This is a genomic window from Rhodococcus opacus B4, assembly GCF_000010805.1.
GTDB lineage: Bacteria > Actinomycetota > Actinomycetes > Mycobacteriales > Mycobacteriaceae > Rhodococcus_F > Rhodococcus_F opacus_C.
Genome location: NC_012522.1, coordinates 3,605,370 through 3,720,182, shown reverse-complemented (window position 1 = coordinate 3,720,182; position 114,813 = coordinate 3,605,370). Strand labels below are relative to the sequence as shown.

Annotated in this window: 101 protein-coding genes and 3 pseudogenes (2 of these 104 running past the window's edge); 63 read left to right on the top strand and 41 right to left on the bottom strand. The window is 67.8% G+C overall.

The genetic code is table 11. The annotated features are described in order from the left end of the window. The 9 genes and pseudogenes from ROP_RS16960 to ROP_RS40465 all read left to right on the top strand — a co-directional run. A protein-coding gene (locus ROP_RS16960) for a hydantoinase B/oxoprolinase family protein (RefSeq protein ID WP_012690630.1) crosses the window boundary here: on the top strand, window positions 1-93 show its final stretch. The gene continues 2,232 nt to the left of window position 1, outside the view; only the last 93 of its 2,325 coding nucleotides appear in the window; its start codon lies off the left edge, out of view; its stop codon occupies window positions 91-93. Between the two features lie 40 nt (window positions 94-133). Continuing rightward, window positions 134-1,831, top strand: coding sequence for a (2,3-dihydroxybenzoyl)adenylate synthase (locus tag ROP_RS16955; RefSeq protein WP_012690629.1), 1,698 nt, complete (start codon window positions 134-136; stop codon window positions 1,829-1,831). A gap of 149 nt (window positions 1,832-1,980) precedes the next feature. Continuing rightward, complete coding sequence (locus ROP_RS16950) at window positions 1,981-3,564, top strand: FAD-dependent monooxygenase (protein WP_012690628.1); 1,584 nt, start codon at window positions 1,981-1,983, stop codon at window positions 3,562-3,564. 38 nt (window positions 3,565-3,602) lie between these two features. Beyond that, entirely contained in the window at window positions 3,603-4,403 is an 801-nt protein-coding gene (locus tag ROP_RS16945; RefSeq protein WP_012690627.1) for a TetR/AcrR family transcriptional regulator, read from the top strand. Between the two features lie 210 nt (window positions 4,404-4,613). Continuing rightward, window positions 4,614-5,657, top strand: a complete 1,044-nt coding sequence (locus ROP_RS16940; RefSeq protein WP_012690626.1) for a LacI family DNA-binding transcriptional regulator — start codon at window positions 4,614-4,616, stop codon at window positions 5,655-5,657. Between the two features lie 90 nt (window positions 5,658-5,747). Beyond that, window positions 5,748-7,367, top strand: a complete 1,620-nt coding sequence (locus tag ROP_RS16935) for an acyl CoA:acetate/3-ketoacid CoA transferase (protein WP_012690625.1) — start codon at window positions 5,748-5,750, stop codon at window positions 7,365-7,367. 23 nt (window positions 7,368-7,390) lie between these two features. Next, window positions 7,391-8,194, top strand: a complete 804-nt coding sequence (locus tag ROP_RS16930) for an enoyl-CoA hydratase/isomerase family protein (RefSeq protein ID WP_012690624.1) — start codon at window positions 7,391-7,393, stop codon at window positions 8,192-8,194. Window positions 8,195-8,238: 44 nt separating this feature from the next. Further along, window positions 8,239-9,672, top strand: coding sequence for an MFS transporter (locus ROP_RS16925; protein ID WP_012690623.1), 1,434 nt, complete (start codon window positions 8,239-8,241; stop codon window positions 9,670-9,672). Window positions 9,673-9,710: 38 nt separating this feature from the next. Then, window positions 9,711-10,293: pseudogene (locus tag ROP_RS40465) on the top strand (LacI family DNA-binding transcriptional regulator); the annotation flags it as partial. 68 nt (window positions 10,294-10,361) lie between these two features. Here the strand turns inward: ROP_RS40465 and ROP_RS16915 are convergent. Both ROP_RS16915 and ROP_RS16910 read right to left on the bottom strand, forming a co-directional pair. Beyond that, on the bottom strand, window positions 10,362-11,165 hold the full coding sequence (locus ROP_RS16915) for a sugar phosphate isomerase/epimerase family protein (protein WP_043824878.1): 804 nt from the start codon (window positions 11,163-11,165) through the stop codon (window positions 10,362-10,364). Window position 11,166: 1 nt separating this feature from the next. After that, window positions 11,167-12,324, bottom strand: coding sequence for a dihydrodipicolinate synthase family protein (locus ROP_RS16910; protein WP_012690621.1), 1,158 nt, complete (start codon window positions 12,322-12,324; stop codon window positions 11,167-11,169). A 168-nt stretch (window positions 12,325-12,492) separates the two neighbouring features. Between ROP_RS16910 and ROP_RS16905 the strand changes: the two genes are divergently transcribed. From ROP_RS16905 to ROP_RS44175, 4 genes are all read left to right on the top strand, one after another. After that, a complete protein-coding gene (locus ROP_RS16905; RefSeq protein WP_050785087.1) occupies window positions 12,493-13,251 on the top strand; it encodes an SDR family NAD(P)-dependent oxidoreductase in 759 nt (252 codons plus the stop codon). Continuing rightward, a complete protein-coding gene (locus ROP_RS16900; RefSeq protein ID WP_012690619.1) occupies window positions 13,248-14,081 on the top strand; it encodes an aldo/keto reductase in 834 nt (277 codons plus the stop codon). Before ROP_RS16905 ends, ROP_RS16900 begins: the two co-directional genes overlap by 4 nt. A gap of 66 nt (window positions 14,082-14,147) precedes the next feature. Beyond that, window positions 14,148-14,816 carry a dihydrofolate reductase family protein gene (locus ROP_RS16895; protein ID WP_043826642.1) on the top strand — a complete coding sequence of 223 codons (669 nt, stop codon included), beginning with the start codon at window positions 14,148-14,150 and terminating at the stop codon, window positions 14,814-14,816. Window positions 14,817-14,845: 29 nt separating this feature from the next. Continuing rightward, the gene (locus tag ROP_RS44175; RefSeq protein ID WP_012690617.1) at window positions 14,846-15,475 is read left to right on the top strand and encodes an alpha/beta hydrolase; all 630 of its coding nucleotides are present in this window, start codon (window positions 14,846-14,848) and stop codon (window positions 15,473-15,475) included. A gap of 14 nt (window positions 15,476-15,489) precedes the next feature. Here ROP_RS44175 and ROP_RS16885 read toward each other — a convergent pair whose 3' ends face one another. Next, window positions 15,490-16,284, bottom strand: coding sequence for an IclR family transcriptional regulator (locus tag ROP_RS16885; protein WP_012690616.1), 795 nt, complete (start codon window positions 16,282-16,284; stop codon window positions 15,490-15,492). Window positions 16,285-16,378: 94 nt separating this feature from the next. Between ROP_RS16885 and ROP_RS16880 the strand changes: the two genes are divergently transcribed. The 3 genes from ROP_RS16880 to dmpG are packed head-to-tail and all read left to right on the top strand — an operon-like array spanning window position 16,379 to window position 19,175. Continuing rightward, window positions 16,379-17,194 carry a 2-keto-4-pentenoate hydratase gene (locus ROP_RS16880; protein ID WP_012690615.1) on the top strand — a complete coding sequence of 272 codons (816 nt, stop codon included), beginning with the start codon at window positions 16,379-16,381 and terminating at the stop codon, window positions 17,192-17,194. Continuing rightward, a complete protein-coding gene (locus ROP_RS16875) occupies window positions 17,191-18,156 on the top strand; it encodes an acetaldehyde dehydrogenase (acetylating) (RefSeq protein WP_012690614.1) in 966 nt (321 codons plus the stop codon). Before ROP_RS16880 ends, ROP_RS16875 begins: the two co-directional genes overlap by 4 nt. Then, window positions 18,153-19,175 carry a 4-hydroxy-2-oxovalerate aldolase gene (gene dmpG / locus ROP_RS16870; protein WP_012690613.1) on the top strand — a complete coding sequence of 341 codons (1,023 nt, stop codon included), beginning with the start codon at window positions 18,153-18,155 and terminating at the stop codon, window positions 19,173-19,175. The genes ROP_RS16875 and dmpG overlap by 4 nt, the downstream gene beginning before the upstream one ends. 10 nt (window positions 19,176-19,185) lie before the next feature. Here the strand turns inward: dmpG and ROP_RS16865 are convergent, their stop codons facing one another. Together ROP_RS16865 and ROP_RS16860 are read right to left on the bottom strand one after the other, a co-directional pair. After that, on the bottom strand, window positions 19,186-20,097 hold the full coding sequence (locus ROP_RS16865; RefSeq protein WP_012690612.1) for a DMT family transporter: 912 nt from the start codon (window positions 20,095-20,097) through the stop codon (window positions 19,186-19,188). Window positions 20,098-20,133: 36 nt separating this feature from the next. Continuing rightward, complete coding sequence (locus ROP_RS16860) at window positions 20,134-20,763, bottom strand: TetR/AcrR family transcriptional regulator (RefSeq protein ID WP_043824873.1); 630 nt, start codon at window positions 20,761-20,763, stop codon at window positions 20,134-20,136. A 254-nt stretch (window positions 20,764-21,017) separates the two neighbouring features. Here ROP_RS16860 and ROP_RS16855 point away from each other — a divergent pair, with 254 nt between their 5' ends. The 9 genes from ROP_RS16855 to ROP_RS16815 all read left to right on the top strand — a co-directional run bounded on the left by ROP_RS16855 (window position 21,018) and on the right by ROP_RS16815 (window position 31,014). Then, entirely contained in the window at window positions 21,018-21,851 is an 834-nt protein-coding gene (locus ROP_RS16855) for an SDR family oxidoreductase (protein WP_050785086.1), read from the top strand. Further along, complete coding sequence (locus ROP_RS16850; RefSeq protein ID WP_012690609.1) at window positions 21,848-23,920, top strand: acetate--CoA ligase family protein; 2,073 nt, start codon at window positions 21,848-21,850, stop codon at window positions 23,918-23,920. The genes ROP_RS16855 and ROP_RS16850 overlap by 4 nt, the downstream gene beginning before the upstream one ends. 19 nt (window positions 23,921-23,939) lie before the next feature. Beyond that, entirely contained in the window at window positions 23,940-25,139 is a 1,200-nt protein-coding gene (locus tag ROP_RS16845; protein WP_012690608.1) for an acyl-CoA dehydrogenase family protein, read from the top strand. Between the two features lie 4 nt (window positions 25,140-25,143). Next, a complete protein-coding gene (locus ROP_RS16840; RefSeq protein WP_012690607.1) occupies window positions 25,144-25,872 on the top strand; it encodes an enoyl-CoA hydratase/isomerase family protein in 729 nt (242 codons plus the stop codon). 74 nt (window positions 25,873-25,946) lie between these two features. Then, window positions 25,947-27,356, top strand: a complete 1,410-nt coding sequence (locus tag ROP_RS16835) for an MFS transporter (RefSeq protein WP_012690606.1) — start codon at window positions 25,947-25,949, stop codon at window positions 27,354-27,356. 148 nt (window positions 27,357-27,504) lie between these two features. Continuing rightward, complete coding sequence (locus ROP_RS16830) at window positions 27,505-27,879, top strand: nuclear transport factor 2 family protein (protein ID WP_012690605.1); 375 nt, start codon at window positions 27,505-27,507, stop codon at window positions 27,877-27,879. A 70-nt stretch (window positions 27,880-27,949) separates the two neighbouring features. Beyond that, the gene (locus tag ROP_RS16825; protein ID WP_012690604.1) at window positions 27,950-29,047 is read left to right on the top strand and encodes a DUF6777 domain-containing protein; all 1,098 of its coding nucleotides are present in this window, start codon (window positions 27,950-27,952) and stop codon (window positions 29,045-29,047) included. Between the two features lie 92 nt (window positions 29,048-29,139). Continuing rightward, the gene (locus ROP_RS16820) at window positions 29,140-30,264 is read left to right on the top strand and encodes a TIGR03364 family FAD-dependent oxidoreductase (RefSeq protein ID WP_012690603.1); all 1,125 of its coding nucleotides are present in this window, start codon (window positions 29,140-29,142) and stop codon (window positions 30,262-30,264) included. A gap of 48 nt (window positions 30,265-30,312) precedes the next feature. Continuing rightward, complete coding sequence (locus tag ROP_RS16815) at window positions 30,313-31,014, top strand: phosphonatase-like hydrolase (protein WP_012690602.1); 702 nt, start codon at window positions 30,313-30,315, stop codon at window positions 31,012-31,014. A 25-nt stretch (window positions 31,015-31,039) separates the two neighbouring features. On the opposite strand, the gene ROP_RS16810 is transcribed toward ROP_RS16815, so the two are convergent. Then, window positions 31,040-31,795 (bottom strand): GntR family transcriptional regulator, encoded by a 756-nt coding sequence (locus ROP_RS16810; protein WP_012690601.1) that lies wholly within the window; start codon window positions 31,793-31,795, stop codon window positions 31,040-31,042. 116 nt (window positions 31,796-31,911) lie between these two features. On the opposite strand from ROP_RS16810, the gene ROP_RS16805 reads away from it, so the two are divergent. Beyond that, complete coding sequence (locus ROP_RS16805) at window positions 31,912-32,874, top strand: alpha/beta fold hydrolase (RefSeq protein ID WP_012690600.1); 963 nt, start codon at window positions 31,912-31,914, stop codon at window positions 32,872-32,874. On the opposite strand, the gene ROP_RS44170 is transcribed toward ROP_RS16805, so the two are convergent. Then, on the bottom strand, window positions 32,855-33,046 hold the full coding sequence (locus ROP_RS44170) for a hypothetical protein (RefSeq protein ID WP_231868934.1): 192 nt from the start codon (window positions 33,044-33,046) through the stop codon (window positions 32,855-32,857). The genes ROP_RS16805 and ROP_RS44170 overlap by 20 nt on opposite strands. 195 nt (window positions 33,047-33,241) lie before the next feature. Then, window positions 33,242-33,469 carry a type II toxin-antitoxin system RelE family toxin gene (locus ROP_RS41245; RefSeq protein ID WP_080512573.1) on the bottom strand — a complete coding sequence of 76 codons (228 nt, stop codon included), beginning with the start codon at window positions 33,467-33,469 and terminating at the stop codon, window positions 33,242-33,244. Window positions 33,470-33,680: 211 nt separating this feature from the next. Between ROP_RS41245 and ROP_RS16795 the strand changes: the two genes are divergently transcribed. Beyond that, window positions 33,681-34,331 (top strand): maleylpyruvate isomerase family mycothiol-dependent enzyme, encoded by a 651-nt coding sequence (locus tag ROP_RS16795; RefSeq protein ID WP_012690598.1) that lies wholly within the window; start codon window positions 33,681-33,683, stop codon window positions 34,329-34,331. Window positions 34,332-34,334: 3 nt separating this feature from the next. Here ROP_RS16795 and ROP_RS16790 read toward each other — a convergent pair whose 3' ends face one another. The 4 genes from ROP_RS16790 to ROP_RS16775 form a co-directional block, all read right to left on the bottom strand. Continuing rightward, entirely contained in the window at window positions 34,335-34,673 is a 339-nt protein-coding gene (locus tag ROP_RS16790; RefSeq protein ID WP_012690597.1) for a hypothetical protein, read from the bottom strand. A gap of 153 nt (window positions 34,674-34,826) precedes the next feature. Next, window positions 34,827-35,495, bottom strand: coding sequence for an SDR family oxidoreductase (locus ROP_RS16785; protein ID WP_012690596.1), 669 nt, complete (start codon window positions 35,493-35,495; stop codon window positions 34,827-34,829). A gap of 56 nt (window positions 35,496-35,551) precedes the next feature. After that, window positions 35,552-35,962 (bottom strand): TIGR03668 family PPOX class F420-dependent oxidoreductase, encoded by a 411-nt coding sequence (locus ROP_RS16780; protein ID WP_043824870.1) that lies wholly within the window; start codon window positions 35,960-35,962, stop codon window positions 35,552-35,554. A gap of 142 nt (window positions 35,963-36,104) precedes the next feature. Next, window positions 36,105-36,722 carry a LysE/ArgO family amino acid transporter gene (locus ROP_RS16775; RefSeq protein ID WP_012690594.1) on the bottom strand — a complete coding sequence of 206 codons (618 nt, stop codon included), beginning with the start codon at window positions 36,720-36,722 and terminating at the stop codon, window positions 36,105-36,107. 72 nt (window positions 36,723-36,794) lie between these two features. On the opposite strand from ROP_RS16775, the gene ROP_RS16770 reads away from it, so the two are divergent. The 5 genes from ROP_RS16770 to ROP_RS16750 all read left to right on the top strand — a co-directional run bounded on the left by ROP_RS16770 (window position 36,795) and on the right by ROP_RS16750 (window position 42,578). Further along, window positions 36,795-37,670, top strand: coding sequence for a LysR family transcriptional regulator ArgP (locus tag ROP_RS16770; RefSeq protein WP_012690593.1), 876 nt, complete (start codon window positions 36,795-36,797; stop codon window positions 37,668-37,670). A gap of 45 nt (window positions 37,671-37,715) precedes the next feature. Then, entirely contained in the window at window positions 37,716-38,714 is a 999-nt protein-coding gene (locus ROP_RS16765; RefSeq protein WP_012690592.1) for a PHP domain-containing protein, read from the top strand. A gap of 91 nt (window positions 38,715-38,805) precedes the next feature. Beyond that, complete coding sequence (locus tag ROP_RS16760) at window positions 38,806-39,468, top strand: hypothetical protein (protein WP_043824867.1); 663 nt, start codon at window positions 38,806-38,808, stop codon at window positions 39,466-39,468. Window positions 39,469-39,540: 72 nt separating this feature from the next. Next, window positions 39,541-40,023, top strand: a complete 483-nt coding sequence (locus ROP_RS16755) for a hypothetical protein (RefSeq protein WP_009476677.1) — start codon at window positions 39,541-39,543, stop codon at window positions 40,021-40,023. Window positions 40,024-40,223: 200 nt separating this feature from the next. Continuing rightward, window positions 40,224-42,578 (top strand): arylsulfatase, encoded by a 2,355-nt coding sequence (locus tag ROP_RS16750; protein ID WP_012690590.1) that lies wholly within the window; start codon window positions 40,224-40,226, stop codon window positions 42,576-42,578. A 21-nt stretch (window positions 42,579-42,599) separates the two neighbouring features. Here the strand turns inward: ROP_RS16750 and ROP_RS16745 are convergent, their stop codons facing one another. Further along, the gene (locus tag ROP_RS16745; protein WP_012690589.1) at window positions 42,600-43,409 is read right to left on the bottom strand and encodes an MBL fold metallo-hydrolase; all 810 of its coding nucleotides are present in this window, start codon (window positions 43,407-43,409) and stop codon (window positions 42,600-42,602) included. Window positions 43,410-43,450: 41 nt separating this feature from the next. Continuing rightward, window positions 43,451-44,218 carry a thiazole synthase gene (locus ROP_RS16740; protein WP_012690588.1) on the bottom strand — a complete coding sequence of 256 codons (768 nt, stop codon included), beginning with the start codon at window positions 44,216-44,218 and terminating at the stop codon, window positions 43,451-43,453. 207 nt (window positions 44,219-44,425) lie between these two features. Here ROP_RS16740 and ROP_RS16735 point away from each other — a divergent pair, with 207 nt between their 5' ends. Further along, window positions 44,426-44,641 (top strand): hypothetical protein, encoded by a 216-nt coding sequence (locus tag ROP_RS16735; protein WP_012690587.1) that lies wholly within the window; start codon window positions 44,426-44,428, stop codon window positions 44,639-44,641. 3 nt (window positions 44,642-44,644) lie between these two features. On the opposite strand, the gene ROP_RS16730 is transcribed toward ROP_RS16735, so the two are convergent. The 5 genes from ROP_RS16730 to ROP_RS16710 form a co-directional block, all read right to left on the bottom strand. Then, entirely contained in the window at window positions 44,645-46,813 is a 2,169-nt protein-coding gene (locus ROP_RS16730) for a serine/threonine-protein kinase (protein ID WP_050785085.1), read from the bottom strand. Window positions 46,814-46,853: 40 nt separating this feature from the next. Further along, window positions 46,854-47,864 (bottom strand): glutamate ABC transporter substrate-binding protein, encoded by a 1,011-nt coding sequence (locus tag ROP_RS16725; protein ID WP_012690585.1) that lies wholly within the window; start codon window positions 47,862-47,864, stop codon window positions 46,854-46,856. Continuing rightward, the gene (locus ROP_RS16720; protein ID WP_043826636.1) at window positions 47,864-49,210 is read right to left on the bottom strand and encodes a hypothetical protein; all 1,347 of its coding nucleotides are present in this window, start codon (window positions 49,208-49,210) and stop codon (window positions 47,864-47,866) included. The genes ROP_RS16725 and ROP_RS16720 overlap by 1 nt, the downstream gene beginning before the upstream one ends. A gap of 143 nt (window positions 49,211-49,353) precedes the next feature. Then, on the bottom strand, window positions 49,354-50,775 hold the full coding sequence (locus ROP_RS16715; protein ID WP_043826635.1) for an amino acid permease: 1,422 nt from the start codon (window positions 50,773-50,775) through the stop codon (window positions 49,354-49,356). 348 nt (window positions 50,776-51,123) lie between these two features. Then, window positions 51,124-51,318: a hypothetical protein gene (locus tag ROP_RS16710; RefSeq protein ID WP_043824865.1), complete on the bottom strand. Its 195-nt coding sequence runs from the start codon at window positions 51,316-51,318 to the stop codon at window positions 51,124-51,126. Between the two features lie 10 nt (window positions 51,319-51,328). On the opposite strand from ROP_RS16710, the gene ROP_RS16705 reads away from it, so the two are divergent. After that, window positions 51,329-51,895 (top strand): SDR family NAD(P)-dependent oxidoreductase, encoded by a 567-nt coding sequence (locus tag ROP_RS16705; RefSeq protein WP_197535757.1) that lies wholly within the window; start codon window positions 51,329-51,331, stop codon window positions 51,893-51,895. Here ROP_RS16705 and ROP_RS16700 read toward each other — a convergent pair. Continuing rightward, window positions 51,879-53,525 (bottom strand): alpha/beta fold hydrolase, encoded by a 1,647-nt coding sequence (locus ROP_RS16700; protein ID WP_043824863.1) that lies wholly within the window; start codon window positions 53,523-53,525, stop codon window positions 51,879-51,881. The genes ROP_RS16705 and ROP_RS16700 overlap by 17 nt on opposite strands. A 268-nt stretch (window positions 53,526-53,793) precedes the next feature. Between ROP_RS16700 and ROP_RS16695 the strand changes: the two are divergent. Beyond that, window positions 53,794-54,217 (top strand): annotated as a pseudogene (locus ROP_RS16695) (RidA family protein). A gap of 45 nt (window positions 54,218-54,262) precedes the next feature. Then, window positions 54,263-56,233 (top strand): FAD-dependent oxidoreductase, encoded by a 1,971-nt coding sequence (locus ROP_RS16690; RefSeq protein ID WP_012690579.1) that lies wholly within the window; start codon window positions 54,263-54,265, stop codon window positions 56,231-56,233. Between the two features lie 8 nt (window positions 56,234-56,241). Here the strand turns inward: ROP_RS16690 and ROP_RS16685 are convergent, their stop codons facing one another. After that, entirely contained in the window at window positions 56,242-57,732 is a 1,491-nt protein-coding gene (locus ROP_RS16685) for a PucR family transcriptional regulator (protein ID WP_012690578.1), read from the bottom strand. Between the two features lie 17 nt (window positions 57,733-57,749). Beyond that, window positions 57,750-59,240, bottom strand: a complete 1,491-nt coding sequence (locus ROP_RS16680; RefSeq protein ID WP_012690577.1) for a PucR family transcriptional regulator — start codon at window positions 59,238-59,240, stop codon at window positions 57,750-57,752. Window positions 59,241-59,587: 347 nt separating this feature from the next. On the opposite strand from ROP_RS16680, the gene ROP_RS16675 reads away from it, so the two are divergent. From ROP_RS16675 to ROP_RS16665, 3 genes are all read left to right on the top strand, one after another. After that, complete coding sequence (locus ROP_RS16675; RefSeq protein ID WP_012690576.1) at window positions 59,588-60,973, top strand: LLM class flavin-dependent oxidoreductase; 1,386 nt, start codon at window positions 59,588-59,590, stop codon at window positions 60,971-60,973. A 28-nt stretch (window positions 60,974-61,001) separates the two neighbouring features. Beyond that, entirely contained in the window at window positions 61,002-61,796 is a 795-nt protein-coding gene (locus ROP_RS16670) for a 2-keto-4-pentenoate hydratase (RefSeq protein ID WP_012690575.1), read from the top strand. A gap of 250 nt (window positions 61,797-62,046) precedes the next feature. Continuing rightward, on the top strand, window positions 62,047-62,340 hold the full coding sequence (locus ROP_RS16665) for a WhiB family transcriptional regulator (RefSeq protein ID WP_012690574.1): 294 nt from the start codon (window positions 62,047-62,049) through the stop codon (window positions 62,338-62,340). A gap of 69 nt (window positions 62,341-62,409) precedes the next feature. Here the strand turns inward: ROP_RS16665 and ROP_RS41240 are convergent, their stop codons facing one another. The 5 genes from ROP_RS41240 to ROP_RS16640 form a co-directional block, all read right to left on the bottom strand. Then, window positions 62,410-62,616 carry a DUF1214 domain-containing protein gene (locus ROP_RS41240; RefSeq protein ID WP_043824860.1) on the bottom strand — a complete coding sequence of 69 codons (207 nt, stop codon included), beginning with the start codon at window positions 62,614-62,616 and terminating at the stop codon, window positions 62,410-62,412. A 429-nt stretch (window positions 62,617-63,045) separates the two neighbouring features. Then, entirely contained in the window at window positions 63,046-64,239 is a 1,194-nt protein-coding gene (locus ROP_RS16655; RefSeq protein ID WP_012690573.1) for an NAD(P)-dependent malic enzyme, read from the bottom strand. Between the two features lie 48 nt (window positions 64,240-64,287). Continuing rightward, window positions 64,288-64,476 (bottom strand): hypothetical protein, encoded by a 189-nt coding sequence (locus tag ROP_RS44165; RefSeq protein ID WP_012690572.1) that lies wholly within the window; start codon window positions 64,474-64,476, stop codon window positions 64,288-64,290. A gap of 310 nt (window positions 64,477-64,786) precedes the next feature. Next, window positions 64,787-66,037: a bifunctional 3,4-dihydroxy-2-butanone-4-phosphate synthase/GTP cyclohydrolase II gene (locus ROP_RS16645; RefSeq protein WP_012690571.1), complete on the bottom strand. Its 1,251-nt coding sequence runs from the start codon at window positions 66,035-66,037 to the stop codon at window positions 64,787-64,789. Between the two features lie 117 nt (window positions 66,038-66,154). Beyond that, window positions 66,155-67,492: an MFS transporter gene (locus tag ROP_RS16640; protein ID WP_012690570.1), complete on the bottom strand. Its 1,338-nt coding sequence runs from the start codon at window positions 67,490-67,492 to the stop codon at window positions 66,155-66,157. Between the two features lie 518 nt (window positions 67,493-68,010). On the opposite strand from ROP_RS16640, the gene ROP_RS16635 reads away from it, so the two are divergent. The 4 genes from ROP_RS16635 (at window position 68,011) to ROP_RS16620 (ending at window position 72,403) form a co-directional block, all read left to right on the top strand. Continuing rightward, entirely contained in the window at window positions 68,011-69,366 is a 1,356-nt protein-coding gene (locus ROP_RS16635; protein WP_012690569.1) for a flavin monoamine oxidase family protein, read from the top strand. Window positions 69,367-69,379: 13 nt separating this feature from the next. Continuing rightward, a complete protein-coding gene (locus ROP_RS16630; RefSeq protein ID WP_012690568.1) occupies window positions 69,380-69,880 on the top strand; it encodes a flavin reductase family protein in 501 nt (166 codons plus the stop codon). Window positions 69,881-69,946: 66 nt separating this feature from the next. After that, window positions 69,947-71,476, top strand: coding sequence for an aldehyde dehydrogenase (NADP(+)) (locus tag ROP_RS16625; RefSeq protein ID WP_012690567.1), 1,530 nt, complete (start codon window positions 69,947-69,949; stop codon window positions 71,474-71,476). Between the two features lie 123 nt (window positions 71,477-71,599). Continuing rightward, window positions 71,600-72,403 (top strand): IclR family transcriptional regulator, encoded by an 804-nt coding sequence (locus ROP_RS16620; RefSeq protein ID WP_012690566.1) that lies wholly within the window; start codon window positions 71,600-71,602, stop codon window positions 72,401-72,403. A 108-nt stretch (window positions 72,404-72,511) separates the two neighbouring features. Here the strand turns inward: ROP_RS16620 and ROP_RS16615 are convergent, their stop codons facing one another. Next, the gene (locus ROP_RS16615; RefSeq protein ID WP_012690565.1) at window positions 72,512-73,894 is read right to left on the bottom strand and encodes an MFS transporter; all 1,383 of its coding nucleotides are present in this window, start codon (window positions 73,892-73,894) and stop codon (window positions 72,512-72,514) included. Between the two features lie 392 nt (window positions 73,895-74,286). Here ROP_RS16615 and ROP_RS16610 point away from each other — a divergent pair. Beyond that, a pseudogene (locus ROP_RS16610) lies at window positions 74,287-74,939 on the top strand (fumarylacetoacetate hydrolase family protein). 68 nt (window positions 74,940-75,007) lie between these two features. Next, window positions 75,008-76,819, top strand: a complete 1,812-nt coding sequence (locus ROP_RS44160) for an aldolase/citrate lyase family protein (protein WP_012690562.1) — start codon at window positions 75,008-75,010, stop codon at window positions 76,817-76,819. A 91-nt stretch (window positions 76,820-76,910) separates the two neighbouring features. Here ROP_RS44160 and ROP_RS16600 read toward each other — a convergent pair whose 3' ends face one another. Further along, on the bottom strand, window positions 76,911-78,035 hold the full coding sequence (locus ROP_RS16600) for a mandelate racemase/muconate lactonizing enzyme family protein (protein WP_012690561.1): 1,125 nt from the start codon (window positions 78,033-78,035) through the stop codon (window positions 76,911-76,913). 528 nt (window positions 78,036-78,563) lie between these two features. On the opposite strand from ROP_RS16600, the gene ROP_RS16595 reads away from it, so the two are divergent. The 7 genes from ROP_RS16595 to ROP_RS16565 all read left to right on the top strand — a co-directional run bounded on the left by ROP_RS16595 (window position 78,564) and on the right by ROP_RS16565 (window position 85,900). Further along, complete coding sequence (locus ROP_RS16595; RefSeq protein ID WP_012690560.1) at window positions 78,564-79,064, top strand: flavin reductase family protein; 501 nt, start codon at window positions 78,564-78,566, stop codon at window positions 79,062-79,064. 47 nt (window positions 79,065-79,111) lie between these two features. Then, a complete protein-coding gene (locus ROP_RS16590; RefSeq protein WP_012690559.1) occupies window positions 79,112-79,720 on the top strand; it encodes an IclR family transcriptional regulator in 609 nt (202 codons plus the stop codon). A gap of 66 nt (window positions 79,721-79,786) precedes the next feature. Further along, window positions 79,787-80,800, top strand: coding sequence for an alcohol dehydrogenase catalytic domain-containing protein (locus ROP_RS16585; RefSeq protein WP_012690558.1), 1,014 nt, complete (start codon window positions 79,787-79,789; stop codon window positions 80,798-80,800). A gap of 47 nt (window positions 80,801-80,847) precedes the next feature. After that, window positions 80,848-82,416 carry an MFS transporter gene (locus tag ROP_RS16580; protein ID WP_043824858.1) on the top strand — a complete coding sequence of 523 codons (1,569 nt, stop codon included), beginning with the start codon at window positions 80,848-80,850 and terminating at the stop codon, window positions 82,414-82,416. Between the two features lie 65 nt (window positions 82,417-82,481). After that, entirely contained in the window at window positions 82,482-83,141 is a 660-nt protein-coding gene (locus ROP_RS16575) for a class I SAM-dependent methyltransferase (RefSeq protein WP_012690556.1), read from the top strand. A 144-nt stretch (window positions 83,142-83,285) separates the two neighbouring features. Further along, a complete protein-coding gene (locus ROP_RS16570; protein WP_012690555.1) occupies window positions 83,286-84,830 on the top strand; it encodes an amino acid permease in 1,545 nt (514 codons plus the stop codon). 38 nt (window positions 84,831-84,868) lie between these two features. Then, on the top strand, window positions 84,869-85,900 hold the full coding sequence (locus tag ROP_RS16565; RefSeq protein WP_043824857.1) for a glutamate ABC transporter substrate-binding protein: 1,032 nt from the start codon (window positions 84,869-84,871) through the stop codon (window positions 85,898-85,900). A 48-nt stretch (window positions 85,901-85,948) separates the two neighbouring features. On the opposite strand, the gene ROP_RS16560 is transcribed toward ROP_RS16565, so the two are convergent. Genes ROP_RS16560 through ROP_RS16545 form a run of 4 tightly spaced genes read right to left on the bottom strand, consistent with a single transcriptional unit; the run spans window position 85,949 to window position 90,208 of the window. Further along, window positions 85,949-86,632: a phosphonatase-like hydrolase gene (locus ROP_RS16560; RefSeq protein WP_012690553.1), complete on the bottom strand. Its 684-nt coding sequence runs from the start codon at window positions 86,630-86,632 to the stop codon at window positions 85,949-85,951. Between the two features lie 43 nt (window positions 86,633-86,675). Beyond that, on the bottom strand, window positions 86,676-88,385 hold the full coding sequence (locus ROP_RS16555; RefSeq protein WP_012690552.1) for a cobaltochelatase CobT-related protein: 1,710 nt from the start codon (window positions 88,383-88,385) through the stop codon (window positions 86,676-86,678). 10 nt (window positions 88,386-88,395) lie between these two features. Further along, window positions 88,396-89,364: an AAA family ATPase gene (locus ROP_RS16550; protein WP_012690551.1), complete on the bottom strand. Its 969-nt coding sequence runs from the start codon at window positions 89,362-89,364 to the stop codon at window positions 88,396-88,398. Window positions 89,365-89,374: 10 nt separating this feature from the next. After that, window positions 89,375-90,208, bottom strand: coding sequence for an IclR family transcriptional regulator (locus ROP_RS16545; RefSeq protein ID WP_012690550.1), 834 nt, complete (start codon window positions 90,206-90,208; stop codon window positions 89,375-89,377). Between the two features lie 200 nt (window positions 90,209-90,408). On the opposite strand from ROP_RS16545, the gene xsc reads away from it, so the two are divergent. After that, window positions 90,409-92,217 carry a sulfoacetaldehyde acetyltransferase gene (gene xsc / locus ROP_RS16540; RefSeq protein WP_012690549.1) on the top strand — a complete coding sequence of 603 codons (1,809 nt, stop codon included), beginning with the start codon at window positions 90,409-90,411 and terminating at the stop codon, window positions 92,215-92,217. A gap of 181 nt (window positions 92,218-92,398) precedes the next feature. Continuing rightward, window positions 92,399-93,154 (top strand): sulfite exporter TauE/SafE family protein, encoded by a 756-nt coding sequence (locus ROP_RS16535; RefSeq protein ID WP_012690548.1) that lies wholly within the window; start codon window positions 92,399-92,401, stop codon window positions 93,152-93,154. Window positions 93,155-93,225: 71 nt separating this feature from the next. Here ROP_RS16535 and ROP_RS16530 read toward each other — a convergent pair whose 3' ends face one another. From ROP_RS16530 to ROP_RS16515, 4 genes are all read right to left on the bottom strand, one after another. Then, window positions 93,226-94,593: an MFS transporter gene (locus ROP_RS16530; RefSeq protein ID WP_012690547.1), complete on the bottom strand. Its 1,368-nt coding sequence runs from the start codon at window positions 94,591-94,593 to the stop codon at window positions 93,226-93,228. After that, window positions 94,590-95,861, bottom strand: a complete 1,272-nt coding sequence (locus ROP_RS16525; protein WP_012690546.1) for a hydroxyacid-oxoacid transhydrogenase — start codon at window positions 95,859-95,861, stop codon at window positions 94,590-94,592. Before ROP_RS16525 ends, ROP_RS16530 begins: the two co-directional genes overlap by 4 nt. A 192-nt stretch (window positions 95,862-96,053) precedes the next feature. Continuing rightward, entirely contained in the window at window positions 96,054-96,839 is a 786-nt protein-coding gene (locus ROP_RS16520) for an IclR family transcriptional regulator (RefSeq protein ID WP_050785082.1), read from the bottom strand. A gap of 97 nt (window positions 96,840-96,936) precedes the next feature. Beyond that, complete coding sequence (locus ROP_RS16515) at window positions 96,937-98,118, bottom strand: PucR family transcriptional regulator (protein ID WP_012690544.1); 1,182 nt, start codon at window positions 98,116-98,118, stop codon at window positions 96,937-96,939. A gap of 175 nt (window positions 98,119-98,293) precedes the next feature. Here ROP_RS16515 and ROP_RS16510 point away from each other — a divergent pair, with 175 nt between their 5' ends. From ROP_RS16510 to ROP_RS16500, 3 genes are read left to right on the top strand one after another with little or no spacing between them, the layout of a single operon-like run. Next, complete coding sequence (locus ROP_RS16510; protein WP_012690543.1) at window positions 98,294-98,551, top strand: DUF3311 domain-containing protein; 258 nt, start codon at window positions 98,294-98,296, stop codon at window positions 98,549-98,551. Further along, entirely contained in the window at window positions 98,548-100,041 is a 1,494-nt protein-coding gene (locus ROP_RS16505; RefSeq protein WP_012690542.1) for a sodium:solute symporter family protein, read from the top strand. The genes ROP_RS16510 and ROP_RS16505 overlap by 4 nt, the downstream gene beginning before the upstream one ends. Continuing rightward, a complete protein-coding gene (locus tag ROP_RS16500; RefSeq protein WP_012690541.1) occupies window positions 100,041-101,657 on the top strand; it encodes an amidohydrolase in 1,617 nt (538 codons plus the stop codon). Before ROP_RS16505 ends, ROP_RS16500 begins: the two co-directional genes overlap by 1 nt. 84 nt (window positions 101,658-101,741) lie before the next feature. Here ROP_RS16500 and ROP_RS16495 read toward each other — a convergent pair whose 3' ends face one another. Both ROP_RS16495 and ald read right to left on the bottom strand, forming a co-directional pair. Continuing rightward, window positions 101,742-103,205: a PLP-dependent aminotransferase family protein gene (locus ROP_RS16495; protein WP_012690540.1), complete on the bottom strand. Its 1,464-nt coding sequence runs from the start codon at window positions 103,203-103,205 to the stop codon at window positions 101,742-101,744. Window positions 103,206-103,308: 103 nt separating this feature from the next. After that, the gene (ald, locus tag ROP_RS16490; RefSeq protein ID WP_012690539.1) at window positions 103,309-104,430 is read right to left on the bottom strand and encodes an alanine dehydrogenase; all 1,122 of its coding nucleotides are present in this window, start codon (window positions 104,428-104,430) and stop codon (window positions 103,309-103,311) included. 218 nt (window positions 104,431-104,648) lie between these two features. On the opposite strand from ald, the gene ROP_RS16485 reads away from it, so the two are divergent. The 3 genes from ROP_RS16485 (at window position 104,649) to ROP_RS16475 (ending at window position 107,903) form a co-directional block, all read left to right on the top strand. Continuing rightward, a complete protein-coding gene (locus tag ROP_RS16485; protein ID WP_012690538.1) occupies window positions 104,649-106,019 on the top strand; it encodes an aspartate aminotransferase family protein in 1,371 nt (456 codons plus the stop codon). Window positions 106,020-106,108: 89 nt separating this feature from the next. Further along, on the top strand, window positions 106,109-107,134 hold the full coding sequence (locus ROP_RS16480) for a phosphotransacetylase (protein ID WP_012690537.1): 1,026 nt from the start codon (window positions 106,109-106,111) through the stop codon (window positions 107,132-107,134). A 37-nt stretch (window positions 107,135-107,171) separates the two neighbouring features. Then, on the top strand, window positions 107,172-107,903 hold the full coding sequence (locus ROP_RS16475; RefSeq protein WP_012690536.1) for a sulfite exporter TauE/SafE family protein: 732 nt from the start codon (window positions 107,172-107,174) through the stop codon (window positions 107,901-107,903). 7 nt (window positions 107,904-107,910) lie between these two features. Here ROP_RS16475 and ROP_RS16470 read toward each other — a convergent pair whose 3' ends face one another. Continuing rightward, window positions 107,911-108,816: a LysR family transcriptional regulator gene (locus ROP_RS16470; RefSeq protein ID WP_012690535.1), complete on the bottom strand. Its 906-nt coding sequence runs from the start codon at window positions 108,814-108,816 to the stop codon at window positions 107,911-107,913. Between the two features lie 101 nt (window positions 108,817-108,917). Here ROP_RS16470 and ROP_RS16465 point away from each other — a divergent pair, with 101 nt between their 5' ends. The 3 genes from ROP_RS16465 to ROP_RS16455 all read left to right on the top strand — a co-directional run bounded on the left by ROP_RS16465 (window position 108,918) and on the right by ROP_RS16455 (window position 112,862). Continuing rightward, a complete protein-coding gene (locus ROP_RS16465) occupies window positions 108,918-109,973 on the top strand; it encodes a YeiH family protein (RefSeq protein WP_012690534.1) in 1,056 nt (351 codons plus the stop codon). Window positions 109,974-110,201: 228 nt separating this feature from the next. Next, window positions 110,202-111,164 (top strand): MBL fold metallo-hydrolase, encoded by a 963-nt coding sequence (locus tag ROP_RS16460; RefSeq protein WP_012690533.1) that lies wholly within the window; start codon window positions 110,202-110,204, stop codon window positions 111,162-111,164. Window positions 111,165-111,200: 36 nt separating this feature from the next. After that, window positions 111,201-112,862, top strand: coding sequence for an FAD-dependent monooxygenase (locus tag ROP_RS16455; protein WP_012690532.1), 1,662 nt, complete (start codon window positions 111,201-111,203; stop codon window positions 112,860-112,862). Here ROP_RS16455 and ROP_RS16450 read toward each other — a convergent pair. Continuing rightward, window positions 112,804-114,813, bottom strand: partial view of a heavy metal translocating P-type ATPase gene (locus tag ROP_RS16450; RefSeq protein WP_012690531.1) — the 3' portion only. It continues 45 nt past the right edge of the window; 2,010 of the gene's 2,055 nt are visible here — the last part of the coding sequence; the start codon falls outside the window, past its right edge; it ends in the stop codon at window positions 112,804-112,806. The genes ROP_RS16455 and ROP_RS16450 overlap by 59 nt on opposite strands.

The window sequence follows — 114,813 nt, the reverse complement described above, 5'->3', positions numbered from 1 at the left end:
TGGACCGCCGTTTACTCCGGCATCGTGCCGGCCGATCACCCCGATCACGCCCTCGATGTGGCCCGGCTTCTGCCCGCGGTGGCGGAGCGGTGACTTTCCGGGTAATCGCAATACGGAGGGACGGAGGACAGCGGTGACATTCTCGGACTGGGGCGGACGGCTCGTCACGTTCCCCGACGACCGGGCCGCCCGCTATCGCGACAGCGGGGCGTGGAGCGACGATCCCACCGGGCGGCGACTGCACCAGGTCGCCAACCGGTTCCCGGATCGGCCGGCGGTGATCAGCGCGGAAGGCTCGATGAGCTTCGCCGAGCTGGACAGGCGCACCGACGAGATCGCGGCCGGACTGGTCGGGCTCGGACTCCGCCGACTCGATCCGGTGATCTTTCAGCTGACCAATCGGCTCGAGACGGTCCTCGCGTGGTACGGATGCGTCAAGGCCGGGCTCGTCCCGGTGGCGACCCTGGCCGCGCACCGCATGCACGAGATCGGGCACGTCAGCCGCACGGTCGGTGCCGTCGCCCACCTCGTCGAGGCCGGACTGCCCACGTTCGACCTCGTCGAGTTCGCCCGTGAACACGCCGAGGGCCACCCCAGCATCCGGCACGTCATCACCGTCGGAGACGGGGCGGGCACCGAGGCCCCGGACGTGATTCGACTCGAGGATCTCGGGGCCGGCACCGATCCTCGTGCGGCGCGGGCCGCCGTCGAGAAGGTCGAGGCACAGATCGATCCCCTCGACGTCGCCGCGTTCCAGCTGTCCGGCGGCACCACCGGTGTTCCCAAGGTCATTCCACGTATCCATGCCGAGTACTGGAACAACGCCCGGATGTACGCGCAGCGCCTCGGATGGGACCAGGACAGCCGGGTGGCGCACCTGATCCCGATCATCCACAACGCCGGAATCTCGTGTGGGCTGCACGCGGCGCATTCGGTCGGTGCCTGCCTGGTGCTGGCCACCGCCGATGCGCCGACGGCCTTCGAGTTGATGGCGAAGGCGCGGGCGACCGAAGTTCTCATCGGACACGGCCACTACCAGGCGGTGCTGGGGCCGGACTTCGACAAGGCCCGGGAAACGCTGCGCCGCGTCGTGCTGTCCGGTGCCAAGGTCCCCGCCGAATTGTTCGACCGCGTCGACGACGGTGCCTGCCACTGGGCGGGCCAGTTGTTCGGGATGTCCGAGGGACTGTTCACGGTGACCCCGCTCTGCTCTCCCGCACGGGCCCGTCTGACCACGGTGGGCACTCCGGTCTCGCCCGAAGACGAAATCCGCATCCTCGAACCCTGCGGCGAGAATGAAGTCGCCGAGGGTGAGGTGGGTGAATTGTGTTGCCGTGGACCGTACACCATTCCCGGCTATTTCGACGCTGCCGAGCACAACACGGCCGCCTTCACCCCCGACGGCTTCTACCGCACCGGCGATCTGGCGGCGATCACCGTCATCGACGGCGAGCGGTACCTGTCGATCGAGGGCCGCATCAAGGACCTCATCAACCGGGGCGGTGAGAAGGTCAACGCCGAGGAACTCGAACTGCTCCTGCTCGAGCACCACGGCATCGCGGATGTCGCAGTCGTCGCGATGCCTGATCCCCGCCTCGGCGAGAAGACGTGTGCATATCTGATCGCGAGGGACGGGGAAGATCTGCCGCTCGAGGAGATTCAGGAGCACCTCGCGAAACTCGGCGTAGCCAAGTTCAAGTGGCCGGAACGGCTCGAGTGGGTGCCGTCCCTGCCCCACACCAACGTGAACAAGATCGACAAGAAGCGGTTGCGTGCCGAGATCGCAGCGAAACTCCTCGCCGAAGCAGACGCTCCCCGCGCGGTCGTGTAAGGCCCGCAGCAAGAATCAACTGCGGATCACCACTTTCGGGGCACGCCTGCATGGGTGTGCCCCGAAAGTCTTTTCACCGCCTGGTGATTGACCAATAGACAGATGCGTAGAATAATCAACACTAACGTCACAAAGACTGGAGTCAGCACATGAACCTCGAGCGAGTCGCAGTGATCGGCGGCGGCCCCGGCGGTCTCTACGCCGCGAGGCTGCTCAAGCGAAGCCACCCGGACGCCGAAGTGACCGTCTACGAACAGAGTTCCCCGGACACGACATTCGGGTTCGGTGTCGGTCTGGCCTCCCGAACGCAACGCAACCTCCGCGACGCCGATGCCGCGTCACTCGACGCGATCGTGGCCGCCGCTCACCCGCACGAGATGTCGATGCAGGTCGGCAGCGAGGTCGCCCGGCTCGCGCACGGCGAGCTCCTCGCGATCGCGCGCACGACGTTGCTCGCGGTACTGCAACAGCACGCCCAGGATGCCGGCGTCCACCTGCGTTTCGGCGAACGGCGCGAAGCCGCAGACCTCGATGCGGATCTCGTCATCGCTGCGGACGGGATCAACAGTGCCACCCGCACGCAGCTCGCCGACGAGTTCGAACCCCGAATCGACACCGGCGCAGGACTGTATCTGTGGTGCGGAACCGACTTCGCTCTCCCCAGTGCCATCTTCGTCCCGGTCACCACCGAACACGGCACCTTCGTCGCCCACGCCTACCCCTACGCGCCGGACCGCAGCACCTTCCTCATCGAAACCGATGAAACTGCCTGGCGACGAGCCGGATTCGACGTCTCCACTGATCGCACCGCGGCCCAGGACAGCGACGAGGTCTCGTTGCGGTACCTGCAGGACGCGTTCGCCGAGACCCTGCAGCATCACCGGCTCATCGGAAACCGAACGAAGTGGATGCGGTTCCGCACCGTCAGCTGCACGCGCTGGCACAGCGGCAACGTCGTGCTCCTCGGCGACGCCGCTCATACCGCGCACTACTCGATCGGGTCCGGCACCAAACTCGCGATGGAGGACGCCATCGCGCTCGACCACGCCCTGACGAGCGCGGCGAACCTCGACGATGCCCTGACTGAATACGAGCGGGTCCGCCGTCCCGCGGTCGATCACCTCCAGCAGATCGCACACCGCAGCGAACTCTGGTGGGAATCGTTCCCGCAGCGCATGGACCTCCCGGTCGACCAGTTGATGATCGCGTACATGACCCGGGCGGGAAAGGTCGGTCTCGACCGGTTCGCCGAATCGGCGCCGGCGATCGTGTCCCAGGGCCTCGCCAGTTACGCGAGTCGGCCCGCCGACACCGTCTCCCCCGCCGACATCACGGACTGGATCCTCGCGCAACCACTCGCCCACCACGGCGCGGAATTCGCCACTCGGATCGCGCCGGCTGACCTGCGCGAAGCGTCCACGACGGCGACGATCGACGTCGCCTCGACGTCCGCCTGGGACGCAGAGGCCGACGCCGTCATCGAGAACGCACCGCACGCGGAGGCCCTCTGGCTCACCGGACCGGACTCCCGCGCTGCCGTCCTCAACCGTCTCGACCTCGCCGAACGCCTGCTCCGGGCCGGCTCGGCGACTGTCGTCGTCGAGGCCCCCGTGACACACCGTGCCGATGTGGCGGCCGGCCTGGTGAGCGCACGAGCGCACCTCGCGTTCTTCACCGAGCCGGCGGCCGTGGAACCCGAGCCGGTCATGTCCGGCACCGGAGCACCGGCATGACTGCGCGGACCGCCTCCGGCTCCCACTATTCTTCGGACATGACACGTGAGCAGGCCACGCCCAGCCGGCGAGGCCGCGGCAAGGCAACGACCGGCCCGGCAGCGCAGCCGACCGAAGACAGCGCCGCCGGTCGCAATCCCCGCCGCGAGCTGGTCGAGAAGCAGATCATGGAGCAGGCCACCCGGTTGTTTGCCGAGCGGGGATTCGCCAGCACCACTCTGCAGGACATCGCGGAAGCCACCGGTCTGACCCGGCCCGCCCTCTATCACTACGTGGCCAACAAGGACGAACTGCTCTCGCGGCTCGTCAGCGAGAGCACCGAGACTCCCGCAGCGTTGCTGCACCAGATCAACGAGCGCACCGAACTCGGACCGACCGAGAAACTGCGCGAAATGGCTGTCGCCATCGCCCTGCACCAGGGTGAGAACCCCGACCGCTTCAGGCTGATCATCCGGTCCGAAGCGGAACTTCCCGAAGACATTGCGCGCAGGTACCAGCAGAGCCGGCGCCACGTGCTGAAGGAATTCATCACCGTCATCGAAGACGGCATCAGAGCCGGCGAGATGAGGCCGGTCGATCCGCGGACTTCGGCACTCGGCATCATCGGCATGCTCAATTGGATCGCCTGGTGGCACCAACCCGGGAAAGAGGACGACGACCGCGCAGTCGCCGCTCAACTCGCGGAGATGGCACTGCGCGCAGTCGTCCACGAGGAGGCCGCCCCGACCGGGCTCGAAGGACCCGCACGGGCGATCGCACTCCTGCGGCAGGACCTCGACTACCTCGAACGACTACTCGAGAGCAAGCCGAGCACCCCGAGCAGCGGCGCGGACGGCTGAGCGGCAACCCGCCTGGCAGCGCTTGCGGACCTGATTCTCGACCCGTCGTTTTGGATCGATCCAGCGATATTGGCCATGATCGTCACGACTTGCGGGTGTGAAGCGACACATTCCTGCCTGACGGCGTCTATTTGGCTCTTGGATCGATCCAGCAATGTGCGGTATGGTCTGTATCGCAGCTCACATCGACCAGGAGAAAGGGGCCGGAACATGGGCCGAGTCACCCTCACCGACGTCAGTCGGCACGCCGGCGTGTCTCGCTCGACCGCGTCCCTGGTGCTCAACGACAGCCCGAGTGTCGCCCCGGAAACCACCCGCAAGGTTCGGGAGGCGATGAAGGCACTCGGCTATGTCTACAACCGGCATGCGGCGATGCTGCGCAATCAGCGGTCGATGACCCTGGGGCTCGTGGTCACCGAGGTGCAGAACCCCTACTTCGCCGAACTCGCGATGACGCTCGAGGACGTGGCCGATCGCAGCAACTACGCGGTGTTCATCGGATACAGCCGTGACGATCCGGCGCGGCAGCGCAGACTGCTCGACCGCTTCGTCGAACGCAGCATCGACGGCCTGATCCTGCTCCCGGCCGGGGACACGCAGGCCGCGGAGATCGACGAACTGCTCGCCTCCAGCGGCATCCCGCTGGTGCTGCTCGCCCGGCACTTCCATCTCAGTCACGACTACGTCGGTGCCGACAACGTCGAGGCGGGCCGCCTGCTCGGCCGTCACCTGCGGGCAATGGGCGTGCGGAGCGTGGCCATGGTCGGCGGCCCGCAGCACACCTCGGCCCGCCGCGAGCGCGAGGACGGCTTCCTCGAAGCGGTCGCGGGGTCGGACGTGATCATGTCCCCGACCGAGGGCCTGTACGGGGAGGCCACCCCGGACGGCGGCGCCGACGCCACCCGCCGGCTACTGGACCGCGGTGAGATACCCGACGCGATCGTGGCGTACAGCGACATCGTCGCCGTCGGCGTCTACGCCGAACTCACCCGCCGCGGACTCGAACCCGGCCGCGACATCGCCGTCGGCGGTTTCGACGACATCGCCGGATCTGCCCACCGCACACCGCCGCTCACCACCGTCGCCACCTTCCCCACCAAGATCGGTGAGAAGTGCGGCGAACTGATCCTCGACCGGATCGGCCACTCGCTGACACCGAACGGTGCCGGCGCGCCCGCGCACAGCCATCACCTCGTCGCCCCCGCATTGCGGGTGCGTGCTTCCACCGCCGCCTGGCGGCCTCGGCGCGCGTAGCGCGGCCTCTTCCGCACCGGCTCGGCACGGAGCCGCTGCACCCATACGACACCCATGCCGACAAAGTAAGCGCTTTCAAGGAGTTCCCCGATGCAGATCCCCCGCGTACTCACCGCCCGTCAGGCCGCCGACCTCGTCCACGACGGCGACATCGTCACCGTCAGCTCGTCGTCCGGGCTCGGCTGCCCGGACGACGTGCTCGCCGGCCTCGGACAGCGGTACGAGGAGACCCAGTCACCGAAGAACCTGACCAGCATTCATCCGATCGCCGCCGGCGACATGTGGGGCATCAAGGGGATCGACCACATCGCCCGGCCCGGTCTGCTCTCGCGGGTGGTGGCCGGTTCGTATCCGTCCGGTCCGTCGTCGGCCGAGCCGCCGCGGATCTGGCAGATGGTCGAGAACAACGAGATCGAGGCCTACAACTTCCCCTCCGGGGTGCTGTATCAGCTGCACCGGGCGGCCGCGGCCAAGCAGCCCGGGGTGCTCTCGAAGGTCGGCCTGGACACCTTCGTCGACCCGCGGATCGGAGCCGGCCGGATGAACACGATCACCCCGGACGCGTTCGTCCGCGTCCACGAACTCGACGACCAGGAATGGCTGTTCTACGACGCCCTCGTCCCGAACGTGGCGATCATCCGCGCCACCACCGCCGACACCCACGGCAACCTGACGTTCGAGGAGGAGGCGTCGCCGCTCGGCGCGCTCGACCTCGCGTACGCCGCCCACAACAACGGCGGCGTCGTCATCGCCCAGGTCAAATACCTCGCCGAGGGTGGCAGCCTGAGCCCCCAGGCGGTGCAGGTGCCCGGCATCCTCGTCGACGCCCTCGTGCTCGCCCCGGATCAGTTGCAGACCACCCAAACCGAGTACGACCCGGCGATCTCCGGGGAGCTGCGACGCCCGCTGAGCACCCTCGAACCGGTGCCGTTCACCCTCGAGAAGATCATGGCCCGCCGCGCCGCGGCCGAACTGCAGTCCGGGGAGATCGCCAACCTCGGCTTCGGTGTCTCCGCGCTGGTGCCGCACGTTCTGGTCGAGGAGGGACTGGCCGACGCGGTGTCCTGGGTGATCGAGCAGGGCCCCGTCGGCGGAGTCCCGTTGCTGGACTTCGTCTTCGGCGCCGCGCAGAACCCCGATGCGATCATGCAGAGCGCGGATCAGTTCACCCTGCTCCAGGGCGGCGGATTCGAGCACTCCCTGCTGTCGTTCCTCGAGATCGACCGGCACGGCAACGTCAACGTGCACAGCCTGCCCAAGCGCAGGCACGTCACCGCGGGGATCGGCGGCTTCGCCGACATCACCTCCGCCGCCCCGTCGATCGTGTTCGTCGGCTCCTTCACCGCCGGACGCCGCGACATCGGCATCGAGAACGGCGCCCTGCAGATCCGGGCCGACGGCCCGCACACCAAATTCGTGAACGAGGTCGACTCCCCCACCTTCTCCGGAAGGCGGGCGCTGGCCACCGGGCAGAAGGTTCTCTACGTCACCGAGCGGGCCGTGCTCGAACTGCGGCCGGAAGGACTGACCGTCGTCGAGATCGCCCCCGGCGTGGACCTGCAGCGGGATGTTCTCGACAAGTCCGAGTTCGAGCTGCGCGTCGACCCGAACCTGAAAACCATGGCCGCCGAATTGTTCTCCCCGCAGCCGCAGAACCTGATCCTGGCCCCGCTGCCCGCACACCCGCGCCTACAGGCCGTGCAGCAATGACCACCCCGACCGAGGACCACCACATGACCCCCACCGAAGTCCGCACCGACACCGGCCGGATCGCCGTCAGCTACTCCCACGAGGGCCGGGTGGCGACCGTGCTGATCGATCGCCCCCGCAAACTCAACGCCCTGACCCTCGAACTCCTCGACGACCTCTACACCGAACTCCGGGCCATCGAGCACTCCGACGCCCAGGTGGTGCTGGTGCGCACCGCCGGCGAGAAGGCGTTCTGCGTCGGCGCGGACATCACCCAGTTCGCGCACTTCACCCCGGCCCAGATGTGGAAGCGGTGGATCGCCGAAGGACACCGGGTCTTCAACTACCTTGCAGGGCTGCGCCAGCCGACGATTGCGGTCGTCGACGGAATCGCCGTCGGAGGCGGACTCGAACTCGCGCTGGCGTGCGATCTGCGGGTCGGCGCCACCACAGCGCGCCTGGGGCTGCCGGAAACCAGCCTCGGCACCATCCCCGGATGGGGCGGCACCGAACGACTCACCGCCGTGGTCGGCGCGGCCCGCGCCAAGGAACTGATCTTCACCCGCCGCCAACTCGACGCCGACAGCGCCCTCGGGTGGGGCTTGCTGAACGCGGTCGCCGAACGCGGCGATATCGACACGGCCACCGACCAGTTCGTCGACCGCATCCTCGAAGGCGCCCCCACCGCCGTCCAGGTGAGCAAGCAACTCGTCGACGCGGCCGCCGCCGGCGCACCGTCCTCGATCCTCGAGGGCCTCGCGAGTGGGTTCACCGCGGCGACCGACGATTTCGCGATCGGCGTCACGGCATTTCAGAACAAAGCCACCCCTACCTTTACGAACTCCTGACCCGTACCTCCCGCAGCGATCCCCTCGAACGGATTGGCAGATCCATGACCCTTGATCCTCACCCCGCGGCAGACTCCGACACTCACAACCAGGTCCCGGAGGTCACCAAGGACGACCTCCACAAGGCCGCCTGGGGCGCGTCCGCCGGCAGCGCACTCGAGTATTACGACTTCGCCCTCTACAGCCTGGCGTCCGCGCTCGTGTTCGGGCCGCTGTTCTTCCCGACCGACAATCCCGCGACCGGCCTGGTGCTCAGCTTCGCCACCTATTTCATCGGTTTCGCCGTCCGCCCCCTCGGTGGGGTGTTCTTCGGCCGACTCGGAGACCGGTTGGGCCGGAAGTTCGTGCTGATGGCCACCATCATTCTGATGGGCGTGGCCAGTACCTGCATCGGTCTCCTGCCGACCTACTACGGCAGCGAAGGCGACTGGTATTCCGGCGGTGTCGGAATGCTCGCCCCGATCCTGCTGATCATGTTGCGCATCGCCCAGGGACTCGGCGCCGGCGCCGAGATGGCCGGTGCGTCGATCCTGATGACCGAATACTCGCCGCCGAGAAAGCGCGGCTTCTACGCCTCGCTGCCTTTCCTCGGTGTGCAGGTCGGCACCGTCGTCGCGGCCCTGGTGTATTTCCTCGTGTACCGCGGGCACAGCGAGATCACCGACACCTGGCTCTGGCGGGTGCCGTTCCTGGCCAGCGTCGTCATCCTCGCCGTCGCGATGTACCTGCGGGTCAACCTCGAGGAATCGCCGACGTTCAAGAAACTCGAAGCGAAGGACCAGATCGACGAGCGTCCGCTGCACAACCTGCTGAAGCATTCGCGCCCCTCGCTGCTGCGCGGCATCGGGTTGCGGCTGGCCGAGAACGGGTCTTCCTCGATGTACCAGGCCCTCGCCGTCGCATATGTGACCAGTGCCGCCGTCGGCATCAAGGGCCCCATCGGCGCCCTCTCGCTGGTCTTCGCCGCCTCCCTCGGATCGATCGTCATTCCGATCGCCGGCAAACTCTCCGACCGCTTCGGCCGGGTCAAGACCTACCGTGCCTTCGCCTACTTCCAGTTGGTGTCCGCGTTCCCGATCTGGTGGGCCCTGAGCCAGGGCAGCGTGGTGCTGACCATCGTCGTCATCTCCCTCGCGCTCGGCATCGGCACGTGGGGCATGTTCGGATCCCAGAGTGCCTTCATGAGTGAGTTGTTCGGGTCCCGGCAGCGCTACCTCGGCGTGTCGGTGGCCCGTGAGGTCTCCGCGGTACTGTCCGGCGGCATCGCACCGCTGATCGGCGCCTGGATCATCGCGATGGTCGTCGCCGCCGACGGCGGCAAGGATGTGCCCGGTGCCGGGCTGGGCTCGTGGGTGTTCATCGCCGGATACCTGTGCATCCTCACGCTCATCACGATCGGCACCACCTACATCACCCCCGACCCGATCAACCGCGACCTCGACGACCCCCTCGACGCGGTCGCTGCCGCCCGCGGCTGACCGCACGTCGCGACACGTCGAAGAACAGGGGAAATCCGGTGTCACAGCGGACCCGAGCGTCAACGAGCCGTCGTCCGACGATCATCACGGTGGCGGAGGCCGCCGGGGTGTCGCCCGCGACCGTCTCTCGGGTGCTGAGTGGAAGCTCGGCTGTGACACCGGATCTCGCTGCTCGGGTGCACCGGGCCGCCGACGAGCTGTCCTACCGTCCGAGCAGCGCAGCCCGGGGTCTGGTGCTGGGGTCGATGCGCAGTGTCGGGGGCGGCCGACGAGTACGCCACCGCCCTCGACCCGCTCGGCCAGGTCGACGGGCTCATATTGCTGTCTTCGCGAATTCCGCCGGCGGGGTTGAAGGAACTGGCCCGGCAGACGACTCCGGTGGTGCTGGTGAATCGGATCGAACGCGGAGTCGACCTGCCCATGGTCGCGATCGACAACTTCACCCCCATGATGCAGCTGTGCGGCCACCTGGCCCGGCTCGGTCATCGCCGTGTCGTGTATCTCGCAGGATCGGATCTGTCGTGGCAGAACCGGGAGCGTTGGCGCGGCATCGAGATCGCGAGGGCATTCGGGATCGACGCGGTCAGGGTCGCCTCGGACGCCACCATCGAGGGCGCATACGCCGCCGATCCCCGCCGACGTCGTCATTCGCGAGTCGACGGGGCCAGTCGCGGTCTGAGCCGGGACTTTCAGACGGCGGCGAGGCCTTCGACGGCGGCCTCGGTGGCGACCAGGGCGGTCTCGGCCCACCACCGGTCGCTGAGGACCTCGACCTCCACGAGGCCCCGGTAGCCGGCGCGATCGCACCGGTCGACGAATCCGGTCATGTCGATGCAGCCCTCGCCGGGCATGCCGCGGCTGCTGAGTTCCCCGTGAATCGGGGTGATCCAGTCGGCGAGCTGGACGGAGAACAGCTTGTCGCCGGCCCGGGCGATCTGTTCCGGCAGCGCCGCGTCCCACCACACGTGATACGAGTCGATCCCGATCCCCACCAGGTCCGAATCGATGGACTCGACCAGATCGTTCGCCTCCTGCAGCGACGTGATGACGGATCGGCTCGACGCCATCATCGGGTGCATCGGTTCGACGGCGAGCCGCACCCCGGCCGCCCGCGCGTAGGGCTCGAGTTCGGCGATGCCGTCCCGGACCTGCCTGCGGGCGCCGGCGAGATCGCCGTAGGCGGCGCCGCACACCAGGTAGAGGCAATCCGCACCCAGGGCGTGCGCCTGATCCACGGCGACCCGGTTGTCGTCCATGGCCTTTCGTCGCAGTGTGGCGGTCGGCTGCGGGAACATCCCGCCGCGGCAGACGCTGCTGACCCGCAGACCCGACTGCCGCAGCCGGGTGGCCGCGGCAGTCAGGTCCAGGTCCTCGAGCACGTCTCGCCACAGGCCGACGCCGCCGAAACCCCACTTCTCGGCGAGGTCGGCCACCTCCGTGAATCCCGATCCCTTCACGGTGACGGAGTTGAGGCTGCACCGCGCGAGGTCCATGTCAGCGGATCCCGTGCACCGCGAAGTACGCCGAAGCGCGTGCGGCGGTGAAGTCGGGATCGGTGAACAGTCCGATCGCGTCGGCGGCGCGGACCAGTGCGGCGAGATGCGTCAGGCTGCGGCCGGTTTCGAAGCCGCCGATCATCCGGAAGTGGTCCTGCTTGCCGCCCAGGTACGCCAGCCACGCCACGCCGACCTTGTAGTACTGCGTCGGAGCGGCGAACAGCAGCCGGCTCAGGGTTTCGGTGGGGCCGAGGATGTTCCGGAAGCCCTGCTCGTCGCCGTCGTCGAGGCGGGCGAACGCGGCGGAGGCGAACGGGCCGAGTGCGGCGAACGCACCGAGGAGGGCGTCGCTGGTGTGGGTGCCGTCGCCGGCGATCAGGTCGACGTAGTTGTAGTCGTCGCCGGTGAACACCCGCACATCGCCGGGCATCCGGCGTCGCAGGGCGATCTCGAGGGCCGGGTCGAGCAGTGACACCTTGATGCCGCGAACGCGTTCGCGGTGCGCGCCGATGATCTGCAGGACGGTGTCCATCGCCGCCGAGGGGTCCGCGGACCCCCAGTAGCCGTCGAGTGCGGGGTCGAACACCGAACCGAGCCAATGCAATACGACCGGACGGGTGGCCGCCGACAACACCGCGTCGTACACGGAGAGGTAGTCGTCGGGGCCGCAGGCCGCCCGGGCGAGGTGACGGCTGGCCATCAGCACCACCTCACCGCCCGCGGATTCGATCGCCTCGACCTGTTCGAGGTAGGCGTCGCGGATCTCCTCCAGCGAGGGCGAATCGGTCTTCAGCTGATCGGTGGCGACACCCACGACGACCCGGCCGCCGACCGACTTCGCGTCGGTGAGGGTGCGGACCGCGAGTTCGCGCGCGCCGGCCCAGTCGAGGCCCATGCCGCGCTGCGCGGTGTCCATCGATTCGGCCACCCCGAGCCCCAGCGACCACAGGTCGTGGCGCAGTTGCAGGGTGGCGTCCCAGTCGATCTGGTCCGCGGCGTTCTCGGCGGACGCCCGCAGCGGATCGGCCACGACGTGCGAGGCCGCGTACACCGCCCTGCTGGTCGGCGCCGTGGACCGGGTGTTCAGCCGGGCGGGCTCACCGAACTCGAGGGTGCCGGTTGAGCCGTCGGAGGCGGGAAGGACAATCGAGGCCATTGAAACTCCTGAAATCGTTTTCTTGCCGAAGTGTTACTCACCATATACGCTGATGAATATCGAGGTCCAGACCGAATATGGATCAGAGTTCACAATGAAAGCATTTTCCAGCGCGTCTCGGGGTCCCAGAGGTCACCTCGCCGCGCGGCATCGGAAGGGAGCCACGACGTGGGCGTAACAACACAGGTCCCGGGGGTGACGACGCTGAGCGGCAAGGCCGCCGTCGTCACCGGCGCGGCCGGAGGAATCGGATCCGCTATCGCCCGGGCGCTCGCGGCGCAGGGCGTCGTGGTGGTGGGCGTCGACGCCGACCCGAAAATCACCGAGGTGATGGCCGGAATCGGCGGGCACGGGCTGTGCGGGGACCTCACCGATCCGGCCTTCAGCGCATCCGCCGTCGACCTCGCCCAGCAGGTGGCCGGGAGCCTGGACATTCTGATCAACGCGGCAGGCATCCAGCTGCGGACCCCCGCGATCGATGTGGAGGAGGACGGCTGGCAGCGGCTGGTCGACGTGAACCTGTCGGCCGTGTACCGGCTGACCCGGCAGGCGATGAAATCGCTGATCGCGTCGGGCGGCAGTGTCGTCAACATTGCCTCGCTGTCCGCGGATCGCGCCGTGCCGGGCATCGTGCCCTACGGTGCGACCAAGGCGGCGCTCACCCAACTCGGCAAGGGACTGGCGGTCGAACTCGGGCCACAGGGCGTGCGTGTGAACACGATCGCGCCGGGCTACATCGAGACCCCGATGACCGCCGAAGTTCTCGGGCAGGAGGAGTTCCGCGCCGCGAAGCTGAGCCGGATTCCGTTGCAGCGGTTCGCCGACGGTGACGACGTCGCCGATGTGGTGCTCTTCCTCGTCTCCGACGCCGCCCGCTACGTCACCGGCGTCGTGCTGCCCGTCGACGGCGGATACTCGATCACATGACCGAGGCGACGACGATTCCGTCGGTCACCCTGAGCAACGGGGTCGTGATGCCCGCCATCGGGTTCGGGGTGTTTCAGATTCCCGACGACGCCATGCGCGCCACCGTCGGGCACGCACTGGCGGCCGGATACCGGGCCTTCGACACCGCTCCGATGTACGGCAACGAGCGCTCCCTCGGTCGCGCGCTGATCGATTCCGGCGTGCCCCGCGAGGAACTGTTCGTGACCACCAAGGTCTCCAACGAGGACCAGGGTTACCAGTCGACCCTCGACGCCGTCGAGAACAGCGCCGCCCGCCTCGGCGTGGACTACGTGGACCTGTGTCTGATCCACTGGCCCGCCCCCGCGCGTGGCGCGTACCTGGACACGTGGCGGGCGCTCGAACAACTCCACCTCGCCGGCCTGATCCGGGCGATCGGAGTATCGAACTTCCAGGCCGAACACCTGAACCGCCTGATCGACGTCGCCGCCGTGCGGCCCATGGTCAACCAGATCGAAATACATCCGTTGCTTCCCCAGCAGCCGATGGTGGAACTGCATCGGAGTCTGGACATCCACACCCAGGCGTGGGCACCGCTCGCCCGTGGCAGGCTGCAGGAGAATCCGGTGCTCACCGAACTCGCACGCCGCCACGGCGTGTCCCTTCCGCAGATCGTGCTGCGCTGGCATCTGCAGCGCGGCACCGTACCTCTGCCGAAATCGTCTTCGCCGGAACGGATGCGCGCGAACATCGACGTGTTCGGCTTCGCGCTCGACGCCGACGAGATCGCGCAGATCTCCGCACTGGACCGGAACGAGAGAACCGGGCCGCACCCCGACGACGTCGACTGAACCTGGGCCGACGCTCCACGGCGTTGACGACGGTTGTCCCGCCCTCGGCGTCTCCTCGTCGTTACCATCGTCGAGACGGCAGGAGGAGCCTCGAGTCAGCTGCTGAGAGTCCAGAACTTCAATGTGTCGCGTGACGGCTTCGGTGCCGGTGACGGCCAGAGCCGCGAGAGGCCGTTCGGTCACGCCGACCCGGGTGTCCTGTTCGCCTGGGCGGGTGCCACGGCGAGTTGGCACATGCGCACCGGTCCCGGCGGGAGCCGGGGACTCGACGATTACTTGATCCGCGACTACGACCGCAACATCGGCGCCGAGATCATGGGCCGGAACAAGTTCGGGCCGCAACGCGGGCCCTGGGAGGACCACGAGTGGCGCGGCTGGTGGGGCGACGAACCCCCGTTCCACACCCCGGTATTCGTGCTGACCCACCACGTCCGTCCGTCGTTCACGCTCTCCGACACCACGTTCCACTTCGTCGACACCGATCCGGCCACGGTCCTCGCGCAGGCGCGGGAGGCGGCGCAGGGGAAGGATGTCCGGCTCGGCGGAGGGGCCACCACCATCCGGGAGTTCCTCGACGCCGACCTCGTCGACACCCTGCACGTGGTGGTCTCGCCGATCGACCTCGGGTCCGGGGCGCGACTGTGGGAAACTCCGGACGAGCTCTTCGACCGATTTCACTGCGACGTCGTGCCCAGCCCGAGCGGCGTCACCCACCACCTGTTCTGGCGAAAGTGACCCGCGGCGCACTCCGATATGGTTGAGGGATGAGGGCCCTACTCGTCCTGCTCTCGGTGCTGCTCGCCGTCGTCGTGGCGGGCTGCTCCGGCAATGACGACCCGCCGTCGACGGGTGATGACACCACCGGCACCGAGATCGAGGTCGGCGGCGGCGACGCCCTGCAGTGGGGCGACGGCGAGTACGGGGTGATCCTGGCCCACGGTGCCGTCTTCGACGCCGCGAGCTGGGAGAATCAGGCCACGGCGATCGCCGACCAGGGCGCCACCGTCATCGCCGTGGAGAACATCGCTCCGGAGTCGATCGCGGCCGCCGTCGCGAAACTCCACGCCGACGGGCATGCCGACGTCGCGCTGATGGGCGGAAGCGCGGGCGCCGACGCGATCCTGCAACTGGCCTCGCAGCAACCCGGACTCCCCCACCAGCTGGTGCTGCTCTCCCCCAACAAGTTCGTCGACGGTCTCGGCGACGAGCCCAAGCTGTTCATCGCCAGCGAGGACGAGCCCGTCGCCAACGTGTCGCAGCAACTCGCCGACAGCTCACCAGGCCAGAACAATGACGTGGTCCTCCTGCCCGGCTCCGACCACGCGCAGAACATCTTCGACGGCGACAACGCCGACGCGGCCATGGGCGCGATCCTGGAGCGACTGGCCAACTGATTCCAGCGCCGAGATCACCGACCGCTACCGCGGTCCCCGATCTCGGTGAGCGCACGGGTGATGCTCAGCGCGGTGGTGTGGACGGCGGGCCCGACGCGCCGGATGTCGACCTTGCCGATCCATCCCGACGCCGAGACGGCGGCCACCGGCGGACCGTCGTCGACGCGGACGGCACTGGCCACACACGCGACGCCGGGCGCCGACTCCTCGTGCTCGTACGCAATGCCGGTCGACGCGATCCGCCGCAACTGCCGCACCAGCGCGCCGGGCGCGGTGATGGTGCGCGGGCCGACCCGCGACAGCCCAGCCGCGACCACGGCCTCGAACGCCGCAGGTGGTGATCCCGCGAGCAGGGCCTTACCCACCCCCGTCGCATGTGCGGGGAGACGGCCACCCACGCCGGACGGCAGCCACGGCGCATCCCGCCCGGGAAGGATCTCGACGTACACCACCTCGGCCCCGTCGAGGATCGCCAGATGCACCGTCTGCCGCGTCGCCTCCCGCAGGTCGGCGAGGAATGGCAGCGCCACCTCACGGACCGAACGTCGCCGCGACGCCCGTTCCCCGAGTTCGAACAGTCGCAGTCCGAGCCCGACCTTGACGCCGCTGCGCTCGAGAAACCCGACGCCTTCCATCTCCTTCACCAACCGCGACACCGTCGCCTTCGGGATTCCGGTGCGCCGGGTCAACTCGTTGACACCCAGCGTCGTATCGGTGGGACCGAACGCGGCGAGCAGATCCGACATCCGCCGGACCACCGACGTCGGCTCGTCACCGACCTCCGAAGTGTTCCGTTCTACGGGACTCATGCGTTGAGTATCGCCATCGGGCCCGGCACAGTACAAGCAACCAGGCGCGCAGCGTCCACTCCAGCACAAGCGAAAGCACACCGTGAGGTCATCGATGCCAACCACCACGTCCGAAGCCCTGCCGAATTCGTCGGTCCTGGCCGCCGTCGAGCGCCTGGCGGCCGCGACCGCAACACCCTGTCCGCCGGTCCGGGATCTGCTCGGCACCGACGACATCGCCGCCGCCTACGCCGTCCAGCAGCGGTTGACCGACCAGCGTGTCGCCGCCGGCGGCACCATCACCGGCCGCAAGATCGGGCTCACCTCCCCCGCCGTGCAGCAGCAGTTGGGGGTCGACCAACCGGACTTCGGAGTCCTGTTCGCCGACATGGACGTCACCGGCCTGCCCGAGGTGCCCAGCGACCGGCTGCTGCAGCCGAAGGCCGAGGCCGAGATCGCGTTCGTACTCGGCGCCGACCTGATCGACGGCGACCTCGACGACGCCCAGATCCGTGCCGCCGTCGCCCGCGCCGCCGCCGCGTTGGAGATCGTCGACTCCCGCATCGCCGACTGGGACATCACCATCACCGACACCGTCGCCGACAACGGCTCCTCCGGGTTGTACGTCCTCGGCGAGAACTGGTTCACCCTCGACGAATTCGAGCCCCGCGACGTGGCGATGCAGCTGTATGCCGACGACGCGCTGGTCTCCGAGGGCACCGGCGCCGCCTGCCTCGGCGACCCGCTGCAGGCCCTGGCCTGGCTTGCCCGCACCGCCCGCGACTACGGGCAGCCGCTCCGCGCCGGGCAGGTCATCCTGTCCGGCGCCCTCGGCCCCATGGTTCCCACCCCACCCGGCACCACCGTCCGCGCCGAACTGTCCACGCTCGGCACCGTCACCGCCACCTTCTCGAAGGGCACCCACTCATGACCGACAAGATCAATGTCGCGATCATCGGATCCGGCAACATCGGCACCGACCTGATGATCAAGGTCCTGCGCAACTCCGACATCCTCGAGATGGGCGCGATGGTCGGCATCGACCCGAACTCCGACGGCCTCGCCCGCGCCGCCCGGCTGAACGTCCCGACCACGGCCGACGGCGTCCAGGGCCTGATCGGCCTCGACAACTTCGCCGCCATCGACATCGTCTTCGACGCCACCTCCGCCGGGGCTCATCGGTCCAACGCCGCCGCCCTCGCCCCCTACGGCAAGAAGCTGGTCGACCTCACCCCCGCCTCGATCGGCCCCTACGTGGTGCCGCCGGTCAACCTCGAGCAGCACCTCGACGGCGACGTCGACAACGTCAACATGGTCACCTGCGGCGGTCAGGCCACCATCCCGATGGTCGCGGCCATCTCCGCCGTCACCCCCGTCGCCTACGCCGAGATCGTCGCGTCCATTGCTTCGAAGTCGGCCGGTCCCGGCACCCGCGCGAACATCGACGAATTCACCGAAACCACCTCGCACGCCATCGAACAGGTCGGCGGCGCGGCCCGCGGCAAGGCGATCATCGTCCTCAATCCCGCCGAACCACCCCTGCTGATGCGCGACACCGTCCTCGCCCTGATCGGTGACGCCGACCACGACGCCATCCGTGCCTCGATCACCGGCATGGCCGCGCGCGTCGCCGAGTACGTCCCCGGCTACCGGCTCAAGCAGGACGTCCAGTTCACCGCCATCCCCGACGGAGAACCCGTCCACACCCTGCTCCCCGACGGCACCGGCCCGGTCACCACCAAGGTGTCGGTGTTCCTCGAGGTCGAGGGCGCCGCCCACTACCTGCCCGCCTACGCCGGCAACCTCGACATCATGACCTCCGCCGCCCTGCGCACCGCGGAATCCATCGCCCGACGCATTCAGAACACGATCCCCGCGGAGGTCGCACCATGACCAAGCTCTACATCCAGGACGTCACCCTCCGCGACGGCATGCACGCCGTCCGGCACCGCATCACCCCCGACGACGTCGGCACCATCGTCGCCGCCCTCGACGCCGCCGGGGTCGACGCCATCGAGGTCGCCCACGGCGACGGCCTCGCCGGCGGCTCCCTCAACTACGGACCCGGCAGCAACACCGACTGGGAATGGATCGAGGCCGCCGCCGACAACCTCACCCACGCGACGCTCACCACCCTGCTGCTGCCCGGTATCGGCACCATCGCCGAACTCGAACAGGCCCACAAGCTCGGGGTCCGCTCCATCCGGATCGCCACCCACTGCACCGAGGCCGACGTCTCCGCCCAGCACATCGCCAAGGCCCGCGAACTCGGCATGGACGTCTCCGGGTTCCTGATGATGAGCCACATGACCCCCGCCGAGAACCTCGCCGAGCAGGCGAAGCTGATGGAATCGTATGGGGCGCACTGCGTGTACGTCACCGACTCCGGCGGCCGGCTCACCATGAACGGTGTCCGCGACCGGGTCCGGGCCTACCGCGACATCCTCGACCCGGGCACCCAGATCGGAATCCACGCCCACGAGAACCTGTCGCTGTCCGTCGCGAACAGTGTCGTCGCCGTCGAAGAAGGGGTCACCCGCGTCGACGCCTCCCTCGCCGGGCACGGCGCCGGCGCAGGCAACTGCCCGATCGAGGCGTTCATCGCCGTCGCCAACCTCCACGACTGGCAGCACGGATCCGACCTGTTCGCACTGCAGGACGCCGCCGACGACCTCGTCCGGCCGCTGCAGGACCGGCCGGTGCGCGTCGACCGGGAAACCCTCACCCTCGGCTACGCGGGCGTCTACTCCAGCTTCCTCCGGCACGCCGAAACCGCCTCGAAGAACTACGGCATCGACGTCCGCACCATCCTCCAGGAAGTCGGCAAGCGCGGCCTCGTCGGCGGGCAGGAAGACATGATCACCGATATCGCCCTCGATTTGGTGGCCTCCGGCCCCGTGAGTACTTATTAACCACGGGCGGTTAATAAGTACGCACGGGCGCGGAGCGCACGAGGGGCAGGGCCGCGGAGGCGAGGAGGACGACGGCCATCCCCGCCCACTGCGGCGGGGACAGCTGCTCGCCCAGCAGGACCTGTGCGGCGAGCACCCCGACCACCGGTTCGAGCAGTCCGAGGAGGGCGACGGACGTCGATCCGAGTGCGCGCACGGCGATGAAGGAGCAGCCGATTCCGATGGGCATCAGGAGAAGTCCCTGGAACAGGATGGATCCCCACCCGCTGGGTTCGAACGTCCACGGCTGGCCGTCGACGAGAGCGATTGTGCCGGTGGTGATTCCGGCGCCGAGTGATGCCAGCGCGCCGGCGGCGACAGGGCTGACCTGGTGGATCCACCGTTCCCCGACCACCAGGTACAGCGCGTATCCCCCTGCGCTGAGGAGGGCGAGTACCGCCCCGTTCAGGGCGACGGCGGAGGTGCCCGCGCCCGCGACGAGTGCGATGCCGCCGGACATCGCGACGGCCAGCATCAGCTGACCGCGGTGGATCCGGTTCCGGGCGACCACCCACACGAGTGCCATCACGAACAGCGGGTAGATGTGGACGATCACGACCGCGATCTGGGCGCCGGTGACTCGGACTGCCGCGAAGAAACACAGCAACTGGATGCCGAACAGTGGGCCGCAGACGCAGCACAGTCCGACAGCGGACTTCCAGGTGACGCCCTTCAATCTTCCGGTGGACCAGGCGAGAAGAAACAGCAGTGCGGCACCGACCAGGCTGCGGAGGCAGACGAGGACGGCCGGTGACACGCCGCCGGCGTATCCGATCGCGGCGAACGTCGGCGTGAGTCCGTAGGCGATCGCGGAGGCCGCACCGCATCCCCAGGCGACCGCACTGCCACCGCGCGTCCGCCGTTCCGTGGAGCTAGCGACCATCGGCCCGAACGCGCCGGGCGGCCCGCGAAGGCCGGGTCACCATTTGCGCGGCGCGACGAGTTCGTCGTGGACGAACTGCACGAGTACCTCTTTCATCGCGGCGACGGTCATGTTCGGTGCGCCGGTGAGGACCTGGATGGCGGTCCCGTCGGTGAGCGCGGTCAGCCGCTGCGCGATCGTCTCCGGGTCGACGTCGGTGCGGAAGATGTCCTGTCGTTGCCCGCGCCGGACGATCTTGACGACGGTCTCGTGCCAGCGCGCGTAGTACGTGTTGTGGAAGGGACGGAGTTCGGGCCGGAGCGTCGCCTCGGCCCAGAACTGCAACCAGATGGACCACTCGTCGCGCAGCGGCCCGACCCGGGGCAGCTGCATGTCGATCAGGCGGAGCAGCCGTTCGTGGGCGTTGTCGATCGCCTTGAGTTCGCGGCTCTGCCGGTCGAAGGCGTTGTCGATGGCGTGGCGGAGGGCCGCGGTCAGGACGTCGCTCTTGCCGGGGAAGTAGTAGTGCACCGCCCCGGTGCTGGTGCCGACCACCTGTGCGATGTCGGAGATGCGGACCGAGTGGTATCCGCGCTCGGCAATCAGCTGAGCTGCGGCATCGAGGATCGCCGTTCGTCGCGCGTCCTCGGTGAGTTGAGCGGTCACGGCCCCTCCTTCGGTAGTCATCTGACTGACCCATCAAATCATACACCCCAAACTGACGCATCAGTCAGACGCGGAACGCCTCGCGCGGAATCGATCGGCGACCGAACGTTCGACGCATAACCCCAGTTCAAGGTATTACAGGCCTGCAGCGGGGCGCGCCGACTCGGAATCATTCTCTGGTCGACCCTTGACATCTGTGGTCCCGGTCACGGTATAACTGATGCATCAGTCAGACCCCGAATGATTGAACGGCAGCGACGAGAGGCGAACACTCGATGGAATGTGAGAACCCAGGTGGAGGCGCCGGGCAGGTGCTGCGCCCCGACGTCCATCGCGGGCGGGTGGCACTGATCACCGGTGGAGGCACCGGGATCGGGCGCGCGATCGCACTGGACATGGCGCGGTGTGGAGCCGACGTCGTCATCAGCGGCCGCAGGCCCGAGCCCCTCGAGAAGACCGTCGCGGACATCGAGGCACTGGGCGCACGGGCGCTCGCCGTGCCCGCGGACATTCGCGAAGAAGAGCAGGTGACCGCCCTGGTCGATCGGGCCCTGGAGCGGTTCGGCCGCATCGACGTCCTGGTCAACAACGCCGGCGGCCAGTTCGCGGCGCCCGCCGAGGACATCACGAGCAAGGGGTGGCGCGCCGTCCACCGCCTCGCCGTCGACGCCACCTGGGCCGTCACCCGGGAGGTCGCCGTCCGCGCGATGATTCCGCAGCGGTCGGGGTGCATCTTCTTCATGGCGTTCTCCCCGCGCCGCGGAATCGCTTCGATGGTCCACGCCACCTCGGCGCGCGCGGCCCTCGAAAACCTGGCGTCGGGACTGTCGCTGGAGTGGAGCCGGTACGGAATCCGGTCGATCTGCATCGCCCCCGGCACCATCGCGACGGAGGGCATGGAGGAGAACTACACGGAAGAGGCCCGCGCGCAATGGACGTCCGCGGTGCCGCTCGGACGCCTGGGCACGGCCGAGGACGTGTCCGGGGTCGTCACATTCCTCGCGTCGCCGGCCGGAAGTTACGTCACCGGAACCACACTGGTGATCGACGGCGGCGCCGACGCCTGGGGCACGGGCCATCCCGCACCGATGGTCGAGGTGGCGGAATGAGCACGACCGTCGACCGCGACCTCACGGCACTGTTCGATCCGCGTTCGGTCGCCGTCCTCGGCGCGAGCAACGACGAAACCAAGTACGGAAACTGGATCAGCGTCCAGGCTCTGCGCATGAAGGGCACCCGTGCGGTCCATCTCGTCAACCGGCGCGGCGAGCGCATCCTGGGTCACCCCTCCCTGAAAAGCCTGTCGGAACTCGACGAACGGGTCGATCTGGTCGTCATCACCGTTCCGGCACAGGGTTTCGAGGAGGCCGTCGACGACGCCCTCGCGGCGGGTGCCACCGCCATCGTCGGTGTCACCGCCGGCTTCGCCGAACTCGGCGCTGCCGGAAAGGCGGTCCAGGATCGGGTCGTGGCGCGGGTGCGGGAGGCCGGAGCCGTCCTCCTCGGGCCGAACTGCCTGGGAGTGCTGGATTCGGGCACCGCGCTGACGCTGGCCTCGAACCCGCTGCCCGCCGGGCGCATCGCGCTGCTCTCCCAGAGCGGCAACATGGCACTCGAACTGAGTCAGTTCCTCGAGGCCCGCGGACACGGGTTCTCCCGGTTCGCCTCGCTGGGGAACCAGGCGGATCTCGGCGCCGCCGACCTCATCCGGTCGTGCGTCGAGCACGACGACACCGAACTCATCGCCGTGTACTGCGAGGACTTCGGTGACGGGCGGGCGTTCGTCGACGCCGCCGCCCGGGCATCCCGGGCCGGGAAGCCGGTGCTGCTGCTGACGGTCGGTGGCAGTGAGGCCTCCATCCGCGGGGCGCAGTCCCACACGGGTTCGCTGACGTCCGACAGCGCGGTCATCGACGCGGCCTGCCGCGCGGCCGGGGTGTACCGGGTGTCGAGTCCCCGGCAACTCGCGGACGTCGCCGCGACACTCCTCGGGTACGGACCCGCGGAGGTGCGCCGGGTCGGTGTCGTCGCCGACGGCGGCGGGCACGCGGGCGTCGCGTCCGACGTGGTGGAGGCGGCCGGACTCACGGTTCCGGAGTTCCCCGCCGACATCAGCGGCGCACTGCGCGACCTGCTGCCGCCGTCCGCCGGAGTGACCAATCCGATCGACCTCGCGGGCGCCGGGGAACAGGACATCACCTCGTTCGCCTCGGTTCTCGACACCGTCCTGCAGAGTCCGGCGGTCGATTCCGTCCTTCTCACCGGATATTTCGGCGGCTACGGTAGTTACGGCGAAAATCTGGCGCGCAAGGAGGTCGAGACCGCGCGCGCGATGGCGGAAACGGCCCGCGCCCACGGCAAACCGGTCGTCGTGCACACGATGCATCCCGACAGCGCCGCGGCGCGGGTGCTCGCCGACAGCGGGGTCCCGGTCTTCCGCGCCGTGGAGGACGCGGCCGGCGCACTCGGCGTCCTCGCCGAAATCGCTGCGCCGCAACATCAGGCGGGCACGGACAGCGTGCCGTCCGAGCCGGTCACCAGCGACGCGTACTGGGATTCCCGCGAACTCTTCCGCGACGCCGGCGTCGACTTCCCCGCGGCACGTCTGGTGCAGAATTGTGCGGAGGCGGTGGCGGCCGCCGAAACCGTCGGATTCCCGGTGGTCCTCAAAGCGATGGGCCTGCTGCACAAGTCCGACTCCGGTGGCGTCGCCCTCGGTTTGGGGTCGGCGGAACAACTCGCCGACGCGTTCACGCGCATGGACGCCGCGCTCGGAGCTTCGGCCTACTGCGTCGAGGCGATGGCCGACCTCAGTGAGGGGGTCGAACTCATTGTCGGCGTCCAGACCGATCCGCGGTTCGGTCCCGTGGCGATGGTGGGCCTCGGCGGCATCTTCACCGAGGTGCTCGCCGATGTCGCGTTCGCGCTGGCCCCGGTCGACGCGGAGACCGCCCGCGGCCTCCTCGACAGCCTGCGGGCGTCCGCCCTGCTCAGGGGGGTGCGCGGCCGGCCGCCGATCGACATCGACGCCGCTGCCGACGCCGTCGCCGCGATCACGGCCGTGGCCACCGCGCACCCCGAGATCGCGGAACTCGAGATCAACCCGCTGCTCGTCACCCCGAAGCAAGCCCTCGGGCTCGACGCGCGCATCGTCCTCCACTCCTCGAACACCAACTGACACAAGGAAGTTCTGAACCATGGAATTCGCATACAGCCCCCGCCTCGCCGACCTCAAGGAGCGCGCCCGCGCCCTGACCGACACGATCATGCAGTTCGAGGACGAGTGCGAACGCAACAACGGGATCTCCGACGAATCCCACGCCACCATCAAGGCGGCCGTCCTCGCATCGGGACTGCAGGCGATCAACACCCCCGTCGAATACGGCGGAGCGGGACTGACGGTGCTCGAGCAGGCCGTCGTGCAGGACGAACTCGGCAAGCTCACCAATGCGCTGTGGGACACGGTGTGGCGGCCCGCGAACCCGCTGACCCACGCGACCCCCGAACAGCGGGAGCGCTACCTGATCCCCGGTGCCCGCGGTGACCGCCGCGACGCCGTCGCGATCTCCGAGGCCAACGCCGGTTCCGACTTTTCCGCGGCGAGCACCACCGCGACCCCCGACGGCAACGGCGGCTACATCATCAACGGCGAGAAGTGGTTCGTCACCGTCGGTGACGTCGCCGACTACCTCATCGTGCTGGCCAACGTCGAACCCGACAACGCCGCCACGATCTTCCTGATCGACGTCGACACGCCGGGCGTGAAGATCAAGCACATCCCCCGCTACACCCACACCTTCGTCTACGAGCACCCCGAGTTCACGTTCGAGAACGTGCGCGTCGGCGCGGACGCCGTCCTCGGCGGCATCGGACAGGGCCACGACCTCACCCGCGACTGGTTCACGGAGGAGCGGCTGATGATCGGCGCACGCACGATCGGCGCGGCCGAGCGGGCGCTGACCCTGGCCGTCGACTGGGCGCGGGAGCGTGTACAGGGCGGCGAACCGCTGATCAACCGTCAGCTGATCCAGGGCATGATCGCCGATTCCGTCGTGGACATCACCACCAACCGGGCGCTCACCCACCAGGTGGCGTGGGAGTTCGACCAGGCCGACCCGAACGACGCCGACCTGCGAAAGACGTTGCACGCCAAGGCTGCGACGGTGAAGCTCGCCGCATCCGAGGCGTCCAACCGGGTGGTGGACCGGGCCGTCCAGATATTCGGCGGCCGCGGCTACATCCGCGACTACCCCGTCGAGCGGCTGTGGCGCGAACTGCGCGTCGACCGCATCTGGGAGGGCACGTCGGAGATCCAGCGCCTGGTCATCGCGAACGAGGCCAACAAGCGGGGTCTCGAGAACCTGCTGTCCTTCCGCTACGAGGCCGGGGAGAAGTAGCACGATGCCGACCGAGAACACCGGAACCGTCGATGTGCGCCGGGACGGCGACGTCGCCGTCGTGACCCTGCGGCGCGAATGGAAGCGGAACGCGCTGTCCACGCACATGGAGGCCGCGCTGCTCGGCGCGCTGGGGTCGCCGGACGTGAAGTCCAGTCGCGCCGTCGTCCTCACCGGGGGCGACTCGGTGTTCTCGGCCGGCGCGGACGTCACCGAACTGCGGGAGATGACGCCGGAGGCGATCGCCGAGTATTACCGGACGTCCGGGTCCGTGTACGAGGCGCTCGCGGCGCTCCCGCAGCCCACGGTGTCCGCGATCACCGGCTACTGCCTCGGCGGTGGCCTCGAACTGGCCCTCGCCACCGACATCCGGGTCGCCGATCCGGCCGCGGTCTTCGGATTCCCGGAGATCGGAATCGGCATCCTCCCCAGTTCCGGCGGCGTCACCCGCATCACCCGCATCGTCGGGGCCGGCCGTGCCCGCGACCTCGTGCTGCGCGGCCGGCGCTTCGATCACACGGACGCCGAACGCTGGGGCGTCGTCAGTGAGATCGCCCCGCCGGCGGAGCACGTGAAGCAGGCGCTGAGCATCGCGCACGAACTCGCGGCGTATTCGCCGCTGGCGCTGAGCATCACCAAGCAGGTGCTGGACGTCAGCGCGGACGCCCCGCACCACGCGTCGCTGCTGCTCGAGCAACTCGCCTACTCGGCGCTGAACAAGACAACCCCCTAGCGGTACCGGCCGAGTGCGGCCGACTCGACCGCCACCCCGAGGGTGACGGCACCAATCTACGTAGTGGAGACGACATGAGTTCCTTCGACGTGATGGACAGACCCGCCAAACGCGGGTTTCACACCAAGCTCCTGATCGCGTGTTGTGGCGGACCATTCCTGGACGGGTACGTCATGAGCATCATCGGCGTGGCCCTGCTCGGCGTGCACGAGCAGCTACACCCGACGACGGCCGAGGCCGGGTTGATCGGTGCGGCCTCGCTGATCGGTATCTTCTTCGGCGCCACCGTGTTCGGCTTCCTCACCGACCGGGTGGGCCGGGAGAAGATGTACGCCCTCGACCTCGTCGTGCTCGTCGTCGCGTGCGTGCTGTCGGTGTTCGTCCAGCTGCCGTGGCAGCTGATAGTGCTGCGGTTCGTCATCGGCGCGGCCATCGGTGCGGACTACCCCATCGCCACCTCGCTACTCACCGAGTTCACTCCCACCAGGAAGCGCGGCGCGATGGTCGGGATGTCCGCCGTCGCCTGGTCGGCGGGCGCCGTCGCCGCCTACGTGGTCGGTGCACTCGTCGTCGGCATCTCGGGCGGCAACGACCACTGGCGCCTGCTGCTCGCGTCGAGTGCGGTGCTCGGTCTGATCGTGATCCTCGTGCGGCGCGGAATCCCGGAGTCGCCGCGGTGGCTCCTGAAGAACGGCCGGGTGGCGGACGCCGAGGCCGTGGTCGAGCAGATCTACGGGGAAAAACTGGACCTGAGCACGGTCACCGTCGAAGACACCGCCGACAAGCCGAAGGCCGACATCAGGATCTACTTCCGGGGCCAGTACCTCGCCCGGCTGATCATGTGCAGCGCCCTGTATCTGGCGGTCGTCACCCCGCTCTACGCGCTGCTGACGTTCCTGCCCACGATCCTGTCCGGATTCTCGATCTCCGGTGACGGTTCCGCGGGGCTGATCGTCGAGACCGTCATCATCGGGCTCATCGTCGCCGGGTCCATTCCCGCGCTGTTCCTCGTCGAGAAGTGGGGCCGGCGCCCGATCGCGGTAATTCCGCTGGCGCTGATGGTGATTCCGCTGGCGGGGCTGTGGCTGTGGGCGGACGGACCGCTCTGGTTCATCGTCGCCGCCTTCTGCGCGTACGCGTTCATCTCGGGTGGCCCGAGCATCCTGGTGTGGATCTACCCCAACGAACTCTTCCCCACGGAGTTCCGGGCCACGGCCGTGGGAATCGCCACCGCCGTCAGCCGGTTCGGTGCCGCGACCGGCACCTACCTGCTGCCGCTGAGCATCTCCTCGCTGGGCACCGGCACCACGATGCTCTTCGGCGCGGTCCTGACGGCGGTCGCGTTCGTGATCTGCTTCTTCATGTCGCCCGAAACCAAGGGGAAGTCGCTCGAAGAAGTGTCGTCCGTGTCCGCTGCGCCGACGGCCGCGGCGAGCGCTCCCAGGCTGGAGACATTGGAGAAGGCGTCCGCGCCGCGTACGTGACCGGTAGTTCCCCGTCCGCCCCTGCCGACTTTCCACGTCGGCGGGGGCGGACACCTCCCGCTGCCTGGGAGAAGGGGCTCCCCACCGGGCCGGTGCTGCGTTATTCTCACGGCTAGAACACGTTCTATTCGACTGAGGAGTTCGCATCATGGCACCGTCCGCAGAAGACATCCGCAAGACCGTCGAGAGGTACATCGAGGCGGTGGCCACCGGGACCGCCGACGACGTCGTCGCGCTGTACGCCGAGGGCGCCACCGTGGAGGACCCGGTGGGCACCGAGCCGCGGACCTCGGTGGAATCGCTGCGCGAGTTCTACGGGGTGATCGAACCGCTGAAGCAGACCGGCGAACTCCTGACCCTGAAGATCGCCGGCAACTCGGCGGCGTTCCACTTCTCCCTCGTCACCGACCTCGGTGAGCAGAAGCTGGAGATCGCGCCGATCGACGTCATGACCTTCGACGACGACGGCAAGATCACGTCGATGAGGGCGTTCTGGTCGCAGGAGGACATGATCACCAGCTGACCGACGGCCGGGCCGGCAACCACGCCGCAATACGGCCCGGCCGATCAGTGACTGTGCCTACGATGGCGGGGTGGCCACCGACGACGCCGGGCCGGCTGCACGACGTGCCCGACGCAGACGAGTCGTTCGAGCCGGTACGCGCCCCGGGCGCGCACCGCGTAGCTGGCTGGCGGTCCTCGGAGCCCTTACCGCGGCGGTGACCGTGGCGTGCTCCTCGGGTTCCGGCGGCAACCCCGACCCGGTCGACCTCGACCGGGCCACCGACACCGGACAACTGCCGTGGACGGAAGTGCTGCTCCCGCCGCAGACGCCGACGACGGTCCCGTTCGGCCCGCCCGGAACCGACCTGCCGGGCGAGCCGCGAGCCGCCGGGATCCGGGTGGTCGGCGACCGCGCCGGGCTCTACGGCGGAAGTCCCGACCGGGTGCTCTGCGACCGGCAGCGGCTCGTCGACGACCTCGAGGGAGATCCGGCGAGGTTGGAGGCCTGGTCGAGTGTGTTCCAGGTCGACGACGTGCGCAATTACGTCCGGACCCTCACTCCGGTCCTGCTCCGCGCGGATACCCGCGTCACCAATCACGGTTTCGACGACGGCCACGCGGTGGCATTCCAGTCGGTGCTCCAGGCCGGGACCATCGTGCTCATCGACGACCACGGCGTACCCCGCGTCCGGTGCATGCGCGGCAGCCCGCTGCTGTCCCCGGTGGTGAACCAGGACGCGAAACTCGAGGGCGATCCGTGGCCGACATTCCAGCAGGACCGGCTGTACATCGTGCAGCCCTCCAACCTGGCGATGACCGAGGTGGCCGTGGTCGACCTGATGACCGGGGGACTGTCGTCGGTGCCGATCGGCTCCGGTCCGCAGCAGCCCGCCGAGCGCCGCGATCCGGTAGCGCCCGTGGAAGTCCAGGCACCGGTGGTCGATTCGCCGCCCGCCGTGGTGCAGCAGGCCGCTCCCCGGCCCGCGCCTGTCCCCTCTCCGGAACCCGCCCCGGCCCCTCCGCCGCCGCCTCCCCCACCGCCGCCGCCCGTCGCCGCACCGCCGCCCGCACCCGAGCCGCCGGTGAACTACCCGCCGCCCGCCCCCGCGCCGGTGCCCGCTCCGCCGCAGCAGATCCAGGTGCAGATACCGGGTCTGCCGCCGATCGTCATCCCGATTCCGAACTGACGCCCACGTTCCATTGAAGCTTATATATACCTGTGGTTAATTCCAGCAACTTGTATTGACATGTTGAGCGTCCGCGGTCCACAGTTGAGCCCATGACACATCAACGACGCTACGACGTGGTGGTTGTCGGCGCCGGAATCGTCGGACTCGCGCACGCCTACCACGCGCTCGATCGCGGCCTGTCGGTAGCGGTGATCGATCAGGCCGACCGCGTCGCGGGCGCATCCGTCCAGAACTTCGGTCACGTCTGCATCACCGCCCAGTCGGGTGTCGCCCGCGACTACGCGCTGGCCGGCCGGGAGCACTGGCTCGATCTGTCGCGCAAGGCGGGTTTCTGGTCCTCCGAGTCCGGAACCTACTGTGTGGCACGGCATGACGACGAAATGGCCGTGCTGACCGAGTTCGCCGACCGACGCGGACCGGCCGAGGCGGAATTGCTGCCACGCGAGCGGATCCTCGCCGCGCTGCCCGTCTCCGGCGACCGCGTCGTCGGGGGCATGTACCTGACCGGTGACCTCCAGGTGGACCCGCGAGAGGCGGCCCCCGCCGTCGCGCGGTGGCTCGAAGCGTCCGGTGTCGACTTCTTCTGGCGCACCGCCGCAGCCGGATTCGATACCGGAGTGGTCCGCACGTCGCGGGGCGACCTGCAGGCGGGGACGGTGTTCGTCACCGTCAATCACGACATCGATCGCCTGTTCCCGGAGCAGGCCGAGCGCGAAGGGCTCCTGCGGTGCCGGCTCCACATGCTGCGGGCGCGGATGCCGCTGCCGGCGCCGTTGCCCGCGCCGCTGTTCACCGGATGGTCGCTCGTGCGGTACCGCGGTTTCGCGGATCTGCCCGCGACGGCGGCACTCGCGGCGCGGTTGCGCGAGGAACACCCCGACTACGTCGACCTCGACCTCCACCAGATGTACACGCCGCAGCCCGACGGCTCGATCCTGGTGGGCGACACCCACATCCGTGACGTCTCGGCGGAGCCGTTCCAGTCGGAGCGCGGGTTCGACGTGTTGATCCGCGAGGCCGCCGACCTGTTCGGCGTCCGGGACGTCACCGTCATCGAACGCTGGCAGGGCGTATACAGCTCGGCCCCCGATTCGGAGTTCCTGATCGAGGAACCGATCGAGGGGGTGCACATCGTCACCGTCACCACCGGCATCGGTATGACGACCGGCATGGGTCTGGCCAGGGACCGGATCGACCACGTCTTCGGGAGCTGACGTAACAGAGCCATCCCGCAACAACATTCACCGAGAGGAACACGACAAATGGGAACACATCACCGGGACATCAGCCTCGTCGTCTTCGACATGGCAGGCACCACCGTGGAGGACAGCGGGCTGGTGCAGCAGTCCTTCCTCGCCGCAGACGCACACGCCGGGCTGTCGAAGACGGACGACGACCGGCAGCGGATGCTCGAGTACGTCTCCGACACCATGGGCCAGTCCAAGATCGTCGTCTTCCGCCACCTCAGCGGTGGAAACGAGGAGCAGGCGCAGGCCGCGAACAAGGAATTCGAACGCTGCTACGCCCAACTCGTCGGCGACGGCCGCTGCAGCGCCGTCCCCGGTGCCGAGGAACTGTTCGGCTCGCTGCGGGAGCAAGGCATCAAAACGGCGCTCACCACCGGATTCGCCCGCGAGACGCAGATGTCGATCATCCACGCGCTCGGCTGGGAGGACGTCGCCGACGTCGTGCTCTGCCCCGGTGACGGTGTCCGCGGCCGCCCCTTCCCCGACATGCCGCTCACCGCGCTGATGCGCGCCGGCGCCCCGTCCGTGCAGTCCATGGTGGTGCTCGGCGACACCACGTCGGACATCACCACCGGCCTGCGCGCCGGAGCGCTCGCCTCCGTCGGCGTGCTCACCGGCGCCCACGACGCCACCCAACTGTCCGAGGCCGGGGCCACCCACGTCCTCGACAGTGTCGCGGACCTGCCCGCTCTGCTCGACCGACTCCGCGCCGCCTGATCCGGCCCGATTCCGGGGCCGCCGATCAGGGACAGCCGCTCTCGGCCGACGGAACCCGCGGGTCGACGGTCCGGGCGTTCACGATGCTGAAGGCGACGAGGTCGGGACGGTACCGGTCGTCGGCGTACTCGAAGATGTCGCCGTGCTGGTCCCGCGACGTCCGGCGTTCCCGTAGCAGGGGGCTGCCGGGGGCGATGCCGAGGTGTTCGGCGTCGGCCTCGGCGGCGGCGACGGCGTCGAGCACGTGCTCCATCGATTCGAACCTCACGCCGCGGGAGGTGAGGTAGTCGGTGATCGACCCGGAGTCGATGTCGAACTCGAACAGCAGGGAGCCGACGCGGTCGGTGAACGTGCTCCGTTCGAGCATCGTCGGTTCGCCGTCGAGCAGTCGGACGCGGAGAACCTCGACGACGAAGTCGTCCGGTTCCGCTCCCAACGCGGCGGCGGCGGGTTCGGACACCCGGCGGCGGGAGATCTCGATCGTGCGACTCCCCGCGGTGCGGCCGGTGCGGCGCGCCCACTGGGAGAACGGGGTGAACGTGTCGAGGGTCTGCGTGAGATCGTGGCTGCGGACCACGGCCGGTTTGCCCTGGGACAGCTGGATGAGCCCCTCGTTCTTCAACGTCGCGAGGGCCTGGCGCACCGGGCCGCGCGACACCTCGAATTCTGCGCACAGCATGCTCTCGCTCGGCAGCGACTCCCCCACCGCGTACTGCCGCCGCATGATGCGCTGACGGAGCTGGACCGCGACGAACTCATGGCGGGAGCGTGCCTCCACCATTGCGCATCACCCACTTCCCCGGTCGGTCGGTCCACTGCAAGTCAAGAGCATTCTAGTGGCGTCGCCGTTACGGTACACTGCGAGAACGCGTTCCAGCCGGTGGAGGGATTCGGAGAATGGCGACGTCGACGGAGCGATCGGTCACGGTCGACGGATTCCGTTGGCAGATCAGCGAACTGGGTGACGGTCCGCCCGTGATTCTGTGCCACGGGTTCCCGGGCCTCGGTTACAGCTTCCGGCACCAGATGCGGGCCCTCGCGGCGTCCGGATACCGCGCGATCGCGCCGGACATGCCCGGCTACGGCGGCACCGACGTGCCCCGCGACATCGACGACTACACCAACGAGCGGGTGTCGGACGCATTGATCGGCCTGCTCGACGCCCTCGAACTCGACCGTGCCGTGTTCGTCGGCCACGACTTCGGCGCCCCGGTCGCCTGGACCGTCGCGCTGCGTCACCGCGAGCGGGTGTCGCGGCTGGTGCTGCTGGCCGTTCCCTACATGCCCGACCGGTTCCCGCTGCGCCCGTCGGAGCTCTATGCGTCGCTGGCGCGCAAGCACTTCCTGCACATCCACTACTTCCAGGAACCGGGTGTCGCCGACCGCGAACTCGACGGCGACCCCCGCGGCTTCCTGCAGCGGCTGTTCTTCGCATTGTCGGGCGAGTACCGCTACCTGGACATCTGGCAGCACCCGTCGGAGGGCAACGGGTACCTGGACGTGCTGCCCGCCGCCCCGCCGCTGCCGTGGACGTGGCTGACCGAGGACGAGTTCGAGCACTACGTGGAGGTCTTCACCCGGACGGGATTCACCGGCGGCCTGAACTGGTACCGGGCGTACGACGCCAATTGGGAACGCTCCGCGAGAGTCGGGGTGGCCCAGATCGAGGTGCCGACGCTGTTCGTGGCCGGTGCGAACGACCCCGTCGTCGCGATGAGCGGTGCGCAGGCACTCGACCGGATGCGCGACACCGTCCCCGACCTGCGGGGCGTTCACCTCCTCGACGGCGCCGGGCACTTCGTCCAACTGGAACGGGCCGACGAGGTGAACGAGTTGCTGCTCAGTTTCGTCGGAGGCTGAACAGGCGCCGCCGCGTGGGTGCGGGCAGTTCGCCGATCGACTCGAGGTGTGCGGTGAAGACCTCGGCGTCGGCGCGCGTGCTCACCTTCGGCCTGCCCTCCGCCCAGGCGGTGAACAGCGCGAAGAATCGTTCGCCGCACGCTGCGCGGACGTGGGGAATGCGATCGCCCACCTCGCCGGACCGCTTGCGCAGCAATGCCTTCGATGTCGTGTCGAGTGCGCCCCGCGGTCGAATTCGTCGGGTGGTTCCCCCGACGCGACGAGGGCCCGGACCAGCGCCGCCTGCCGATCGGCCAGACCGGTCCTTATTACCTCCGTCTTCTGCGGTGGTCTGCCACGGTGTGCGTTCTTCGTCGGAATGCGCTGGCTAGGTGCGGTAGACGTGGGCGCGGTGGTCGATTCCGACGACGACGACGATGGTCTGGTTGGGGTCGTCGATGCGGAACAGGATGCGGTAGTCGCCGCGGCGGGCGCTGTGGAGGCCGGCGAGGTCGTCACGCAGGGGTTTGCCCAGTCGGTGGGGGTTGTCGGCGAGTGGTCCGGAGATGAACTCGATGACGGCGTGGACGATCCGCGGTGGAAGCGATCGCGCGATCGCCGCTGGTCAGCATCCCGGTCTCTACCGGATCGAAGCCTACGCTCGCGGTTCGTTGTACATCACACACAACCTTCCAACCACGTTGTCCGACAGCCGATCTCAGTGTCAGTGCGAATGTCCCATGTGCACCCGCCGGAAGTCGATCTTCACCGTTCCGTTATCGGGATCCTGAATTCTGCCGTGGTCGAGTTGTGGGAGCATCGTCAGCATGACGTCGCCGAGTGCCGCACTGTCGTATGCCCAACTGCTCGATGCGGTTGCCGAATCGCACCGGACGGTGGAGGCGACCCTGGCGGGCTTGACCGACGATCAGGCGCGGGGGCCGTCGCTGCTGCCGGGGTGGAGCCGGGGACACGTCGTCACGCACCTCGCGAGGAACGCCGACGCGCTCAACCGATTCGCCGTCGGGGTGCTCACCGGGGAGGCCGCGCCCGAGATGTACCCGGGCGGTCCGGCCGCGCGGGCCGCCGCGATCGAGGAGGGGGCCGGACGTCCGGCGGAACTACTGGTGGCCGATTTCCGCTTCGCGGGACGGCGGGTGATCGAGTCGCTGCGCGGGATCACCGAAGATCTGTACGAGACGCCGGTGAACTGGCGTCGGCGGGTGCCGGCGCGTCAGGTGCCGGTGCTGCGCTGGCGTGAACTCGAGATCCACCACGTAGACCTCGGCCTCGACTACTCGGCGACCGACTGGCCGGAGCTTTTCGTGGAGCACACGTTGGAAACGGAACTGCCGGAGCTGGCCGCCCGGCATCCGGATGTCCGGGTGCCGGAACTTCCGCGCACCGAACTGCTGGCCTGGGTCGTCGGACGCCCCACGCGGGAGGGCCTGCCGCCCGTACCCGCGTGGCCGTTCTGACCGTCAGGCGTATTCGACGCTCTCGAACGTGTCGGCGTCGTCGAGGGCGTCCCAGATGATCGCGTAGCGCTTGTGGGTCATCTCGTCGGCATCGACGAGGAGGGCGTCGAACAGGGACTTCGGGTTCTCCTGCCACCCCTGCACCAGGGACGCGACCGCCTGCGGCGTGAACAGACCGGAGCGTGCTGCCGCCTCGATCCACTCGTCGAACTCGCCGGCGTGAATCCGCTCGACCGCGTCGCGATCGACCTCGCCGTCACCGAGATCGAGAGTGAACATCGTCGCGAAGACGTCGCCGTCGACCGCGACGGAGTCGCTGTGCATACGCTGTTCGGTGTTCATCGTGGGGATACCTCCTGGGAGTCAGCTCGCTGGACCTGACTCACGTTTGCGACCTCTGCTGATGAGAAGAACTGTAGGGCGACTGATTGTGAGCAGCTTAAAGCCTTTATGTGAGATCAATCTGTGATGTATCTCACGCAAGTTTCTCCGCTGTCAGCGCACCCGCAACACGACTTCCGTAGGGTGCGCGTCACGCGGCGTCTCCACCGCGGTACGCACTGCTTTCGCGACGGTCGACGGTTGCAGATAGTTCTCCGGCCGGTACTCGTCGCCCTCGCCGGCCACGATGGCGCGCTGCATATCGGTGTCGATCCGCCCGGGGTGGATTGACGTGACGCGCAGTAACGGTTCCTCGAGTCGCAGTGCGTCCCCGAACGCCCGCAGGGCGAATTTGCTCGCCGCATACGACGCCCAGCCCGCGTTCGCGCGGATGCCGGCACCCGAGTTGATCAGGACCACGTGGCCGCCTGCGGCGCGCAGGGCCGGCAGCAGCAGCCGGGTCAGCTCCGCCACCGCGATGACGTTGGCCTCGAGCGTGTGCCGCCACTGTTCGACGGTCGACTCCGCGACGGTCGCGAGGTCCGCGACCCCGGCGTTGTGGACGAGGACGTCGAGCCGGTCGATCGGGGCGCACGCCGTCGCCACCGCGTCGTAGTCGGTCACGTCGACGGGCCACGGCGCGGCAGTGGGCAGCTCCGACACGATTCCGTCCAGCGAACCCGCCGACCGGGCGCCGAGCAGGAGGTCGTGGGTCGGTGCGAGTTCCCGGGCGATGGCGGCTCCGAGGCCACGGCTGGCGCCGGTGATGAGGGCTGTGGGCATGCCGACGAGGCTATCGCCCCGTGAGTACTTGTTAACCGCCGGCGGTTAACAAGTACTCACAGGCCGGAGGCACTCCAGTGGTGCCAGGACAGCGTGCGGATGGCGACGACGGGCCCGTCCGGGCGGCGGTCGACGTACTGCGGATACTTCGCGGCCAGGACGTCGATCGCGGCGGCGCCCTCGGCCGAGCCGGGTTCGAGGATCTCGGCCCGGCCGTCGACCCGGACCCACCACAGGTGGTCCCAGTTCTCGTCGTAGTGGTCCACGAGCAGGGTGACGGCGGGGTTGGCGGAGATGTTGCTCAGGCGCCGCAGCGCTGTGGTGCGTTTGGGTTTGTGATCGACGCAGGAATAAATGGTGTCGGTGTCGAGCGCGAAGACGAGGGGAACCAGGTGTGGCGCGCCGTCCGCCCCCACCGTGGCGAGCCGGGCGACGCGGGCGGCGGCGAATCGTGCGACGGCGTCCATCACCGTTCCATCAGGTAGCAGGTGCGGTCGTCCAGCAGTTCGTGAACCGACTCCCGCGCCTGCGACGTGAGCCGGACGAGCGCGGCATCCGACATGTGTCAAGTATTTGTTGACGATCAGAACCGTGTCAACCAAATGTTGACTAGGCGACGAGGGCGATGCCCAGGGTGAGCATCAACGCGGCGATCCCGGCGTCGAGCACGCGCCACGCGCCGGGACGGGCGAACACGCGGTGCAGGAGCTGGGCGCCGTAGCCGAGTGCGAGGAACCAGACGACGCTGGCGGTGGCGGCGCCGAGACCGAACAGCCACCGCCCGGACTCGCCCTGGTTGTTTGCCACCGAGCCGAGCATCAGCACCGTGTCGAGGTAGACGTGCGGGTTGAGCCACGTGAGTGCGAGGCAGGTGAGAACGGACGTCGCCAATGTCGCCGATCCGACTTCCTGTGCGGCGTCGAGGGTGCCGGGGCGCAGGGCGCGACGAGCCGCGAACACGGCGTAGCAGAGGAGGAATGCCGCTCCCACCCAGCGGATCACGGTGATGGCGGTCGGGGCGTGGGCGAGGACCGCAGCGATCCCACTGATTCCGACGGCGATGAGGACCACGTCCGAGACCGCGCACAGCACGACCACCGGCAGGACGTGCCTGCGGACGATTCCCTGCCGCAGGACGAATGCGTTCTGCGCGCCGATCGCGACGATCAGCGACAGTCCGGTGCCGAAGCCGGCGGCCGCCGTGAGCAGGGCAGGGGTGAGGTGCATGAGAACCACGCTACGAACCCCCAGGCCATCAATCCAGATAATTATCCTTCATTGCCATTAGCATCACTTCATATGGATTTGGACCTGGCAGCTCTCCGCACGTTCGCCGCCGTGATCGACGAGGGCACCTTCGACGCCGCGGCCCGGGTACTGCACATCACGCCGTCGGCGGTGAGCCAGCGGATCAAGGCGCTGGAGCAGCAGGTGGGACGCGTCCTGGTGCAGCGGGCCAAGCCGGTCCGGGCCACCGAGTCCGGACACGTCGTGCTCACGCTCGCCCGCCAGATGGCCCACCTCGAGCGCGAGGCCATGTCCTCCCTCAATCCCGAGGAGGCGACGACGAGCACGCTGTCCCTCGTCGTCAACGCGGATTCGTTGTCCACGTGGATGATTCCGGCGCTCGCCCGGCTGGCACCGGAACATCGGGCGCTGTTCGACCTGCATCGGGAAGACGAATTCCACTCGACCACCCTGCTGCGGGAGGGCACGGTGATGGCCGCGGTGACGTCAGTCCCCGAGGCAGTCCAGGGCTGTACGGTGGAGAAGCTGGGATCGATGCGGTACCGCGCGCTGTGCAGCCGCGACTACGCCGACCGCTGGCTCCCCGACGGCCCGACGGCGGACGCCCTCGCGGTGGCGCCGATGCTCGACTTCGACCGCAAGGACGAACTGCAGGCCCGGTTCCTGCGCGGCTTCACCCGGCGCCGGTTGCAACCCCCGAGGCATTTCGTCCCCGGCTCGTCCGCGTTCTCCGACGCCGTCCGCCACGGACTGGGCTGGGGTCTGCTGCCGGAATTGCACACCGGCGACGACCACGGTCTCGTCGAACTCGACCCGTCCCGACCCGTCGACGTCCCGCTGTACTGGCAGCGGTGGAAGCTGGATTCGCCGATCCTCGCGGCGCTCACCACCGCGGTCCGGGACGGCGCGCGCGAAGCGTTGCGGTGATGTCCGGGTGGGCGCAACACTGGAGTCATGGACGCCGACAGCCCGATGGACCCGGTGCAGGCCCTGCGTGAGACAGCGTTCTGGCTCGAACGGTCGCGGGCGGAGACGCATCGCGTGAAGGCGTACCGGCGGGCGGCCGACGTGGTGGCCGAACTGTCGGAGGAGCAGCGGGACGTTCGCCGGCGCACCGACAGCTGGAAGGATCTGCCGGGCATCGGGCCGAAGACGGCGACGGTGATCCGGGAGGCGCTCGACGGGGTCCCCGTCTATCTCGCGGAACTGCGGGAGGGCGCGGAGCCGATCGGCGGCGGTGCGCTGCGGCAGGCGCTCAAGGGCGATCTGCACACCCATTCGGACTGGTCGGACGGCGGCAGCCCGATCGACGAGATGATGCGCAGCGCGGCGCTCATCGGCCACGAATATTGCGCTCTGACAGATCATTCCCCGCGACTGACGGTCGCGAACGGCCTGTCCGCGGAGCGTCTGCGGTCTCAGCTGGACGTGATCGCCGAGCTGAACGAGGAACTCGCGCCGTTCCGCATCCTCACCGGCATCGAGGTCGACATCCTCGACGACGGTTCGCTCGACCAGGATCCGGATCTGCTCGACGAACTCGACATCGTGGTCGCCAGCGTGCACTCCAAGTTGCGCGCCGAGCGCGGGGCCATGACCCGGCGGATGGTCAGAGCCGTCGAGAATCCGCTCGTCGACGTGCTGGGGCACTGCACCGGCCGCCTCGTCGAGGGCGGGCGCGGGACCAGGCCGGAGTCGACGTTCGACGCGGAGCAGGTGTTCACCGCCTGCCGCGACCACGGCACCGCCGTCGAGATCAACAGCCGTCCCGAGCGCCGCGACCCGCCGAGCAGGCTGATCGATCTGGCCATGGACGTGGGGTGCCTGTTCTCGATCGACACCGACGCGCACGCCCCCGGGCAACTCGCCTGGCAGGGGTACGGATGCGAACGCGCCATGCGGTGCGGGGTCGAGGCCGACCGCGTCGTGAACACGTGGTCCGCCGACGATCTGCTGGAATGGGCAAAGTAGCGCTCGTGAGTGGTTGACGAGTGCAGGGACTCGTCAACCGCGCACGGGCCGAAGGCCTGTCGGGAAACACGACTTCGGTCTAGATTGGTGTATGGCCGAAGTGCAGGGCGATGCGCGGTTGCGGCAGCTGAAGACTCCGCGCGCCGCGGCGATCGCCGGCATCGTGTTCGCCGTGCTCTTCGCCATCAGCTTCGTGCTGGTGCGCACCGCGCTGCCCGGCGGCGTCGTCACGGACACGGCGTGGGTGGGGCGCACCGGATCGAGAATGTCTGTCGCATTGACTCTTTTACCGTTCGCGGGTATCGCATTCCTGTGGTTCGTCGCCGTCATCCGCGACCGGCTCGGGAATCTCGAGGACCGATTCTTCTCGACGGTGTTCCTGGGCAGCGGGCTGCTGTTTCTGGCCATGATCTTCACCTCGACGGCGGTCGCCGGTGGTGTGCTCGCCGTCTCGCGGCAGACCGACCTCCCGCAATCGTCGATCGTCTACTTCGGACGGGAGGTGATGCTGCAGATCAACAACATCTACGCGCTGCGCATGGCCGGGGTGTTCATGATTTCGCTCGGCACGATTTGGCTACGCACGGGCCTGATGCCGCGCTGGCTTGCGGTGATCACCTATCTGGTGGCGCTGATCCTGCTACTGGTCGTCAGCCTGAGTTTCTGGGTGACTCTGCTGTTTCCGGCGTGGGTGCTGTTGATCAGTGTGTTCATCCTCGCGGGTGGTCGGCACGAATCGACCCGCCCGAACTGAGCGTGCACGCCGACGCCGGGCACCGGGTTACGGCTCTGGCGGAAGATGTTTGTTTCATGAGACAGTGCCGGTGTGGCCAATCCCGCGCCCCGGCGCCCCACCGATCCAGAGGCCTTGTACCGGGTGGTGGCGGCCCGCCGCCTGCAATACGAGAACCTGCTCTGGCAGGTCCCGGCCCTGAGCCTGACCGCCCAAGCCTTCCTGTTCAGCATCGCGTTGGGTCAGGGCGTCGACACGTGGGCTCGGATCTTCTCCGCAGTGCTCGCGCTGAACTTGTCGGTGATCTCGATCATGCTCATGGCGAGCCACCGACAGGCTGAAATTCGGGACGTACAGTGGCTCGACCGCTTCGAACAGGACGAACTCGGGGCGGGAGACTGGGGGCCACACGGCGCGGCCTTCCGGAAACCCTATGAAACGAAGTTGGATGCAGGCTGGTTCGGGAATCTCATACACCTGCGCCTCATGTTCTACGTGTGGATCGTTGGACTCGGAATATTCGGCGTCGTCGCGATCTCGATGATCGTCAGGACCATTCTCACCACGGTTCTCTAAGCACCTGACGCCGACCCGGTGAGACTGGCCCGGCGTGGGGAAGAAGGTCGTGTCGGCTCGTACCGTGTGGGCGTAGACACCCGGTCGTCGGCGGCCGGACGATCAATGGGGCGGAGATCACCGGTGATCCTCGCCGGCGGTCGGTGCACGGGTGCAGCGACCGCATGGCAGGTCAGCCCTATCAGTCGAGGAGTGCCACCATGGCGAGGAATCAGCGGGGGAAGATCTCGGTCGATATTCGTGACTCGGTCCCGGACTGGGAACCGTACCTGCCGACCCCAGCCCCTGACGGCGCCCCGAACATCTTGCTCCTCGCCTGGGACGACGTGGGATACGGCACCATGGACGTCTTCGGCGGTCCGGTCGACACCCCGACAATGAGACGCATCGCGAATATGGGGACGAAATACGCGAACTTCCACACCACGGCATTGTGTTCCCCGACCCGGGCGTCGCTGCTGACCGGTCGCAACGCCACCACCAACGGCATGGCGACCATCGCGGAGTTCAGCTCCGGATTTCCGGGCATCTCGACCCACATCCCGTTCGAGAATGCGTTCATCTCCGAAGTTCTGGCCGAGCAGGGCTGGAACACCTACTGCGTCGGAAAATGGCACCTCACCCCGGGCGAAGAAACGAACATGTCTGCGGTGAAGAGCCGTTGGCCGCTGGGCCGCGGGTTCGAGCGCTTCTATGGATTCCTCGGCGGCGAGACGAACAGCTGGTACCCGGATCTCGTCTACGACAATCACCCGGTCGATGCTCCCGGCACCCCGGAGAACGGCTACCACCTGTCGAAGGACCTGTCGGACAAGGCCATCGAGTTCATCCGTGATGCAAAATCCGTCGACCCCGACAAACCGTTCTTCATGTATCTCGCGCCCCAGGCCGGGCACGCACCGCACCACGTCCCTGCGGAGTGGGCCGACCGGTACAAGGGCAGGTTCGACGAAGGGTACGAGGCCATTCGCGCCGGAATCCTGCAGCAGCAGAAGCAAATGGGACTGCTGCCCGAGAACACCGAGCTCTCACCCATCAATCCGCACGGAGAGCCGACATGCACCGGACCCGACGGGCAACCCTGGCCGAAACTCGACACGGTCCGGCCCTGGGCGTCGCTCACCGCCGACGAGCAGCGCCTCTTCGCGCGCATGGCGGAGGTGTTCGCCGGCTTCGTCTCGTACGCGGACGATCAGCTCGGTCGGGTGATCGACTTTCTGGAGGACTCGGGGCAACTCGACAACACGCTCATCGTCGTGATCTCCGACAACGGCGCCAGCGGGGAGGGCGGTCCGAACGGATCGTTCAACGAGTGGCGGTTCTTCAACGGGGTCGCAGACACGACCGAGGAGACACTCCCACACCTGGACGAACTGGGTGGGCCGGCGTCGTACAACCACTACAACACCGGATGGGCCTGGGCGTTCGACACCCCGTTCCCGTACTGGAAGCGGTGGGCCGGCTACGAGGGCGGCATCGCCGACATGTGCATGGTGTCCTGGCCGGCAAAGCTCGAGCCCAGGAGTGAGCCCCTGCACCAGTACATCCATGCCGTCGACATCGTTCCGACGATCTACGAACTGGTGGGAATCGAACCGCCGCACACACTCAGGGGATACCTTCAGAACCCCATCGAAGGGGAGAGTTTCGCGGCATCCCTGACCGATCCGACGGCGCCGGGCAAGGAGCTGCAGTTCTACACGATGCTCGGTCAGCGATCCCTGTATCAGCAGGGATGGCTCGCCACTGCCGTGCATCCGCCACTGTCCGGGTGGGGTCATTACGAACACGACGTCTGGGAGCTCTACCACCTCGACGAGGACCGGGCCCAGACCAAAGACCTTGCCGCGCAGGAACCGGAGCGTTTGGAAACCCTGAAAAGCCTCTGGTTCTACTACGCCGGTCTCTACAACGGTTTGCCACTCGACGACCGCAGCGCCCTCGAGCAGGTCGTTGCCGAGCGCCCGCACTCCGGGAAGAAGAGAGATCAGTATGTGTACTACCCGGATTGCGCGGATGTTCCCGAGTCCGCCGGTGTCCCGATCAACGGCCGGTCGTTCACGATCGCGGCGGGGGTTCGCCTGGACACCGCCGACGCCGAGGGCGTCCTCTACGCCCACGGTGGTGTGGCCGGCGGACACAGCCTCTACCTGAAGAATCGGCGACTGCACTATGTGTACAACTGGCTCGGAACACACGTCCAGGAGATCGCCGCGGAAAGCGAGATCACTTCGGGATCACATGTTTGCACCGCCGAGTTCACAGTGGAGGGCAAGAACACCGACCCGGCAGTGCCGGGATTCGTGGGAGCCGTCATCTTGTACGTCGACGACCAGCGGGTGGCAGGTGGGAATATCGTCACCCAGCCAGGCGCGTTCTGCCTCGTCGGCGACGGCATCTGCGTCGGGCGCGACAGCGCATCCCCGGTGACCCCGGACTACACCGCACCATTCACCTTCACCGGCGGCGCCATCGACAAGGTCGTCGTCGACGTGTCCGGCGAACGGTATGTCGACCACGAGGCTCAGGTGCGGTCTTGGTTCGCGATCGACTGAGTCCGTCGTGAACCGGTAGCGCTAGCGCCGTTCGCCGGCCAATTCTTCGAACAGAGTGGGATCGTGGGCGGAGAAGACCCGGACCCGCGGGGCCACCTGATTGTTCAGTTCCCGGAGCCGACGATGATTGCCGCGGATCTTCGAACGGTCCACCGCGATCAGCTCTTCCATCACGCGCAGGGCGCGACCCTCGGTTCCCGGCGACACCTGTCCGGGGGCGGCGACCGTGCTGCGGTGGTAGAACGCGTCGCCCGCGTGCAGTAGCCAGCCCTTCTCGCCGGTGTCGACGGCCACCGCCGCGTGGCCCCAGGTGTGGCCGGGCAACGGGACGAGCACGATGCGGTCGCCGACCCCGGCGATCGGGTAGGTGTCGGAGAAGCCGAGCACGGATTCGCCCGGCCCCGAGTAGGTGTGCACCGTGGGTGCGGGGGTGAGCTGGGCGGGACGGTACCGGACCTTCTCCCGGAACGACGAACGCTTGTCCGACGCAGCCACTTCCGCCGCGGTGGTGTGCAGAGTGGCGTTCGGGAAGTCGGCCACACCGCCGATGTGGTCGAAGTCGAGGTGGGTCGCCACGATGTGGGTCACGTCCGAGGGATTCAGCCCCAGCTTCCCGAGTTGGCGGACCGCCGTCTCCGACTCGCGGAACCGGGCACCTGTCAGCTTCGCGTACTTGCCGACGCGACCGGCGGGGTCGGCGACGTCCGCCAGCCCGAAACCGGAGTCGACCAGCACGATGCCCGCGTCGGTTTCACACGCCAGTACGTGGCACACCAACCGCCCGATGAGCGCCGAGGAGAACGAGCCGCAATTGAGGTGGTGTACCCGCATGGGGGTTCACGCTAGCCGAGTCGGCGTTCGCGGACGCCCGATTACACCGCGACCGGCGACGACGCTTGCGCCCAGAACCGTTTCGGTATCCGCCCGGCGGCCCGGGCGTGGCGCCCGGCCGTGACCGCTCCGGCCATCGCCGCCGCCATCAGGGGCGGGTCCGACGCCCTCGTCACCGCGGAGGCGAGCAGGACGGCGTCGCAGCCGAGTTCCATCGCCAGCGCCGCATCGCTCGCGGTGCCGATCCCGGCGTCGAGAATGACCGGGATGTCCGTGCGCTCGACGATCATCTCGATGTTGCGGGGATTGGAGATGCCGAGGCCGGTCCCGATCGGCGACCCGAGTGGCATCACGGCGGCGCACCCGGCATCGACAAGGCGCTGCGCGAGCACGGGATCGTCGTTGGTGTAGGGCAGCACGACGAAGCCGTCGTCCACGAGTTGTTCTGCTGCCGAAACGAGTTCGATCCCGTCGGGGAGGAGAGTGCGCTCGTCGGCGATCACTTCGAGCTTGATCCAGTTGGTGCCCAGTGCCTCCCGGGCCAGCTGCGCCGTCAGCACCGCCTCCGCGGCGCCTCGGCACCCGGCGGTGTTCGGCAACAACGCGATGCCCAGTCGATCGAGCAGTTCGAGCAGCCCGGTTCGCCCCACGGCATCGACGCGGCGCATCGCGACCGTCGTCAGTTCGGTGCCGGACGCGATCAGCGCCTCTTCCAGAACCGCCAGGTTGGCCGCGCCCCCTGTGCCCATGACCAGTCGCGACGAGAAGTCCCGGCCCGCGATCGTGAGTACGTCGGTGGAATTGCGCATGGGTACCTCTCCGATCGGGATCTTGCACTCGAACCCTACGGTCGAATCGTCCCCGACGTCAGAGCCACTTGTGCGCTGCGTCATAGGTCCAGATTGGTCCCGTGCACCGCCGTCCTTCTGGATCTTCTGGACCCGTACCAGATGCCGCAGAGTTGACGGTCAGATGCGCTGAATGGGAAACGCCACGCCGCCACGATCGGAGTAGACATGAACACGATGGTCGCCAGCAGAAACCGCACCGCGAGGTCCAGGGAGGAGCAGCGTCTCGCAGCGGAACTCGAGGATGCCCGGCGCCGCATCATCGAACTGATGGGCCAGCTCGCCGAAACAGTCCGCAGCCGCGACGCTTTGAGCGACCGGATGCAGGTGATGGCGTGGAACGCCCGGTGGGGCCGCGAGCCCGTCGGATTCGGCCGGCCCTGACCGCTACAGCCAGGTGGTCGGGCGGATCAGATTCGCGAGATCCACCAGCGTATACCGGTGCCTGCGCTCGGGAGCCTTGCGGGCGAGGGCCCGGAGCGCCGCCTCCGCCCCGGCGCGCAGACCCCGCTCGGTGAACGGAACACCGAGGAACCTCGTCGCCTCGGGGACACCGCCGGCATGCAGCCAGTCCACGGCCACACCGAGAACGAGCACCCGGGTCTGGAGCGCGCGACGCTCGTCGTGGGCGAGCAGTTCGACCCGGCGGGCCGCCTCCTGCAGATCCCGCTCGCTCACCTCGGCGAGGGGCCGATCGTGGACGAGCATCAGCACACTCGTCAACCGCGCCTCGGCATAGTGCCGGGACGTCGGCGGCACCTCGTCGAGCGCCTCCACCGCGTTCGCCCGGTCGTCGCGGTGCTCGAGTTGCCGTGCCAGGCCGAACGCCGCACTGACCGCGCCGTGATCGGTGCGCCACACCGTCCGGTAATACTTCTCGGCGGTCCCGCGCCACCGCCCGAGGTTCTCGCCGGCGCGGTATTCGCACCACATCTCGGCCGTCGCCGCGAGCGCGAGCTTCGGGGCCTCCTCGCCCGGCAGCGCCGTCAGGACGGAATCGAAGCGGGTGAACGCCGCCTCGAAGTCGCCGCCCACCAGAGCGCACAGTCCGGTGTGCCAGTCGACGCGCCACGTGTCCTCGAGTTGGTGGTCCAGGGATTCCAGAATGGTGGCGGCATCACGCGGCTGCCCGAGGTCGAGGTGCGCGCGCACCTCGGCGAGCGGGATCTCGATGCTCGTGGACGCCTCGCCCTCGCCCGAAGCCACCTCCTTCGCCCGGTGCAGTGAATCGAGGAGTTCCCTCGGTCTGCTGTGGACGACGGACAGCAGCGGGGCCGCCGGGTCGTCGGGGTCCACCAACGGAATCGGCAGTGCCCGTACGATGCTCATCGCGCTGATGCACTCGTCCCGGCGATGCCCGTCCACGTAGACATCGGTGCGGCTGATCGTGAGATCGGTCCCGAACGTCGTGCGCTGCGGGCTGAAGCGGTGCGACAGTCCCGGCTGCGGGTTTCCGGTCCGCTGGGCCCGCACCTCGCGCAGGACACCCTCGAGTTGCGTCGACATCTCGTCGGCCGAAGCGAACCGCTTGGTCGGGTCGGGGTGGATGGCCCGCAGCAGCAGCCGCTGGTAGAACTCGTATTCCGCCAGCAGCGGCGCCGCCTCCGGAGACGGCAGGCCGTCGACGTAACAGCCCCCGGCGGTCGGCATGTCGAGGGTCAGCACGGCAAGGGTGCGGCCGACGGTGTAGATGTCGGAGGCGACGGTGGGACCGGTGGTGGCGATCTCGGGGGCTTGGTAACCCTGTGTGCCGTAGATATATCCGTGATCGCCGATCCGGGCGACCGCGCCCATGTCGATGAGCTTGAGCTGGTCGTAGTCGTCGCCGATCATGATGTTCTCGGGCTTGAGATCGTTGTACACCAACCCCATCGAGTGCAGGTATCCGAGCGCAGGCGTGACCTCGAGGAGGTAGCGGATGGCATGCTCCACCGGCAGTCTCGGCTTCGGGTCGTCGGGCGCCGACTCCTCCTTCAGTTCGGTGAGCACGTCCCGCAGGGTCCGGCCCCGGACGTACTCCATGACGATGTAGCCGACGGGATTGCCGTCCATCCCGGGGTGTTCGACGAAGTTGTAGATCTTGACGATGCTCGGATGCGTCACCTCGGCGAGGAACTGGCGCTCGGCGAGGGCCACTTCCTGGGCCTCGGGGTCACCCGAGTGCAGCAGGCCCTTGAGGACGACCCAGCGGTCGCTGACGTTGTGGTCGAGCGCGAGGTAGATCCAGCCGACGCCGCCGTGGGCGAGGCACCCGAGGACCTCGTACTGACCCGCGACCAACTCGCCCGCCTCGAGTTGCGGGGCGAACGAGAACACCGTCCCGCAGTGCGTGCACACCCCCTCCGTGTCGCCCGGCCGGGCGGCGGTGGACCGTCCGACGGGCCGCTTGCACCGGTCGCAGTACCGCTTGTGCTCGGCGAGAACCGGATTGGTCAGGAGCATCGACAGGTCGGAGGTGTGAGCGGCGTCCGGCACGGTGCGGGACGAGGGGACCTCGTCCTCGTCGTCCGCGAACGGATCGAATCGCACACCCCGGGTGGATTCCGGTTCGTCCATCGGGGTTCGCCTGGTCTCGTCGCTCACGTTCGGTGACACCTCAGTCCCGGTAGGTGGCGGTCGGCGGTCCGGTGACGGGTCCGAGCACCGTCAGCCAGCTGTCGTAGAGTCTCATCCACGTTCCGTCTGCGCGCATCCGATCCAGCGTCCCGTTCACGAACCGCACCAGATCCTCGTTGCCCTTGTTGACCCCGATGCCGTACGGCTCCGAGTGCAGCGGCGGGCCGACGATCTCCAGGTTCGGATCCTGCGCGGCGAGCCCGGCCAGGATGGAGTCGTCGGTGCTCGCGGCGTCGGCCCGCCGCTGCTGGAGCGTCACGAGGCAGTCGTCCCAGTCGGGCACCGTCACGATCGTGGCCGCGGGCTGCACCCGGCGAACGGTGTCCAGGGAGGTGGTGTCGGCGACGGTGCAGACGCGCTTGCCCGCCAGATCCTCCGGGCCGGAGATACCGGAGACCTTCGGCACCAGCAGTCGCTGGTACGCCTGGAAGTACACGGTGGAGAACGCGACGCGCTCGGACCGTTCACACGTGATCGTGGTGCTCTTGACCACGAGATCCACGGCCTTCTTCTCGAGGGCGTCGAAACGGTCGCCGGACGTGAGCAGGCGGAACTCGACCCTCGCGGGGTCGCCGAACAGGTCCCGCGCCATCTCGCCCGCGACGTCGACGTCGAATCCCATCAGCATGCCAGTGGTCGGGTCGCGGAAGCTGAACAGGTTGGTGTTCTGATCGATCCCGACGACGAGCCTGCCGCGGGCGGTGATCTCGGCGAGCGCGCTCCCCGGCGCCCGGACGTCCGGCGCGGTGACCGGGCGGAGACTCGCCAGTGCGCCGCAGGAGTCGGGTGCGGGTGGCTCCCCGGGCACGTCGCCGGTCGGCGGATGAATCTGAAGCCCATTCGTCAATGGCTGCTCGGAGTAGTCGCCGCTGGCGATGGGAGTGAGGGGTTGCGGGGCGGCGCATCCGGCGGCGAGAACGATGGCCACGGCGGCGGAGAGAAGGAGGGCGCGCGGACTCGTCCGCCGTCTCGGTCGCCTCACCCGCGTCATCAGTGGTACTCGTTCAGTCTGGGCCAGATCCCCCCACCGACGGCGAACCCGCAGAGCACGCCAATCACCATGCTACCGACCGCGAGCAGCGACAACGAGCGAAAGGACTCGGCCATGCCGTCGAGTTCCTCGCCGCGGAAGCTGTCGATGCCGTGCTGCAGCGCCTCGTCGAGGGCCGCGAATGTCGCGGGAGACGCGGAGTCCGCGGGTCCGATTGCGACGGCAGTCGCCCCCGGGTAGTCCCCCACCTCCAGCCTCTGCTGCAGCATCTCGTGCGCGTGCCGCCAGTCGCCGAGCGCCGTCACCGCCTCGTCGATCGGCTGCGTGGCTCCCGGTTCGTGGGAACCGCCCTGCAGCCCCGCGAGGACGTCGGCCAGCGCGGCGGAGCGGCGGGCGTAGTCGGCCTCGGACTGTTCGTCGGAGCCACGCTGCAGCAGCGCGAGGGTCTCGTCCGCGCGGGCCTGCTGAGCGAGGATCCGCGCCTGAGTGATCGTCGCGAGTGGCTGCGCCCCTTCGGTTCTCGCCCGCTCCGTGGCCGCGGTGGAGACCAGGGCGGCGCCGGCCAGCCAGACCAGGAGGGTGGCGGCGAGCAGGGACGCGACGACCAGTCCGGGATTGATGCGGCGTTTGCTCTTGCGTGCCAGATACACCTGAGCGAGGACGAGCGCGATAAGCAGGGCGACGGTGACGGCGAACGCCGCCCGGGGTAGACGTCCGGTGAGGACCTGGGTGTCGGCGACGGATCTCGACTGCTCCGAGTACAGGCGCTCGGCGGCGGGCAGGATCGTGTCCTGCATCATCGAGGAGGCGTCGCTGAGGTAGGCGACGCCGACGGGGTTGCCCGATCGATTGTTGGCGCGGGCCGTCGCGACCAGCGTGGTGTACGCGGCGAGGTTCCGGGACACCTCGGACAACTGGCCGAGGGCGGCGGCGTCGGTCGAGTCGACCCCGTTCGACGCGGTGACCAGCGCATTCGACGCGTCCCCGATCGCCTGGTTGTACCGATTGCGGACGGCGATCGGCTCGACGCCGCCCGAGATGAACGACGTGGCCGCCGCCGCGTCGGCGATGGACAGCGAACTGTAGAGCCGTTCGGCCGCGTAGGTGAGGGGTTCGGTGTGCGTCCGCAGCGTCTCGATGCGTTGTTGGCGGGCGCCGATCGCCGCCGACGTGATCGCACCGGTCGCCAGCGCCGCGGTGACGAGGACGATTCCCAGCACGGACAGCCGTCCCGGCGTCGAGCCGAGGAATTCCCGCCACGGCCGGCGCGGGGAGTCGGGCTCGACGAGCAGCGACTCGTCGAGCGAGTGTTCATCGGTGACGACGTCGTCTCCGCGGTGGAACACGGTGTCCTCCTCCGCCGAGGTCTTCTGCAAGTGTGCCCCGAATCGCGGCGGGTCGTGCCCGAAAAAGCCGATGTGGCATCGGGGGCACAAAAGAGGGGCAGGGACCGCCGGTGCGGTCCCTGCCCCTCGTCGAGGACGGTGTGTCAGTGTTGCTCGCGCGTGACGACTCCGACGAGTTGTTCTGCCTCGGCGCCCGTGGCAGCCGATTCCTGCGCGGCCGGTTCCGTGGCGGGCGGGGTGGCGGCGTCGAGGCGTTCGGCGCTGGTGCGGCTGCGCCGGCGGAACTCGTAGCCGATCAGGATGAAGGCCAGCGTCACCACGCTCAGCCAGAACTGTGAACGGGTAGTGGGGAGCACGGCCATGGCGGCGATCACGGTCCCCATCAACGCGATGGTCGCGTAGCTGAGCCAGGGGAACAGCCACATCTTCAGACCGAGTGACTCCGGATCCTCTGCCTCGAGTTTCCGGCGGAGGGCGACCTGCGAGATCGCGATCATGAGGTAGACGAAGAGCGCCACGGCGCCGTACGAGTTGACCAGGAACGAGAACACGAGATCCGGGGAGACGAACGCCGCGATCACCGAGGCGTATCCGATCACCGTCCCGGCGAGGATGGCGCGACGCGGCACTCCGCCGCCGGAGAGGCGGGTGAACATGTGCGGGGCGTCGCCGTTGCGGGTCAGGGCGAAGAGCATCCGCGAGGACGTGTACAGGGCGGAGTTCAGGCAGGACAGCACCGCGGTGAGGATGACGACGTTCATGATCGTGGCCACCCCGGGGATGTGCAGGGCGGACAGGGCCGCCGCGTAGGGGCTGACGCCGACGGCCTCGGTGCTCCACGGCACCACGGCGACGACCACGAAGATGGATCCGACGTAGAAGGTGATGATCCGGACCACGATGGAGCGCATCGCCCGGGCGACGGCCTTCTTGGGTTCCGCGGACTCGGCGGCCGCGATGGTCACGATCTCGGCGCCGGTGAAGAAGGCGACGCAGGGAACGACCGCGGCGAGCACCGCGCCCCAGCCGAGCGGAGCGAATCCGCCGTGATCGACGAGGTTCGCCACTCCGGGGGTCGAGTCCGGCCACAGTCCCGTGATCCACAGCGCGCCGAGGCCGAGGAAGAGGACGATCGCGATCACCTTGATCGAGGAGAACCAGTATTCGAACTCGCCGAACGACCGCGCCGACACCAGATTGGTACACGTCAGGATCACGAGGAGGCCGAGGCTGAGGATCCACAGCGGCGCGGACGGCAGATAGAGCTGGAGTATTCGGCCACCGGCGATGGCCTCGACGGCCACGACGATGACGAAGAAGTACCAGTACATCCAGCCGACGGAGAATCCGGCGCGATTGCCGAGCGCTTCCCTGGCGTACACGTAGAACGATCCCACCACCGGCTTGGCCACGGCCATCTCCGCCAGCATCCGCATGATCAGGAGCGTGATGACCCCCGCGATGAGGAACGACACGATCGCCGCCGGGCCTGCGCTCTCGATGACGACACCGCTGCCGACGAACAATCCGGCACCGATGACGCCGCCCAGGGCGATGAGGTTCATGTGCCGCTTCTTCAGGCCCTTTCCGAGGCCGGACTCCTGGCCCTTTCCGAGGCCGGACTCCTGGCCCTTTCCGAGGTCGGAGTCCTGGGATTGGACCGGGGGTGGTGTTGAAGTCACGTTTTCCTCCACTGTGCGCTGACCGGAAACGTCAGGTCGCCATCGCGATCCGGGTCGGATCACCGGCGGTTGGAACGGAGAACAGTGCCGGCGGAGAAATGGGGGACGGTCCGCCGCGAACTGAACTGTTGATGTGATGCACAACACTGTATGGAGGGTGCAGTGGGGAGCACAGTGCCAGTTCCGGAGCGCCTCTGAGGTCCAGATTGCGAGGTTTGACGGTGGCGGCCGTTACCCCAGTTCGTAGACGCGGCCGGTGTGGATCCCGGCCACCGATTTGACGAACGCGCGCGCCACTTCGGCGGCGGGAACGGGCGCGAATCCGGGGAAGAAGTCGCCGTACACGTCGAGCGCTTCGGTGACGACGCTCGGGCTGACCGCGTTGATCCGGATGCCGCGCGGAAGTTCGGCGGCGGCCGCTCGCACGAACCGAGGCGTGCGCGACGCTCGCCGCGGACGTCGTCGACAGTCACGGCCGGATCGACTCCTGGCGAACAACGCTGGGATCAACCGGCACGGTGACCTGCTGTCGCTGAGCGAGGACGACTGGTCCGCCACGTTCGCCGTGAACGTCGACGCCCTCTTCCACCTGTGCCGGGCGGTGCTCCCGACGATGATCGAGGCGGGCAGGGGCGCGATCGTCAACACCGCTTCCCAGTGGGGCCTGTATCCCGCCCCGGGACACGTCGCCTACAACGTCTCCAAGGCCGCGGTGGTCTCCTTCACCCAGAATCTCGCCCGCGACTACGCCCCGCGGGGCATCCGCGTCAACGCCGTGTGCCCCGGAGAGATTCGCACGCCGATGCTCGAGGCCGGGCTGGCCCGCAAGGGCCTGACGGTCGCCGACCTCGACGAGAAGGTCCCGTTCGGGCGGATCGGGCGACCGGAGGAGGTCGCCGCGCTCGTCGCGTTCCTCGCCTCGGACGAGGCCCCGTTCCTCTGCGGTGCGGCCGTGGAAATCACCGGGTTCCGGGCGCGGACCGGGCTCACAGCGGTGCGGTGATCGGCGCCTCGGGCGCGTCCGTGATTCCGGTGTGCCCGGTCTCGAGGTACTCGGTGACGGCCTGGTCGACGACGGCGTTGCCGCCCTGGATCCCGGCGCCGTGGTCCCCGCCCCCGACGGTGACGAGGTGTGCCCCCATGTCGCGGGCGAGCCGAACTCCGCCCTGATAGGGGGTCTGCGGGTCGCCCAGCCCCTGCAGGACGAGCGGGGCGGTCGCCAGCCCGCGGTTGCTCAACGCGGGCAGCGCGACGACGGGCGGCGCACCGGCGCAGAAGGTTCCGGCGCTGTAGCCGTACCCGATGAGCTCGAAGAGATCTCCGGTGACGAAGGTGGAGAAGAGCCATCCCGGGATACGGTCCGGGCGGGCCGCGACGGTGTTCTCGTTGCACACCACGAGCGTCTGCATCGTCTGGGCCTGGGCCAGTCGCGCGTACTCCTGCTCCGTCAGGTCGTTCAGCCCGGCACCCTCGGGGATCGCGCCGAGTCCGTCGCGGATCACCCGGGCCAGGAGTGGCCAGTTGTTCCGGGCGGGAAGCAGTTGCCGTGTCATCACGTAGATGCTCGACGACGTCTGGGTGTGCGACGGATTGGCGATGCCGCGAATGAAGGCCTCGAACTGGACGCGGGCAGGCCCGGTCAGATCGACCCCGCCGCGGTAGGCGTCGGCGAGCGATTCCAGGCCGGGCGGTACGTCCCCGACCTGTGCGGGCGGCGGCGCGAGTGTCGGGTTGCCGCCCGCCTCCTCGACGATCCGGTCCGACCACCGCTGGTAGACCTTCAGCGGGGTGTCGCCGAGCCCGTACGTGTCGTCGTGGGCGGCGACCCAGTCCATGAGGTCGTAGAAGCGTCCCTTGTAGCCGTCGTTCTGCTGCCACAGCACGTCGTTCCACAGCCACTTCTGGTCGACCGCGGAGTCGAGGACCATGCGACCGGTGTGCTGCGGGAAGAGCGTCGCGTAGGTGGAACCGAGGATCGTGCCGTAGGACAGGCCGTAAATGTCGATGACGTCCTCGCCGAGGGTGGCCCGGACCTGTTCCCAGTCCCGCGCGGTGTTCTCCGTCGTCAGGTGCGCCGTGGTGCCCGGCGCGGCCGACTCGCACGCGGTACGCGTTGCGGCACCGCCGAAGCCGAGGCCCATCGCCGTCGTCTGCTCGGGGGACAGGGTGCAGTCGACGGCCCCGGCGTACGGGAGCCCGCGCGGTTGGACACCGATCACGTCCCACTGTGCGCGGACCGCGTCGGGCAGCACGTCGACGAACATGCTGTTCGAGCCGATCGCGTCTCCGCCCGGCCCACCGGGATTGGTGAACAGCACGCCCCGCCGCGCGGAAGGATCCTCGGCACGGTGGCGGGTGACGAGCACGTCGATCGTGCCGGCCGCGGGGTCGGCATAGTTGCGGGGCACGGCGACCGACGCGCACTGCTCGGACGCCGGATCGAGTTCGTACTCGGCGGGGCAGGACTCCCATCGAAGGTCGCCCGCCGGCGCCGGCTGTGCGGCGGCGAGGGGTGTCACCCCCACCGCGGCGACGGCGGCGAGGCCGACGGCGAGAGCCACGAATCGACGGCGCCGTGGGTCCGCCGCTCCGTCGCGCTGCCTCGAGTACACGTGTCTGTCGATCCCCGGCATGCTGTCGCGGTCCCCCTCGTCGTCCCGTCACCTTCGCTCGACAGCCAGTGTCTCAGACGCACCGAGGAATTCTTGTCAGCGCCGCAGCGTGCCCGGGTGTCGGCCCGGCCATCGCGGAGCCGTACGGATGACTAGAGCGATGGTGCGGGTTCATCCATCGGTACGGTTCCGTCCCGGTGATTCGTGCCATAGCGTTCCACCTCGTCAGCTGGCGAGTGCGACGCCAACGCGGTCCCGGATTACCGGGACGTCTACCGAAAGGATCACCATGACGACCACCGAGAACATCGTCGAAACCCCGCCCCGCCCCCTTCACCTGGGCACAGTCCGCCCAGTACAGCCAGGGCGCCAAGGCCGGAGACCTGGTGTTCACATCCGGTCAGGCCGGCTACGACGACGCCGGCAACCTCGTCGAGGGCGGTTTCGAGGCCCAGGCACGCCAGGTATTCCGCAACATCGAAAAGATCCTGACCCAGCACGGCGCCTCGATGTCGTCGGTGGTCAAGCTGACCGCCTACCTGGGCAACCGCGACGACTTCGACACGTTCAAGAAGGTCCGCTCCGAGTTCTTCTCCGCCCCGTATCCGGCCGTGACCGCGGTGCAGAACTCGTTCCTCGTCGACGGCATGCTGTTCGAGGCGGACGCCGTCGCCGTCGCCGGTGCCCAGCGCGTCCTCGCCGACGCCAACTGACCTGCACCCGACCCCTTTCCACCACCAGTAAGAAACTGGGATTCCATGTCTGACACCCTCTTCCCGAACCTGTTCTCCCCGCTGCGGATCGGTGACGTCACCCTCAAGAACCGGATCTTGTCCTCCGGGCACGACACGGTGATGGTGCACGACGGCGCGGTCACCGACCAGCTCGTCGAGTACCACCGCGCCCGGGCAGCCGGCGGTGCCGGGCTGATCATCATGCAGGTCGCCGGAATCCACGAGACCGCGCGGTACACCTACCACGTCCTCATGGCCACCGACGACAGCTGCATCGAGGGATACCGGCGCGTCGCCGAGGCCGCCCACGAGCACGGGTGCACCCTGTTCGGTCAGGTGTTCCACCCGGGCCGGGAGATCATGGAATCCCAGGACGGTGCGCTTCCGGTCGCGTATGCCCCGTCGGCCGTGCCGAACGAACGATTCCGGGTGATGCCCCGGCCGATGTCCGAGGCGATGATCGCCGAGGTCGTGGCCGGATACGCGGCCGGGGCGCGCCGCCTGCAGCAGGCCGGACTCGACGGTGTCGAGATCGTGGCCAGCCACGGCTACCTGCCCGCGCAGTTCCTCAACCCCGAGGTGAACCTGCGCGCCGACCGGTACGGCGGCGACCTCGACAATCGGATGCGGTTCCTGCGCGAGATCGTCTCGGCCGTGCGCGAGGCCGTCGGCCCGGGGTTCGCGGTCGGCGTCCGCGTGTCCGGCATCGAGCACTCCTCCCCGGAGGGCGAGCCCACCGACATCGTCGAGGTGTGCCGCCGGCTCGACGCGGACGGGTCGCTGGACTTCCTGAACGTCACCGAGGGCACCTCAGCCGGCCGGTCCGGGTCGATGCACATCGTCCCGCCGATGAGCGAGGAGGCCGCGTACACCGCACCCTCCGCCGCGAAGATCAAGGCCGCGGTGTCGATTCCGGTGCTCGTCGCCGGACGGATCAACCAACCGCAGGAAGCCGAGATCGTCATCTCCAAGGGCCAGGCCGACGCCTGCGCGATGACCCGCGCCCTGATCTGCGACCCGGACATGCCGGCCAAGGCGCAGGCCGAGCGCCCCGACGACATCCGGGCCTGCATCGGCTGCAACCAGGCGTGCATCGGTCACTTCCAGGCCGGGTACCCGATCTCCTGCATCCAGCGGCCGGAGACCGGACGTGAACGCGAGTTCGGCACCCTGGTGCTCACTCCGAAACCGAAGGACGTCATGGTCGTCGGCGGCGGACCCGCCGGGATGAAGGCGGCCGTGGTCGCCGCCCAGCGCGGTCACCGGGTCACCCTGTACGAGGCCGGCGGCCGGGTCGGTGGGCAGGTTCTGCTCGCCGAGCGCCTGCCCGGACGGTCCGAGTTCGGGGGCGCGGCAACCAATCTGCAGTCCGAGCTCGACCGCTACGGGGTCATCGTGAAAACCCGCGTCGAGGTCGATGCCGCGATGATCGCCGCGGAACGTCCCGACCGCGTCATCATCGCGACCGGCGCCACCCCCTACCGGCCGCCCCTCGAGCTGGACGGGGACATGCCGGTCCTCGACGCGTGGGACGTGATCGGTTCGGGCGGCGGCACCGCCCCCAAGGGTGACATCGTCGTCGTCGACTGGCGCGGCGACTGGACCGGCCTCGGGATCGCGGAAATGCTTGCCCGCGAGGGACGCAAGGTGACTCTGTGCGTCAACGGCTACGCCGCCGGTGAGAACCTGCAGCAGTTCACCCGCGTCGCGATGCTGCGGGCGGCCGCCGAGGCTAAGGTGCGAGTGGTTCCGCATGCACGCCTGTTCGGCGCGGACGACGACACCGTCTACCTGGTCAACACCCTGACCGGCGAGCCGATCATCCTCGACGGCATCGACGGACTCGTCCTGGCCCTCGGTCACCGGCAGAACGACGCTCTGCTCGCCGAACTCGACACCACCGGTGTCCCGTTCACCGGAGTCGGTGACTGCCTCGCCCCACGCACCGTCGAAGAAGCGGTCCTCGACGGACTGAAGGCTGCCACCGCGATCTAGCGTGCTGTTCAGTCGGCCGGCGAAATCGTGTGGGCGCGTGCGCGAAGAGCCAGCCACAGCATTGCGATGTCCGACGAAGCCTTCAGGTTCCGTCCCGTCACCGACTCGATCTTCCGCAGCCGAAAAGCCAGGGACTGCCGGTGGATTCCGAGTCGGTCGGCGGTCACCGTCCAGCTTCGATTGTTGACGAGGAAGGTTTCGAGGGTCTCGACGAGGTTGGACTCGTGGCCCTGGTCGTACAGCAGGAGTTCCCCGAGGATCGCGTCGGTGGCATCCCGGGCGTCGGCCAGGGTGCGCGGCACGAACAGCGGCGCATCGGTGGAGTACCTGGCAACGGGCACACCGGTCGACCGGGCGGTGTCGAGCGCCCAGCTCGCCTGGCGTGCGCTGTCGGAGACTTCTCCGATCGTGGCGGCCGACGGCGACACTCCCATCGCCCGGGCCGTGCGGCTCAGCAGGTCGACGGTCTCGGCGCTTCGCCCGGTGGGGAGCAGCATGTATGCGCGGTCGTCGAGGACGGTGCTCACGTTCGGAACGCCTCGATCTCCCGCTATCGTCCGCGCAGCAGGAAGGACGTCGGTGCCGAAGCTCAACACGGTCCATTCGGTCCCGGCCAGGTCGAATTCTTCGAGAAGTGGTGTGACGGCCTCGGTTGCGGCGGAGCCGGCGAGGATCTTCTGCAGGAGGCCCCCACCGATCTGGTCGGCGTATTCCCGCTCCCTCGTGACCTTTTCGACTTCGACACCGATCAGGGTCCGCACATGCAGCAGGGCGAAGGCATCGACATCCGTTGCCGGGCTTCCCTCCATGACCAGCATGCATTTGCGGTGGGTGGGAAGCGCGTGGGCGGTCATCACATAATCCGCACCTTCTTCGAGCGTGAGGTGAGCGGGAAGGCGATCGAGCGTCCCGGCGACGCTCGAGGACAACGACCGGATGGCTGCGTCGGACAGCGCACCGTCCGTCGGCAGAACGTCGGTTCCGTGCTCGACGTCGACGACGTGCAACGTGTACCGAAGTTCCCGGGAAAGCCCGACCAGGAGGCTCGTCTCCGCCAGAGACGTCGAGCGTGCGTGTTCGTAGAGTCGGCTCAGCCGCGCGACCCTGCTGACCTGAACGCTCTGACTCGCAAGAGCCACCGTTCGTCCGATGGCCGCGAACGGGGTGGTGTGGCTGCATCGGAGGAGTGGGAAATTCAGTCTGTCGGCGGTGGCCAGCATCGCGGCCGTCAGCGGTGGTGCTGTCGCATTGTCCCCGATGACGACCCCTGCCAGTCCCTTCTCGTGGAGGCGTTCGACGAACGTGCACTGTGCCTGTTCGTCCGACGGCACGCACAGGCCCGCGGTCATCAGCAGTTCGTCCGCTCCCAGCCACTCCCACGGGTCGAGTTCCGAGGTGTGCGCCCACACGATCCGCCGGTCGAGTCCCTCCCTGCCGGCAACGGCAGCGCACCCGAGCTGATCCATCGCGATCAGGTCGCCTGCGGTCAATCGCGACATCGTCGTCCTCCCGTCCCTCAGTTCTGGTCGGAACTGATCCGACGGGTGATCAGCGCCATCCAGAAGTCGGCGATGTCGGCCGAACTCTTCACGCTCCGGCCGGTCAGACTCTCGATCTTGCGTAGCCGGTATCCGAGTGTCTGACGGTGGATGACAAGTCTTTCGGCGGCTGCCGCCCAATTTCGATCCAGAGCCAGGAACACATCCAGGGTCTCGACGAGATCACTGTGATTGGCCGCGTCGTAATCGATGACCTTCCCCAGCACTGCTCGCGTCGCAAAGTGTGCCTCCGTCAAGGTGCGGGGCAGAAACAGCGGTGCCGCGGCCGAATACTCGGCAAGTCCGCCGCCGGCCGCCCGCGCGGCCTGGAGTGCCCACCGGGCTTGACGAACGCTGTCCGGCACCCGTTGAGTCGTCGCGTTGCGTGCCGACATGCCCATCGAATCGATGTGATGGCCTAGTAGTTCCGCCGTCGAATCGGCTTCGGCGCTCGGCACCATCAGGTAGCCCGCTTCCCTCACGGAGCACGACAGGTACGGGAATCCGCGGTCTCCGGTGAGCGTGCGCGCGGTCTGGAGACGGGAAGCGTCGAATCCGAAGACGCACCAACCCGTGTCGGCCAAGCCGAGTTTCGCGAGCCGGGGTGCGGCGGCATCCGCGCTGATCGATCCGGTGATCATCTGCTCGAGCAGTTCGGCCCGCACCGCATCGACACGCTCGCGGTCCCGGGTCACGCGCTCCACTTCCACGCCGACCAGACTCTGCGCGTGTAACAAGACGAAGGCGTCGACTTCGAGGTCGGAGTTCCCGGCCGCCACGAGCATGCATTTGCGGTGAGTCGCCAGCGGAAACGCGGTCGCCGTCGTTCCGGCAGCGGTGTCGATCGCCATTCGCGGTGGAAGACGGTCGAGCCGGCCATCGACCCGGCCACGAAGCTCGCCGACGAGTTCGTCGTCCAGGGGGTGCGCATCACGGAGCACCTCGCTGCCGAGTTCGACGTCGACGACGTGGAGTCGGTGTCCGAGTTCGGCAGACAGCCGGCCGAGCAGCGAGCTCTCGTCCTCGGGCGTCGCCTGCATGGCGTCGTAGAGCCGACTCAGACGGGCGATGCGACTGACCTGGACGCTCTGGGCCGCGATCGCGACGGTGCGGCCGATCGCCGCGAAGGGGGTTGCGTGACCGACCGTCATCACGGGGAAGCGCAGTTCGTCGGCCGCGGCCAGCATCTCTCGCGTGAACGGGGGCGCTTGCAGGTCGTCGCCGATCGCGATGCCGGCCAAACCGGCCTCACTGAGACGTCGGATGAACTGCTTCTGCTCGTCAGCGCCCGCCGGCAGGCACATCCCGGTGGTCATCAGTAGGTCGTCGGCGCCGAGCCAGTGCCACGGATCGGGCAACTCGCACACGTGCGCCCACACCACGGTCCGTCCCACACCGGCCGCGCCTGCGACCACGCTGCATGCAAGTTGCCGCATGGCCACCAGGTCACCGACTGTCAGGTTCGACACGAATCACTCCCGGAGCCAGACGATGCACGCCCATCGGATGGGACGCAGGTATGAAACACCGCCGAGTGAATTGTACGTGCGTATGGCTCCAGCGGATTCGATACGCGCCGGGTCGGCGAAGGGGTGTGCCGCGGCGCATTGAGCGATATCGACGTAGCTATCCAAAACGAACACACCGACCATAATTTGGATCCGTTGGGTGGTTGAGGTCGCGGCCAACTCCGAGGTCGCCTCTCCTCGACACCCGTGTTCCTTGCTAAATGGGGTATTGACGGCCCCACATTCCACCTCTTACAGTGTTGTTCAACACATGAACTACGTGTTCAAAAAGTGAACGGAGATAGACAATGGCGTCTCAGCGCATGCGAATCTTTGCCTTCGATTACCAGGGCCCGGCGCACCTGTCGGCCGGCCTCTGGCGGCACCCGAAGGATCAGGGCGCGAACTACAAGAACCTCGCCTACTGGACCGAGTACGCCAAGATGCTCGAAGAAGCCCGGTTCGACGGCATCTTCTTCGCCGACAACGTCGGATACCACGACGTCTACGAGGGCAACGCCGACGCTGCCCTCGCCGACGCCGCGCAGATCCCCGCGCAGGATCCGTTCATGGCCGTCTCCGCGATGGCCGCGGTGACGAAGAACCTCGGGTTCGGGCTGACCGGGTCGACCTCCTACGAGCACCCATACGCGCTGGCCCGTAAGTTCAGCACCCTCGACCACCTCACCGACGGCCGGGTCGGCTGGAACATGGTGACCTCCTACTCCGATAGCGCCGCCCGCAATCTCGGTACCGGACAGCAGGTTCCGCACGACGAGCGATACGACATGGCCGCCGAGTACCTCGAGGTCTGCTACAAGTTGTGGGAATCGTCCTGGGACGACGACGCGGTTGTCCGGGACGCCGAGCGCGGCATGTACATCGACCCGAGCCGGGTGCACAACATCGAGCACAAGGGCAAGTACTTCTCCGTTCCCGGCTTCGCCCTGTGCGAGCCGTCCCCGCAGCGCACCCCGGTGATCTTCCAGGCCGGTGGCTCGTCCAAGGGGCTGAGCCTGGCCGCGGCGAGCGCCGAAGCGGTCTTCGTCAACGCCGTGTCCATCCCGGCGCTGAAGAAGCAGGTCGACCGCCTGCGCTCGCTCGCCGCCGAGGCCGGACGCGACCCGCAGAGCATCAAGGTGCTGCAGATGCTCAACGTCGTCGTGGCCCCGACGGACGAGGAAGCCCACGCCAAGTACGAGTCCTACCGCAAGCTGGTCAGCTACACCGGCGCGATGGCCCGCTACAGCGGCTGGACCGGGCTGGACATGTCCCAGTTCGATCCCGACGTCCCGCTCGAGCACGTCAAGACGAACGCCGGACAGACCATGGTCGACCTGTTCTCGAAGATGGACCCGGACAAGCAGTGGACCCCGCGCGACATCGCCGAGTTCGTCGGTATCGGTGGCACCGGCCCCACCATCGTCGGCTCCCCCACCACCGTCGCCGACGAGCTGACCCGCTGGATGGACGAAACCGGGATCGCCGGCTACAACCTCGCGAACGCGGTCAAGTACCAGGACATCGCCGACTTCATCGAACTCGTCGTCCCCGAACTCCAGCGCCGCGGCACCATGTGGACCGAGTACGAAGGCTCGACGCTGCGCGAAAAGCTCTACGGCAAGGGCGCCGTCCGGCTTCGCGACGACCACCCCGGACACCGGATCGGCGACCGCACCGTCGAAGCCGTCTGACACCGACCGCGAACAGAAGAGGAACCCCATGCAGACCACCGAACTCCACGATGTCGCGGCCACCCTGCGTACCGCACGCGCGAACGGTGCGCCGATCACCGCGCCGACCAAGACCTGGCCCGCCCTCGACGCGGACGCCGGATTCGCCGTGCAGCGCATCAACGTCGAGCACGCCGTCGCCGGCGGCGACCGCCTGGTCGGGTACAAACTCGGCAACATCGCGAAGGTCATGCAGGAAGCATTCGGTCTCGGCCAGCCCGATTACGGATTCCTGCTCGCCGGCATCTTCGCCTACGAAGGCACCACCCTCGATCGCAACGACTACATCGAACCGTTCGTCGAACTCGAACCCGCCTTCGTGCTGAAGAACAGTCTGCGCGGACCCAACATCACCGTCGCCGACGTCATCAATGCCATCGACTACGCAGTGCCCGCCATCGAGATCATCGACTCCCGCGTCCAGAACTGGGCCATCGACCTGCCGGACACGCTGGCAGACAACGGATCCACCGGAGCGGTCATCCTCGGCGGCACTCCCCGCCGCATCACCGACCTGACCCTCCGCGACATGCGCGGCTCCCTGCACTTCAACGGCCGCGAGGTCATCACCGGGAACACCCGCAACATCCTCGGCAATCCCCTCGCCGCGGTTGCCTGGCTCGCGAACCGCCTCGCCGCCTACGACGTCGGATTCCAGGCCGGTCAGGTCATCCTCCCCGGCAGCTGCCTGCAGGCGGTGCCGATGAACGAGGCCGGCCAGTGGGTCGGCGAATTCGAAGGCTTCGGCACCATCGAGTTCGACGTCTCCCTCGGCACCAACTGACACGTGTCTCGACGGGGACGGCCCGCACCCGCCCCTGTCGAGTCGGCTCACATCAAATCCTCGCGGGGTGATCACTCCCCCGCGGCAATACGTTCGTTCAGGAATCAGGAGCGCCCTCTCGACTGAACGAACTGCGCGGGTGCCTGACCTGATGTGTCGGCGTCAGGCACCCGCTCTCCACGTGCGCACGAGGCCGCGCCGGCCTTCGGCGCGGCCTCGGACTCCCGCAACGTCGACCCCGAGAAGCCGAATGACCTTCACCGAGAATCACTCCGGCCGTCCCCCGGACTGGGACTGGCGCCTCGAAGGATCGTGCCGCGGCACCGATACCGACATATTCTTCCCACCCGACGATCGCGAGAAGAGAACGATCCGCGCACGGCGCGAACGCCGTGCCAAGCAGATCTGCCGGGAATGCCCCGTACTTCCCGAATGCCGCTCCCACGCCTTCACCGCCGCAGAACGCCACGGCATCTGGGGTGGCATGTCCGAGACCGAACGCGCCCGCCTCGGCCGGCGGTACACCCAGCGGTTTGCCCGCTGACCTCCGCCGATCGGACTGTTGACGAGCACTTTCGCCGGAACCGCGCGGCCGGGCTCCGGACCCCTCCGACTATGCCTCCGGTGACACCTCGTGCAGTTCGCCGGGTTGCCACTGCTTGTCGAACCACGGCTGCAGTGGTCCGTACAGGCGGAGCATGGGAAACCAGCTCTTGGCCGGGACCGTTCGGATCCAGTTCGCTTCCTTGCCCGCGGGTGCGGAGGGGCCGAACCAGAGGTCGATCGTTCCGTCGGGTTCGGTGTGGACGGTGCCGCTCAGGCTGTCAACAGTTGACGTAATGGCTGATACTTCCTCATCCTTCCTGTTGCTGTTGGTTCATGCGGATCGGGAGGCGGCGGCAACCTGAGCATGTCCGTGGTGGGGGTCTAGAGTGCCGCGTCGGGGGGGCCGGTTACCTTCTCGGCGTACAGGTTCCTGTCGGCGAGTTTCGATCGGGAGGATCGCGACGTCAATCTAGGTCGACCCGAACCGGAGAGTGTTCGGGCCGACAGGGCGGAAGCAGTTGCATTGCCGGGTGCCCGGCCAGGGAGGCCAAACTAACCGCGAACCGGGTTCGTGCGCTTCACCCAGTCGGGGTGATGCTCGCCGGGCGCGGTGTTGCTCACTCGCCTCAGACCGGACACGGCGAACACCCCGTCCGCGGAACCTTGGTGCGGGCTCCGGTCCGGGGTGTTCGACGGATTCTCGCTAGCCGGTGACGCCTTCTGCACGAGCAGCGGCGGCGACTGCCTCCGCGACAGCGGGGGCGACGCGAGGATCGAGCGGGCTGGGAACGATCTTGTCTACAGCCAGCTCGTCACCGACGACCGAGAGGATGGCCTCGGCGGCGGCAAGTTTCATGCCTTCGGTGATCCGGCGGGCACCGGCGTCCAGGGCGCCCTTGAACACACCGGGGAAGGCGAGCACATTGTTGATCTGGTTCGGGAAATCGCTGCGCCCGGTGGCGACGATCGCCGCGTGCTTGCGCGCGACGTCCGGGTGGATCTCCGGGTCCGGGTTCGACAACGCGAACACCACCGAGTTCTCCGCCATCGTCGCGATGAGCTCCTCCGGGACGGTGCCGGCGGACACCCCGAGGAACACGTCCGCACCGTCCAATGCTTCGACGATGCCGCCGCGGCGGCCGGCGGGGTTGGTGCGGGCGGCCAGGTCGACCTTGACCGCGTTCAGGTCCTGGCGGTCGGCGGAGACGATGCCCTTCGAGTCCAGCACCGTGACGTCCGCGATGCCGGCGGCGAGCAGGATGTTCGCGCAGGCCACGCCGGCGGCGCCGGCACCGGAGATGACCACCCGCAGGGTGGACAGGTCGCGGTCCTGGACCTTGACCGCGCCCTTGAGGGCGGCGAGGACGACGATGGCGGTGCCGTGCTGGTCGTCGTGCATGACCGGGCAGTCCAACGCCTCGATGACGCGCTGTTCGATCTCGAAGCAGCGGGGGGCGGAGATGTCCTCCAAATTGACGGCGCCGAAGCTCGGGCGCAGCCGGATCAGGGTCTCGACGATCTCGTCGGGGTCCTTGGTGTCGAGGACCAGGGGGATGGAGTTCAGGCCGGCGAAGTTCTTGAACAGCGCGGACTTGCCCTCCATCACGGGAAGGGAGGCGCGGGGGCCGATGTCGCCGAGGCCGAGGACCGCGGAGCCGTCGGAGACGACGACCACGAGGCGGTTGGTCCAGGTGTAGCGGTCGGCGAGGGTCTCGTCGGCGTGGATCGCGCGGGAGACCTGCGCGACACCGGGCGTGTAAGCGATGGACAGGGCGCGCTGCGAATCGAGGGCGGCGGTGGTCTCTACCGAGAGCTTCCCCCCGATGTGGCCGGCGAAGATTTCCTCGTCGGTCAGCTCGACCTTCCGCGGTGTGGTGGGTTCGGACACGACAGTCACGGCTGTTACTCCAAAGGTGTTTGGGTGGGTGGGAATCGGCGGTGGGTTTCAGTGCGCGGCGGCGAACCGGGCCACCGGTGCAGGGGCGGAGAGCACCCCGCCGGAATGGTGGGCAGGGTCGGCGAGAAGGACGAGGGCCGCGTCGAAATCCGGTGTGCAGTACTCGCCTCGGAGTGCAGGTGGCGGGAGCTCGTCCACCAAGCGGAGGGTGTTGATCCGCACGGTGGTGAACAACATCCGCAGATGAGCGTGGAGGAACCGGTCCCAGTCGTGGGGATGGATCGATTGCAGCGGATTGCCGGTGGATTCGGGCCGGGGATCCAGGCGGCGTGAATGAGGGTGTCGACACAGCCGGACTGAAACTGTGTGCGATGACGTCGAATCCGTGCGCGCCGAGACTTCGGGCGGCACGGGCCCCCTCGGGGTGTTCGACACCGGTGACCAGAACCAGTCTGTCTCGCGCGGGTGGCGTCTGCGGGTTCAACGGAATGGAGTCCAGTCCTTTCGGTTCACGTTCCGGCGCGAGTGGGTGCGGCGTGACGAGTTGTCAGCCGAGCCGCTGCAGGGTGTGGCCCATGCGGTCGCGTTTGGTGGTCAGATAGGACCGGTTGTAGGCGGTCGGTGACGACTCGTGCGGGATCTGTTCGGCGACGGTGATGCCGTGGTCGCTCAGCGCCCCGACCTTGTCGGGATTGTTCGTCATCAGCCGCACGCGACCCACTCCGAGGTCGTCGAGGATCTCGCAGGCGACGCGGTAGTCGCGGCCGTCGACCGGCAGGCCCAGGCTGACGTTGGCGTCGACGGTGTCGAGGCCCTCGTGTTGCTGGAGTTCGTAGGCACGCAGTTTGTGGCCCAGGCCGATGCCGCGGCCCTCGTGCCCGCGCAGGTAGATCAGGACGCCGGCGCCGGCGTCGGCGATTGTGCTCAGCGCGGATCGGAATTGAGGACCGCAATCGCAGCGCAGGGAGCCGGCGAGGTCGCCGGTGATGCATTCGCTGTGCAGCCGGACCAGCGGCGCGTCGCCGGCGGCGACGTCACCCATCACGAGGGCCAGGTGCTCGACGCCGTCGCCGGGTGCGTGATAAGCGACCGCGTCGAACGTGCCGACCTCGGTGGGCAGCGTGCTGCGACCGGACCGGAGAACGGTGGTCCCGGGACGAACACTGTTGTGGCGCAGCGGCGTCACCGTGCCCTCGGTCTGCGAACGCCAGGCGCGCAGGTCGGCGATGGAGATCATCGGGATCGAATGCTGGGCGGCGAGCTGTCGAAGGTCGTCGCGGCGCATCATCTCGCGCCGGTCGGGGGTGACGATCTCACAGAGCAGGGCGGCGCCGCTGAGTCCGGCCATGCGGCACAGGTCGACTCCGGCTTCGGTGTGCCCGGGGCGTTCGAGGACGCCGCCGGGCTTCGCGAGCAGCGGCATCACGTGTCCGGGCCGGGCGAGGTCGGCGGGCTGCAGTGCCGGATCGGCGAGCGCCCGGATGGTGGCGCCGCGATCACCCGCGCTGATACCTGTGGTGGTGCCGTGCCGGTAGTCGACACTGACCAGGAAGGCTGTGTTGTGGGATTCGGTGTTGTCGCGGACCATCAGGTCGAGGCCGAGTCTGTCGGCGCGGGCCTCCTCGATGGCGACGCAGAGAAATCCGGAGGTGTGTTCGAGGAAGAACGCGACCGCATCGGTGCTCGCGTATTCGGCGGCCATGATCAGGTCGCCCTCGTTCTCGCGGTCTTCGTCGTCGACGACGAGGACCATTCCCTTGTTTGCGAGTGCGGTGACCGCGTCCGAGATGGTCGACATGATCGCTGGCTCCTTCCTAGGCGAACGCACGGTGGTGGAACGGTTCTGGGTCGAGGCGGAGTCGTCGGGGGACATCGTTGTCGGTCCGACGACTCCGCGCTCGGGATCGGGGGGTGGCTACCTCTGGTGCGGAGCGGAGGTTTCGCTGAGACTGCGGCCCATCGTTTCCGGGGCGAGAACCTGGGAGACCGAGGCGCCGACGACGCAAATGCCGGCGGCGATGAGCATCGTGGTGCCCGCGCCGAGGTTGTGCATCGACCAAGGCAGCAGGAACGTGCCGAGGCCGGCGCCGACGCGGCTGAACGCCGTCGCGAAACCGGTTCCCAGGCCGCGGATCTCGGTCGGGAAGATCTCACCGGGGTAGACCCCGGTCAGGGCGGTGCACATGGCGTTGGCGAACGCGAAGACCAGGAAGCCGATCAGTACCAGCACCGGCGGCGCCGAGGACCACAACCCGATGACCGCCAGGACCGCCGCGCACACCCACTGCTGCGGGATCGTCAGCTTCCGCCGGCCGATGCGTTCGATGAGAACGACCGAGACCACGACACCGGCCAACGCGAGTCCGTTGACCCCGAGGGCGCCGGCGAGTCCGTCACCGAGTCCGTAGCCCTCCAGCACGCTGGCCGCGAACGTAGCGATGGCGAAATACGGTGCCACCACGCAGAACCAGAAGACGGAGATGAAGATCGTCGCGCGCCGGTACGCCGGGGAGAACAGCATCCCGAAGGTGCCCTTGCGGGTCGGTTCATTGGTGATGTCGAGGACGTCCGACGGATCCTCGAGGTAGGTGTGGGCGATTTCGGTCGCCTCTGCGGTGCGGCCCTTGTTCATCAGCCAGCGTGGTGATTCGGGCATACCCAGCCGGGCCAGTAGCAGGATCACCGCGGGAAGGGTGCTCGAGCCGAGCACGATGCGCCAGTCGAGGGACCACACCGCGGTCATCAGGAAGCCGGCAACGAACGCCGTCATGAATCCGAGGTACCAGGCGACCTCGTTGCAGGCCATCAACCGGCCCCGCAGCCGGGCGGGAGAGAACTCGGCGAGCAGCGGCCAGCCGACGGAGTAGTCGGCGCCGATGGCGACGCCCATCAGCAACCGGACGAGGAACAGTTGCCACGTCGAGTCGACGAAGAACTGCAGGACCGAACCGACGGTGAAGATCACCAGGTCGATCGTGAACAGTGGCTTGCGGCCGAGTTTGTCGGCGAGCCAACCGCCGAGGGGGCCGCCGATGAAGATGCCGATCAGCGCGGAGGCGCCGATGAGCCCCTCCCAGAACAGCGACATGCCGAGATCGAGGGTGATGGCTCCGATGACGGTGCCGATGATGCCGAGGATGTAGCCGTCGATGAACATGCCGCCGGCGATGACGCCGGTCAGCTTGACCAGGAAGCGCTTCTTGTCGACCGCCTGCGTATCGAGGTCCACGGGTTCGTTGTTCGTGATGGTCATCGAGCGGCCTCCTCTCTGTTGCGCGCCGGTATGTCGATCACCGATGACGGTGGGCGATCACCGTGCGGAGTGGCAGGCAGGGGGGAAGCAGATGTTCGCACGTGATGTCACAACCTTCGTGAAAGTGGTGCACGGCCGCGGAATCCGATGGATCTCTGGCGACTGCGGGTCGTCGGGATGGGCTCTATCGGGTAGCGCGCTGCAGCTCAGCCTCGCTACGTGTTCATAAACTGAACGATGTGCTCAAAATTGTGACATGGGACTCAAGGTCCGTCAAGGGCGCCCTGTGCATCAGTCGTCCGCCGGGTGCGAATTCCGTCACCGTGTGCGGCAAGGCAGGTCTGCGGAGGTCGTTGCGTCGTGCACCGGGGCCGGTCGGTCGGCCCGCAACCCTTGACAGATTGTGACCTACGGCTCAGGATCTAAATCAAGCAATTTTGAACGAGCTGTTCAATTTATGAACGGTAGACGTTCGGAAGGTGACAGTCACTCGGAGTGTCCGGCGTGAAGGAGAGGCAATGGCAGACAGCGCTCACCAGCAGCGAGAGACCGACGTCGTCGTGATCGGTGGCGGCATCGCCGGGCTGATCACCGCCCGGGAGCTGTCCCGCACCGGACTGCGCGTGGTGGTACTCGAGGCACGCGAACGCCTCGGCGGACGGGTCTGGACCGACCACCGCCTCGGCCGGGACCTCGAGATCGGCGGCACCTGGATGCACTGGGTGCAGCCGCACGTGTGGGCCGAGATCACCAGATACGGACTCGAGATGACCCGTGGACCGCGCGCGGAGCAGGCGTACTGGCTCGCCGGCGACGAGGTCCGCACAGGCACGCTCGATCAGTTCATGGCGTTGATCGATCCCGGCATGCGCCGCATGCTCGCCGACACCATGCGGATCATCCCCCGCCCCGACCTGCCGACCGCCGCGGCCGAGCTTGCCGACGCCGATCAGTACAGCGTGCAGGACATGCTGGACCGGTTGCAGCTGAGCTCGGACGAATACCAGGCGAACGAAGCGGCCTGGGTAGGGCACTTCAACGGCCCACTCACCGAGGGTGCGTTCACCACCGCCCTGCGCTGGACTGCCGCCACCGCCGGCTCGTGGCACCTGATGCACGAGGCGTCGGCGGTCTTCCGCCTCGCCGGCGGCACCCAGGCCCTGGTGGCGGCGATCGCCGCCGATTCCACCGCCGAATTGCGCACCGGCGCGGAGGTCTCCCGCATCGAACACGACGCCGAACGCGCTCACGTACATCTGGCCGACGGTCAGGTCGTCACGGCGCGCCGCGTGGTGCTGACCGTGCCGCAGAACATCCTCGGCGACCTCGACATCAACCCGGCGCTGAACGGCGGCAAGCTCGCCGCGAGCAAGGAGAAGGCGGCCTCCCAGGGCGTCAAGTGCTGGATCCGGGTCCGCGGCCCGATCACTCCCTTCTTCGGATACTCCTCCGCAGCCCACCCCTTGTCGGTCGTGCGCACCGAGTACCTCGGCGACGACGACGCGGTACTGGTGGGCTTCGGCGCCGACTCGACTCGGCTGGATCCGAACGACCGCGACGCCGTCCAGCAGGCACTGACCGTGTGGCGGGACGATCTCGACGTCCTCGAGGTGTCCGGACACGACTGGATGAGTGACCCGTATTCGCAGGAGACCTGGATGATGCACCGCCCGCACCAGGTCACTCGCTACCTCGGCGCGCAGCAGGCCACCGAAGGGGTCCTGCACTTCGCGAGCAGTGACATCGCGAACCTGTGGGCCGGATTCATCGACGGCGCCATCGAGAGCGCACTGCGCGCCGCCCGCGACATCGCCACCGAACTACACCCCGACCACTCCTCCCGCGCCGCTGCCGCGTCCGGCACCACGATCTGACAAGGAGCCCCCCATGCTTACTTCCACCATCGATCAGGCGCACTACCGCAACGTGATGGGAAATCTGCCCACCGGTGTGGTCGCGTTGTCCGGCATCACTGCGGACGCCGAGTTCCCGTGTGGCCTGGTGGTCGGCACGTTCCAGTCGTTGTCGCTGGATCCGCCGCTGGTCAGTTTCAGTGTCGCGCACACCTCGACGAGCTGGCCGAAGGTGCGGGCGGCGGGCCGGTTGTGCGCGAGTGTTCTGGCCGCCGGTCAGGAGTCGGTGTGCCGGGCGTTGTCGAGTAAGCAGCCGAACAAGTTCGCTGATATCGAGTGGTCGTTGTCGGAGTCCGGGTCGCCGCGGATCGAGGGGGCGCATGCGTTCGTCGATTGCGAGGTCGTTCACGAACTGGACGGCGGTGATCATGTCATCGTCGTCGCCCGGGTTCTGCAGATGGACACCGGGCACGGTGAGCCCCTGGTCTTCCATCAGGGCCGGCTCGGCGGTATCCGGCAACTCACCGCCGCCTGACCTACACCCCCCGGCTGCGCCGCACCCCGGCGTGCGCCTCGTCTTCAGAAAAGGATCACGCATTTCATGACTGACACCGCTCATTCGATCGAGTCGGACACCACCGACGCGCAACTCGACAGCATCCTCGACGCCGCGGCCGCCGCCGCACCGCTCTGGGAGGATCGCACTCCCCACGATCGCGCCGTCGTGCTCGTCGCGATCGCCGGCGCCCTCGAGGCGCACGCGGACGGGCTGGTCGCCGAGGCCATCGCCGAAACCGGGCTTCCCCAGGCCCGGCTGACCGGGGAACTGAACCGCACCTGTGTGCAGTTGCGGATGTTCGCCGAGGAACTGATCGACGGCACCTTCCTGGACGTGATCATCGACCGCGCCGATCCCGACTTCGTCCTCGGCGCCCGCCCCGACCTGCGCCGGTATCAGATCCCCGTGGGCCCGGTCCTGGTCTTCGCCGCCAGCAACTTCCCGTTCGCGTTCTCCGTCGCCGGCACCGACACGGCCTCCGCGCTGGCCGCCGGCTGCCCGGTGGTGCTCAAGGCCCATCCCGGCCATCCCCGCACGTCCGCCGCCACCGCGGCGATCGTCACCGAGGCGCTGGCCGGTGCCGGCGCCCCCGAGGGCACGTTCGCCTTGATCGGTGGACGCACGGCCGGAGTCGGAGCGCTGAAGGATCCACGGATCGCGGCGGCCGCGTTCACCGGGTCCGTCGCCGGTGGCCGTGCCCTGTTCGACATCGCCGCCGCCCGGCCCAACCCGATCCCCTTCTTCGGTGAGCTCGGCAGCGTCAACCCGGCCGTCGTCACCGCCGGTGCCCTCGACGAGCGCGGCGAGGCGATCGCATCCGGTTTCGTCGGCTCGTTCACACTCGGGGCGGGACAGTTCTGCACCAAGCCCGGCATCCTGCTGGTGCCCGTCGGCTCGCCGGTCACCGAGCAGATCACCGCCCTCGCCCAGCAGGTGCCCGCCGCGCGGATGCTCACCGCGAGTATCGCCGAGGGCTACCACCATCGGATCGAGGAGGCCGCCGCGGCACCCGGGGTCGAGGTCCTCGTCAAGGGCACCGCATCGACCGGCGAGAGCGGAGTGCCCGAGGTCACCCCGACCCTGCTGCGCACCACCGCCGAGCAGCTGATCGCCCACGCGGACACGCTCCTCGAGGAGAGCTTCGGCCCGGCTGCGATCATCGCCGAATACGGCACCGAGGACGAGGTGAACCGAGTTCTGGGCGACGTCGACGGCACCCTGACGGTGACCGTCCACACTCGCACGGAACCGACCTCCGACGAACGCGACCAACTCCGCCGGCTCACCCGGATCGCGGCCACCCGCGCCGGTCGACTGGTGTTCAACGGCTGGCCCACCGGCGTCGCGGTCACCCCCGCGCAGCACCACGGCGGTCCCTACCCCGCCACCACCGCCGTCTCGCATACCTCGGTGGGCACCACCGCGATTCGCCGATTCCTGCGCCCGGTCACCTACCAGGACGCGCCGGAGGTGCTCCTGCCCGCACCGATTCAGGAACGCAACCCCCTGCAGGTTCCCCGCACCGTCAACACCGCCGGCGAATCCTCCACCTGGGGTCGCGCCCGGTCCTGACAATCGAAGAGTAGTTCCCCCTCTACCGCCCCAGCGTTCACTATATGAACGCTGGGGCGGTAGAGTGGTCGTGGAAGCGCGTGCCTGATGGTGCGGTGCGCACCGACACGACGAAGGGGTGGCATGAGCGAAGTACCCGAACCGACTGAGATGACGAACAAGTCGGTGACCAAAGCCGTTCGGCTGCTACGGGAATTGGCCGCACATCCGCGCACCGGCGCCACCGTGACCACGCTCGCGAAGGGCGTCGGAATCTCCCGGCCCACCGCCTTCCGTCTGCTCTACAGCCTCGAACGGACCGGGCTCGTGGACCGGATCGACAACAATTACATCCTCGGCTGGGAAATGGCCCGGCTCGGCCGGCGCGCCGACCCTTACGCCGGGCTCGTCGCCCGCGCGCAACCGCTGCTGCAGGAATTGGCCGACAAATTCAACGAATCGGCGACGCTGTCCGTGCCGAATTCGCACGACGGCCTGGACCTGGTCGCCGAGGCCTCCGGGTCGCACGTGGTCGGCATCATGAGCCGCATGTCCTCCCACATGGTCGGCCAGCAGTATCCGCTGCACGCCAGCTCCACCGGCAAGGTACTGCTCGCCGAGATGTCGCGGGACAAGGTGCTCGCGTTGCTGCCCGAAAAGCTCGAGGCCTATACCCCTCAGACCATCACCGACCGGGCCGTTCTGCTCCGGGAACTCGACCAGGTCCGCGAGCAGGGGTTCGGCGTCATCGACAACGAACTCGAAGAAGAGCTCATATCGCTGTCCCGGCCGGTGCGGGACTCCTCGGGCACTCTGGTGGCGATCTTGACGCTCAACGGTCCCCGCTACCGCTTCGGTCGCGACCGCATTCCCGAAGCTCTCCACCAGATGCAGGCCATGGTCGAGCGCCTCGTCGAGGTGTTCTGGCAGGACGCGGTAGGCGAATGAACTCGCCCGGCCGCGTCGCGTAAAACACCGGAAACCGGAGCCCTGGTACGGACTCCGGTTTCCGGCGCTGTGGATGTAGCCTCTCGCGATTTCGCGAGACGGTATCGGTCAGGTGCGGGCGGGCTGCGGGTCCCGCGGCGCGGAGGTTTCGCTGAGGTTGCGGCCCATGGTTTCGGGGGCGAGGACCTGGGAGACGGTGGCACCGACGACGCAGATGCCTGCGGCGATCACCATCGTGGTCCCGCCGCCGAGGTTGTGCATCGACCAGGGCAGCAGGAACGTGCCGAGGCCGGCGCCGATTCGGCTGAATGCGGTCGCGAAACCGGTTCCCAGACCGCGGATCTCGGTCGGGAAGATCTCGCCCGGATACACGCCGGTCAGTGCCGTGCACATGGCGTTCGAGAACGCGAAGACGAGGAAGCAGACCAGCACCACCGCGGGCGGAGCCGAAGACCAGAGTCCGATGATCAACAAGACCACCGCACACACCCACTGCTGCGGGATGGTCAGCTTCCGGCGACCGATGCGTTCGATGAGAACGACCGAGACCACGACACCGACCAGGGCGAGTCCGTTGACGCCGATGGCGCCGACGAGTCCGTCGCCGAGACCGTAGTCCGACAGCACGCTCGCGGCAAACGTGGCGATCGCGAAATACGGTGCTACGCAGCAGAACCAGAAGACGGAGATGAAGATCGTGGCCCGCCGGTATGCCGGGGCGAACAACATTCGGAACGTGCCCTGGCGGGTGGGCTCGTTGGTGATGTCGACGACGTCGGTCGGGTCCTCGAGGTACGCGTGCGCGATGGTCGTCGCTTCCTCCGTGCGGCCCTTGTTCATCAGCCACCGTGGGGATTCGGGCATGCCCAGCCGGGCCAGGAACAGGATCACCGCGGGAACGGTGCTGGTGCCGAGAATGATGCGCCAGTCGAGGGACCACACGGTGCTCATCACGTAACCGATGACGAAGGCGAGCACGAATCCGATGTACCAGGCGACCTCGCACAGGGACAGAAGCTTGCCGCGCAACCGGCGGGGTGAGAACTCGGCGAGCAGCGGCCAGCCGACCGAGTAGTCGGCACCGATCGCGATGCCCATCAGTAGCCGGACGGCGAACAGTTGCCACGCCGAGTCGACGAAGAACTGCAGGACCGAACCGGCGATGAAGATCGCCAGGTCGATCGCGAACAGCGGCTTGCGGCCGAGTTTGTCGGCGAGCCAGCCGCCGAGTGGGCCGCCGACGAAGATGCCGATCAGCGCGGAGGCGCCGATGAGCCCCTCCCAGAACAGCGACATCTGCAAATCGAGCGTGATGGCACCGATGACGGTGCCGACGACGCCGAGGATGTAGCCGTCGATGAACATGCCACCGGCGATGACGCCGGTCAGCTTGACCACGAACCGTTGCTTGTCGACCGGACCCTGGTCGGCCTTCGTGCCGACAGGGCCGTCCTCATACTCTCCGACGGAATCCGTGTTGGTAATCGTCACCAGGTCACTCCTTGCTGGTGCGCGTCGGCATGACAGCCGACGTGGACGGTGCGAATGCCGTCCGGGATGGGGAAAGGCGGGGAATGAAGTATGTACGTTCAATAAGTGAACGTAACGATCAAAAGTGTGACATGGGCCTCAGGCCTCGTCAAGACCTCGAAGCGTCACAGTTGCGCAGGGCCCCTCGCTTTCGGGCGCTGACGCTGGTCGAGTGCGTAAAGTGCTTGTTGAGACGGTTGTCGCGGGCGGTCGGGTGCCGGCCTCCGCCTTGACAAGCTGTGACCTGGGCCGCAGTATCGACAAACACACAATGAACGCACTGTTCACAAAGTGAGAGCATTCCCGGTCCACGGAATCGAACTGTCCACGGAATCGGACAGCCAGCGCAGACGATGGGAGAAGTTCAGGTGCGGGTGGTCAATCTCGATGGCCGTCTCCAGGTCTCGACGCGTGGTGGCCTCGTCGACGTCGAAGCAGAAAGCCACGGGTATTTTTCTTCGGCACCGCAGAAGATCTACGAGCGGTGGGCGGAGTTCGTTACCTGGTACACCGGTAACCGAGACCGAATCAGCCCTGCGCCCGGCGGCGGGATCGACCCGGGCCGGATCGGGGCGCCGACGCCGTCGCCGCGCCAGGTGTTCGCCGTCGGATTGAATTATGCCGACCACGCGGCGGAGTCCGGGGTGGAGCGACCCGAGTCGCCGGTGATCTTCACCAAATTCGCCTCGGCGATCACGGGCCCCGTCACGACGGTGCCGCTTCCCTCGGACACGGTGGACTGGGAAGTCGAACTCGTAGTCGTCATCGGACGGGGCGGCCGCACCTCCCAGATGATCTTCCCGTTCCGGCGTTGATCGAGCACCTGTCGCACATCCTCGAGCTCTATCCCGGCGACGTGCTGTTCACCGGCACGCCCGCCGGCGTCGGAGTGGGCCGGACGCCGCAGCGGTTCCTCGGTCCCGGGGACGTGCTGCGCAGCCGCATCACCGAGATCGGCGAACTCGTCCAGACCTTCACCTCCAGCGAATCGGTCGCCCTGATGTGATCGGGGTACCCCTTCCACAGCGCCCATCCCAGAACCAGCAGACGGAGCGAACCTTGTTACCCGAACACATGACCGCAGTTCTCCTCACCGGGCACGGCGGACTCGACAAACTCGAATACCGCACCGACGTCGTTGTCCCCCAAGCTGATCAGGGCGAGTTGTTGATCGCGGTCGCCGCCGCCGGAATCAACAACACCGACATCAACACCCGCATCGGGTGGTATTCGAAGACGATCACGTCCGAGACGAGCTCCGGCGGTGCGAGCGGCTTCGAGTCGGTTGACGACGACGATGCCAGCTGGTCCGGCACCACCCTGAAATTCTCCCGGATCCAGGGTGCGGACGTGTGCGGACGCATCGTCGCGGTCGGCGACGGTGTCTCCCCCGACCGCATCGGTGAACGGGTCCTCGTGCGCACCATGCTGCGCAGCTACGTCGACTACCGTCCGTACGAATGCTGGACCTTCGGCAGCGAATGCGACGGCGGGTTCGCGCAGTACGCGGTGGCGCCGGCGCGGGAGACCTACGCGGTCGACTGCGACTGGAGCGACGCCGAGCTCGCGGCGCTACCGTGCGCCTACTCCACCGCCGAGAACATGCTGCACCGTGCCGCGGTCGGGGCCGAACGCGTGCTGATCACCGGCGCATCGGGCGGTGTCGGACTCGCCGCGGTCCAGCTCGCCAAGCGACGCGGCGCCACGGTGATCGCCGTGTGCTCGGCCGACAAGGCGGCCGAGGTGAAGGCGCAAGGCGCCGACCGGATCGTCGAGCGCGGAGCCGACCTGATCGGAGCGCTCGGCGCCGGATCGGTGGATGTGGTGATCGATCTCGTCGTCGGACCGCAGTGGCCACAACTGCTCGACGTGTTGCGCACGGGTGGGCGGTACGCCGTCGCCGGTGCCATCGGCGGGCCGATCTCCGAGATCGACCTGCGGACGGTGTACCTCCGGGACCTCACGCTGTTCGGGTGCACCTTCCAGGACGACGTGGTGTTCGAGAACCTCATCGGATACATCGAGCGGGACGAAATCCGTCCGGTCGTCTCGGCCACCTACCCGTTGTCCGACATCGTTCGCGCGCAGGAGGACTTCCTCGCCAAGAAGCACACCGAAACTCGTGCTCGTTCCACCGGCCGCCGCGCAGTGACCGCGCCCCCGCCTTCGCTCGGAGCGTGGCTGACGCTCGACTCCGTGTTCGCCGCCGAACTCATGGTTCGCACGGGTTTCGATTGGGCTGTCATCGATTTGCAGCACGGCGCCATAGGGACGGACTCCGTCGTGCCGCTGCTCGCCGCCGTGCAGGGCTCCGGCGCCGAGGCCTGGGTGCGTACGCAGGCGACGAACTACGCACAGGCCAACTGGGCGCTCGACATGGGGGCCGACGCCGTGGTCGTGCCCCAGATCGGCTCGGCCGCCCAAGCACGTGAGGCGGTGGCCTGCTGTCGCTACGCCCCCGCGGGGCACCGTTCGTGGGGGCCGGTTCGGGCAGCGCTCCGCCCGGCCGCCGCGCCCCCGCAACGGGTCTACCTGATGATCGAGGACGCGAACGGCCTCGCCGAAGCCGACGCGATCTGCGCGACGCCTGGGCTCGACGGAATCCTCATCGGTACCGCCGACCTCACACTGTCCCTAGCCGGTCCCGCCTCGGATGTGCTGGGGGAAACCACTTTCGATGCCGTTCGCGCCATCGTGCAGGCATGCACCCGCCGGGGACTGGACGTCGCGGCCTACGGGGGTAGTCCGAAAATGACGGCGGCCTGTACCGAAAACGGCATCCGGACTGTCGCTCTCGCTGCCGACTACGAACTGCTTCACGATGGAGCGCGGGCGTCGTTGGCGCAGGCGCGCGGATCGTATGCCGCACAGGGTGCCGGTCTCTGACATCGTGGCCGCGTAAGTTCTTGCGCTGAAGGAAAAGGAATCCCGCGTCGGGGTGAGAAACACTCATCCCGACGCGGGATTTTCTGTCAGGTCAGGCGCTCCACACGGCGACCGGGTCGCCGAGAACGGCCTCGTCGACCTCGATCCCGAGTCCGGGTGCGGTCGGGGGCAGGATGCCGCCGCCTCCTGTCAGCACGTCGAACCGCGCGGTCTGCAGCGTGACCATGTCCTCGCAGTTGAGGACGCACCGCAGTGTGCGCGGCGGAACGGTGGCACCGAGCTGCACGATCGCCGCGAACGCGATGGACGAGCCGACGGTGTCCTGCACGCTGACGGTCATTCCCGCCGACAGGCAGATGTCACGGTGGCGACGGCCGCGGGTCAATCCGCCGGCCTTGGAGATCTTCAGCCCGATCCCGTCGGCGACATCGTGGGACAAGGCGAAGGCGATGTCGTCGTCCTGCTGGGCCAGTTCGTCGATGATGATCGGGTACGGGCAGCGCTGGCGCAGCGACATCGTCTCCCGCCAGGTGGCGCACGGCGCCTCGATCACGAAATCCAGGCCCGGCGGGAGCATCCGCAGCATGCGCAGCGCGGTCTCCGGCAGCATCCCGCCGTTCGCGTCGACCAGGAAGAACTCGCCGGGCTGCTTGTCGGCGAGGGATGCGGCGATCCGCTCCGCATCGAGCGCGGGTCCACCCTCGCTGTCGAGTGCCCCGATCTTGATGGAGTGGCCGCGGTACCCCTTGGCGCGGTGGTCGGCGACCCGGCGGCGCATCTCCTCGGGCTCGCCCGCGTAGATCGAGGAGATCATCGGCATCGGAACACCGGTCGAGCCGCCGAGGAGTTCGGCGACCGGAAGACCGACGGACTTGCCGAACACATCCCAGCACGCCACGTCGAGGGCGGTCTTGGCGTGGTTGTGGCCGACGAGTGCCTCGTCCATGGCGTCGTTGATCCGGTCGACCTGACGCGGGTCCCGGCCGAGGAGATGCGGTGCGATTTCCGCGATGCCGGCGCGGGTGCCGAGCGCATGGGAGGCGATGTAGGTGGAGCCGAACGGGGTGCTCTCGCCCCATCCCTGGTGCCCGTCATCGGTGGTGATGCGGACGATCGAGGCGTCGAAGGAGGTGTACGAACGGCCGCCCGAGAGCAGGTAGACACCGCCCGAGTACGGCAAGTCCACCTGGAAGAGTTCGATCTGCGAGATTTTCACCTGTTCTCCTTGTTCATTGTGAGACCGAGGCGCCGACCGTGAGCCGGGTGGCTAATCGGCGCGCTCGGCGGGCGCCAGGGGCCGATGGGCCGATGCGGCGCATGTGCACGGGGTCTTCACGGTGATCGTGACCGTTGCACCGGTGGACGAGACCGAGCTTCGCGCGATGCAACCGACGAGAAAGGGGATTTGCACCAACAGCGTTCATATACCGAACTTAACGTTCGAAATTGTGACATGCACCGCATGGGGCGTCAAGGCGGTCCCCGGTCACGCTCGTGCCGGTCACTGCCGCCCGGGCCGAGCTGGCACTCCGGACTGCGCTGGTCGTGGACAACCTCGAAGCGCCACCTGGACGCGGGCGGCTGATGCGCTCGACCGGCAGCTGCCAAATGCTTGACAGGGTGTGACCCAGGACGCAATACTTGAACCAGTTTGAACGAAGCGTTCACATTATGAACGTTATCGAGTTCGCTTCCTTGACCCCACCGGCGTCCGCGCCAGCGCACGAACCGAAGAGGAGCCCCCATGCTTACTTCCACCATCGATCAGGCGCACTACCGCAACGTGATGGGAAATCTGCCCACCGGTGTGGTCGCGTTGTCCGGCATCACCGCGGACGCCGAGTTCCCGTGTGGCCTGGTGGTCGGCACGTTCCAGTCGTTGTCGCTGGATCCGCCGCTGGTCAGTTTCAGTGTCGCGCACACCTCGACGAGCTGGCCGAAGGTGCGGGCGGCGGGCCGGTTGTGCGCGAGTGTTCTGGCCGCCGGTCAGGAGTCGGTGTGCCGGGCGTTGTCGAGAAAGCAGCCGAACAAGTTCGCTGATATCGAGTGGTCGTTGTCGGAGTCCGGGTCGCCGCGGATCGAGGGGGCGCATGCGTTCGTCGATTGCGAGGTCGTTCACGAACTGGACGGCGGTGATCATGTCATCGTCGTCGCCCGGGTTCTGCAGATGGACACCGGGCACGGTGAGCCCCTGGTCTTCCATCAGGGCCGGCTCGGCGGTATCCGGCAACTCACCGCCGCCTGATCCATGTCCGGCGCAGTCCTTGCCGCGGGAGAAAAGGTGAGGCGCGGGTGAAGGCCGGCGAACCGGCAGAACTCGTGAACAAGTCGGTGACCAAGGCCGTTCGGCTATTGCGCGAACTCGCTTCCCGACCGAGGACCGGCGCGACGGTGAGCACGCTGGCGAAAGCGGTCGGAATTTCCCGCCCCACCGCGTTTCGCCTGCTGCACAGCTTCGAGCGGACCGGCTTGGTGGACCGCATCGACAACAACTACATCCTCGGCTCGGAAATGTCCCGACTCGGGCGGCACGCCGACCCCTACACCGGTCTGGCCGCGCGCGCTCAGCCGCTGCTGCAGGAGCTGGCCGACGAGTTCAATGAGACCGTGACCTTGTCGGTGCCGAATGCGAAGGACGAACTCGACCTCATCGCCGAGGCCGCCGGTACGCACGTCGTGGGCACCTCGTCCCGGACGTCCGATCACATGATCGGCAAACGGTATCCACTCCACGCCAGCTCCAGCGGCAAAGTCCTGCTGGCCGAGTGGCCGATCAAGAAGATCGTCGGCCGACTGCCCGAAAAGCTCGACGCGACCGTCTCGTCGACGCCTTCTGGCAGGATTCGGCGATCGCCTAGAAGCGGCACCGACTCTTGTCAGGAGTTCCGCCGAGGGGTTTGACTGAAACGCGGGCCTCGACGGCACCGTTGGGCCTGAGCTGACCACCCACAGACAGTGAGGATGCAGATGCCTACCCATCAGGCTGTTCACGTCCAGGGCCCCGGCGAACCGTTGACGCTGGTCGAGGTCGAAACGGTGTCGCCCCCGCGCGACCATGTGCGCATCGCCGTCGCGGCGTGCGGCGTGTGCGGCACCGACCACGGGTTCGTTCAAGGCGGGTTCCCGGACATGTCGTGGCCGCTGACACCCGGTCACGAGATCGCCGGAACGATCGCCGAGGTCGGGGACGGTGTGGACAACTATGCCGTCGGTGACCGCGTGGCGGTGGGCTGGTTCGGGGGTCACTGCACCAAGTGCATCCCCTGCCGCAAGGGATTGTTCATCAACTGCGAGAAGTTGCAGGTTCCGAGCTGGCAGTACCCGGGCGGCTATGCCGAGTCCGTGACCGCGCCGGCCAATGCACTGGCCCGTATCCCCGACGAGCTGTCCTTCGCGGAGGCCGCACCCATGAGCTGCGCCGGGGTCACCACGTACGACGCGCTGCGCAAGACCAGGGCGGTCCCGGGTGACCGCGTCGCCGTCCTCGGTGTCGGTGGGCTCGGACACCTCGGTGTGCAGTTCGCCCGGGCGATGGGATTCGAGACGATTGCCATCGCCCGGGGCGCGCACAAGGGCGACGACGCCCGCGACCTCGGTGCGCACCACTACGTCGACTCCACTGCCGGCGACGTCAGCGACGCATTGCAGGCGCTCGGCGGTGTCTCGGTCGTCCTGGCGACAGCGGCGAACTCGAAGGCCATGGGTGACACGGTCGGCGGGCTGCTTCCCCACGGAGAACTCATCGTCGTCGGCGTCACGCCCGACCCGCTGCCGATCAGCCCGCTGCAGCTGATCACCCCCGGTATCGACGTGACCGGTCATCCTTCCGGCACGGCCCGCGACGTCGAGGAGACGATGCACTTCGCTGTCCTGTCGGGGGTGCGCGCCCGAATCGAGGAACGACCCCTGGTCCAGGCCGCGGAGGCCTACGCTGCGATGGAGGAAGGGAAGGCACGCTATCGCATGGTCCTCACCATGTGAACCTCGAGAACGCGCGGGCCCGCGCCCGAAGAATCGGTGGGTGTCCGATGACCGAAGAATCGACGACCAGCGGTTCCGAGCGGGCGGCGGGTGGACAACGTCTGCTCGCCCTCCTGCTGGCGATGGCGATGTTCGTGCTGGTGGTCGACACCTCCTTGATGAACGTGTCGATCTCGTCGGTGGTTCGAGATCTCGACACGACCGTCAGCGGCGTCCAGGCCGCGATCGCCCTCGAGGCACTGGTTTCGGCAGCGTTCATCCTGATCGGCAGCAAGGTCGGCGATCTCATCGGTCGTAAACGCGCCTACGTGCTGGGTCTGCTCGGGTACGCGGTGGGTGCGTCCGCGATGGCACTCGCGCAGAGCCTGACGGCAATCATCCTGTTCTGGGCGGTGCTGGGCGGTATCGGCGCGTCACTGCTGCTGCCCGCGATGCAGTCCCTCATCCACGGCAACTTCGCAGGAGACGCCCAGAAGAAGGTCTACGCTCTCGTCGGGGCGGCGGCGGCGATCGCCGCGGCTGTCGGACCGCTGCTCGGAGGATTCATCACCACCTACCTCTCCTGGCGCATCGCCTTCGTGCTCGAGGTGGTCGTCATCGTGGTTGTGCTGTCCGGCATCAGGCTCGTCCGGGATGTGCCGTACACCGGACCGCGGGGCGTCGACACGGTCGGTGCGGCGCTCTCCGTGCTGGGCATGGGCGGCATCGTGCTGGGCATCCTGGTGTGGCAGGAGGGCGGCGAAGCCGTTGCCGCGCTCCTGGTGCTCGGTGCGCTGGCACTGGCCGGACTGGCGTGGTGGCTCGTGCGGCGCAAGCGGCACGGCGAACCGACACTTCTGGACCCGGACCTGTTCACGTCCAAGGTCTTCCGGATGGGGATCACCGGGCAGATGCTCCAGCAGATAGCGCTGGGCGGCACGATGATTGCGTTGCCGATCTACCTGCAGATGGTGCTCGAGTACAACGCGATGCAGGCGGGGTTGTCGCTCGCGCCCCTGTCCCTCAGCATGTTCGCGGTCGCGTTGCTCGCGGGGAAGAAGGCGGGCGACCGTCGTCCCAGCGGCATCATCCGGTGGGGATTCGTACTGCTCACGATCGGGGTGGTGGCGTTGGTCCCGATCGTGCCCCGGGCGGAGTTCGGCTGGGCTCTGGTGGTCCCGCTGATCGTCGCCGGTTCGGGGCTGGGACTGCTGGTGTCGCAACTCAACAACTACACGCTCGCGCCGATCTCGGACGAACGGGTCAGCGAGGCCGCGGGCACCAATTCGGCGGCGGGGTCGTTCGGGCTGTCGTTCGGGCTGGCGTTCGCGGGCGCCATCATGCTGGCGACGCTGTCCGTCACCTTCACCGCGATGGCGCAATCGAGCACCGTCCTCCCCCCGGGGGACCAGCAGCACGTCGCGCAGGTGCTCGAAAACGATGCGGAAGTCATGAGCACCACCCAACTCGAGAAATTGCTGGCCGACCAGCCCCCGGAGATTCAGGACGAGATCATCCGCATCAACACGGAGGCGCGACCTCTCGCCCTGCAGATAGCGTTGCTGGTTCCGATTCTGGCCGGTGTCCTCGGGCTCCTCAATTCGTTCCGCATGATGCGCGTGCGGGATCCCGTGTGATCGTGCTCGGAATCAAGCACTGAGATATCGAGCGCTGAGATCTGTCGCTGTGGGAAGGAACGCAGATGTCCGAGCGATCAGGCACGCCCGCCGACGACCCGTTCGGCGGCCGGCAGCCGACCACACACGAGCAACGGGCCGGTCAGCCCTGGGATGCGTCGTACCAGAACGGCCCCGCTCCGTGGGACATCGGACGGCCGCAACCGGCAATCGTCCACCTGGCCTCGAACGGGAGATTCGCCGGCGCGGTACTCGATGCGGGCTGCGGAACCGGCGACAATGCACTTCATGTCGCGTCGCTGGGGTCGCGGGTTCTGGGTGTCGATGTCGCCGAGACCGCGGTGGCGATCGCGCGGGAGAAGGCCGGGGCGCGCGGAATCGACGCCGAGTTCGTGGTGGGCGACGCGTTCGAGTTGGATCGGCTGGGGCGCTCGTTCGAGACTGTGCTGGACTGCGGCCTGTTCCACACGTTCGAGGGCGACGAGCGGAATGACTACGTCACGAGTGTGGCGTCGGTGACCCGTCCCGGGGCAACCCTGTACGTGCTGTGTTTCAGCGATGCCGGCCCGGAAGACAGCGGCCCGCATCCCGTCGGCGAGGACGAGCTGAGGGCGGCGTTCGGCCGCGGCGGCTGGAAGGTCGAGGCCGTCGAGCCGAGCCGGATCGAGACGACGTTCGCCGAGGACGGCGTGCCCGCCTGGTTGGCGACGATCACCCGGATCTAGGGACGCGAGGGTGCGTCCCTGGTTCCTGCGCTCCCCTCCGATCTGGCTCTGGGCGGGCCCTGTTTCCGAGTCGTAGGGTGAGTTGATCCACCAAATAAGTGACGTGGATCACATGCATTCGGTCGTCGCCCCCTGGAGGAAAATGTGGACAGTACCGTTCCCGAACACACCGACAGTTCCGGTCTCGGAAAAGGCCTGAAACGCCGGCACATGAACCTGATCGCCCTCGGTGGCGTGATCGGTGCGGGCCTGTTCGTGGGCAGCGGCGTCGTCATCGGCGGCGCGGGACCCGCCGCGATCATCTCCTTCCTCCTCGCAGGCATCATCACGCTGCTGATCATGCGGATGCTGGCGGAGATGGCGGTGGCCAGGCCGGTGGTCGGATCGTTCTACGTCTACGCCCGCCAGGCGCTGGGGCGTCGGGCCGGGTTCGCGACGGGGTGGATGTACTGGTACTTCTTCGTCATCGTCGTGGCGGTCGAGGCCATCGCCGGCGGCCGGATCCTGCAACTCTGGATACCGATGGTGCCGCTGTGGTTGCTGAGCCTGGGGCTGATGCTGCTGCTGACGGCCACCAACATGGTGTCCGCCCGCTCCTACGGCGAGTTCGAATACTGGTTCTCCTCGATCAAGGTGGTCGCGATCGTCCTGTTCCTCGGGATGGGCGCCCTCTGGATCACCGGATTGTGGCCTGATTCGACGCCGGGACTCGGCAACCTCGTCAGTCATGGCGGATTCACCCCGCTGGGCTGGGGAGCGGTGCTCGCCGCGGTCGTCCCCTGCGTCGCCTTCTACACCGGGGCGGAGATCGTGACGATCGCCGCCGCGGAGTCGGAGGAACCGAAACGTGCTGTCGCCCGGGCCATGCGGTCGATCGTGGCGCGGATCGTGACGTTCTATGTCGGGTCGATTCTCGTGGTCGTCACGATCCAGCCGTGGGACACCGAGAGTGTCGGGGTGAGCCCGTACGCCTCGGTGCTCGAGGTACTCGGAATTCCCGGCGTCGCCACGATCATGAACTTCATCGTCCTCACCGCGGTCCTGTCCTGCCTGAACTCGGCGCTGTACACCACGTCGCGAATGTTGTTCGCGCTCACCCGGAACGGCGATGCGCCCAAGTTCTTCACGAAGCTCTCCCGCAACGGCGTGCCCCGTCGTGCGATTCTGCTCGGCACCACCATCGGCTACATCTCCGTCGCCTGCACGTACGTGTGGGGCGACATCGTCTTCAACTTCCTCGTCAACTCCTACGGCGCCGTCGCGCTGTTCGTGTATTTGCTGATCGCCGTCTCCCAGGTGGTGCTCCGCCGGCGGCTCGAGCGCGAGGATCCCGCGGCACTGCAACTCCGGATGTGGCTGTTCCCGTGGCTGAGCTACGCCACCATCGCACTGATGGCCACGGTCATCCTCGCGATGGCCTTCCTGCCGAGCACCCGCTCGCAGTTCCTGATGAGTGGTCTGACATTGGTGGCCATCCTGATCAGCTACGAGGTGCGCAGGTCGCTGGGCAAGGCGGGCGTCGACGACGAATCGCTGTCCGCCGCTCCCCCGGTCGGTTCGGCGGACGAGTCCGTCTCGCAGGCCGAGAAGCGCATCGAGTCGGTGGAGACGCTCGGCGGCTCGGACATCGAACTGGCCGCGGCGGCCCAACAGGAGCCGAATTCCCATCGCCACCGGAGGCAGTCGTGAACACTCGTGCCGTGACCTGATCGAACGCGCAGCAGCCGATGACGAGATCGTGGAGACGAACCCCGGCCGGCCCGCTCCTGCGGTGCCGGGCGGTGCTCGTCGCGGCGGTCTTGCTCGGTGCGGTCTTGCTCGGTGCGGCCTGCGCGGCACCGGCGGCGCTGCCCCCACCCCTCACCGGCGACTACTCCGGGTACTCACTACCGGACGGGGCGGAGATCCTGCCGCCCGCGAGTAGCGCCCCGGCGCCCCCGCCGGATCCCTCGTCCTGCGGCGCACTGTCGAGCCTGCGACCCGATCCCGGCTTGCGGCCGGAGAGGGCGCCGCCGGGCTCGGCGCTGGCCGCGATCCGTGCGCGGGGGCGGCTGATCGTCGGAACCGACCAGAACACGAACCTGTTCAGTTTCCGGGATCCCAAGACGGGCACGCTGTCGGGGTTCGACATCGACCTGGCGCGGGAGATCGCCCGCGATCTCTTCGGCGACCCGTCGAAGGTGGAATTCCGTCTGCTGACGTCGGCAGGCCGGTTCGACGCACTGGAAAGAAACGACGTGGACCTCGTGGTGCACGCCACCTCCATCACGTGCGAGCGGGCCGCCCGGGTCGGCTTCTCGTCCGTGTACTTCGAGGCGTTTCAGCGGCTGCTCGTACCGGAGGGATCCGGCATCTCCTCTCCCACGGACCTGGCCGGCAAACGGGTGTGTACCTTCATCGACACCACGTCCCTCGCCACGATCCAGCGGGTGTCACCCGAAGCCACGATCGTGGCGGTTCCCGACTGGGACGATTGCCTGACCACGCTGCAGCTGGGCCAGGCCGACGCGGCGACCACCGACAACTCCATCCTCGCCGGTCTCGCGGCGCAGGATCCGAATCTCGAAATCGTCGGCCCGAATCTGGAATTGGAGCCGTACGGCGTCGTCGCCAACAAGAACAACGACGCTCTGGTGCGCTTCGTGAACGGCACCCTGGAGCGAATGCGTGAGGACGGGACGTGGAATCGCCTGTACGACCGGTGGTTGGGCCTGCTGGGGCCGACGGCGGGACCACCGGCGCCGAGCTACCGGGACTGACGGGGCGCGGGCCGGTCCTGCACGGCAGAACCGGCCCACACTCGTCGCTCAGCCCAGCAGTGCGGGAATCTTCGCGGCGCTCTCCAGGATGTGCGTGTGGGGTTCGGGGCTCAGGGTGTCGGCTTCGTGGGCACCGGTCAGCACCCCGACCACGTACCGCGCCCCGGCGTTCGTGCCGGCGCGCAGGTCGTTGGGGGTGTCGCCGCCGACGAGGACCTCGTCGACGCTCTGCACCCCGGCGAGTTCCATGGCACGGAAGATGAGATACGGCGAGGGCCGGCTCATCCGCACCTGGTCGCTGGTGATCACGCCGTCGATGTCTCGGCCGACCTCCCAGCCGACCTGCTCGAGCAGCGGTTCCGCGATTCCGCGTGAGTATCCGGTCTGCAGAACGACTTTGATGCCACGCTCCCGCAACGTGGCGAAGGCGTCGGCGACTCCCGGCAGTGCGGTCGGCGGCGTCTTCCGATACGCGCCCAGGAGCATGGCGGTGAACTCGGATTCGACGGAGTCCAGGACGGCGGTGTCGGCCGGGACGCCGCTCTCCCGCAGCAGCCCCTCGATGGCCTGCCTTTTCCCGGTGCCCTTCCAGCGGTCGAACCGGTCGTCCGGGATCGGCGCGCCGAGGTAGTTCTCGACGGTGTCGCGCAACGCGACGTACACGGCGCCGCCCTCGTCGACGCTCGTTCCGGCAATGTCCAAGGTAACCAGCGAAACCCGGGGTGCGGTCATGGGTGGAACTCCTTCACTGTTGAGCCCTTCACAGGTGCGCCTGTCAGTGGGCGATCATCGACAGCACGTCGGCAATGACGTCACTGGTGGTTCCGTGCGACAGATCGAGCGTCCGGCAACGGTCGTAGTACGGGCTCAGGTCCAGCCCGACCCCCAGCCCGTACACCTCGACGGCTCGTTCGTCCTCGTGCCTTTCGACCACCATCTGCAGGTGGTGGTCCAGGTAGAACTCGTCGTTGGCCAGCGCGGTGGCGCCGTCCAGTGGGCTGCCGTCCGAGATCACGAACAGCAGCCGTCTGCCCGGGGCGCGGTCGCGCAACCGTGTGCACGCCCAGTCGACGGCCTCACCGTCGACGCCCTCCTTGAACAGGTCGTTCTTCAGCAGTCCCGCGATAGCGGGGCGCGCTCGGCGCCAGGTGGTGTCCGCGTCCTTGAACACCAGCTGCCGCACTTCGTTGAGTCGTCCCGGGTGGCCGGGGCGTCCGGACCGGAGCCACTCCTTGCGGGCTCGGCCCCCGTTCCACGCGGCGGTCGTGAAACCCAGGATCTCGCAGCTCGAATCGGCCAACTCGAGGGCCCGGGCGAACACGTCGACGAGGGCGGCAACCGGTTCGCTGAACTCCTTCATGGAACCCGAACAGTCGATGAGGAAGGTCACCGTGGCGTCGGTCCGTGGTTCGGTGCGTTCGGCGGCGAAAAGTCTGCGTTCGGTGGGCGAGGTGACGAGCTGCGCGAGCCGGCGACCGTCGATGTAGCCCTCCTCCTTGCCGCTTTCCCAGCCGTCGCGGACGGGATCCGACAGCAGCGCCTTCAGTTGCCGTCCGAGTTTCCGGACGTTGATGTGCCGGCTGTCGATGGTGAGGTCGAGCCGTCGGCGGTACTCCTCGAGCAGTGCGGGCCGGACGAGCGACGCGACTTCCCGTGTCTCGTCGTACGCGCGGGTGAACACGCGGTAGCCGTCCCCGCCGTCACCGAGTGCGCGGCTGTGCCCCGACGCCGCGGTCGCGAAGGCCTCGTGCTCGTCCGGCTCGAAGTCGAAGATGAGGGAGAACGTCGCGGCCTGCTCGTCGCGCCGGGCGTCGTCGGAGTCGTCCGGATCGGCGACGGACTCCAGCCGGCTGCCGATCACGTCGGCGACGGCCAGCGCATGCATGCCGAAGTCGTGTTGCGAGAACCGGGTTCGGCGCAGGGGCGGAAGGTGGTCACCGAGGATGGCGGCGAGGGCGAAGCGGGTCGACTCGATCAGGTCCTCGGTGGTCTCGGGGATCGGCTCGGCGGTGATCCGGGCCCGGCACATCTGCGTCACCGTGAACAGCAGTAAGCCGTGCACGGTCTCCGTCAGCCCGGACGCCACGAACTCCTCCGACCACTGCGCGAAGCGGTGGGCCAGATTCGCGCGCACCCCGCCCATCGCGTCCGCGGCCAGCGACTCGACCCGGAACTGTTCCAGGGTCTCGAAGATCAGCCGTGCCGGCGTGTCCTCCGGGCACAGGCTTCGATGCAGAGCGGGGTCGGTGTGGAGCAGTCGCAGGGCCATGCCGTCGCTCGCGCCGCGGAAGGACGTGACGTCGTCGCGGGCGAAGGACGGGTGCAGGTGTGGGGCGGGCATCGGCACGCGCCGGTGCCCGCGATGGAGCACCGGCCCGCGAAAGTGCAACTCGCCCTGGCCTGAAAGGGCCCGGATCGCGGCGGCGCAGCGTTCGTGTACCTGCTGCTGACCGCGCACCGTGTCGAGTGCGGACAGTTCTGCCATGACCGCGGACTCAGGCCACGCTCGTCGCGAGCAGCGCCGAGCGGTCCAGTTCCGCGTCGAAGCAGCGCTGGAAGTATTCGGCGACGACGGGCCGCTCGGCTTCGTCGCACTTGTTGACGAACGACAGCCGGAAGGCCAGTGCCGGGTCGCGGAAGATCTCGATGTTCTCGGCCCACGTGATCACCGTCCGCGGCGACATCAGCGTCGACAGGTCTCCGACCCGAAACCCGTTGCGGGTCAGGTTGGCGACGGCGACCATCGACGCGATGAGCTCCCGGCCCAGGGACGGCACCCGCGCGGACACGATGTCGATCTCCTGCTCTGCGGGCAGGTGATCGAGGGTCGCGACGATGTTCCAGCGATCGATCTGCGCGTGATTGAGCCGCTGCGCACCGTGATACAGGCCGTTGAGATTGCCCAGTCCGACGGTGTTGGCGGTGGCGAACAGGCGGAAGGCGGGATGCGGCGACAGCACCCTGTTCTGATCGAGCAGCGTGAGCTTTCCGTCGCGCTCGAGCAGGCGCTGGATCACGAACATGACGTCGGGTCGACCGGCGTCGTACTCGTCGAGAATCAGGGCGACGGGCCGCTGCAGCGCCCACGGGAGGATGCCCTCCTGAAATTCGGTGACCTGCTTGCCGTCTCGGAGGACGACGGCGTCCCTGCCGATCAGGTCGAGGCGGCTGAGATGTCCGTCGAGGTTGACGCGGACGCACGGCCAGTTGAGCCGGGCCGCGACCTGTTCGATGTGCGTGGACTTGCCGGTGCCGTGCAATCCCTGCACCATCACCCGGCGGTTCCGGCCGAATCCGGCGAGCAGGGCGGTCGTCACAGCGTGATCGAAACGGTACGCGGGGTCGATGTCGGGGACGTGCTCGGTGGGTTCGCGGAACGCGCGCACCGTCAGGTCGGTGTCGAGACCGAACAGTTCGCGCACGGACACCAGGTGGCTGGGGGCCGCGGTGGTCATTTCGGGCATGCGCCCTCCTTCAGTTCATGTCTGTCGATTCGATGCCCGTGACCTCGTTCTCGATCTCACCGATGGCGTCGGCTGCCCGCCGCAGTGCCGGCAGGAGCTTGAGCGCCTTGTCGGGGGTGAGTCGCATGACCGGGGCCTGGACCGCGATGCAGAGATTGGAATTGCCTGTGACGCAGGGAACGAGCACCGCCGCGCAGACGAGGCCGGGCAGGAACTCCTCGTCGTCGATCGCGTAGCCGTCCCGGCGGACCTGCTTGAGTTCGGATTCGATGAGCTCGACGTCGGTGACCGTCTTGTTGGTGTACCTCTCGAGCGGCATCCGCCCGAGCAGTCGCCCGCGCTGCGCCGGGCTGAGTTGAGACAGGATCATCTTGCCACTCGCCGAGCAGTGTGCGGGCACCCGCGATCCCGCGTGGAGTGTAAACCGAAGGGGCTCCGGGGTTTCCACGCGATCGAGGTATACCACTTCGCTGCCCGACAGGGTGGTCACGTTGCAACTCTCGCCGAGTTCCGCGACGAGGTTTCGCAGGATCGCGTGCCGGGCGCCGTGGTGCGTGTCGTTGAGCAGAAGGTTCTCGGCGAAGCGGCGCAGGCGGACCCCGGTGCCGTAGTGCCGGCCGTTGTTCTGCCGGGTGAGGAGGCCGGCCCCCTCGAGCTGCTGGAGCATGCGGTGCAGGGTCGGCTTGGCCATGCCGGTCTCCTCCACGAGCCCCTGCAGGGTGAACAGCTGGTCCTTGGACGCGATCATTTCGAGCAGCGCGAACAGGCGGAGCGTCGGTGTGTCCCCGGGCAGCTCCGTGGTCGGGTGCCCGTTCGACTCGCTGATCCGGTGAATCTCACCCACGGTTCCTCCTCGGACGGAATGGCGGCGCTTACGCGTCGTGTATCGAAAAATCATACATCCCGTTCCAGTTTTAGGAACATCCATTGACGAAGCGCTGTGACGTGGCCTACTGTCACTGCACATCACAAAATCACGAACGAAACGTTCCGATTTTTGACATTCTCTGCCGTTTCCGGCGTACCCCTGAAGGAGGATCACGCATGAGCAAGAAGAAGAACGGTGCCGATCGCACCGCGGTCACCGGTGTACAGAAGATGACACCGTCCGAGGCGTTCGTCGAGACGATGGTCGCCAACGGCGTGACGGACATGTTCGGCATCATGGGGTCCGCCTTCATGGATGCGATGGACATCTTCGCTCCCGCCGGAATCCGGCTCGTCCCGGTCGTCCACGAGCAGGGCGCGGGACACATGGCCGACGGATACGCCCGGGTCAGCGGACGGCACGGCATGGTGATCGGTCAGAACGGTCCGGGCATCAGCAACTGCGTCACCGCGATCGCCGCCGCGTTCTGGGCGCACAGCCCCGTCGTCATCGTCACCCCCGAGGCCGGCACCATGGGAACGGGCCTCGGCGGCTTCCAGGAAGCCAACCAGCTCCCGATGTTCCAGGAGTTCACCAAGTACCAGGGTCACGTCAACAACCCGAAGCGCATGGCCGAGTTCACCGGCCGCTGTTTCGACCGTGCGATGTCGGAGATGGGCCCCACGCAGCTCAACATTCCGCGTGACTTCTTCTACGGCGAGATCGAGACCGAGATCCCCAAGCCCACCCGGCTCGACCGCGGTCCCGGCGGCGAGTCGAGCCTGAACGAGGCAGCGGAACTGCTGGCCCAGGCCGAATTCCCGGTGATCGTCTCCGGCGGCGGCGTGGTCATGGCCGACGGCGTCGAGGAGTGCAAGGCGCTCGCCGAGCGTCTCGGTGCGCCAGTCGTCAACAGCTACCTCCACAACGACTCGTTCCCCGCCAGCCACCCGCTGTGGACCGGCCCGCTGGGCTACCAGGGGTCGAAGGCCGCGATGAAGCTGATCAGCCAGGCCGACGTGGTGCTCGCGCTCGGCACCCGCCTCGGCCCCTTCGGCACGCTGCCCCAGCACGGCATGGACTACTGGCCCAAGAACGCCAAGATCATCCAGATCGACGCCGACCACAAGATGCTCGGCCTGGTCAAGAAGGTGTCCGTCGGGATCTGCGGCGACGCGAAGGCCGCCGCGGTGGCGCTCACCGAGCGGCTCGAGGGCAAGGCACTCGCGTGCGATTCCAACCGCGAGGAGCGCAGCAAGAAGATCGTCGCCGAGAAGGCCGCGTGGGAGAAGGAACTCGACGAGTGGACCCACGAGCGTGATCCGTTCAGCCTCGACATGATCGCCGAACAGGAAGGCGAGGACGGCAACTGGCTGCACCCGCGCCAGGTGCTGCGTGAGCTGGAGAAGGCCATGCCGGAGGACGTGATGGTCTCCACGGACATCGGCAACATCAACTCGGTCGCCAACAGCTACCTGCGGTTCGAGAAGCCGCGCAGCTTCCTCGCCCCGATGAGCTTCGGCAACTGCGGCTACGCACTGCCGACCGTCATCGGCGCGAAGGCGGCGGCGCCCGAGCGGCCCGCGATCGCGTACGCCGGCGACGGCGCGTGGGGCATGAGCCTCGGTGAGGTCATGACGGCGGTCCGCCACGACATCCCCGTCACTGCGGTGGTGTTCCACAACCGCCAGTGGGGTGCGGAGAAGAAGAACCAGGTCGACTTCTACAACCGCCGCTTCGTCGCCGGTGAGCTCGAGAGCGAATCCTTCGCCGGGATCGCACAGGCGATGGGCGCCGAGGGCATCGTCGTCGACAAGCTCGAAGAGGTCGGTCCCGCACTGCAGCGTGCGGTCGCCGCACAGATGAACGAGGGCAAGACGACGGTCATCGAGATCATGTGCACCCGCGAACTCGGCGACCCCTTCCGCCGCGACGCGCTGTCGAAGCCGGTGCGCCTGCTCGACAAGTACAAGGACTACGTGTAATCCCGCACCGCGGGTAATCCAGCACCGCACCAGGTGGTCCCCGGCGCAGGCAGCCGGGGGCCACCTTCGCGTGCCCTGGTACCGACGATCCGTCGCGGACTGGATCTGGTCCTACCGGCGCCGGCATCCCACAATTCGTTGTCGAAGGTAATGGCGAAGTGGAAGTGGACGGTGGCGTTTCGTGGCATCAACGGTGTGGGATCTGTCGCTGCCCGCCCTTCTCTTCGCGCTCGGCGTCGTGGTGGCAGGCGGTGTCGTCCGCGGCTTCGGGGGATTCGGCGGCGCGATGGTGTGGGTGGCGGGACTCGTCGTCCTGCTCCCGCCGACGTCGGTGATCCCCACCGTGTTCGTCCTCGAGGTCGTCGCGAGCGCGGCGATGCTGCCTCAGGTGTGGCGACAGGTGCACTGGAAGTCGTTGCGCTGGTTGTTCGCCGGCACGCTGATCGGTATGCCGCTGGGAATGTGGCCGCTCACGCAGCTGTCCGGCGACCTGGTGCGGGTGCTGCTCGGTGTCGCGATCATCGGATCCGCCGTCGCCATGGCCGCCGTCCCCGACCGGCAGTCGCTGCCCGGCCCCGGGACGACCGCCGCGACCGGAGTGGCGTCCGGCCTCCTCAACGGCGGCTTCGCCCTCGGTGGTCCGCCCGCCGTCCTGATGTACTTCTCCGCGTCCTCCCACGTCGCCGCCGGACGCGCGTCGCTCGTCGTGTTCTTCCTCGTCATCGACGCATTCGGCGCCGCCGGATCGGCCGCGGGCGGTCTGCTCACCGTGCCCGTCCTCGCGCAGATCGCCCTGTTCACGCCGCTCTGCATGTTCGGCGCCGCCGCCGGGAAATGGCTGTTCGACCGCACCACCGCCGAGCAGGTCCGCCAGCGCGTGCTGTGGTTACTCGGCTTCCTCGGCGCCGCCGTCCTCGTGCAGGTGGCGTTGCGGTGACCGGGCTTGGCGATCACAGCGCTGTGGCCCCACCCTCGGTCGAAATCGAGTGGGGCCACGGCAGCTGTTCGTCAGGTCGCGGCTATCCGTGACGTTGCCGCCTCGTCAGGGTGTGACTGCTCGTCCGTGCCCTCCGTGTAGATGTCGCGGCGGCGGATGGCGAGTGTGCACACGGTACTGACAACCCCGACCACTACGGTGTATCCCATGATCAGCGACAGCCCACCGGCGGCCGAACCGAGGAGGGACGTGAGCACGAGCGGTGTCAGCCCGGATGCCACGATTCCCGAGAGCTGGTAGACGACGGAAATACCGCTGTAGCGGACGCGAGTAGGGAACAACTCCGCGAACAGTGACGACTCGGGAGCGTAGACGATCGGATAGAGGACACCGAGGACCAACACGATCGTGACGACGATGGCCGCTGTATTTCCCGTGCCGATGAGCACGAAGGCGGGATAGGCAGCAGCCGTGAGGATCACGATTCCCGCCGCGAATACGTGCCTACGGTCGAATCGGTCTGCCACCCTCCCGAAGATCGGGATGAATACGACCATGGTCGCTGCCGCGGCCATGACCGCCAGCAGCAGGGTCTGGCGGCTGAGGTGCAGCGTGCCGGTGCCGTACGCGATGACAAATACCGCCCACGTATTGAAGGCCACACCCTCGGCCCATCGACTACCCATTCCCAGCATCATGTTTCGCCGTGATTGCGGGCTCTTGATCAGGTCCAGAGCAGGCACCGTCGCCTTCTCCTCTACCGTCTCGAGCTTGCGGAAGGCAGGAGTCTCCATGACCTTGAGGCGGATGAAGAGGCCGACAGCTACCAGGATTGCGCTCAGCATGAAAGCGATTCGCCATCCCCAGGCGAGAAATGCGGCCTCCGACATTGCCAAGTTCAACGCCGCGAAGACACCGGTGCCCAACATCAGGCCGATCGCGAGGCCGATTTGCGGCAGGCTTCCGTAGAAACCGCGCTTGCCGTTCGGTGCGTACTCGACGGCCATCAAGACCGCCCCACCCCATTCACCGCCGATCGCGATGCCCTGCGCGAGGCGAAGTACCACCAGCAGAATCGGTGCCGCGATACCGATCGTGGCGTAACTGGGGACCAGCCCGATCAGGCAGGTCGCTACGCCCATGATCATCATGGTTGCCACCAGAGTCTTCTTCCGGCCGACACGGTCGCCGATGTGCCCGAACACGAGACCGCCGAACGGCCGGGCCATGAATCCGATTGCGAACGTGGCGAACGCAAGCAGCGTGCCCACGACCGGATCCGAGCCCGGGAAGAAGAGTTTGTCGAATACCAGCCCGGCCGCGATGCCGTAGAGGAAGAAGTCGTACCACTCGACTGTCGTTCCGACGATACTCGAGGCTACGACTGTGCGGATCTCGGATTTCGAGGGTTCGTGCTCGGTGTCTCGGGAGACGCTCACAACGACTCCCGGAATATGCTTGTGAGGGCACCCCTGGTTACCGGACGGGGCACGACGGCCAGCTGACGTGTCTGCTTCATCGTTCCGTCGACCAGTGTGTCGAGATGCTCCTCGCAGTATCCGAAACTGCGCAACCCGGCGGGCATTTCGATGTCCGTCATCAGCTCGCTCAAGACGTGCGCGAGTGCGTCCGCTCCGTCGGTCGTCGTGAAGGTCCGGCCGGAGAGAAGTTCGGCGGCACGCAGGTGCCGACTGGGGTCACTCGGGTAGGTCCATCGGAAAACCGCGGCGGCAGTGGCGGATACGGCCTGGCCGTGCGGCACCATGGGCATCGAGGGATAGCCCTCGGCCTGATAGTTCTCGACCGCGCCGGCGATCGGGTAGGCATTGGCGTGGGGCAGGTGGGTGCCCGCGTTACCGAACCCTGTTCCGGCGGAGGTCGAGGCCAGCGCCATCTGGTATCGAGCTTCCAGATCACGCCCGTTCATCACCGCACGTCGCAGGTACTTCCCGACCAACGAGAGGGCCTGCTCGCACCACGTGTCACTGATGGGGTTGGAACCGCAGAACGCGGGGCGTTTCATCGGGTCCTCAGGCGCAGGCTTGGCGTCGAACCGGACGCTGGTGTAACTCTCGAGCGCGTGGGACAGCACGTCCATCCCGCTCGCAGCTGTGACCTGAGAGGGCAGAGTGACGGTGGTCAGCGGATCAACTATTGCCAGCGTCGGCCGTAACCTGGGGTGACTGACCCCGGCCTTCAAGTGCAGTCCGAGGAAATCGATGACGCAGATCGTCGTCGATTCCGATCCGGTGCCCGCGGTGGTCGGTATGGCGATCAGGGGCTTGAGCGGAAGCCACGGTGCCCTACCTCCGCCGATCGGCGGGGTCACGTAGTCGAGCAGCTCTCCGGGGTGTGTGGTGAGAAGGTTGACAGCCTTTGCCGTGTCGATCGCGGAACCTCCGCCGACTGCAACGAAGGCGTCCCACTCCCGTTCGCGGGCGAATGATACGGCCTCGTCGATGCTCTGATCAGTAGGTTCGACCGCGACGCCGTCGAATACGTCTGACTTGATACCTGCGGCGATCAGCTGATCTCGGATTCGGTCGGGGATCCCGGTGTTTCGAACGCCCGGATCGGTGATCACCAAGCAGGATTCCGATCCCAGTGCGGATAGCTCGGCGCCGACCTCGTCCAATGCGCCGATACCGAATTTCAATGGCGGTGCTGCCCAGGTGAAGACGCTCTCGTTCTCGTTCGATTGGTACATCGTTGAGACTCCTTCGCTGTCACAATGTAGGGATAGCCCCCACACTGTGAACCGACGATAGGCCAGCGATGCGCATATGTGAAGTGCCTCACAAGAAGAATCTGGGGGATCCAGCGAAGAGCGGATCGAGACGCCACAGACCGGCGCCGGTGCCCACAGCGACAAACGCCCGGGTCGTGAAAGGGCCTCGGCTCAGCGGGACATCGCCCGGTTGACCGGGATGAACTGGGATACTTCCTTCGCCGCCTGCAGAATGCGGTCTCCGAGTGTCCGCACCCTCGACCTGGGCATTCGGACGGTGGGGACCTGGATCACCAGCGCCGCCTGCGCGGACCCGTCCGCATCCAGGATGGGTGCACCTACACAACGCACGCCTTCGACATTCTCCTGCTCGTCGATGCTGTACCCGCGGGCCCGAATCTCTCGGAGTTGTTCCGAGAGCTCATGGGGAGTGCTCAAGCTGTGCGGAGTGACCTTGGCGAGCTTGCCCGGGAGCGACTCGAGATACGCCTCGGCGTTCGGGGAGAACGCCAGGATCGCCTTGCCCGATGCCGTCGTGTACAGGGGGAACCGGGCGCCCGTATGCTGCTCGAACCTCAAGGGGAGTGTCGACTGCACCCGCATCATTACCACCGATTCCGCCCCTTGGCGGATGGATAGATTTACTGATTCCTGGGTTTCGGAGTTGAGTTGCTCCAGGATGGGTAGAGCCTTGTCCATGCCGAATCCGCGCTGGGCGGCCTGGCCGAGCAGCACCGTTCCGCTGCCGAGGTAGTAGCTGTCGGACATCGGATTCCGCGCTACGAGACCTTCTGAGATCAGGGCGCGGATAAGCCTGTTCGCCGTGCCGGACGACAATTGGAGTTCTGCGGCGATAGCACTGCCGCTGAGCTCGTCGGGTGACGACGCGAGCAACTTGAGCACGGCCAGCGCACGTCCGACAGATTGTGTGCCCGCAGGCAGGTCTTCGGTCACCACGCGATCCCATCCTCGTCTTACCTGCCCGTCAGTCGATGCTACCTGTTCGGTCGATGACCGAGAGTCGGCTCTCGTCGCAGGTCGGGCTGGTGGACCGCTACTCCCCCTTGACTTCGGAGGTCGCGGCGCCCGAATCGCGGTGGAACAGTCCGAGACTCAACACCGACCGCTGCAGGCCGTCGAGGGTGCGCGGGTCCCAGCCGGTCAGTTGCTGCCAGCGGTCGAGTCGGTAGGTGATCGAGTTCGCGTGCAGGTGGATGTCCCGGCCTGCGGCGCTGATGGAGAAGCCGTTGCGGGCGAAGGCCGACACCGCCTCGACGAGGTGTGGGTGGTCGGCGGCGACGGTGGCTCCCGGCTCCAACAGTGTCGTGAGTTCGGCGCGATGGTCTGCCAGGGTGGCGGCAACCCATTCGTCGGCGAATCGGACCACGTCACCCGTGGGGGACGCCAGCTGCAGAACCCGGCGCGCGTCCGTGATGCTCATCGCGGCTCCGGCGAGTCCGGGGCGGTCCAATCCGACTCCGACGGTGGTGCCCGGGTGACCGAGCCGAACCTCGCGGATGATGTCGTCGACCGGCGCGTGCTGGCTCAGGGCGACGATGACGGTGCCGTGCCCACTGCACTGAGTCGTCCCCGGGATCGTGTCCAGGGTGCGTTGCAGCCGTTCGAGCTGTGCTTCCGACCACTCCTCGGCGGCGACGCACACCGCTCGAAACCCCTGTTGCGGTGTGAACCCCAGCGCCTCCGCCAGCTCGCGCACGTCTCGGTCGTCCCCGTCGGCGGAGCTCGCCAGGGCCTCGAAGAACCGGTATCGCACGCCGGCGCGGATGGCCTGTTCGCTGCGGGTCGCGTCGGTGTGTCCGACGGCGACCGCACTGGTGGCGGTGTGGACGAGGTCCCACATCATGCCGCCCGCGCGCAACAGGTCGGTTGTCGGTTCGGCGGCTCTGGCGACCATCGTGTTCCACAGTTCGCGGGACGCGATGTGGTACGTCTCGATGACGTCGGACAGGGGCAATCCCTGCATCGCCCGGCGTCGGCCGAGCTGACGTGAACGCTCCAGGACGTCGTCGCCGAGGGGTTCGCTGTCCGCGAGGGCGCGCAGGGTCGCCGCGAGCTGCCGGGCGATGTATTCGTGCTGTTCGTCGATCGGAACGGCGGCGTACGACGGCAACTCGGCGCGGATCTGACGCACCGCTCGGTCGGTTACCGACTCGGTCTCCTCCGAGACCTGCCGACACAACCGTTGGATCGTGTCTTCACCCACGGACTCGGGCACTGTCCCCTCGCATTCCACACTCCCGTGAAATTCACGAACCGCTTCGGCGTTTTCCGGGATTCACCCATGGCCCGCGGGGAGTGACTCGGACCACACTAGTGCCAGAGTGCACGTCGACCGGCACCGGACCAACCCGCGACGCCGGTGGGCGCAGTCGGAATAGGAGCCAACAATCATGTCCAACGAGGCAAAAAGCGCCTTACTCGCGATAGGTGTCCCGTTCACCGGGGTTCTGGGCGGCATCGTCGCCCTGTCCGGATCCACGGCCACGGTCTTCGGAGTCCCGATCCTGTTCGCGTGGTTGTTCCTGTGGATGCCGCTCACCTCGCTGTGCCTGCATCTCGCCTGGAAGCTTTTCGACCGCAAGGACTTCGAAGCTGCCGAGCGCGCCGAATCGGCCGCTGCGAGCGCTGGGATCGGAGAACAGTCATGACCGCGGCCTTCTTCACGCTCGTGCTCGTTCTCGCCCTCGGGGCAGGCGTGCTGTCGCGACGCGGTAGCAAGAAGGAGATCTCCGACTACCTGGTGGGCGGCCGGTCGTTCGGTCCGCTGCTGGTCTTCATCCTGGGAGCGGGTGAGGCCTACAGCATCGGCACCCTGATCGGGTTCCCCGGCGGCGTATACGCCCACGGCGCGAGTTACGGCGTGTGGTTCATCGGCTACATCCTGCTGGCCTACCCGATCGGCTACTTCTTCGCGCCGTACCTGTGGCGCGCGGGCAAGCGATACGGCGCGATGACGCTGCCGGATGTCGCCGGGCGCCACTTCCGTTCGCGGGGGCTGGAATTGACGATCGCGGTCGCGTCGGTCGTGTTCCTCATCCCGTGGGGCCAGCTTCAGCTCGCCGGACTGCAGATCGCGCTGACCGGTCTGGGAATCTCCATCGACCCCACCGTCGCGGTCTTCGCGGGCGCGGCACTCGCGCTGCTGTTCCTCATGCTGTCGGGGGTCCGCGCGCCGGCGTTCGTGTCTTATGTGAAGGACACGGCCCTGCTGCTCGGCGCCGTCCTGATCGGACTGGCGGCCATCGTCCAGACCGGCGGTACCGAGAAGCTGTTCGCCGCGGCGGAATCCAGTGGCGGCACGGCCTCGCACTCCACCGTCACCGGGTCGTCGCTGACGTTCGTGCTGACGACGATCGTGTTCCAGTCGCTCGGGTTCTTCATCTTCCCGATCGTCGTGCAGGCCGTGCTCGCGGCGAAGTCCGAGGCGACGCTCAAGCGGGTGGCCAAGTTCAATCCGCTGTACATGCTGATGTACCCGTTCCTCGTCGCGGCCGCGTTCGGCGCGATCACGCTGCTGCCGACCAAGCTCGAGGGAACTGAATCCGACCAGGTGCTCCTGCGGCTGTCGAGGCAGGTGCTGCCCGACTGGCTGACCGGTGTCGTCGCCGGCGGTGCGGCCCTCTGCGCGATCGTGGTGCTGTGCGGGGCGGCCCTCGGCATCGGTGCGATCGTGTCGCGCAACATCATTCCCGGGATCCCGGAATCCCGCCAGCGGATCTGGGTGCGCGGGGTCGTCGTCGCCTATCTCGCGATCTCGCTGCTGCTCACCCTCGCAACACCTCAGCTTCTGCTGACCCTGGTCAACACCGCCTACTACGGTGTGACACAGGCCGCCGTCGTGTTCGCGACGATGGTCTTCGGCTGGAAACTGCGCCCGTCCGCCCTCGCCATCGGCGTGGTGCTCGGCGACGCCGTGGTGCTGTGGCTGTATCTCGACAAGCACGGCCCCGTGTCCGTGTGGCTCGCCGAGCACGGCGTGAACATCGGCGCGGCCGCCCTGGTCCTCAACATCCTGTTCGTGGTGGCGACGCGGCTGTTCTGGCCCGCCACCGACCCCGTCCGCGGCCTTCGCACCGAAGGTCGCACACCCGCCGTCGCCGTGGAATCCACGGCTGCCCCCAGTGAAGTAGGTGCCTGATGTCCCGAACACTCCTCACCGCCGATGCGATCCACACGCAGGACCCGTTGTCGCCGACGGTGGAAGCGCTGGTCATCTCCGGCGACCGTGTGCTCGCCACCGGCACGCGGAAGGACATGGCCGACATCGCCGGGATCGGCGCCCGCAGCCTCGACCTGCCCGGCGCCACGGTGATCCCGGGGCTCATCGAGTCGCACATCCACCCCACCTACGCCGGCCTCACCGACGGCTGGGCGGACTGCCGGACGCCCCCGTGCCGGTCGATCGCCGATATTCAGCAGGCGCTGCGTGCCTCGGCCGCCGGCAGCGGCTGGATCCGCGGGTGGGGTTACGACGACACCCAGATCGCCGAGGGACGGCATCCGACCCGGACGGACCTCGACGCGGTCAGCACCGACAGGCCGGTCATCGTGCTGCACATCTGCGGACACTTCGCCGTCGCCAACACCGCCGCACTCGCGGCGGCGGGCATCGACGAATCCACGGTGTCGGCGGACGACCCACTCTTCCCCCGCGGGGAAGACGGCAGGCTGACCGGGATGGCCTGGGAAATCGACGCCGTGTCGAGGCTGACCGCGGCGGTTCCCGCACTGACCGAGCAGCAGGTGAACAACGCTCTGCTGAGCAGTCTGCACTCGGCGCGTGCGCGGGGAATCACCACGATCCACGATCTCGGGGTGGGTCTGTCGGCGGGCGAGCAGGAGCTGACCGCCTACCGCTCACTGGACGCGTCGGGTGACCTACCGGTCCACGTCGTCGGGTTCCTCCGTGGTGACCTGGCGCTCGCGGCCCTCGACGACCGGAGAGTCACGTTCGAGCACGCGCCGGCGACCGGCACACACTTCCGGCTGGCAGGCGCGAAATTCTGGGCCGACGGATCGATCCAGGGACTGTCCGCCGCACTCCGCGCCCCGTACGCCTGCGACCCCGGGCATCACGGCGACCTGCTCTATCCCCAGGAGCAACTCGACGAGATGATCCTGCGGGTGCACCGCGCGGGTGGTCAGGTCGCCGTGCACGCCAACGGCGACGCGGCCGTCGGCGCCGCGATCACGTCGCTGCGGCGGGCGCAGGCCACCGACGGACGGGTGGGACGGCACCGCATCGAGCACTGCCAGGTGAGCGCGCCGAGCGACCTGGCCGCGATCCGGGAATCCGAACTCGGGGTGAGTTTCTTCGTCAACCACGTCTTCTACTGGGGCGATCGTCACCGCGACCGCTTCTTGGGCGCCCAGCGCGCCGCCGACATGGACCCCCTGGCCTGCGCCGACGAACTGGGTCTGCGATTCGGGCTGCATTCGGACTGTCCGATCACGCCGATGGATCCGCTGGCGACCATCCGCACCGCGGTCACCCGGATGACGAGGGGCGGCACGGTGCTCGGCGGGGACCAGCGGATCGGGGTCGATCGCGCGATCCGGGCGATGACCGTCGACAGTGCGTACCTGGTGCACGACGAGACCCGCGTCGGCACCCTGACTGCCGGCCGTCGTGCAGACCTGGTGGCGCTCGACGGCAGCCTCGGCGATCTCGGCGACGGTGCCGTCGACATACCCCGTCCGGCATTGGTGATGATCGACGGCGAATCGGCGCACCAACCGGTGTCCACCGGGTAACACGAAGACCAGGGCGGGGCCGGCGATCCGGCCCCGCCCTGCTCGTGCGAAAGGTGTAAGTGGCTCAGCGGGAACGGTTTCCCGTTACCGGCGCATACTCGCCTGGCACGCCTGACCGAGGAGGGCGATGCCTTCCTCGATGGAACGCAGGGGAATCGCCCCGTAGCCGATCCGGAAGTGGTTGCGCGGCGGCACGGGCTGGGTGAAGAAGATGTCGCCGCGTTCGATGAGGACGCCGCGGGCCTCTGCCTCCCGGGCGAGCACCCGGCAGTCCAGATTCTCCGGACCGGTCATCCACAGGCTGACCCCGCCCGGCGGGTACGGCTCCTGCGACCACGGCAGGTACTTGTCGACGGCCGCGCACAGCCGCTCCCATTTGTGTTTCATCTGGGTGCGGTGATGGCGCAGCGCCCGGTGATACTCCCCGCTGTCGATGAGCATCGCCAGGGCCCGCTGCTGGTGACCGGGTGGGTGGCGCAGCACGTACCGGCGGGCTTTGCGCAGTTCACGCACCAGATCCGCGGGTCCGACGAGGTAGCCCAGGCGCAGACCGGGGGCCAGGAACTTCGAGAACGTGCCGAGATACACGGCGTCGCCGCTGGAATCGAGCGCCTTGAGCGCCGGGCTGGGGCTGCCGTGGTAGCGGAACTCGCTGTCGTAGTCGTCCTCGACGATCACGGTGCCGGACTCGGCGGCGAGTTGCAGCAGGCGCTGGCGCCGGTCGATGCCGAGCGTGACGTTGGTCGGATGGTGATGGCTCGGCGTCAGATACATCAGGTCGGTGCCGCGCAGCGTTTCCGGTGGGCGCAGGCCGTGGGCGTCGACGTCGATGCCGTACACCTGAGCACCGGTGCGCAGGAAGATGTGTCGTGCGTCGAGGTAGCCGGGGTTCTCGATCGCGACCCGATGTTCGGGTCCGAGGAGAACGCGGCCGACGAGGTCCAGTCCCTGCTGGGAGCCGACGGTGACGAGCACTTCGTCGGCGGCGGCCTCGATGCCGCGCGAGGGCAGCAGGTGCTGGCGGATCATGTCGATCAGCATCGGATCGTCCGCACCGACGCTGTCCTGGAGGCTGGCGTAGGCGTGGGGTTGGTACAGCGCGTCGCGCAGGCACCGCACCCAAGCGCGGGCCGGGAAGCTGCGGATGTCGATCTGCCCCGCCAGGAACGGGTACGGATACTTGTGCCAGTCGAGGTTCTTCTCGATGTGCGGAACGTCGGCGTCGGGATAACGCCGGATGCGGGACGACCAGTCGATGCGCGGGATGGTCGCGCGGGCGTCCGAGGCCAGCGTCTCGATCATGTCGGGATTGACGAACATCCCCGAACGCTGGTGGCTCTGCACCAGACCCTCGGCGATCAGTTCCTGATAGGCCAGGTTGATCGTGTTCCGGGAGATCGCGAGATCGACCGCGAGTTCACGCGAACTGGGCAGTCGATGGCGCGGATCGAACAGTCCGTTGGCGATGCCGTGTTCGATCGCCCGCCGAACCTGGCGGTACAGCGGTTCGGCGGAATTGCGGTCGATCTCGATCAGCGTTCTCGGCACGCATCGCCTCCTGTCGAACCCGCGGTGGCCGGACGGACGCCGACCCGGCACGCCGAGAAGTTCTCGTGCGAGCACTTCTCAGTATGCCGGGCCGGCGGTGAAATCAAACGAGGTGGAGCGCCTCGTCGACGCCGATCGACTCGATGCCGAGTGCGGCACCGACGGCGTCGTTGGTCAGGCGCCCGGAGATCGTGCTGACTCCGGCGCGCAGTGCGGCGTTCTCCCGGGCCGCACGGGCGAGGCCCTTCTCCGCGATCTGCAGCGTGTACGGCAGGGTCACGTTGGTGAGTGCGTACGTGGAGGTGTGGGGCACCGCGCCCGGCATGTTCGCCACGCAGTAGAACACCGAGTCGTGGACCTTGAACGTGGGCTCCGCGTGGGTGGTGGGACGCGAATCCTCGAAGCAGCCGCCCTGGTCGATCGCGATGTCGACGAGCACGCTGCCCGGCTTCATCCGCGAGACCAGCGAGTTCGAGATGATCTTCGGGGCCTTCGCGCCCGGCACCAGCACGGCGCCGATGACGAGGTCGGCCTGCATGACCTCCTGCTCGATCGAGTAGGAGTTGGCGGCGAGCGTGCGGATCCGGCCCTGGTACATGCGGTCGGCGGCGCGCAGCTTGTCGACGTTCTTGTCGAACAGGACGACGTCGGCCCAGGTGCCCGCGGCGACGGCGACGGCGTTCATGCCCGATACGCCGGCGCCGATCACGACGACCCGCGCCGGGGACACCCCGGACACGCCGCCGATCAGCACACCCCGGCCACCCTCCGGGCGCATGAGTGCCTGCGCGCCGACGAGGGGGGCGAGCCTGCCGGCGACCTCGCTCATCGGGAACAGCAGGGGCAGCGAACCGTCGGGAAGCTGAACCGTCTCGTACGCAACGGAATTGGTGCCTGCGGCGAGCAGCGCCCGGGTGCACTCCTCGCCCGCGGCGAGGTGCAGGTAGGTGAACAGCGTGAGGTCCGAACGCATCCGGTGGTATTCCTCCGCGATGGGCTCCTTGACCTTCAGCAGGAGTTCCGCGCTCTGCCACACGGCGTCGGCGCTGTCGAGGATCTTCGCGCCGGCGGCGCCGTAGGCGTCGTCGCCGATCGACGAGCCTTCCCCCGCACCGCGTTCCACGAACACATCGTGCCCGTGGGCAACCATCTCGTGGACACCGGCGGGAGTCGCCGCCACCCGGTACTCGTGGTTCTTGACTTCCTTGGGGATACCGATCCTCATCTGAGACCTCCGTTAGCTGGGGCTGTTCGCCGCTCCGGCCACGTCGTGGTGTCCGGGCGATACCGAAGTCTGGATCAGACTGGCATGGGACCAGAAGGACCAGTTGGGCGTCGTCTACGGGGACCAGTCTGGACCCATCGAATACCGCTCTTCTGGTTCTGACCTGCGGTCCACCCCGTCGGTATGTTGTGGATCACAGCCATTCGACAACGAAGGAGATGGTCGTGGACGTTACCGAATTGCGAGCACGGGCCCGCCGGCACCTCGGACCTCATTTCACCCGCAAGGACACCTGGGAGAGCGACTTTCCGGTGTTCGTTCGCGGCGAGGGCAGCTATCTGATCGACACCGAGGGGGACCGTTTCCTCGACGGTCTGGCAGGTCTGTTCTGTGTGAACATCGGTCACGGCCGCGACGACATCGCGAAGGCGGCGAGCGAGCAGATCGGGACGCTGGCGTACGCGTCCAATTGGGGCAGCGCCCACATTCCCGCGATCGAGGCGTCCGCGCTGATCGCCGACCTGGCGCCCGGCGACCTCGGGACCACGTTCTTCGTCAACTCCGGTTCCGAGGCCGTGGAGACGGCCGTCAAGTTCGCCCGGCAGTACCACCGCAGCCAGGGCAACCCGCAGCGAACCAAGATCATCAGCCGTGAGATGGCCTATCACGGAACCACTCTCGGCGCCCTCTCGGTGACGCAGCTGCCCAAGATCAAGGATCCGTTCGGCCCGCTGCTGCCCGGCGTGCGCTCGGTACCCAACACGCTCGGGTTCCTCGGCGACTGCGGCCCGGCGAACGAACTCGACTGCATCGCCGCGATCGAGGCCGTCATCGAGGAAGAAGGCGCCGAGACCATCGCCGCCGTGTTCGCCGAGCCGGTCCAGAACGGGCGCGGCGCGCTGGTCCCGCCGGACGGATACTGGCCCGCACTGCGCGCGCTGTGCGACAAGCACGGGATTCTGCTGGTCTCCGACGAGGTGATCTGCTCGTTCGGTCGCCTCGGGCACTGGTTCGGGCACGGACTCACCGGTGTGGTTCCGGACATGATCACGTTCGCGAAGGGTTCCACTTCCGGATACGCCCCGCTCGGCGGCCTGATCGTGCGTGAGCAACTGGTGCGTGAGCTCTACGATTCGCCCAAGGGCGGCGTGTTCACCCACGGCGCGACGTGGGGCGGACACCCGGTGTCGACGGCGGTGGCGGTCGCGAACATCACCGCGATGCGGGACGAGAACGTGCTGGGCAACGTCGCCACCCGCGGCCCGAAGCTGAAGACGGCACTCGATTCGCTGATGAGCGCGCACCGGTGCGTCAAGGACGTGCGCGGAACGGGATACTTCTACGCGATCGAACTGATGGCCGACAGCGACAGCGGCCGCGAGTTCACCGAGCAGGAGTCGCTGACCGTGCTGCGCAAGGTGCTGCCCGAGGCGTTCGCCCGCACCAAGGTGATCCTCCGCGGCGACGACCGCGGCGCCACGATGCTGATGATCTCGCCGCCGCTCGTCGCCGACGACGAGGTGCTCTCGGAACTGCTGCACGGCATCGACAGCATGCTCACCGACATCGAGAAGGCAATCCAGCCGTAGGGTATCGAGTTCCCTCATTCCAGCGGGTGGCGGTCGTCGACCATCGACGGCCGCCACCCCATTTTTCGTACCGATGGGAGAGCGAGGCCATGGCCCCGGGCGTCACCGCTGCACCTACCTACACTGCACGACAGAATGATTCGTCGCTGATCGACGGCTGGGTCGCCGCTCTGCGGGGGCAGAACCGGATCGTCGCTCTCGCGGACGGCGAAGACGAACGCGCGATCCGTGCCGCCCATACCCTGCACCACAAGTGCGTCGTCTCGCCGCGACTGTTCGGACGGCGGGACGTCATCCGGCGTATCGCCGAAACCGCGGGAGTCCCGCTGGCCGAGGAGTTGATCGTCGACATCGCCGACGCCGCCGCCGATCCCGCGATCCGCGGAGCCGTCGAAGCCGGGTTCGCCCGGTATCCCGACCGGATCGTACCGGCGCTGTCCGATCCGGTGTGCCTGGCCGCGGCGGCGCTGCGTGCCGGAGTGGTCGATGCCGGAGTCGCGGGTGCGGGCAGGCCGACGTCCGACGTGCTGCGGGCCGGACTGCGCATCGTGGGCCTCGCGCCCGGGTCGAGCATCCTGTCGAGTGCGTTCCTGATGTTGCTGCCGGACGGCCGGCAATTGACCTTCTCCGACTGCGCCGTCGTGCCCGACCCCACGGCCGGCGAACTGGCCGACATCGCACTGGCGGCCGGCGCCACCCACTTCCACCTCACCGGGCAGACACCGATCGTGGCGATGCTGTCGTTCAGCACCCAGGGCAGCGCGAGGCATCCGCGCGTGGAGAAGGTCCGCGAGGCCGCGGATCTGGTCCGTGTCCGGGACCCGCAACTGCACGTCGACGGAGATCTGCAGTTCGACGCCGCGCTGGTCGCCGAGATCGGCGCGTCGAAGGCCCCGGACTCCCGGGTCGCCGGTCGCGCCAACGTCCTGGTGTTCCCGAACCTCGACGCCGGCAACATCGGGTACAAGATTGCTCAAAGGCTGGGGGGTGCAATAGCCTTGGGACCGATCCTGCAGGGTTTGGCCGCACCGTGGAACGACCTCTCCCGTGGATGCACCGACAGCGACATCGAATTGATCGCTCTGGTGAGCGCAGTCCAATCCCTGGCCACCTGAGAGCCGAACCGGCCACCCGCCCGAGAAGGGAGTCGCGATGACCATGCTCCTCGTGGGTGCGCTGTGCATCGGGATCGCCTCGGTCATCGGCGGCGCCACCGGGTTCGGGACGGCACTGATCGCGACACCGGTGATGCTGATGGTCGGATTCGCCGTTCCCGAAGTGGTATTCGTCAACCTCACGGCCGGATTGATCACCCGGATCGGCGCGGCATACCAGTTGCGGGAACACATCAGCTGGGGGCGGGTGGCATTGCTGGGTGGTGGCAGCCTGCCGGGTGCCTGGCTGGGTGCGGTCACTCTCGGTCTGCTGCCGGAGCAGTATCTGAAGCCGGCGGCAGGCATCGTGGTGATGCTGTGCGGGCTGGCGATGGCACTGCCGACCCGGTCGGACACCACCCGGACGCCGTCGACGACCGCCCACGTCCTCACGGGTTCCGTGGGCGGCTACCTCGGAACGACGACCTCCCTCAACGGACCGCCACCGGTCCTGCTGATGATGCGTGCGCGACTGCCACCGCTGGCGTTCATCGCCGATCTCGCAGGCTATTTCATCGTCGCCAACATCATGGCCCTCGGTGTCCTGTGGTTCCACGACGAGATCACGGAGTCGATGTTCTGGCCGCGCCTCCCGATTTTCGTGACGGCGGCGGTGATCGGCAACGTCGCCGGGCTGGCGATCGCGCGACGACTTCCGCCGGGCGTGTTTCGTTCCGCGGTCATCGTGCTGGTGATCGCCGCAGGTGCGACGACGTTCCTCCTCGGATGAGTGTCGCTCAGTTCTCGGCACCGACCCGGCGGACCAGCCGCACCAGTTCGCCTGCGGGACCGTCGAGCTGACGCGCACCACGCCACACCGCCCGGAGAACCCGGTCGAGTTCGAGACCGTCGACGTCGATCACCTTCAGCTCGCCCGCCGCGACCTGCTCCGCGACCGCAAGGGTGCTCATCACGGCGGGTCCGACCCCGGCGAGCACGCTGGTGCGAATCGCGGCGGCGCTGCCGAGTTCGAGAAGCGGTGCCGCCCGTTCGTATTCCTGCAACGCCACGTCGAGGGTGGTCCGGGTGCCCGACCCCGGTTCCCGGACCAGGAGCGGGGTCAGCGCCAATTCGCCGACCGACAGCGCCTTTCGGCGTCGCGCCCACGGATGGGTGGGGTGAACGACGACGACCAGCCGGTCGCGTGCCACCGTGAGACTCTTCAGCGGGCGCGGCACCGTCGGCGATTCCACGAATCCGACGTCGCAGATCCTGCTGTCGATGCGCTCGAATACCTGAGTCGAGTTGTGCACCTGCAGGTGAATGGTGACGTCGGGGTGCAAGCGGCGAAACTGCCCCAGCCACCCCGGCATCAGATGTTCCGCCACCGTCATGCTGGCGCCCACCGTCAACTCGGCCGAGCGTTCCGCGCGCAGCCCCTCGGCCACATCGAGCAGCCGGCGGGTATCGGACAGCACCCGGCGCGCCCAGTGCGCGATCACCGTGCCCTGCGGCGTCAGTATCGAGCCCGTCGGGCTGCGCTGCAGCAACGTCATGCCGAACTGGCGCTCGAGTTGTTTGATGGCACGACTCGCATTCGGTTGCGCCATTCCCGCGAGTCTGGCGGCAGCGCTGAGGCTTCCGTGGTCGTCGACGCCGACGAGCAACTCGAGCACGGGAAACTCCGGCCATTTACGGGGCATACGTCGAGTATATGACCACACCGCAAGACATATCGGATTGATATGTGTTCATGCCGAAATGACGACTATCGCAAAGTGCCGCAGTGACGGACCGTAGGAGCATGAGCAGTCAACTGAGCGAATCGAAGTCCGAGGAACAGCGTGTCGAGAACGCGGGAACGCTGCCGCGACTGCAGACCGCCACGGCCACTGTCCTTCCGGGCCTGGCGTTGTGCGCCGCCGCCACCGCCCTGGCGATGGGTATCGGCCGGTTCGTGCCGACGGTCAGCCCGCTGCTGATCGCGATCGTGCTCGGCGCCGTTCTGTCGAACGTCGCGAAGTTGCCCGAGCGGCTCCGCCCGGGACTGCAGTTCTCCGCCAAGAAACTGCTCCGGGTCGGCATCGCCCTCCTCGGGCTGCAGTTGATGCTGAGCGACATCCTCGGACTCGGCTGGGGCGTCATCGTCGTGGTCGTCTCGATCGTCTGTCTGGGCATCGTGGGCACGATGTTCGCAGGCAAACTGCTCGGCCTCAGCTGGACGCAACGACTGCTCATCGCCTGCGGATTCTCGATCTGCGGTGCGGCCGCGGTCGCGGCCGTGGACGGGGTCGTGGACGCCGACGAGGAAGAGGTGATCACCGCGGTCGCGCTCGTCGTCATCTTCGGCACCCTCATGATCCCGGCGATCCCCCTGCTGTCGCGGGCGCTCGGACTCTCCGACACCGACGCCGGCCTGTGGGCGGGCGGGTCGATCCACGAGGTCGCGCAGGTCGTTGCGGCCGGTGGGGCGATCGGCGGTGCCGCCCTCGGCGTCGCCGCGGTGGTCAAACTCGCCCGCGTCCTCATGCTCGCGCCGGTCATGGCCGTGCTCAGCGTGCGGCAGCGCTCCCTCGCCGGCAACGACGCCGACGTGAAGCGGCCGCCGCTCGTCCCGCTGTTCGTTCTCGCATTCCTCGCCTGCGTCGGCCTCCGGTCGTCCGGTCTGCTGCCCGCGGGCCTGCTCGCCGACGCCAAGATCCTGCAGACCGCGCTCCTCACCGCCGCGATGTTCGCCCTCGGCGCCGGCGTTCACGTCTCCACGATCAAGAAGGTCGGCGCCCGCCCCTTCGTCCTCGCCACCATCTCCACCCTCTGGGTGGCCTCGATCGCGCTGGTCGGCGTGCTGCTCGCGGGGTGAGCACGCCCCCACCGCCCCCCTTCCGCCGGACGAACGGGACGCTCGTTGCGTCAGATGCAACGAGCGTCCCGTTCGTCGCGCGTGGATCCGGGATGGCCGGGGGATCGGGGAGGCGGGGGTCGGGTGGCAGGTGATCGGAAAGAATTTTTGATCAAGGCTTTCATTATTTTGTGATCCGGGTTACTGTGGTCAGCATCAATCAAACCTTTGATTAGTTAGGTGCATCGCATGAGCCCGACAAGCTTCGCGTCCTCGGCCGACCTCGGCGAGAAGGAACAGACCCTGGAAGTCCTCGCCGACGGCGTGTACGCGCTGACCGCCGAGGGGGATCCCAACATCGGCGCCATCGAGGGCGAGGACTTCGTCGTCTGCTTCGAGGCGCTCGCCACCCCCGTGGCCGCGCAGGACTGGCTGCGCAAGCTGCGCGAGCACACCGACAAGCCGGTCCGCTACCTGGTGCTCTCGCACTACCACGCCGTTCGTGTGCTGGGTGCGTCCGCGTTCGACGCCGAGACCATCGTGGCGCACGAGACCACCCGCGCCCTCATCGAGGAGCGTGGAAAGGAAGACTGGGCAAGCGAATTCGGTCGCATGCCGCGCCTGGCGAAGGGTGCCGACTCGGTGCCCGGGCTGACCTGGCCGACGGTGACGTTCGCCGACAAGCTGACCATCGACCTCGGCGGCGGACGCGGCGACCTGGTGCTCCAGCACTTCGGCCGCGGGCACACCGAGGGCGACGTCGTGGCGTGGCTGCCGAAGCAGAAGATCCTCTTCGCCGGCGACCTCGTCGAGGCGCAGGCCGCGCTGTACACCGGCGACGCCTTCCACCGCGACTGGTCGACCGGCACCCTCGACGCGATCAAGGCCCTCGGCGCCGAGGTGCTGATCGGCGGACGCGGCGCCGTCTCCCACGGCCGGGAGGCCGTCGACGCCGCGATCGAGCAGACCCGCCACTTCATCGAGGTCATGCTCGCCGAGGTCGGGGCGGTGCAGCAGCGCGGCGGCACCCTGAAGGAGGCGTTCGAGGCCACCCACGCCGCCCTGAACGAGCAGTACGGGCACTGGCCGATCTTCGAACACTGCCTTCCCTTCGACGTCTCCCGCGTGTGGGACGAACTGTCGGGCATCGAGCGGCCCGTCATCTGGACCGCCGAACGCGACCGCGAGGTCTGGGACCAGTTGCAGGGCTGAAATCCGTCACCGTTTCACACTGACAAGGCGAGGATCATGGGAAGACGACACACCCGAGGCGGCACCGTCACCGTCGTGGGCAACGGCCCTGTGGGGCAGACGACGGCGTTGCTGCTGGCACGCTGGGGCATACCGGTCACGCTGCTCGACGCCCGGCCCGAACGCGACCCGATCGGATCGAAGGCCATCTGCCAGCAGCGGGACGTCCTCGAGGTGTGGGACGCGATCGGCGTCGGCCGTCAGCTGGCCGACGAGGGGGTGACGTGGGGGTGCGCCCGCACGTTCCACCGCGACCACGAACTGTTCGCGCAGACGTTCGTCGACCGCGGCATCTCGTCGTTCCCGCCTTTCGTCAACATCTCGCAGGCCCGCACGGAGGAACTGCTCGACGAGCGGATCGCGGCCACGCCGTCGATCGACGTCCGGTGGGGACACGAGGCTACGTCCGTCGACCAGGACGACACCGGCGTGACCATCACCTGCCGCACGGACGCCGGTGACCGCGTGATCGACTCCGACTACGCCGTGGTCGCGGTGGGTTCCCGGGGCAGCGCGATCCGGCAGCAGCTGGGGGTCACGTTCGACGGCCGCTCGTTCGACGACAAGTTCCTCATCTGCGACATCGCCGCCGACATCCCCGGCTGGGCCGACGAGCGCCGCTTCTACTTCGACCCGGAGTGGAACCCGGGCCGGCAGGTGCTCATCCACCCGTGCCCCGACTCCACGTTCCGCATCGACTGGCAGGTGCCCGGCGACTACGACCTCGAGGCCGAGGAACGGTCGGGGGCGCTGGACGAGCGGATCCGGAAGATCATCGGCGACACCGACTATCGCATCGTGTGGAAATCGGTGTACCGCTTCCATTCCCGGGTCGCGAACCGGATGCGCGTCGACCGGGTGCTGCTGGCCGGCGACGCCGCGCACATCGTGTCGCCGTTCGGTGCCCGCGGCCTGAATTCCGGTGTCGCCGACGCCGAGAACGCCGCGTGGAAGCTCGCGTTCGTCCTGCGGGGCTGGGCGGACGAGTCGCTGCTCGAGACGTACCACACCGAGCGGCACGCGGCGGCGGCCGAGAACATCGCCGTCACGACCGCGACGATGGACTTCCTCGTCCCGCAGTCGGACGAGCAGCACCGGCACCGCCGCGACGTGCTCACCGCGGCGGTCACCGACCCGCAGGCCCGCGCCCTCGTCGACAGCGGCCGCCTCGCCGAGCCGTTCTGGTACGTCGAATCACCCTTGACCACAGACGATCCGGGACGGCCGTTCACCGGTCGCCCCGCGCGTGGAAGCACTCCGGCCGCCGCACCGGGCATTCTCTTGCCCGATGCCCCGGTGACGCTGCACGGTGGTGGGACTCGCCTGCGGGCGATCGCCCGGCACGGAATTCTGCTCCTCGTCGCCGACGGTGTGGACGTCGACGCCATCCGCGGGGCGGCCCTCGGCGCGGTGCACACGCCGATCCGCCTGGTCCGGCTGTCTGAGATCGACATCACCGGTGTCCTGACCGCCGCGCTGGGCGCAAAACCCGGCGAGGTGTGGGTCGTCCGCCCCGACGCCTATATCGCGGCGGTCGTCGACACGGTCGACGGTCTGGTGCCCGCGCTGCGGCGGATCACCGAACCCGCCATCGGTGCGATCACCTCCGCGCCAAGCGTTCCGGATCCAGATTTAGTCTTCGCAACAGCTGGGCGTTGAGTGCGACCACGATGGTGGAGATCGACATCAGGATCGCCGCGACCGCCGGGGAGATCGCGACCCCGGCGAACGCGACGACACCGGCCGCCAAGGGGACGGCGATGATGTTGTATCCGGTGGCCCACACCAGGTTCTGCCACATCTTGCGGTAGCTCGCCTGCGACAGGTCGATGATCGACAACACGGCGCGGGGATCGTCGGCGGCGAGGACAACACCCGCCGATTCGATGGCGACGTCGGTGCCGGCCCCGATGGCGACACCCACGTCGGCGCGGGCGAGGGCCGGTGCGTCGTTGACGCCGTCGCCGACCATCGCCACCCGATGACCACGCTGTTGCAGCGCAGCCACTTCCGCGTCCTTGTTCTCCGGCAGCACGTCGGCGAACGCCTCGTCGATTCCGAGGTCGGCGGCGACGGCGTCGGCGACCTGCCGGGCGTCGCCGGTGATCATCGCGACCTTCACGCCCCGTGCGTGCAGGGCGTCGATCGCCTGCCGGGACTCCTCGCGGACGGCGTCCTCGAGCGCCACCGCGCCGAGCGCCGTCCCGCCGCGGACGACGTGGAGGACGGCGGCGCCGCGGTCGACCCACCTTTTCGCCTGCGCTGCAACGTCGTCGGGAATCTTCACGTGCAGTTCGCCGAGCATCGCCGGTCCGCCGACGGACACTTCCTCACCGTCGACCACGGCCCGGACGCCACGACCCGGCAGCGACCGGAACTCGGACGCGGCGCGGCGGGACTCGGCGGGCACCTTCGCGGCGGCCTCGGCGACGATCGCGCGGGCGACCGGGTGCTCGCTGTCGGCCTCGACCGCGGCGGCGAGCGCGAGCAGGCCGGTCTCGGCGACACCAGCGGTCGCGACGACGCCCGTCACCGCGTGCCTGCCCTGCGTGAGGGTGCCGGTCTTGTCGAACAGCACGACGTCGACGCCGCGCATTCGCTCCAGCGCCAGCCGGTCCTTCACCAGCACACCGGCCCTCGCGGCGCGTTCGGTGGAAATGGCGATCACGAGGGGTATCGCCAGGCCGAGGGCGTGCGGGCAGGCGATCACCAGAACGGTCACGGTCCGGACGACGGCCTCGTCCACGTTGCCGAGCAGCGACCACACCACGAACGTAAGAAGCCCTGCGACGGAGGCGAAGTAGAACAGGAACGCCGCGGCGCGGTCGGCGAGGGCCTGCGCGCGGGACGAGGACGATTGCGCGTCGGCGACCAACCGCTGGATGCCCGCGAGGGCGGTGTCCTCCCCCACGGCGCCGACGGTGATCCGCAGCGCGCTGTCGGTGGCGACGGTGCCCGCGACCACTGGGTCACCGACCGACCGTGGGACGGGATTGGATTCGCCGGTGATCATCGACTCGTCGACCTCCGCGCGGCCGTCCGCGACGGTGCCGTCCGCGGGGATGCGGCCACCGGCCCGCACCAGCACCAGGTCGCCCGTGGCGAGTTCGGAGACGGGCACCTCGGTGACGCCGTCGTCGGTGATCCGGTCCGCGGTGTCCGGGAGCAGCGCGGCGAGCGCGTCGAGGGCGCCGGACGCCGACCCCAGCGCCCGCATCTCCAGCCAGTGACCGAGCAGCATGATCACGATGAGAAGCGCCAGTTCCCACCAGAAGTCGAGGTTGAACCCGCCGATCTGCAGGGTCGTCACCCACGAGGCGAGGAACGCGACCGTGATCGCCATCCCGATCAGCAGCATCATGCCCGGCTGCCGCGACTTCAGCTCGCGCCACGCGCCGGTGAGAAACGGTGCGCCGCCGTAGAAGAAGATCGCGGTGCCGACGAGCGGCGGAATCCAGGACGCGCCGGGAAAGTCCGGGACCGAGTAGCCGAGGAGTTCGGCGAACATGTGGCTGAACACCACCACCGGCACCGACAGTGCGAGACTGATCCAGAACTTCTGCCGGAACACCTCGCCGTGCGCGCCGTGGCCGGCGTGTTTGTCGTGGGT

What these genes read in the sequence shown, in the direction of transcription:
- ROP_RS16950 (WP_012690628.1), top strand. Translation starts at nt 1,981, where the DNA reads ATGAACCTCGAGCGAGTCGCAGTGATCGGCGGCGGCCCCGGCGGTCTC.
- ROP_RS16945 (WP_012690627.1), top strand. Translation starts at nt 3,603, where the DNA reads ATGACACGTGAGCAGGCCACGCCCAGCCGGCGAGGCCGCGGCAAGGCA.
- ROP_RS16940 (WP_012690626.1), top strand. Translation starts at nt 4,614, where the DNA reads ATGGGCCGAGTCACCCTCACCGACGTCAGTCGGCACGCCGGCGTGTCT.
- ROP_RS16935 (WP_012690625.1), top strand. Translation starts at nt 5,748, where the DNA reads ATGCAGATCCCCCGCGTACTCACCGCCCGTCAGGCCGCCGACCTCGTC.
- ROP_RS16930 (WP_012690624.1), top strand. Translation starts at nt 7,391, where the DNA reads ATGACCCCCACCGAAGTCCGCACCGACACCGGCCGGATCGCCGTCAGC.
- ROP_RS16925 (WP_012690623.1), top strand. Translation starts at nt 8,239, where the DNA reads ATGACCCTTGATCCTCACCCCGCGGCAGACTCCGACACTCACAACCAG.
- ROP_RS16915 (WP_043824878.1), bottom strand. Translation starts at nt 11,165, where the DNA reads ATGGACCTCGCGCGGTGCAGCCTCAACTCCGTCACCGTGAAGGGATCG.
- ROP_RS16910 (WP_012690621.1), bottom strand. Translation starts at nt 12,324, where the DNA reads ATGGCCTCGATTGTCCTTCCCGCCTCCGACGGCTCAACCGGCACCCTC.
- ROP_RS16900 (WP_012690619.1), top strand. Translation starts at nt 13,248, where the DNA reads ATGACCGAGGCGACGACGATTCCGTCGGTCACCCTGAGCAACGGGGTC.
- ROP_RS44175 (WP_012690617.1), top strand. Translation starts at nt 14,846, where the DNA reads ATGAGGGCCCTACTCGTCCTGCTCTCGGTGCTGCTCGCCGTCGTCGTG.
- ROP_RS16885 (WP_012690616.1), bottom strand. Translation starts at nt 16,284, where the DNA reads ATGAGTCCCGTAGAACGGAACACTTCGGAGGTCGGTGACGAGCCGACG.
- ROP_RS16880 (WP_012690615.1), top strand. Translation starts at nt 16,379, where the DNA reads ATGCCAACCACCACGTCCGAAGCCCTGCCGAATTCGTCGGTCCTGGCC.
- ROP_RS16875 (WP_012690614.1), top strand. Translation starts at nt 17,191, where the DNA reads ATGACCGACAAGATCAATGTCGCGATCATCGGATCCGGCAACATCGGC.
- dmpG (WP_012690613.1), top strand. Translation starts at nt 18,153, where the DNA reads ATGACCAAGCTCTACATCCAGGACGTCACCCTCCGCGACGGCATGCAC.
- ROP_RS16865 (WP_012690612.1), bottom strand. Translation starts at nt 20,097, where the DNA reads ATGGTCGCTAGCTCCACGGAACGGCGGACGCGCGGTGGCAGTGCGGTC.
- ROP_RS16860 (WP_043824873.1), bottom strand. Translation starts at nt 20,763, where the DNA reads ATGACTACCGAAGGAGGGGCCGTGACCGCTCAACTCACCGAGGACGCG.
- ROP_RS16855 (WP_050785086.1), top strand. Translation starts at nt 21,018, where the DNA reads ATGGAATGTGAGAACCCAGGTGGAGGCGCCGGGCAGGTGCTGCGCCCC.
- ROP_RS16850 (WP_012690609.1), top strand. Translation starts at nt 21,848, where the DNA reads ATGAGCACGACCGTCGACCGCGACCTCACGGCACTGTTCGATCCGCGT.
- ROP_RS16845 (WP_012690608.1), top strand. Translation starts at nt 23,940, where the DNA reads ATGGAATTCGCATACAGCCCCCGCCTCGCCGACCTCAAGGAGCGCGCC.
- ROP_RS16840 (WP_012690607.1), top strand. Translation starts at nt 25,144, where the DNA reads ATGCCGACCGAGAACACCGGAACCGTCGATGTGCGCCGGGACGGCGAC.
- ROP_RS16835 (WP_012690606.1), top strand. Translation starts at nt 25,947, where the DNA reads ATGAGTTCCTTCGACGTGATGGACAGACCCGCCAAACGCGGGTTTCAC.
- ROP_RS16830 (WP_012690605.1), top strand. Translation starts at nt 27,505, where the DNA reads ATGGCACCGTCCGCAGAAGACATCCGCAAGACCGTCGAGAGGTACATC.
- ROP_RS16820 (WP_012690603.1), top strand. Translation starts at nt 29,140, where the DNA reads ATGACACATCAACGACGCTACGACGTGGTGGTTGTCGGCGCCGGAATC.
- ROP_RS16815 (WP_012690602.1), top strand. Translation starts at nt 30,313, where the DNA reads ATGGGAACACATCACCGGGACATCAGCCTCGTCGTCTTCGACATGGCA.
- ROP_RS16810 (WP_012690601.1), bottom strand. Translation starts at nt 31,795, where the DNA reads ATGGTGGAGGCACGCTCCCGCCATGAGTTCGTCGCGGTCCAGCTCCGT.
- ROP_RS16805 (WP_012690600.1), top strand. Translation starts at nt 31,912, where the DNA reads ATGGCGACGTCGACGGAGCGATCGGTCACGGTCGACGGATTCCGTTGG.
- ROP_RS16795 (WP_012690598.1), top strand. Translation starts at nt 33,681, where the DNA reads ATGACGTCGCCGAGTGCCGCACTGTCGTATGCCCAACTGCTCGATGCG.
- ROP_RS16790 (WP_012690597.1), bottom strand. Translation starts at nt 34,673, where the DNA reads ATGAACACCGAACAGCGTATGCACAGCGACTCCGTCGCGGTCGACGGC.
- ROP_RS16785 (WP_012690596.1), bottom strand. Translation starts at nt 35,495, where the DNA reads ATGCCCACAGCCCTCATCACCGGCGCCAGCCGTGGCCTCGGAGCCGCC.
- ROP_RS16780 (WP_043824870.1), bottom strand. Translation starts at nt 35,962, where the DNA reads ATGGACGCCGTCGCACGATTCGCCGCCGCCCGCGTCGCCCGGCTCGCC.
- ROP_RS16775 (WP_012690594.1), bottom strand. Translation starts at nt 36,722, where the DNA reads ATGCACCTCACCCCTGCCCTGCTCACGGCGGCCGCCGGCTTCGGCACC.
- ROP_RS16770 (WP_012690593.1), top strand. Translation starts at nt 36,795, where the DNA reads ATGGATTTGGACCTGGCAGCTCTCCGCACGTTCGCCGCCGTGATCGAC.
- ROP_RS16765 (WP_012690592.1), top strand. Translation starts at nt 37,716, where the DNA reads ATGGACCCGGTGCAGGCCCTGCGTGAGACAGCGTTCTGGCTCGAACGG.
- ROP_RS16760 (WP_043824867.1), top strand. Translation starts at nt 38,806, where the DNA reads ATGGCCGAAGTGCAGGGCGATGCGCGGTTGCGGCAGCTGAAGACTCCG.
- ROP_RS16750 (WP_012690590.1), top strand. Translation starts at nt 40,224, where the DNA reads ATGGCGAGGAATCAGCGGGGGAAGATCTCGGTCGATATTCGTGACTCG.
- ROP_RS16745 (WP_012690589.1), bottom strand. Translation starts at nt 43,409, where the DNA reads ATGCGGGTACACCACCTCAATTGCGGCTCGTTCTCCTCGGCGCTCATC.
- ROP_RS16740 (WP_012690588.1), bottom strand. Translation starts at nt 44,218, where the DNA reads ATGCGCAATTCCACCGACGTACTCACGATCGCGGGCCGGGACTTCTCG.
- ROP_RS16735 (WP_012690587.1), top strand. Translation starts at nt 44,426, where the DNA reads ATGAACACGATGGTCGCCAGCAGAAACCGCACCGCGAGGTCCAGGGAG.
- ROP_RS16730 (WP_050785085.1), bottom strand. Translation starts at nt 46,813, where the DNA reads ATGGACGAACCGGAATCCACCCGGGGTGTGCGATTCGATCCGTTCGCG.
- ROP_RS16725 (WP_012690585.1), bottom strand. Translation starts at nt 47,864, where the DNA reads ATGACGCGGGTGAGGCGACCGAGACGGCGGACGAGTCCGCGCGCCCTC.
- ROP_RS16715 (WP_043826635.1), bottom strand. Translation starts at nt 50,775, where the DNA reads ATGAACCTCATCGCCCTGGGCGGCGTCATCGGTGCCGGATTGTTCGTC.
- ROP_RS16700 (WP_043824863.1), bottom strand. Translation starts at nt 53,525, where the DNA reads ATGCCGGGGATCGACAGACACGTGTACTCGAGGCAGCGCGACGGAGCG.
- ROP_RS16690 (WP_012690579.1), top strand. Translation starts at nt 54,263, where the DNA reads ATGTCTGACACCCTCTTCCCGAACCTGTTCTCCCCGCTGCGGATCGGT.
- ROP_RS16685 (WP_012690578.1), bottom strand. Translation starts at nt 57,732, where the DNA reads ATGTCGCGATTGACCGCAGGCGACCTGATCGCGATGGATCAGCTCGGG.
- ROP_RS16675 (WP_012690576.1), top strand. Translation starts at nt 59,588, where the DNA reads ATGGCGTCTCAGCGCATGCGAATCTTTGCCTTCGATTACCAGGGCCCG.
- ROP_RS16670 (WP_012690575.1), top strand. Translation starts at nt 61,002, where the DNA reads ATGCAGACCACCGAACTCCACGATGTCGCGGCCACCCTGCGTACCGCA.
- ROP_RS16665 (WP_012690574.1), top strand. Translation starts at nt 62,047, where the DNA reads ATGACCTTCACCGAGAATCACTCCGGCCGTCCCCCGGACTGGGACTGG.
- ROP_RS44165 (WP_012690572.1), bottom strand. Translation starts at nt 64,476, where the DNA reads ATGTTGTTCACCACCGTGCGGATCAACACCCTCCGCTTGGTGGACGAG.
- ROP_RS16645 (WP_012690571.1), bottom strand. Translation starts at nt 66,037, where the DNA reads ATGTCGACCATCTCGGACGCGGTCACCGCACTCGCAAACAAGGGAATG.
- ROP_RS16640 (WP_012690570.1), bottom strand. Translation starts at nt 67,492, where the DNA reads ATGACCATCACGAACAACGAACCCGTGGACCTCGATACGCAGGCGGTC.
- ROP_RS16635 (WP_012690569.1), top strand. Translation starts at nt 68,011, where the DNA reads ATGGCAGACAGCGCTCACCAGCAGCGAGAGACCGACGTCGTCGTGATC.
- ROP_RS16630 (WP_012690568.1), top strand. Translation starts at nt 69,380, where the DNA reads ATGCTTACTTCCACCATCGATCAGGCGCACTACCGCAACGTGATGGGA.
- ROP_RS16625 (WP_012690567.1), top strand. Translation starts at nt 69,947, where the DNA reads ATGACTGACACCGCTCATTCGATCGAGTCGGACACCACCGACGCGCAA.
- ROP_RS16620 (WP_012690566.1), top strand. Translation starts at nt 71,600, where the DNA reads ATGAGCGAAGTACCCGAACCGACTGAGATGACGAACAAGTCGGTGACC.
- ROP_RS44160 (WP_012690562.1), top strand. Translation starts at nt 75,008, where the DNA reads ATGACCGCAGTTCTCCTCACCGGGCACGGCGGACTCGACAAACTCGAA.
- ROP_RS16595 (WP_012690560.1), top strand. Translation starts at nt 78,564, where the DNA reads ATGCTTACTTCCACCATCGATCAGGCGCACTACCGCAACGTGATGGGA.
- ROP_RS16585 (WP_012690558.1), top strand. Translation starts at nt 79,787, where the DNA reads ATGCCTACCCATCAGGCTGTTCACGTCCAGGGCCCCGGCGAACCGTTG.
- ROP_RS16580 (WP_043824858.1), top strand. Translation starts at nt 80,848, where the DNA reads ATGACCGAAGAATCGACGACCAGCGGTTCCGAGCGGGCGGCGGGTGGA.
- ROP_RS16575 (WP_012690556.1), top strand. Translation starts at nt 82,482, where the DNA reads ATGTCCGAGCGATCAGGCACGCCCGCCGACGACCCGTTCGGCGGCCGG.
- ROP_RS16565 (WP_043824857.1), top strand. Translation starts at nt 84,869, where the DNA reads ATGACGAGATCGTGGAGACGAACCCCGGCCGGCCCGCTCCTGCGGTGC.
- ROP_RS16560 (WP_012690553.1), bottom strand. Translation starts at nt 86,632, where the DNA reads ATGACCGCACCCCGGGTTTCGCTGGTTACCTTGGACATTGCCGGAACG.
- ROP_RS16555 (WP_012690552.1), bottom strand. Translation starts at nt 88,385, where the DNA reads ATGGCAGAACTGTCCGCACTCGACACGGTGCGCGGTCAGCAGCAGGTA.
- ROP_RS16550 (WP_012690551.1), bottom strand. Translation starts at nt 89,364, where the DNA reads ATGCCCGAAATGACCACCGCGGCCCCCAGCCACCTGGTGTCCGTGCGC.
- xsc (WP_012690549.1), top strand. Translation starts at nt 90,409, where the DNA reads ATGAGCAAGAAGAAGAACGGTGCCGATCGCACCGCGGTCACCGGTGTA.
- ROP_RS16525 (WP_012690546.1), bottom strand. Translation starts at nt 95,861, where the DNA reads ATGTACCAATCGAACGAGAACGAGAGCGTCTTCACCTGGGCAGCACCG.
- ROP_RS16510 (WP_012690543.1), top strand. Translation starts at nt 98,294, where the DNA reads ATGTCCAACGAGGCAAAAAGCGCCTTACTCGCGATAGGTGTCCCGTTC.
- ROP_RS16505 (WP_012690542.1), top strand. Translation starts at nt 98,548, where the DNA reads ATGACCGCGGCCTTCTTCACGCTCGTGCTCGTTCTCGCCCTCGGGGCA.
- ROP_RS16500 (WP_012690541.1), top strand. Translation starts at nt 100,041, where the DNA reads ATGTCCCGAACACTCCTCACCGCCGATGCGATCCACACGCAGGACCCG.
- ald (WP_012690539.1), bottom strand. Translation starts at nt 104,430, where the DNA reads ATGAGGATCGGTATCCCCAAGGAAGTCAAGAACCACGAGTACCGGGTG.
- ROP_RS16485 (WP_012690538.1), top strand. Translation starts at nt 104,649, where the DNA reads ATGGTCGTGGACGTTACCGAATTGCGAGCACGGGCCCGCCGGCACCTC.
- ROP_RS16480 (WP_012690537.1), top strand. Translation starts at nt 106,109, where the DNA reads ATGGCCCCGGGCGTCACCGCTGCACCTACCTACACTGCACGACAGAAT.
- ROP_RS16475 (WP_012690536.1), top strand. Translation starts at nt 107,172, where the DNA reads ATGACCATGCTCCTCGTGGGTGCGCTGTGCATCGGGATCGCCTCGGTC.
- ROP_RS16470 (WP_012690535.1), bottom strand. Translation starts at nt 108,816, where the DNA reads ATGCCCCGTAAATGGCCGGAGTTTCCCGTGCTCGAGTTGCTCGTCGGC.
- ROP_RS16465 (WP_012690534.1), top strand. Translation starts at nt 108,918, where the DNA reads ATGAGCAGTCAACTGAGCGAATCGAAGTCCGAGGAACAGCGTGTCGAG.
- ROP_RS16460 (WP_012690533.1), top strand. Translation starts at nt 110,202, where the DNA reads ATGAGCCCGACAAGCTTCGCGTCCTCGGCCGACCTCGGCGAGAAGGAA.
- ROP_RS16455 (WP_012690532.1), top strand. Translation starts at nt 111,201, where the DNA reads ATGGGAAGACGACACACCCGAGGCGGCACCGTCACCGTCGTGGGCAAC.